115 protein-coding genes, 1 tRNA gene and 2 pseudogenes (1 of these 118 running past the window's edge) are annotated in these 110,924 nt (G+C 64.9%); 66 read left to right on the forward strand and 52 right to left on the reverse strand.

Features of this window, described 5'->3' with window-relative positions; genetic code table 11:
- The 3 genes and pseudogenes from CHB65_RS08755 to CHB65_RS08765 form a co-directional block, all read right to left on the reverse strand.
- Positions 1-230: pseudogene (locus CHB65_RS08755) on the reverse strand (primary-amine oxidase); the annotation flags it as partial.
- Positions 231-288: 58 nt separating this feature from the next.
- Positions 289-892: pseudogene (locus CHB65_RS08760) on the reverse strand (IS6 family transposase).
- A 199-nt stretch (positions 893-1,091) separates the two neighbouring features.
- Positions 1,092-1,229: a hypothetical protein gene (locus CHB65_RS08765; RefSeq protein ID WP_245809943.1), complete on the reverse strand. Its 138-nt coding sequence runs from the start codon at positions 1,227-1,229 to the stop codon at positions 1,092-1,094.
- A gap of 72 nt (positions 1,230-1,301) precedes the next feature.
- Here CHB65_RS08765 and CHB65_RS08770 point away from each other — a divergent pair, with 72 nt between their 5' ends.
- From CHB65_RS08770 to CHB65_RS08800, 7 genes are all read left to right on the forward strand, one after another.
- Complete coding sequence (locus CHB65_RS08770; RefSeq protein WP_089384691.1) at positions 1,302-3,848, forward strand: efflux RND transporter permease subunit; 2,547 nt, start codon at positions 1,302-1,304, stop codon at positions 3,846-3,848.
- Positions 3,849-4,029: 181 nt separating this feature from the next.
- Positions 4,030-5,637 carry an ethylbenzene dehydrogenase-related protein gene (locus CHB65_RS08775; protein ID WP_218818931.1) on the forward strand — a complete coding sequence of 536 codons (1,608 nt, stop codon included), beginning with the start codon at positions 4,030-4,032 and terminating at the stop codon, positions 5,635-5,637.
- A gap of 180 nt (positions 5,638-5,817) precedes the next feature.
- Complete coding sequence (locus CHB65_RS08780) at positions 5,818-6,978, forward strand: 4Fe-4S ferredoxin N-terminal domain-containing protein (protein WP_089384692.1); 1,161 nt, start codon at positions 5,818-5,820, stop codon at positions 6,976-6,978.
- Positions 6,978-8,285, forward strand: a complete 1,308-nt coding sequence (gene nrfD, locus CHB65_RS08785) for an NrfD/PsrC family molybdoenzyme membrane anchor subunit (RefSeq protein ID WP_089384693.1) — start codon at positions 6,978-6,980, stop codon at positions 8,283-8,285. Before CHB65_RS08780 ends, nrfD begins: the two co-directional genes overlap by 1 nt.
- Positions 8,285-8,488 carry a hypothetical protein gene (locus CHB65_RS08790; RefSeq protein WP_089384694.1) on the forward strand — a complete coding sequence of 68 codons (204 nt, stop codon included), beginning with the start codon at positions 8,285-8,287 and terminating at the stop codon, positions 8,486-8,488. Before nrfD ends, CHB65_RS08790 begins: the two co-directional genes overlap by 1 nt.
- A gap of 39 nt (positions 8,489-8,527) precedes the next feature.
- Positions 8,528-8,887 carry a hypothetical protein gene (locus CHB65_RS08795; RefSeq protein WP_089384695.1) on the forward strand — a complete coding sequence of 120 codons (360 nt, stop codon included), beginning with the start codon at positions 8,528-8,530 and terminating at the stop codon, positions 8,885-8,887.
- A 106-nt stretch (positions 8,888-8,993) separates the two neighbouring features.
- Positions 8,994-10,052 (forward strand): Mrp/NBP35 family ATP-binding protein, encoded by a 1,059-nt coding sequence (locus CHB65_RS08800; protein ID WP_089384696.1) that lies wholly within the window; start codon positions 8,994-8,996, stop codon positions 10,050-10,052.
- Positions 10,053-10,336: 284 nt separating this feature from the next.
- Here CHB65_RS08800 and CHB65_RS08805 read toward each other — a convergent pair whose 3' ends face one another.
- Together CHB65_RS08805 and CHB65_RS08810 are read right to left on the reverse strand one after the other, a co-directional pair.
- Positions 10,337-10,924: a DsrE/DsrF/DrsH-like family protein gene (locus CHB65_RS08805; RefSeq protein WP_089384697.1), complete on the reverse strand. Its 588-nt coding sequence runs from the start codon at positions 10,922-10,924 to the stop codon at positions 10,337-10,339.
- Positions 10,924-11,178 (reverse strand): sulfurtransferase TusA family protein, encoded by a 255-nt coding sequence (locus CHB65_RS08810; protein ID WP_089384823.1) that lies wholly within the window; start codon positions 11,176-11,178, stop codon positions 10,924-10,926. Before CHB65_RS08810 ends, CHB65_RS08805 begins: the two co-directional genes overlap by 1 nt.
- Positions 11,179-11,401: 223 nt before the next feature.
- Here CHB65_RS08810 and CHB65_RS08815 point away from each other — a divergent pair, with 223 nt between their 5' ends.
- From CHB65_RS08815 to CHB65_RS08825, 3 genes are read left to right on the forward strand one after another with little or no spacing between them, the layout of a single operon-like run.
- Positions 11,402-12,601 (forward strand): MBL fold metallo-hydrolase, encoded by a 1,200-nt coding sequence (locus tag CHB65_RS08815; RefSeq protein WP_089384698.1) that lies wholly within the window; start codon positions 11,402-11,404, stop codon positions 12,599-12,601.
- 21 nt (positions 12,602-12,622) lie between these two features.
- Entirely contained in the window at positions 12,623-13,186 is a 564-nt protein-coding gene (locus CHB65_RS08820; protein ID WP_089384699.1) for a YeeE/YedE family protein, read from the forward strand.
- The gene (locus CHB65_RS08825) at positions 13,186-13,644 is read left to right on the forward strand and encodes a YeeE/YedE family protein (RefSeq protein ID WP_089384700.1); all 459 of its coding nucleotides are present in this window, start codon (positions 13,186-13,188) and stop codon (positions 13,642-13,644) included. Before CHB65_RS08820 ends, CHB65_RS08825 begins: the two co-directional genes overlap by 1 nt.
- A gap of 47 nt (positions 13,645-13,691) precedes the next feature.
- On the opposite strand, the gene CHB65_RS08830 is transcribed toward CHB65_RS08825, so the two are convergent.
- Positions 13,692-14,522: a universal stress protein gene (locus tag CHB65_RS08830; RefSeq protein ID WP_089384701.1), complete on the reverse strand. Its 831-nt coding sequence runs from the start codon at positions 14,520-14,522 to the stop codon at positions 13,692-13,694.
- A 364-nt stretch (positions 14,523-14,886) separates the two neighbouring features.
- On the opposite strand from CHB65_RS08830, the gene CHB65_RS17420 reads away from it, so the two are divergent.
- Positions 14,887-15,033 (forward strand): DUF7512 family protein, encoded by a 147-nt coding sequence (locus CHB65_RS17420; protein WP_179213625.1) that lies wholly within the window; start codon positions 14,887-14,889, stop codon positions 15,031-15,033.
- Positions 15,034-15,036: 3 nt separating this feature from the next.
- A complete protein-coding gene (locus tag CHB65_RS08835) occupies positions 15,037-16,077 on the forward strand; it encodes a sulfite exporter TauE/SafE family protein (protein WP_089384702.1) in 1,041 nt (346 codons plus the stop codon).
- A 117-nt stretch (positions 16,078-16,194) separates the two neighbouring features.
- On the opposite strand, the gene CHB65_RS08840 is transcribed toward CHB65_RS08835, so the two are convergent.
- From CHB65_RS08840 to CHB65_RS08855, 4 genes are all read right to left on the reverse strand, one after another.
- Positions 16,195-16,836 (reverse strand): 30S ribosomal protein S3ae, encoded by a 642-nt coding sequence (locus CHB65_RS08840; protein WP_089384703.1) that lies wholly within the window; start codon positions 16,834-16,836, stop codon positions 16,195-16,197.
- Entirely contained in the window at positions 16,829-17,188 is a 360-nt protein-coding gene (locus CHB65_RS08845) for a KEOPS complex subunit Pcc1 (RefSeq protein WP_245809944.1), read from the reverse strand. The genes CHB65_RS08840 and CHB65_RS08845 overlap by 8 nt, the downstream gene beginning before the upstream one ends.
- Entirely contained in the window at positions 17,188-18,366 is a 1,179-nt protein-coding gene (locus tag CHB65_RS08850; protein ID WP_089384704.1) for an exonuclease RecJ, read from the reverse strand. Before CHB65_RS08850 ends, CHB65_RS08845 begins: the two co-directional genes overlap by 1 nt.
- Positions 18,367-18,448: 82 nt before the next feature.
- The gene (locus CHB65_RS08855) at positions 18,449-18,916 is read right to left on the reverse strand and encodes a 30S ribosomal protein S15 (protein WP_089384705.1); all 468 of its coding nucleotides are present in this window, start codon (positions 18,914-18,916) and stop codon (positions 18,449-18,451) included.
- Positions 18,917-19,588: 672 nt separating this feature from the next.
- Between CHB65_RS08855 and CHB65_RS08860 the strand changes: the two genes are divergently transcribed.
- Positions 19,589-20,080 (forward strand): redoxin domain-containing protein, encoded by a 492-nt coding sequence (locus CHB65_RS08860; protein ID WP_089384706.1) that lies wholly within the window; start codon positions 19,589-19,591, stop codon positions 20,078-20,080.
- Between the two features lie 70 nt (positions 20,081-20,150).
- Positions 20,151-20,945, forward strand: a complete 795-nt coding sequence (locus CHB65_RS08865; RefSeq protein WP_089384707.1) for an SDR family oxidoreductase — start codon at positions 20,151-20,153, stop codon at positions 20,943-20,945.
- Between the two features lie 31 nt (positions 20,946-20,976).
- Here CHB65_RS08865 and CHB65_RS08870 read toward each other — a convergent pair whose 3' ends face one another.
- From CHB65_RS08870 to CHB65_RS08885, 4 genes are all read right to left on the reverse strand, one after another.
- Positions 20,977-21,747, reverse strand: coding sequence for an SDR family NAD(P)-dependent oxidoreductase (locus tag CHB65_RS08870; RefSeq protein ID WP_089384708.1), 771 nt, complete (start codon positions 21,745-21,747; stop codon positions 20,977-20,979).
- 27 nt (positions 21,748-21,774) lie between these two features.
- Complete coding sequence (locus tag CHB65_RS08875; protein WP_089384709.1) at positions 21,775-22,164, reverse strand: cupin domain-containing protein; 390 nt, start codon at positions 22,162-22,164, stop codon at positions 21,775-21,777.
- Between the two features lie 101 nt (positions 22,165-22,265).
- Positions 22,266-23,246 (reverse strand): NAD(P)-dependent oxidoreductase, encoded by a 981-nt coding sequence (locus CHB65_RS08880; RefSeq protein WP_089384710.1) that lies wholly within the window; start codon positions 23,244-23,246, stop codon positions 22,266-22,268.
- Positions 23,243-23,683 carry a universal stress protein gene (locus tag CHB65_RS08885; RefSeq protein WP_089384711.1) on the reverse strand — a complete coding sequence of 147 codons (441 nt, stop codon included), beginning with the start codon at positions 23,681-23,683 and terminating at the stop codon, positions 23,243-23,245. The genes CHB65_RS08880 and CHB65_RS08885 overlap by 4 nt, the downstream gene beginning before the upstream one ends.
- 211 nt (positions 23,684-23,894) lie before the next feature.
- Between CHB65_RS08885 and CHB65_RS08890 the strand changes: the two genes are divergently transcribed.
- The 4 genes from CHB65_RS08890 to CHB65_RS08905 all read left to right on the forward strand — a co-directional run bounded on the left by CHB65_RS08890 (position 23,895) and on the right by CHB65_RS08905 (position 28,677).
- On the forward strand, positions 23,895-25,334 hold the full coding sequence (locus tag CHB65_RS08890) for an SLC13 family permease (protein ID WP_089384712.1): 1,440 nt from the start codon (positions 23,895-23,897) through the stop codon (positions 25,332-25,334).
- A 158-nt stretch (positions 25,335-25,492) separates the two neighbouring features.
- On the forward strand, positions 25,493-26,575 hold the full coding sequence (locus CHB65_RS08895) for a Bug family tripartite tricarboxylate transporter substrate binding protein (protein ID WP_218818932.1): 1,083 nt from the start codon (positions 25,493-25,495) through the stop codon (positions 26,573-26,575).
- 51 nt (positions 26,576-26,626) lie between these two features.
- Positions 26,627-27,187 (forward strand): tripartite tricarboxylate transporter TctB family protein, encoded by a 561-nt coding sequence (locus CHB65_RS08900; protein WP_089384713.1) that lies wholly within the window; start codon positions 26,627-26,629, stop codon positions 27,185-27,187.
- The gene (locus CHB65_RS08905; RefSeq protein WP_245809945.1) at positions 27,184-28,677 is read left to right on the forward strand and encodes a tripartite tricarboxylate transporter permease; all 1,494 of its coding nucleotides are present in this window, start codon (positions 27,184-27,186) and stop codon (positions 28,675-28,677) included. Before CHB65_RS08900 ends, CHB65_RS08905 begins: the two co-directional genes overlap by 4 nt.
- A 125-nt stretch (positions 28,678-28,802) precedes the next feature.
- On the opposite strand, the gene CHB65_RS08910 is transcribed toward CHB65_RS08905, so the two are convergent.
- Positions 28,803-29,780, reverse strand: coding sequence for an aminopeptidase (locus tag CHB65_RS08910; RefSeq protein ID WP_089384714.1), 978 nt, complete (start codon positions 29,778-29,780; stop codon positions 28,803-28,805).
- Positions 29,781-29,936: 156 nt separating this feature from the next.
- Here CHB65_RS08910 and CHB65_RS08915 point away from each other — a divergent pair, with 156 nt between their 5' ends.
- A complete protein-coding gene (locus CHB65_RS08915) occupies positions 29,937-30,911 on the forward strand; it encodes an aminopeptidase (protein WP_089384715.1) in 975 nt (324 codons plus the stop codon).
- Positions 30,912-31,107: 196 nt separating this feature from the next.
- On the opposite strand, the gene CHB65_RS08920 is transcribed toward CHB65_RS08915, so the two are convergent.
- The gene (locus tag CHB65_RS08920; RefSeq protein ID WP_089384716.1) at positions 31,108-32,259 is read right to left on the reverse strand and encodes a PrpF domain-containing protein; all 1,152 of its coding nucleotides are present in this window, start codon (positions 32,257-32,259) and stop codon (positions 31,108-31,110) included.
- Positions 32,260-32,406: 147 nt separating this feature from the next.
- The gene (locus CHB65_RS08925) at positions 32,407-33,510 is read right to left on the reverse strand and encodes a zinc-dependent alcohol dehydrogenase (RefSeq protein WP_089384717.1); all 1,104 of its coding nucleotides are present in this window, start codon (positions 33,508-33,510) and stop codon (positions 32,407-32,409) included.
- 126 nt (positions 33,511-33,636) lie between these two features.
- Here CHB65_RS08925 and tcuA point away from each other — a divergent pair, with 126 nt between their 5' ends.
- The 9 genes from tcuA (at position 33,637) to CHB65_RS08970 (ending at position 43,420) form a co-directional block, all read left to right on the forward strand.
- Entirely contained in the window at positions 33,637-35,067 is a 1,431-nt protein-coding gene (tcuA, locus tag CHB65_RS08930; RefSeq protein ID WP_089384718.1) for an FAD-dependent tricarballylate dehydrogenase TcuA, read from the forward strand.
- Positions 35,064-36,197 (forward strand): PrpF domain-containing protein, encoded by a 1,134-nt coding sequence (locus CHB65_RS08935; protein WP_089384719.1) that lies wholly within the window; start codon positions 35,064-35,066, stop codon positions 36,195-36,197. The genes tcuA and CHB65_RS08935 overlap by 4 nt, the downstream gene beginning before the upstream one ends.
- A 56-nt stretch (positions 36,198-36,253) precedes the next feature.
- A complete protein-coding gene (locus CHB65_RS08940) occupies positions 36,254-37,006 on the forward strand; it encodes an IclR family transcriptional regulator (RefSeq protein ID WP_089384720.1) in 753 nt (250 codons plus the stop codon).
- A 727-nt stretch (positions 37,007-37,733) separates the two neighbouring features.
- A complete protein-coding gene (locus tag CHB65_RS08945) occupies positions 37,734-38,258 on the forward strand; it encodes a metallophosphoesterase (RefSeq protein WP_089384721.1) in 525 nt (174 codons plus the stop codon).
- A gap of 143 nt (positions 38,259-38,401) precedes the next feature.
- Positions 38,402-40,393, forward strand: coding sequence for an acetate--CoA ligase (acs, locus tag CHB65_RS08950; RefSeq protein ID WP_089384722.1), 1,992 nt, complete (start codon positions 38,402-38,404; stop codon positions 40,391-40,393).
- Positions 40,394-40,527: 134 nt separating this feature from the next.
- A complete protein-coding gene (locus tag CHB65_RS08955) occupies positions 40,528-40,968 on the forward strand; it encodes a DUF4212 domain-containing protein (RefSeq protein WP_089384723.1) in 441 nt (146 codons plus the stop codon).
- A complete protein-coding gene (locus tag CHB65_RS08960; protein ID WP_089384724.1) occupies positions 40,965-42,650 on the forward strand; it encodes a sodium:solute symporter family transporter in 1,686 nt (561 codons plus the stop codon). Before CHB65_RS08955 ends, CHB65_RS08960 begins: the two co-directional genes overlap by 4 nt.
- A gap of 14 nt (positions 42,651-42,664) precedes the next feature.
- Positions 42,665-43,129, forward strand: coding sequence for a universal stress protein (locus CHB65_RS08965; RefSeq protein WP_089384826.1), 465 nt, complete (start codon positions 42,665-42,667; stop codon positions 43,127-43,129).
- Between the two features lie 54 nt (positions 43,130-43,183).
- The gene (locus tag CHB65_RS08970; RefSeq protein ID WP_089384725.1) at positions 43,184-43,420 is read left to right on the forward strand and encodes a hypothetical protein; all 237 of its coding nucleotides are present in this window, start codon (positions 43,184-43,186) and stop codon (positions 43,418-43,420) included.
- 19 nt (positions 43,421-43,439) lie between these two features.
- Here the strand turns inward: CHB65_RS08970 and CHB65_RS08975 are convergent, their stop codons facing one another.
- Both CHB65_RS08975 and CHB65_RS08980 read right to left on the reverse strand, forming a co-directional pair.
- Positions 43,440-43,667 carry a hypothetical protein gene (locus CHB65_RS08975; protein WP_089384726.1) on the reverse strand — a complete coding sequence of 76 codons (228 nt, stop codon included), beginning with the start codon at positions 43,665-43,667 and terminating at the stop codon, positions 43,440-43,442.
- Positions 43,668-43,728: 61 nt separating this feature from the next.
- On the reverse strand, positions 43,729-44,412 hold the full coding sequence (locus CHB65_RS08980; RefSeq protein ID WP_089384727.1) for a nucleotide exchange factor GrpE: 684 nt from the start codon (positions 44,410-44,412) through the stop codon (positions 43,729-43,731).
- Between the two features lie 127 nt (positions 44,413-44,539).
- On the opposite strand from CHB65_RS08980, the gene menD reads away from it, so the two are divergent.
- Positions 44,540-46,375, forward strand: coding sequence for a 2-succinyl-5-enolpyruvyl-6-hydroxy-3-cyclohexene-1-carboxylic-acid synthase (menD, locus tag CHB65_RS08985; protein ID WP_089384728.1), 1,836 nt, complete (start codon positions 44,540-44,542; stop codon positions 46,373-46,375).
- A 531-nt stretch (positions 46,376-46,906) separates the two neighbouring features.
- On the opposite strand, the gene katG is transcribed toward menD, so the two are convergent.
- Positions 46,907-49,051 carry a catalase/peroxidase HPI gene (gene katG, locus CHB65_RS08990; protein ID WP_089384729.1) on the reverse strand — a complete coding sequence of 715 codons (2,145 nt, stop codon included), beginning with the start codon at positions 49,049-49,051 and terminating at the stop codon, positions 46,907-46,909.
- 280 nt (positions 49,052-49,331) lie between these two features.
- On the opposite strand from katG, the gene CHB65_RS08995 reads away from it, so the two are divergent.
- The 6 genes from CHB65_RS08995 to CHB65_RS09020 all read left to right on the forward strand — a co-directional run bounded on the left by CHB65_RS08995 (position 49,332) and on the right by CHB65_RS09020 (position 53,838).
- Positions 49,332-50,225 carry an NOP5/NOP56 family protein gene (locus CHB65_RS08995; RefSeq protein WP_089384730.1) on the forward strand — a complete coding sequence of 298 codons (894 nt, stop codon included), beginning with the start codon at positions 49,332-49,334 and terminating at the stop codon, positions 50,223-50,225.
- An 11-nt stretch (positions 50,226-50,236) separates the two neighbouring features.
- On the forward strand, positions 50,237-50,881 hold the full coding sequence (locus CHB65_RS09000) for a fibrillarin-like rRNA/tRNA 2'-O-methyltransferase (protein WP_089384731.1): 645 nt from the start codon (positions 50,237-50,239) through the stop codon (positions 50,879-50,881).
- Between the two features lie 154 nt (positions 50,882-51,035).
- The gene (locus tag CHB65_RS09005) at positions 51,036-52,115 is read left to right on the forward strand and encodes a glutamate--cysteine ligase (RefSeq protein ID WP_089384732.1); all 1,080 of its coding nucleotides are present in this window, start codon (positions 51,036-51,038) and stop codon (positions 52,113-52,115) included.
- Positions 52,116-52,208: 93 nt separating this feature from the next.
- Positions 52,209-52,823 carry a winged helix-turn-helix domain-containing protein gene (locus CHB65_RS09010; RefSeq protein WP_089384733.1) on the forward strand — a complete coding sequence of 205 codons (615 nt, stop codon included), beginning with the start codon at positions 52,209-52,211 and terminating at the stop codon, positions 52,821-52,823.
- Between the two features lie 68 nt (positions 52,824-52,891).
- Positions 52,892-53,386 (forward strand): phosphopantetheine adenylyltransferase, encoded by a 495-nt coding sequence (locus CHB65_RS09015; protein ID WP_089384734.1) that lies wholly within the window; start codon positions 52,892-52,894, stop codon positions 53,384-53,386.
- Positions 53,383-53,838, forward strand: a complete 456-nt coding sequence (locus CHB65_RS09020; protein ID WP_089384735.1) for a hypothetical protein — start codon at positions 53,383-53,385, stop codon at positions 53,836-53,838. The genes CHB65_RS09015 and CHB65_RS09020 overlap by 4 nt, the downstream gene beginning before the upstream one ends.
- A gap of 44 nt (positions 53,839-53,882) precedes the next feature.
- On the opposite strand, the gene mce is transcribed toward CHB65_RS09020, so the two are convergent.
- Positions 53,883-54,269, reverse strand: a complete 387-nt coding sequence (gene mce / locus CHB65_RS09025) for a methylmalonyl-CoA epimerase (protein ID WP_089384827.1) — start codon at positions 54,267-54,269, stop codon at positions 53,883-53,885.
- 228 nt (positions 54,270-54,497) lie between these two features.
- Here mce and CHB65_RS09030 point away from each other — a divergent pair, with 228 nt between their 5' ends.
- Positions 54,498-54,812: a YbjQ family protein gene (locus tag CHB65_RS09030; RefSeq protein ID WP_089384736.1), complete on the forward strand. Its 315-nt coding sequence runs from the start codon at positions 54,498-54,500 to the stop codon at positions 54,810-54,812.
- A 24-nt stretch (positions 54,813-54,836) separates the two neighbouring features.
- On the opposite strand, the gene CHB65_RS09035 is transcribed toward CHB65_RS09030, so the two are convergent.
- The 7 genes from CHB65_RS09035 to CHB65_RS09065 all read right to left on the reverse strand — a co-directional run bounded on the left by CHB65_RS09035 (position 54,837) and on the right by CHB65_RS09065 (position 60,876).
- Positions 54,837-55,355, reverse strand: a complete 519-nt coding sequence (locus CHB65_RS09035) for an SHOCT domain-containing protein (protein WP_245809947.1) — start codon at positions 55,353-55,355, stop codon at positions 54,837-54,839.
- 63 nt (positions 55,356-55,418) lie between these two features.
- Complete coding sequence (locus CHB65_RS09040) at positions 55,419-56,021, reverse strand: CDP-alcohol phosphatidyltransferase family protein (RefSeq protein ID WP_089384737.1); 603 nt, start codon at positions 56,019-56,021, stop codon at positions 55,419-55,421.
- Positions 56,022-56,155: 134 nt separating this feature from the next.
- Complete coding sequence (locus CHB65_RS09045) at positions 56,156-56,782, reverse strand: YdbT family protein (protein WP_089384738.1); 627 nt, start codon at positions 56,780-56,782, stop codon at positions 56,156-56,158.
- A 106-nt stretch (positions 56,783-56,888) separates the two neighbouring features.
- Entirely contained in the window at positions 56,889-57,410 is a 522-nt protein-coding gene (locus CHB65_RS09050) for an adenylate kinase family protein (protein WP_089384739.1), read from the reverse strand.
- A 96-nt stretch (positions 57,411-57,506) separates the two neighbouring features.
- Entirely contained in the window at positions 57,507-58,601 is a 1,095-nt protein-coding gene (gene hisC, locus CHB65_RS09055; RefSeq protein ID WP_089384740.1) for a histidinol-phosphate transaminase, read from the reverse strand.
- Positions 58,602-58,733: 132 nt separating this feature from the next.
- Entirely contained in the window at positions 58,734-59,360 is a 627-nt protein-coding gene (gene pyrE / locus CHB65_RS09060) for an orotate phosphoribosyltransferase (protein ID WP_089384741.1), read from the reverse strand.
- A 67-nt stretch (positions 59,361-59,427) separates the two neighbouring features.
- Complete coding sequence (locus CHB65_RS09065; RefSeq protein WP_143420384.1) at positions 59,428-60,876, reverse strand: PAS domain-containing sensor histidine kinase; 1,449 nt, start codon at positions 60,874-60,876, stop codon at positions 59,428-59,430.
- Here CHB65_RS09065 and CHB65_RS09070 point away from each other — a divergent pair.
- The 6 genes from CHB65_RS09070 to CHB65_RS09095 all read left to right on the forward strand — a co-directional run bounded on the left by CHB65_RS09070 (position 60,851) and on the right by CHB65_RS09095 (position 63,834).
- Positions 60,851-61,429, forward strand: coding sequence for a DUF7344 domain-containing protein (locus tag CHB65_RS09070; RefSeq protein ID WP_089384743.1), 579 nt, complete (start codon positions 60,851-60,853; stop codon positions 61,427-61,429). The two genes, CHB65_RS09065 and CHB65_RS09070, sit on opposite strands and share 26 nt — an antisense overlap.
- A gap of 290 nt (positions 61,430-61,719) precedes the next feature.
- A complete protein-coding gene (locus CHB65_RS09075; protein WP_089384744.1) occupies positions 61,720-62,070 on the forward strand; it encodes a hypothetical protein in 351 nt (116 codons plus the stop codon).
- A gap of 149 nt (positions 62,071-62,219) precedes the next feature.
- Positions 62,220-62,510, forward strand: a complete 291-nt coding sequence (locus CHB65_RS09080) for a hypothetical protein (protein ID WP_089384745.1) — start codon at positions 62,220-62,222, stop codon at positions 62,508-62,510.
- Positions 62,507-63,028: a DUF3368 domain-containing protein gene (locus CHB65_RS09085; RefSeq protein ID WP_179213626.1), complete on the forward strand. Its 522-nt coding sequence runs from the start codon at positions 62,507-62,509 to the stop codon at positions 63,026-63,028. Before CHB65_RS09080 ends, CHB65_RS09085 begins: the two co-directional genes overlap by 4 nt.
- Positions 63,029-63,121: 93 nt before the next feature.
- On the forward strand, positions 63,122-63,394 hold the full coding sequence (locus tag CHB65_RS09090) for a hypothetical protein (RefSeq protein WP_089384746.1): 273 nt from the start codon (positions 63,122-63,124) through the stop codon (positions 63,392-63,394).
- Positions 63,394-63,834, forward strand: coding sequence for a type II toxin-antitoxin system VapC family toxin (locus CHB65_RS09095; protein ID WP_089384747.1), 441 nt, complete (start codon positions 63,394-63,396; stop codon positions 63,832-63,834). The genes CHB65_RS09090 and CHB65_RS09095 overlap by 1 nt, the downstream gene beginning before the upstream one ends.
- 68 nt (positions 63,835-63,902) lie before the next feature.
- On the opposite strand, the gene CHB65_RS09100 is transcribed toward CHB65_RS09095, so the two are convergent.
- The 5 genes from CHB65_RS09100 to CHB65_RS09120 form a co-directional block, all read right to left on the reverse strand.
- On the reverse strand, positions 63,903-65,141 hold the full coding sequence (locus CHB65_RS09100; protein WP_089384748.1) for an RNA-guided endonuclease InsQ/TnpB family protein: 1,239 nt from the start codon (positions 65,139-65,141) through the stop codon (positions 63,903-63,905).
- The gene (gene tnpA, locus CHB65_RS09105) at positions 65,138-65,578 is read right to left on the reverse strand and encodes an IS200/IS605 family transposase (RefSeq protein WP_089384749.1); all 441 of its coding nucleotides are present in this window, start codon (positions 65,576-65,578) and stop codon (positions 65,138-65,140) included. The genes CHB65_RS09100 and tnpA overlap by 4 nt, the downstream gene beginning before the upstream one ends.
- Before the next feature lie 320 nt (positions 65,579-65,898).
- The gene (locus CHB65_RS09110; RefSeq protein ID WP_179213627.1) at positions 65,899-66,171 is read right to left on the reverse strand and encodes a hypothetical protein; all 273 of its coding nucleotides are present in this window, start codon (positions 66,169-66,171) and stop codon (positions 65,899-65,901) included.
- Positions 66,149-66,751, reverse strand: coding sequence for a hypothetical protein (locus CHB65_RS09115; protein ID WP_089384750.1), 603 nt, complete (start codon positions 66,749-66,751; stop codon positions 66,149-66,151). The genes CHB65_RS09110 and CHB65_RS09115 overlap by 23 nt, the downstream gene beginning before the upstream one ends.
- A gap of 213 nt (positions 66,752-66,964) precedes the next feature.
- Positions 66,965-67,945, reverse strand: coding sequence for an AAA family ATPase (locus CHB65_RS09120; RefSeq protein WP_089384751.1), 981 nt, complete (start codon positions 67,943-67,945; stop codon positions 66,965-66,967).
- Positions 67,946-68,167: 222 nt separating this feature from the next.
- Here CHB65_RS09120 and CHB65_RS09125 point away from each other — a divergent pair.
- The 13 genes from CHB65_RS09125 to CHB65_RS09185 all read left to right on the forward strand — a co-directional run bounded on the left by CHB65_RS09125 (position 68,168) and on the right by CHB65_RS09185 (position 79,532).
- Positions 68,168-68,252, forward strand: a tRNA-Ser gene (locus CHB65_RS09125).
- Between the two features lie 79 nt (positions 68,253-68,331).
- Positions 68,332-68,697, forward strand: a complete 366-nt coding sequence (locus tag CHB65_RS09130) for a group I truncated hemoglobin (protein ID WP_089384752.1) — start codon at positions 68,332-68,334, stop codon at positions 68,695-68,697.
- A gap of 254 nt (positions 68,698-68,951) precedes the next feature.
- Positions 68,952-69,488: a Holliday junction resolvase Hjc gene (gene hjc, locus CHB65_RS09135; RefSeq protein WP_089384753.1), complete on the forward strand. Its 537-nt coding sequence runs from the start codon at positions 68,952-68,954 to the stop codon at positions 69,486-69,488.
- A gap of 345 nt (positions 69,489-69,833) precedes the next feature.
- The gene (locus CHB65_RS09140) at positions 69,834-71,018 is read left to right on the forward strand and encodes a LeuA family protein (RefSeq protein WP_449404566.1); all 1,185 of its coding nucleotides are present in this window, start codon (positions 69,834-69,836) and stop codon (positions 71,016-71,018) included.
- A gap of 391 nt (positions 71,019-71,409) precedes the next feature.
- Entirely contained in the window at positions 71,410-73,227 is a 1,818-nt protein-coding gene (ilvB, locus tag CHB65_RS09145; RefSeq protein WP_089384755.1) for a biosynthetic-type acetolactate synthase large subunit, read from the forward strand.
- Entirely contained in the window at positions 73,224-73,910 is a 687-nt protein-coding gene (gene ilvN / locus CHB65_RS09150; RefSeq protein ID WP_089384756.1) for an acetolactate synthase small subunit, read from the forward strand. The genes ilvB and ilvN overlap by 4 nt, the downstream gene beginning before the upstream one ends.
- 9 nt (positions 73,911-73,919) lie before the next feature.
- On the forward strand, positions 73,920-74,981 hold the full coding sequence (gene ilvC / locus CHB65_RS09155; RefSeq protein WP_089384757.1) for a ketol-acid reductoisomerase: 1,062 nt from the start codon (positions 73,920-73,922) through the stop codon (positions 74,979-74,981).
- Positions 74,981-75,286, forward strand: a complete 306-nt coding sequence (locus CHB65_RS09160) for a hypothetical protein (protein WP_089384758.1) — start codon at positions 74,981-74,983, stop codon at positions 75,284-75,286. The genes ilvC and CHB65_RS09160 overlap by 1 nt, the downstream gene beginning before the upstream one ends.
- On the forward strand, positions 75,283-76,704 hold the full coding sequence (gene leuC / locus CHB65_RS09165; protein ID WP_089384759.1) for a 3-isopropylmalate dehydratase large subunit: 1,422 nt from the start codon (positions 75,283-75,285) through the stop codon (positions 76,702-76,704). The genes CHB65_RS09160 and leuC overlap by 4 nt, the downstream gene beginning before the upstream one ends.
- Positions 76,701-77,396, forward strand: a complete 696-nt coding sequence (gene leuD, locus CHB65_RS09170; protein WP_089384760.1) for a 3-isopropylmalate dehydratase small subunit — start codon at positions 76,701-76,703, stop codon at positions 77,394-77,396. The genes leuC and leuD overlap by 4 nt, the downstream gene beginning before the upstream one ends.
- Positions 77,397-78,404 carry an isocitrate/isopropylmalate dehydrogenase family protein gene (locus tag CHB65_RS09175; RefSeq protein WP_089384761.1) on the forward strand — a complete coding sequence of 336 codons (1,008 nt, stop codon included), beginning with the start codon at positions 77,397-77,399 and terminating at the stop codon, positions 78,402-78,404.
- A gap of 106 nt (positions 78,405-78,510) precedes the next feature.
- Complete coding sequence (locus CHB65_RS09180) at positions 78,511-78,873, forward strand: DUF555 domain-containing protein (RefSeq protein ID WP_089384762.1); 363 nt, start codon at positions 78,511-78,513, stop codon at positions 78,871-78,873.
- Positions 78,874-78,992: 119 nt separating this feature from the next.
- Positions 78,993-79,532 (forward strand): CBS domain-containing protein, encoded by a 540-nt coding sequence (locus CHB65_RS09185; protein WP_089384763.1) that lies wholly within the window; start codon positions 78,993-78,995, stop codon positions 79,530-79,532.
- Between the two features lie 270 nt (positions 79,533-79,802).
- On the opposite strand, the gene purM is transcribed toward CHB65_RS09185, so the two are convergent.
- Genes purM through CHB65_RS09200 form a run of 3 tightly spaced genes read right to left on the reverse strand, consistent with a single transcriptional unit; the run spans position 79,803 to position 83,257 of the window.
- A complete protein-coding gene (purM, locus tag CHB65_RS09190) occupies positions 79,803-80,783 on the reverse strand; it encodes a phosphoribosylformylglycinamidine cyclo-ligase (protein WP_089384764.1) in 981 nt (326 codons plus the stop codon).
- Between the two features lie 59 nt (positions 80,784-80,842).
- On the reverse strand, positions 80,843-81,511 hold the full coding sequence (locus tag CHB65_RS09195; RefSeq protein ID WP_089384765.1) for a zinc metalloprotease: 669 nt from the start codon (positions 81,509-81,511) through the stop codon (positions 80,843-80,845).
- Between the two features lie 6 nt (positions 81,512-81,517).
- Positions 81,518-83,257, reverse strand: coding sequence for a TraB/GumN family protein (locus CHB65_RS09200; RefSeq protein ID WP_089384766.1), 1,740 nt, complete (start codon positions 83,255-83,257; stop codon positions 81,518-81,520).
- An 89-nt stretch (positions 83,258-83,346) separates the two neighbouring features.
- On the opposite strand from CHB65_RS09200, the gene CHB65_RS09205 reads away from it, so the two are divergent.
- Entirely contained in the window at positions 83,347-83,784 is a 438-nt protein-coding gene (locus CHB65_RS09205; RefSeq protein ID WP_089384767.1) for a bifunctional nuclease family protein, read from the forward strand.
- Between the two features lie 95 nt (positions 83,785-83,879).
- The gene (locus tag CHB65_RS09210) at positions 83,880-84,377 is read left to right on the forward strand and encodes an acyl-CoA thioesterase (RefSeq protein WP_089384768.1); all 498 of its coding nucleotides are present in this window, start codon (positions 83,880-83,882) and stop codon (positions 84,375-84,377) included.
- Positions 84,378-84,758: 381 nt separating this feature from the next.
- Here the strand turns inward: CHB65_RS09210 and CHB65_RS09215 are convergent, their stop codons facing one another.
- The 6 genes from CHB65_RS09215 to CHB65_RS09240 all read right to left on the reverse strand — a co-directional run bounded on the left by CHB65_RS09215 (position 84,759) and on the right by CHB65_RS09240 (position 89,408).
- A complete protein-coding gene (locus CHB65_RS09215) occupies positions 84,759-85,217 on the reverse strand; it encodes a GIY-YIG nuclease family protein (RefSeq protein WP_089384769.1) in 459 nt (152 codons plus the stop codon).
- Positions 85,214-85,648 carry a thioredoxin domain-containing protein gene (locus CHB65_RS09220; protein ID WP_089384770.1) on the reverse strand — a complete coding sequence of 145 codons (435 nt, stop codon included), beginning with the start codon at positions 85,646-85,648 and terminating at the stop codon, positions 85,214-85,216. The genes CHB65_RS09215 and CHB65_RS09220 overlap by 4 nt, the downstream gene beginning before the upstream one ends.
- A gap of 85 nt (positions 85,649-85,733) precedes the next feature.
- Positions 85,734-86,018, reverse strand: coding sequence for a DUF7545 family protein (locus CHB65_RS09225; protein ID WP_089384771.1), 285 nt, complete (start codon positions 86,016-86,018; stop codon positions 85,734-85,736).
- Between the two features lie 114 nt (positions 86,019-86,132).
- On the reverse strand, positions 86,133-87,269 hold the full coding sequence (locus CHB65_RS09230) for a metal ABC transporter permease (protein WP_089384772.1): 1,137 nt from the start codon (positions 87,267-87,269) through the stop codon (positions 86,133-86,135).
- A complete protein-coding gene (locus tag CHB65_RS09235) occupies positions 87,266-88,033 on the reverse strand; it encodes a metal ABC transporter ATP-binding protein (protein WP_179213628.1) in 768 nt (255 codons plus the stop codon). Before CHB65_RS09235 ends, CHB65_RS09230 begins: the two co-directional genes overlap by 4 nt.
- On the reverse strand, positions 88,026-89,408 hold the full coding sequence (locus tag CHB65_RS09240) for a metal ABC transporter substrate-binding protein (RefSeq protein ID WP_089384773.1): 1,383 nt from the start codon (positions 89,406-89,408) through the stop codon (positions 88,026-88,028). The genes CHB65_RS09235 and CHB65_RS09240 overlap by 8 nt, the downstream gene beginning before the upstream one ends.
- 272 nt (positions 89,409-89,680) lie before the next feature.
- Between CHB65_RS09240 and CHB65_RS09245 the strand changes: the two genes are divergently transcribed.
- Together CHB65_RS09245 and CHB65_RS09250 are read left to right on the forward strand one after the other, a co-directional pair.
- A complete protein-coding gene (locus CHB65_RS09245; RefSeq protein WP_089384774.1) occupies positions 89,681-91,324 on the forward strand; it encodes an HTTM domain-containing protein in 1,644 nt (547 codons plus the stop codon).
- 79 nt (positions 91,325-91,403) lie between these two features.
- Positions 91,404-91,949 (forward strand): zinc ribbon domain-containing protein, encoded by a 546-nt coding sequence (locus tag CHB65_RS09250; protein WP_089384775.1) that lies wholly within the window; start codon positions 91,404-91,406, stop codon positions 91,947-91,949.
- Between the two features lie 17 nt (positions 91,950-91,966).
- Here the strand turns inward: CHB65_RS09250 and CHB65_RS09255 are convergent, their stop codons facing one another.
- From CHB65_RS09255 to CHB65_RS09275, 5 genes are all read right to left on the reverse strand, one after another.
- The gene (locus tag CHB65_RS09255; RefSeq protein ID WP_179213629.1) at positions 91,967-92,371 is read right to left on the reverse strand and encodes a CBS domain-containing protein; all 405 of its coding nucleotides are present in this window, start codon (positions 92,369-92,371) and stop codon (positions 91,967-91,969) included.
- Between the two features lie 131 nt (positions 92,372-92,502).
- Positions 92,503-93,231, reverse strand: coding sequence for an SDR family NAD(P)-dependent oxidoreductase (locus tag CHB65_RS09260; protein ID WP_089384777.1), 729 nt, complete (start codon positions 93,229-93,231; stop codon positions 92,503-92,505).
- 92 nt (positions 93,232-93,323) lie between these two features.
- On the reverse strand, positions 93,324-98,024 hold the full coding sequence (gltB, locus tag CHB65_RS09265; RefSeq protein WP_089384778.1) for a glutamate synthase large subunit: 4,701 nt from the start codon (positions 98,022-98,024) through the stop codon (positions 93,324-93,326).
- Positions 98,025-98,372: 348 nt separating this feature from the next.
- Positions 98,373-99,848 (reverse strand): proline--tRNA ligase, encoded by a 1,476-nt coding sequence (gene proS / locus CHB65_RS09270; protein ID WP_089384779.1) that lies wholly within the window; start codon positions 99,846-99,848, stop codon positions 98,373-98,375.
- Positions 99,849-99,932: 84 nt separating this feature from the next.
- On the reverse strand, positions 99,933-100,937 hold the full coding sequence (locus CHB65_RS09275) for an arsenic resistance protein (protein WP_089384780.1): 1,005 nt from the start codon (positions 100,935-100,937) through the stop codon (positions 99,933-99,935).
- 119 nt (positions 100,938-101,056) lie between these two features.
- Between CHB65_RS09275 and CHB65_RS09280 the strand changes: the two genes are divergently transcribed.
- The 7 genes from CHB65_RS09280 to CHB65_RS17425 all read left to right on the forward strand — a co-directional run bounded on the left by CHB65_RS09280 (position 101,057) and on the right by CHB65_RS17425 (position 107,363).
- A complete protein-coding gene (locus CHB65_RS09280) occupies positions 101,057-101,791 on the forward strand; it encodes a helix-turn-helix domain-containing protein (RefSeq protein WP_245809946.1) in 735 nt (244 codons plus the stop codon).
- Between the two features lie 230 nt (positions 101,792-102,021).
- Positions 102,022-102,246, forward strand: a complete 225-nt coding sequence (locus CHB65_RS09285) for a 4Fe-4S ferredoxin N-terminal domain-containing protein (protein ID WP_089384781.1) — start codon at positions 102,022-102,024, stop codon at positions 102,244-102,246.
- Positions 102,239-104,560 (forward strand): molybdopterin-containing oxidoreductase family protein, encoded by a 2,322-nt coding sequence (locus tag CHB65_RS09290; RefSeq protein ID WP_089384782.1) that lies wholly within the window; start codon positions 102,239-102,241, stop codon positions 104,558-104,560. Before CHB65_RS09285 ends, CHB65_RS09290 begins: the two co-directional genes overlap by 8 nt.
- Positions 104,557-105,261 carry a 4Fe-4S dicluster domain-containing protein gene (locus CHB65_RS09295; protein WP_089384783.1) on the forward strand — a complete coding sequence of 235 codons (705 nt, stop codon included), beginning with the start codon at positions 104,557-104,559 and terminating at the stop codon, positions 105,259-105,261. The genes CHB65_RS09290 and CHB65_RS09295 overlap by 4 nt, the downstream gene beginning before the upstream one ends.
- Before the next feature lie 5 nt (positions 105,262-105,266).
- Complete coding sequence (locus CHB65_RS09300; protein ID WP_089384784.1) at positions 105,267-106,340, forward strand: polysulfide reductase NrfD family protein; 1,074 nt, start codon at positions 105,267-105,269, stop codon at positions 106,338-106,340.
- Complete coding sequence (locus CHB65_RS09305; RefSeq protein WP_089384785.1) at positions 106,337-106,984, forward strand: TorD/DmsD family molecular chaperone; 648 nt, start codon at positions 106,337-106,339, stop codon at positions 106,982-106,984. The genes CHB65_RS09300 and CHB65_RS09305 overlap by 4 nt, the downstream gene beginning before the upstream one ends.
- Positions 106,974-107,363, forward strand: coding sequence for a helix-turn-helix domain-containing protein (locus CHB65_RS17425; RefSeq protein WP_218818934.1), 390 nt, complete (start codon positions 106,974-106,976; stop codon positions 107,361-107,363). Before CHB65_RS09305 ends, CHB65_RS17425 begins: the two co-directional genes overlap by 11 nt.
- 159 nt (positions 107,364-107,522) lie before the next feature.
- Here the strand turns inward: CHB65_RS17425 and CHB65_RS09315 are convergent, their stop codons facing one another.
- The 5 genes from CHB65_RS09315 to CHB65_RS09335 all read right to left on the reverse strand — a co-directional run.
- Positions 107,523-108,371 carry a mechanosensitive ion channel domain-containing protein gene (locus CHB65_RS09315; RefSeq protein ID WP_089384786.1) on the reverse strand — a complete coding sequence of 283 codons (849 nt, stop codon included), beginning with the start codon at positions 108,369-108,371 and terminating at the stop codon, positions 107,523-107,525.
- A 1-nt stretch (position 108,372) separates the two neighbouring features.
- Positions 108,373-109,182, reverse strand: coding sequence for a diadenylate cyclase DacZ (gene dacZ / locus CHB65_RS09320; protein ID WP_089384787.1), 810 nt, complete (start codon positions 109,180-109,182; stop codon positions 108,373-108,375).
- A 96-nt stretch (positions 109,183-109,278) separates the two neighbouring features.
- Complete coding sequence (locus tag CHB65_RS09325; RefSeq protein WP_089384788.1) at positions 109,279-109,878, reverse strand: TIGR04206 family protein; 600 nt, start codon at positions 109,876-109,878, stop codon at positions 109,279-109,281.
- Between the two features lie 59 nt (positions 109,879-109,937).
- On the reverse strand, positions 109,938-110,708 hold the full coding sequence (locus CHB65_RS09330) for a helix-hairpin-helix domain-containing protein (protein WP_089384789.1): 771 nt from the start codon (positions 110,706-110,708) through the stop codon (positions 109,938-109,940).
- A 3-nt stretch (positions 110,709-110,711) separates the two neighbouring features.
- Positions 110,712-110,924, reverse strand: partial view of a hypothetical protein gene (locus CHB65_RS09335; protein ID WP_089384790.1) — the end only. Its footprint extends 609 nt past the window's final position; 213 of the gene's 822 nt are visible here — the last part of the coding sequence; the start codon falls outside the window, past its right edge — the gene reads right to left on this strand; the stop codon is at positions 110,712-110,714.

The raw sequence follows: 110,924 nt of genomic DNA on the forward strand, positions 1-110,924 counted from the left end.
TGATGATTTTTATCCCGAGCGACCACTTTCGCCCGTCGTTCCGGCAGACTCCCATCACTATGGAACGACGAGAGCGCCTCCACGGACGGTTCCGCCAGCGAAATTTCGATGGCCCTCGCGTCGTCGGAAAGAGACCGCTCTTCCTCGACGGTCGTCCACGCTGCTTCGACTTCGCTTTCGGTCAGTGGCGTCAGTGGATGGCGCGCTTCTTCAGGTTGTCCAAACGACATGTGTCATGACACATGATGGCATAGGATTAATCTCTTTCCTCAGCAGTGACGGTAGTGTTCAGCTAAGCTGATTCCATGCGAAGGCGAACGATCTGATCCACTGTTCGGCAGTTTCTGGTTCTGCGTTGCTGAAACAGTTTGAGAACTAGAGTGTTCTGCGTTTTACCTCACGAAAGACATGTTCATTGCTGTTTCGATTTCCGTGACATTCGTCTCTGAAATCGAGGTCGTGCTTGCGGCAACCTCTGTGGAGTGAGTGCGCTCCGTCGATCAATATACTCGCCTCCTCGATCTCGTGTTTGGCGCAAGTTCAGTGAAGAACTGATCGACAATCATGTTGTTTCTCGTCGGTTCAAGACTTGTGTGTGACAGATCGCTTGAGTCGGGATCGACAGCAGCGTACAGCCAGGATTGTTCGTCGTCACGCTGAATCACCGTTTCATCAACAGCAACGTGATTCGGGCTTCGACCAGCCTCCGGCTGTCGATCTGCCTTATGAATCCAGTTATGAACGGTTGGACGACCCCGACCAACACCGAACATTTCAAGTGAAGAGGCAGTATTCGAAAGCATAATTCGGAGGGATGAAGCCGAAGACTGAGCTTCATCAACAGCCGCGGTGTTGCTTCTCGTTCCACAAAATCTACGTTGATCTCATCCAAACAGCCGCTGAGCTAGGCGTTTTCGGGCAGAGATCACTTTGAAAACGCATCGCCTCACCTTTCAATCCTTATCTGAACACCGCCCGTCGGACGAACCCAAGGTATTTGCGTTCGGTCGAGAGTTGAGAGGCGAGTGGTGTCCACGGGAATTCGTGTACGTCAACCTGGTGGGCATTCAGACATTCGATCGCCCATTGAGTCAGCGCGTGTCGAACGAGTTGATACCGTCGCTTGTCGAGTACGTCTCGACCGGATCCCGTTCGTCGAGATCGGAATCGTCGCTCCAGATGGCTGCATCAGTGACGTCACTCGTGAGCGAGCGGATGCGGGTGTCCACTGAACGCGTCGTTTACATACCGCTCGGGAGGATATTCATTGTCGAGGCCGCTCCTCGCGTAACGACCGTAGCATGACATCGCCATCGACCGACGGCCGACCCAACTGGGCAATCGTCCTGTTTGAGCGTCGAAGCCGGCTGTTGGTTGTCGTGTTGCTCCTTGCAACGGTCGCCGTCGGCAGTGGTCTCCTGTTCGGGTCGGGTGGCGGCTTCGAGGTGGCGACGTTCGACGTGAGTTCGCCGGAACACGAGGCCCTCGAAATGACGAGCGACCGATTCGATCGGGACACGCGTCCGGTGTCACAGGTCGTCATCCATTCGGAGTCGACCGATACCGTCTCGAAACCCGTGTTGTTGGAGACGCTCAGAGTTCAACAGGACCTTCGAGCCGATCCGACGATTAACGCGACCCTCACAGAGAATCAGCCCACGGTCGGCCTTGCAAATGCGGTCGCGCTGGCGTCGGACCCACGGATCGCCCTCGGCGGTGAGACCGACATCGAGGGGAAGTATCGGACGTTGGAGGGTCGAAGCGACGAGGAGATCGACGCCGCACTCGGCGTCGCACTCAGGAGTGACGACCTGTCGCCGCCCGACCAGCCGCCGGTCTCCGCGCTGGTTCCACGGGAGTACGAGGCCGGACAGCAGGCGAACGCACAGCTCATCATCGTCGTCCACGACGAGGAGGCCACTGACGCGGAGCTGCTCGAAGCCCAAGAGGCCATCGAGTCGACCGCCGACGAACGATTCGAGCAGTCCGGCGTCGAATCGTTCGTCCTCGGAGAACAGCTCGTGCTTGACCGGAGCGGGAGTGCGACCGGCGAGAGCTTCCTGGTCGTCGGGCCGCTGATCGTGCTCGTCGTGGTCGGGCTGCTGGCGTTGAGCTACCGGGATCCGCTCGACGTCGCGCTCGCGGCCGTGGGTATCGGACTCGTTTTCGTCTGGCTGGTCGGGGCGATGAGCTGGGTGGGGCTCTCGTTCAATCAGCTGCTGATCGCGGTTCCGTGCCTGCTGGTCGGCCTGAGCGTGGATTACTCGCTGCACGTCGTCATGCGCTATCGGGAGCATCGAACACGCCAGCCGGCGTGGCCGGTTGCAACCGCGATGGCCGCCGGAGTCGCTGGCGTGGTGGTCGCCATCGGAGCGACGACGCTGACGACCGCAACCGGGTTTTTGGCCGGCCTCGCCAGCCCGATCGGCCTCTTGCGGGAGTTCGGGGTCGCCGCCGCGATCGGCATCGGCTCGGCGTTCGTCGTCTTCGGGCTGTTGCTTCCGGCCCTCCGTATCGAACTCGATGGACTGGTCGATCGCTCGGACCGTCCGGGCGCCCCATCGACGGTCGGCTCGCTCGACGGTGTCCGTCGGCTACTCGTCGCCTGTGGTTCGATCGGGAGCCGTCGACCGGTGCTGGTCGTCGCGCTCGCCGTTCTGGTGGCGGCCGGCGGCGCGATGGGTGCGACCGCCGTCGAGACGTCGACCGATCGGACGGACTTTTTGCCTGAAGAACAAGCCGGCTGGATGGCGTCGCTGCCGGAGCCGCTGCAGCCGGCGTCGGCGGGACTCCGCGAGCAAACGCTGTTCGTCGAATCCACCTTCGAGTCGCCGTCGGATCGGACCGTCGAGATCCTGATAACTGGCAACGTCACCGCCGGGTCCGTCGATCGGACGCTCAATGCGGCGCACGCACACGCCGAGGACCGGCCCACGACGGCGACATCGGCGGCCGACGGACCGGTCATCGAGAGCCCACTGACGACCGTCGAGCAGATAGCTGCGGGGAACGAGACGGTCGCCACGCTCGCCGCCGAGCGCGGTGTGACGGGTACTGGCGATGACGATCAGGACTTGACGGCACTGTTCGATGCCGTCTACGCCGCCGACGAGGCCGCAGCCAGCGGCACGATCCACCGAACCGCCGGGAGCGACAACGGCGGCGAGTACGACGCGCTTCGGCTGACGGTCGTGATCGAGGAAACGGCCGACGCCGAGGCGATCTACACGGACGCCCGCTCGACGGCGGCGGTGATCGATGACGACCCGAACCTGCAGGCGACGGCGACGGGCGAGCCGGTCGTCGAGGCGGTCGAACAGCGGGCGATCCTCGAGACGGTTCTCACGACGTTTCTGCTCGCACTCGGCGTGATCACGGCCCTCTTGGTGGGCGTGTTCCGGCTCCGCCATCGGTCGTGGTCCCTTGGGCTGGTCGCGATGCTGCCCGTGCTGTTGGCCATTGCGTGGTTGATCGGCACGCTGTGGGTGCTGTCGATCCCGTTCAACGCCGAGACCGCGTTGATCGTCGCCATCGCCATCGGGCTCGGAACCGACTATACGGTCCATCTCACCGATCGGTTCGTGACCGAACGCCGGGCAGGCGGTCGTCGGAACGCCCTCCGATTGACCCTGGTCGAAACCGGCGGGGCGGTCCTCGCCAGCGGAGTGACGACGATGGCCGGCTTCGGGCTGTTGATGCTGACGATCATCCCCTCGTTGCAGCGGTTCGGCTTCGTGACGGCGGTCGTCACGGGCTACGCGCTGATGGCGACGCTGGTCGTGCTTCCGGCCCTGTTGGTGCTCTGGGATCGTCGATTGACGACGTTGGATTCGGAAGGGGTCACTTGACCCCGGCGGCTTCGTAATAGTATAACAGACGGCGACCACGGGACGGACCCGAGGCGGGAGCGGACGCTTCTTTCCTGGAGATACTCGTTCGCCTCGTGGCGGGTCCGCCGCGAAGGCGGTATAAACAACTGTATAGTCCAGACATATTCAAATACCCCTAGGTGTCATACTCTCAACCGGGATGAGTAACAAGGATAAACGCGAGCCGCCACTCGACGACGAGGAGGCGGCAGCGATAGAAGAGGAACTGAACGGGAAGTTCACGATGCCTCGGGGGAGTTCCGAGACGCATCGGCGTCGACTGCTCGGGGCGATCGCCGGCGCTGGGACGGTAGCGGTTGCTGGCTGTCTGGGGCTGTTCGAGGAGCCGGAGCAGCGAGAACCCGAAGAACCCGAAGAACCTGATGACGACGACGTGGATGATGATGACGATGACGATGATGTAGTCGAACGCCCAGATTATACCGCGATCGATACGATGATGCCGGACTGGGTAATGAAGGATCTCGTCATCCCGCTCGATACCCAGATCGCGTACAACGACGAGCAGATCTTTTTCAATTTCACGTGGGAGTGGGACGTGCCAAACGGTTGGTTCCATGACCTATTTGTCTACGAAGATGATGAATGGGTTCGATACGGCGATCCAAATCCTGGAGTCGCCGATCCCGACTACGGAGTCGGTGATATCTTCAACGGCTTCACCGAAGATCGGCTTTCGTTTATGATCGACGACGGGAGCGTTGAAGGGTTCGCAAACTTCGGTGGATGGCTAACCATTCACGAAGGGACGCGGACGTTGCCCGGTGCAGTCGAGGGCGAAGAAGTCGAAGATCACCCACACCACGGCGACATTCTCGAAAACGACGACGTTCGAAAGTACATCCCCCAGTCTCGAAACGGCGAGTGGTGGGAGAACGACTGGGACGACGTCAAAGATCAAGAAGAACTCGACGAGATGCTCGAAAACGGCGAGTTCCTCGATATGCCGATGTTGCGAGCACACCGTGGCGCCCCCGGTGGGTATGGAACGACCCACTGTATTCTGGATCACCGACACGGTGCCATGGACGAACCGTCGACGCGGATCCGAAACAGCCAAGATATCGTCGACGGCAACCCGGAGTTCATGTTTGACCCGGATGTCGTCGAAGGTGGAACACTTGACCTCGATGAAATCTATGAGGGCAACGTTCCACAAACCGACACGCACGCGCTGATCGAAGGCGAAAACATGGTTCCGTTCGACGAGGATGAAGCCGATGTCTATGAGGGTGCGGTGATCCCACGTCGGTACAGCCGCCCGGACGCGGTCGAAGGCCCTGGTGCAATCTGGCAGGTCGATGCGACGTACGAAAACGGCACGTGGACCATGGAGATGTGGCGGGACCTGTCGGTTGGTTTCCTCGGTGAAACGGAGTTCGAACCGGGCGAAGTGTATGATTTCTCGCCGGCGGTCCACGGCGGCGGTGCACAGCGATGGCACTGGGTTGGCTATCCGTACAAACTCGGCCTCGGCGTCGAACCCGAGGATCCTGTCCACGAGGATGCTGGTCTCGTCGCCGAGGAAGTCGACGGGCGACCTGACTGGGACGAGATCGAAACGTACACCATCCCACTGATGTACCCCGGTCAGACTGACTGGACGTGGCTCGTCAGCGGTGAACATCCTCGCGTCGACGAAATTCGTAACGACGAGATCAATATCTGGGAGTACCACGACGAAGACCCCGAGGCGTTCGCCCAGCGGATGATCGACCTCGAAGAAGCGATGGCCCCCCGAAAATAGGCTCTCGACCCACTATCCTGTGCGGTCTTTTATAAACTGGTGAAAACATACACGGCGCTCACACCGGAGATCGCTCGATCTCGGTAGTCGATCTCCGCGGCGCCGTATCCATCAGGGGGTATATAAATAACTGCATTATACGGCGGATCTGCTACGGGGGGTGCGCGATGAATAGTATATATGAACGCATCAGATCCCCCAGACGATATCGACAGCGAGGCCTGGGAGGCGTGGGCGACCGAGGTCGTCGACGGTACCGGCTTCGACGTCGAACTCGGGGTCGGGCTCGCCCGCGACGCCCAGCGCGTCGCCCGAGGCGAGATGACCGAAGCCGAATACCAGGCCAAATACCACGAGGACGTTCTCGACGAGTTCGGCGTCGACGATCGACCCACCGCGCCGGAGCCACAGAAGGCGGACGGCTCGCCGCTGCCCGGGGTTCCCGGCACCGGAAACGGCAAACGGTCACGCCGGTCGATGTTGAAAACCGCCGGCGCGATCGGCCTCGGGACGCTCGGGTTGAGCGCGGCACAGCAATCGACGCGCACGGTCGCCGCCCAGAGCGGCGACGGCGACTCCGAGTCGGACGTCCAGATGGGCATGGCGATCAACACCGACCGCTGTATCGCCTGTCTGCAGTGTATGGACGCCTGTAACGAGGAGAACGGCAACCCGGCGGAGTCGCTGTGGATGGCCGTCCTCCGCTACCAGGAGGACGACTACACCGACAACGAGGAGTTCCTCACCCGTCCCTGTCAGCACTGTTCGGACGCCCCGTGTGAGACGGCCTGTCCGACCAACGCCCGCTACACGCGGGAGGAGGACGGCATCGTCCTGACGGACTACGACCAGTGTACCGGCTGCCGGTACTGTGAGGTCTCCTGTCCGTACGGCGTCAACTACATGGAGTGGGCCGAACCCGGCGGGGGCGACTTCGAGGCCGACCGCGACGTCGACGGCGTCACCGCCGCAGGCAGCGCCCCGCAGGGGACGATGGGCAAGTGTACGTTCTGTGCACACCGCCAGGTCAGCGACGACGAGTCGCTCCAAGGGACGACCGCCTGTGAGGACGTCTGCCCGGTCGATGCGATCCACTTCGGGGATATGAACGACGAGGAGAGCGCCCCGCGGCAGCATCTGGCCAACGACACCGGCGGCCAGCCGACCTACCGGCTGCTCGAGGACAAAGGAACCGAACCGAACATCGTCTACGTCGGCAACGAACCGTCGCGAACGGCGACCCAGACCGACGGTCCGACCGGCGAAAACGAGTTCGACCTCGTCCGCGAACGACACGGACGACGCGAGATCGAGATCGGCAGCCACGAGGATGATGACTGATGTCAACCACTAACAACACCATATTAACGCCCCTGAAGACGCTCAGCGTGAAATTCCTCGCGCTGGTCGTCGTTCTCGGCATCGCCGCGCTGGTCATGCTCGAAGCGATCGTTCACCAGCTGCAACACGGACTGGCCGTGACCGACCTCGCCAGTTGGGGAACCCAGGAGGGCGTGACGTGGGGCATCTACATCGGCACCTTCGAATGGTTCGCCGGAATGGCCGTCGGTGCGCTCGCCGCCGTCGGCTACATTCGGTACAACGAGCTGACGCGCTACGACATCATCGCGCGCATCGGTGAGCTTTGGGCGCTCATCTCGGGATTGTCGGCCGCCTACCTGATCGTCATCGATCTCGGGCGACCCGACCGGGTGCTCAACATCCTGACCGCGTGGTTCGTCACCGTCCAGTACTCGCCGCTGGCGTGGGACGTGACGTTCGTCACCGCGCTGTTGGTGATGACCTCGGCGATGCTGATCCTCTCGCTGCGGCGGGACTTCAGCGAGATGGATCTGAACAAGCTGCCGGTCTACACGGCGCTTCTCGGTGAACTGTTGACCCTAGGCTTCCGGCCTGAAGAGCGTGAAAAGCTCGATTCGATGCTGCGCTGGCTCGGCCTCGCGCTGTTGATCCTCGCGTTCACCGGCGGGATGGTGCCCGGCTGGCTCCTCGGCGTGGTCGGCGCACAGGCGGGCTGGTACGGCGGCATCGCCGGGATCGCGTTCCTTTCAGCCGGACTGATGAGCGGCGTCGCGGTGCTCGCCATCACGGCCGGGGTGCTTCGGTACCTCTACGGGATGGAGGAGGCCCTCCCCGAGGAGGTCTTCGTCGGACTCGGGAAAGCGCTCACCCTGTTCGGCTTCGTCTACCTCGTGGTGCAGTTCAACAACCTCCTCCCGAGCATCTTCCCGATGGCACCGCTGGCCGAATCACGGGTCGGTGAGGCGATGTTGTACGGTCACTTCGCGACCGACTTCTGGCTCGCCATGGGGGCCGTCGCGATCCCGATGCTCATCCTGGCGGTCTTCCGCGAACGGATGCTCGCCGGCGGCGTCGGGCTGGCGGTGGTCAGCGTAGTCATGCTGTGGGGTGTGTGGGTCAAGAGCCAACTGACCGTCATCGAGCCGCTCATGTACTCCTCGGGGCTGCCATATGAGGTGGGCACCTACGTGCCGACGCTCGTCGAGTGGGTGATCACGATCGGGTCGATCCTGGTCGCGATCCTCCTGTTCTCGATAGCGACGAAACTCGTGCCGATGGGCCGACTGCTCGATGACACGGCGTCGACCGAGGAGGTGAGAAACTAATGACAACCACTATCGGGATCCCGATCCTGCTCGGGCTCCTGCTGTTGCCGGTCTACACCGTCCTCGCCGGCTTCCTGTTCGGCGAGCCGCGGGACTTCAGGACCGCCGGGATCGGTCTCGGCGTCATGGCCGCAATGGCGGTGTTCATGATCGGCTCGACGGCGATGATGGGGATCGTCTTCGGCATGATTACCCCGTTTTAACCACCCTCCACCCCCACGCTTTCGGGTCACTCAACACAGATGGATCGAAGCTCATCAGCAACGGAGACGACGCCCGTATCGGCCACCACCGAGCCGTGCGACCGGCAACTGTGTATTGCGCTCGAACGGTACGTTGATGAGATCGTGTCACACGAGGTCGCAACTGCGCAGGCGACGTGGGCCGCACATTCGACGATGACGGACGAGGAGGCGGCCGTCCTCCGCGAGTTGGCGGAAGCGATCGCGGCCGATGTGGTTACCGAACGCGTTCGGATGGCCGTCCGTGAGGAACTCGACGGCCGATCGACCGCGTCCACCGACGAGCGGTGTGAACGGATCGCCACGCTGTTCGATCTCCCGTTGGCCGAACCGTACGGCGACCCACCCTCGTCCGAGTAGGGCAGCCGATCGCGCATCCAATTTTGGGGAGGATGCCAACGCCCGTTTTTTTCAGCGGTCGTGTGGAAACACCACCACTATCATCCTGCCAGCCATCCACTCGTCCATGACTGAGGACCTTCGCGAACGGCTCCGAACGATTCCAGCACCCGATCCATTCACCGACGGAACCGCGGTCGCGGACGATATCGTCGCACAGGGACTGGTCGGCGAGATCACGGTCGAGGGTGAAACCGCGACGATCGAACTCGCGCTTGGCGCGCCGCACTCACCGGCTGAAACCGAACTCGTCGAGCGAATCCGTGAGGCGGTCGACGCCGCTGGCTATGAACCGGCGCTGTCGGTGCGGATCGACGACGACACGCCAGCCTCGGGGGGGCCGATCGTGATCGCCGTTTCCTCCGGAAAGGGCGGCGTCGGCAAGAGTACGATCTCGACGAACCTGGCCGCCGGCATCGCCGATCGTGGGGCGTCCGTCGGCCTGTTCGACGCCGACGTGTTCGGCCCGAACATCCCCCGAATGCTCGGCGTCGCCGACGAGATGGTCCCACCCGGCGGCGAAAACACCATCCTCCCGGTCGACGCCGGCGGCATTCAGGTACTGAGCGTCGGCTTCATGGTCGACGACTCGAACCCGATCACCTGGCGAGGCCCGGTCGTCGATCAGATGTTGAGCGACCTTTGGCACGACGTCGCGTGGGACGGCGTCGAGTATCTCGTGGTCGACCTGCCACCCGGAACCGGGGACGCACAGCTGACGATGCTCCAGCAGATGCCCGTGCTGGGTTCGGTCGTGGTCACGACGCCCCAGGACGTCGCGCTCGACAACGTTCGGAAAGGGATCTCGCAGTTCGAGCCGTACGAAGCCGAGGTGTTCGGCCTCGTCGAGAACATGAGCACGTTCGTCTGTCCAAACTGTGGCGAGGGCCACGCGGTGTTTCCGACGACCGGTGCAGCGGCCCTTGCCGACGAGTTTGACGTGCCGCTTCTGGGTCGCATTCCGCTCGATCCGGCTATCGGCGACCACTGCGAGGCCGGTGAGCCGATCGTCTTCGGGGAGACCGAGACGGCCGAGATCTTTCGTGACTTGGCCGGCGACGTCATGGACGCGGTCGGGAGACGTCGTCGACACGCACACAGTCGAAACAACATCTCTCACGTCTGAAACCAACCACCTGCACTGAGCGGTCCCCTGTGGAACCTATAGAGAACTCTTTCGGCCAATGACTTCCCCGAGAGTAGGTCATATCGTGTCCACCTTCGTGCGCTGTGAATGTGGCGGAACGCATCAGTCCCGTCGTCACCGATCAAACCCACGTTGAGCCTTCCAGTTGAACGAAGATGGACGTACTCGCTGGTTGGTACGGATCGGCCAGAGAGGATGTCTGCTCACAAGACGATATCTGCGTGGTAGTCGAGGTCGGGGAGCCTCACGCGACGCCCGAAGGCTCAGATAAGGAGCTGGATGTCGGCCTCGGCCATCTCCTGGAACGCCGAGGCGGCACCGACGCCGGTCGTGACGCCGTCGTAGAAGTCGTCCTCGTCGTATTCGAGCAGGTCGATGGTCATCTGACAGGCCTGGAGGTCGACGCCGCTCTCGATGGCCGTGTGGATCAGCTCCTCGACGGAGGCGACGTTGTTGTCGGCGATCTTCGAGCGCATCATTCGCGTCGTCATCCGGTCCATGCCGGGGAGCGCGCCGATGAGGTTGGGGACCGGCATGTTGGGGTTGCCGACGGAACTCAGCTTCAGATCCTTCGAGTTCTCCTCGTGGAGTATTTCGAGCCCCCAGAAGGTGTGGAAGACGGTCACCTCGTAGCCGAAGGCGGCGGCCGTACTCGCGAGAATAAGCGGCGGGTACGCCATATCGAGGGTTCCCTTCGTCGCGATGATGACCATCTTGTCGGGGGTGTCGTCGTCGGACACGGCCGCAACGTCGGCTTCGAGCTCTTCGATCCGGGCGCGAAGCTCGGCGAGGTCCTCCGCCGTCGGGGGGGCCACGTCCGTCTCCTCGGACGCTGGCGTATCGGTGCTCATTACTCGGCCTTCCGAACGTAGTGTTTGTAGACGGCTGTGCCGTCCTCGGTCGCCTCCACCTGATCGACGAGCTCCGCGCCGTCCGTCGACTCGGCCCATCCCGCGATGTCGCTCATGCTCCCCGAGTCGGTCGAGACGACCTCCATCGTCTCGCCGTTGGCGAGTTCATCGAAGGCACCTTTCGTCTTGATGACGGGCATCGGGCAGTTCAGTCCTTTCACGTCCAGCGTCTCGTCCGCAGTTTCCGTGCTCATGATGATCCAGCCTTTGTTGTGGCTGACACACAATACTAGTACAAAGAATATAAATCTGGTGGTGGATCCGTCGGCGGCGATATCCAGAATATAAGAAACGTCTTGGGCGGTGTGTGCGTATGTCTGGGTCTGGAGCCTCGAGCGCGACTTGGGAAAGAGTATTGCGTAAAAGTGGAAATACTAACCGAAGTTTTATGTCCGTTGGTCCGGTATGGTACCGTACATGAATCCCGAAGAACTTGACTTTCCGACCCCGGAGTCGGACGTCGAGTCCGTGACCGCCGAGAGTCTGAAAGCACGCATCGACGCCGGAGAGGACGTGGTCATTCTCGATAGCCGCATGGCGAACGACTACGAAGAGTGGCGGATCGGCGGCGAGAACGTCACCACGATCAACGTGCCCTACTTCGAGTTCCTCGATGAGGAGATCGACGACGACGTGCTCGCGAAGATCCCGGCCGACGAACACGTCACCGTCTTGTGTGCGAAAGGCGGCGCGAGCGAATACGTCGCCGGCGCGCTCGCGGACCGTGGGTACGACGTCGACCACCTCGATGAGGGGATGAACGGCTGGGCCTCCATCTACGAGGCCCACGAGGTGACCGGCTACGACGGCGCGGGGACGCTCCTGCAGTACCAGCGCCCCTCCAGCGGTTGTCTCGGCTATCTCCTCGTTTCCGGGGACGAGGCCGCGGTGATCGACCCGCTTCGGGCGTTCACGGACCGATATCTCGCCGACGCCGATGACCTCGGCGTGGCGCTCCGATACGCGTTCGACACGCACGTCCACGCGGACCACATCTCCGGGCTCCGGGAGCTGGCCGCCGAGGACGTCGAGGCCGTGTTGCCATCGGCCGCCGCCGACCGCGGCGTCACCTACACCGACGAGGTGACGCTCACCGAGGACGGCGAGGAGTTCGCCGTCGGCGACGCGACGATCGAGGTCGTCTTCACCCCCGGGCACACGACCGGGATGACCTCGTACCTCCTCGATGGAAGCCTCCTCGCCACCGGCGACGGGCTCTTCATCGAAAGCGTCGCCCGTCCCGACTTGGAGGAGGGCGATGACGGGGCACCCGATGCGGCGCGGACGTTACACGAATCGTTACAGACTCGCGTCCTCAGCTTGGACCCGGACGTGCTCATCGGCGGTGCCCACTTCAGCGACGCCGCGGAGCCGGCGGCCGACGGCACCTACACGGCTCCGATCGGCGAGCTCCGCGAGCGAATGGACGCCCTCTCGATGGACGAGGAGGCGTTCGTCGAGACCGTCCTCGCGGACATGCCGCCACGACCGGCGAACTACGAGGAGATCATCGCGACGAACCTCGGCGTGAACGACGTCGATGACGACGAGGCGTTCACGCTCGAACTCGGCCCGAACAACTGTGCGGCCAGTCAGAATGCGCTCACCAGCGACTGATCGCCACGTTGAGGGCGAACCATGATCGCCGAACTCCTCGGGGCCGGTACGGCCGAGGCGTTCTTTCCCAACGGGATCGCCCGCTACGCGGTCGGTGGGGTCCTCGTCGGGCTGGCGACCGCGATCATCTACCTCGGCACCGGCATCCATGCGGGCGCGAGCACGTTCCTCGAATCGACGCTCTCGTACGTCTCGGACCGGAGTCGGTTCCAGCAGGCCCGGTTCGTCACCTCGCGTGACTGGCGGGTGGTGTTCACCCTCGGCATCATCGGCGGCGCGGCGATCTACGCCGTGACCTTCCAGTCGGGCCTCCTGCAGAGTGGCCTCTATACGCCCGGCACGACCGGCGAGCTTCGCGAGGTCGGCGGGGTCACCGTCTGGTTGACCGACGTACAGCCGTGGCGGCTCTTCCTCGGCGGCGTCCTCGTCGGGATCGGGACGCGGATCGGGAAGGGGTGTACCTCCGGGCACGGGATCTGCGGCGTCGGCTCCGTCTCGCGGACGTCGCTCGTCGGGGTGGTCACCTTCCTGATCGTCGCCATCGTGACGGCGAACCTCGTCGCGGCGATGGGGGTGAGTCCCTGATGGCCGACCGTCATCCGCTGTTCATCCCGCTCGTGCTGTTCGGTGGACTCGTCTTCGGGTTCGGGCTGGGCTTCAGCCATATGGCCCGGCCCGAGGTCGTGTTGAACTTCCTCACGTTCGACGACCTCGGGCTGTTGTTCGTCATGTTTGGGGGCTCTATCGTGGCCGGGCTCGCGTTCTTCCTCGCGCCCCGGTTGCGATCCGGGGCGCCGCTCACCGGCCGACCGTACGGTCGCCGGTTGAAGTCCTTCGATCGAAACGTGCTCATCGGCGGATCGGTCTTCGGCGTCGGCTGGGGGCTATCGGGCATCTGTCCGGGCGCCGCCTACGCGAGCCTCGGGGTCGGGAACGTGACGATCCTGTGGGCCATCGCCGGGATGTTCCTCGGCGCGTACGCGCAGGGTGCCCTCAGGAGCATCCGGGCGGATTCGAGCACGGCGGCTCCGGCCGACGACTGATCGGGTTCGTTCGACGCGGCGTCCGGGCGCCGCTCTCTTTTTATATGCTACGACGGCGGGACGATCATCACGTTGCCGGCTGCCCGTGCGACGATGTCCTCCGAGACGCTTCCGATGAGCAGCCGTCGAAGCCGACTTCGCCCTCGCGATCCGACGAGCGTCGTCGTCGGGTCGACCGCCTCCTCGACCGCGAGTATCTCCGCCGCCGGGTCACCCTGCCGGACCTCGATCCGCGTCTCGATGTCCCAGTCGGCGAGCTGTGCGGCGAGCGTCTCCAGTTGATCCGACGGGTCGTCACCGTCGCCGGGATCCTTCGGCGTCTCGACATGGACGAGCGTTACCTCCTTCGTCGCGTGCCGGAGGTACGAGAACGACTCGAACGCGCGGTCGGCGTTCTCGGAGAAGTCCGTCGCGTACAACATCCGCCTGAAGAGCTGTGTTTTCACCACCGACGGTTCGTCCGTCCCACGCTCGATCCGGTTGACGATCAACGGGGTCTCCGTCGTCCGGGCGAGGTTACGGGCCGTCGAGCCGATGATCCGGTTTTCGAGCGGGCTCTTCCCCCGGGAGCCGACGATCGTGAGGCTTGCCCCGAGCGTCTCCGCAAGCCCGCGGATCCGCCGGTGGGGCGTGCCGCGGACGACGTGGACCTCGCTGTCGAAGCCGGCCTCGGCGATCACCCGCTCGTAGCTGCGGATCGCCCGCCGACGGCGTTTCTCGAAGTCGATTCCGGGCATTCCACGGTGGACGTTCGCGGGGATGACCGTCACGAGGTGGATCTCCTCGACACCGATGCGGCCGAGACAGGCCAGGCAGGTCTCGTTGTGGATCGTCGCCTCGCTGGCCGCCGAGAGGTCGGTGGCGAGTACCGCTTTCATACCTGCTATACTCCCTACACCCATAATATTGTTTTGATCGATCAATATAGCTCCGTTCCGAAGTAATACGGATCGATCGAGACGATCGGTTGGACCCGTGAGTCGTTCCCGGGGAGCCGGTCGCGAGCGGCGATCGGATCGAAACGCGCGCGGTAACATCTCCGTGAGAACAGATCGGCGCGTGATGGATGCCGAGCCGATATTCCCATAACGTATGGGAATATTTCCGTTCGTTCCCTATCGGATACGTATCAATAGTATTGTAGAATATTCCCACAAGCGTTATTTGTTCACCCGCACTAAAGGGTACTGAAGAACAACGCATGTCATCCATCTATTCCCACGACACGTGGAGGGTCGCCGCATGATCGAATCAGCGATGGAGCCCGGGATCCTGCAGGGCCTCGTCTTCGTCGGCGCGATCCTCGCCATCGCGGTCGTGTTGTACGTCGGGTATGCGGTGCTCGAACGGGTGGCGGAGCCGATCATCTCGTTCCTCACGGACGCATAACCGATGGAGCTTCTGGGATTGAGCATCGGCCTGGTCGCCCTCTTCGTCAGCTTCGGCTTCACCGTCGGCGTCCTGTTCGGCTTCTTCGGCATGGGCGGGTCGTTTCTCATCACGCCGACGCTCCTTGTCCTCGGCTACCCGGCCTCGGTCGCGATCGGCAGCGGGCTGGCGTTCTACTTCGGGACCTCCGTCATCGCCGTGTTGAAACACTACGACGTGGGCGAGGTGGACTACCGACTCGGCGCGATCCTCTTCGTCGTCCTCTCGATCGGGATCGAGATCGGCAGTCGGCTCATCTTCGGGTTGGAGGCGCTGGGGGTCGCCGACCTCGTGACCGGCGTCGCCTACGTGCTCCTCCTCGGCGGTATCGGCGCGCTCTTCCTGCAGCGCGCTCGGTCGCTCTCGGATGATGATGAGGGGAGCGAAGGCGACGATGCCGCGGACGACGCGGGCGGCGTCAGCGACGAGGAGATCCCGCCCATCGCCCGGCGGATCCAGTCCTATCGGGTCCCGCCCATGATCGCCCTCTCCTCTGGTGGCCGCGCCTCGCTCTGGACGATCGGCGGCGCGGGCGGTACCGTCGGCGTGATATCGGGGCTCATCGGCGTCGGCGGCGGGTTCATCAGGATGCCGACGATCTACTACGTCATCGGGACGCCGCTTACCGCGGCCGTCGGGACCAGCCTCTTCGCCGGGCTCTTCGCGGGCGCATACGGGACGTTCGCGTACGGTACCGCCGGATCGGTCAACCTCACCGTCGTCGGGCTCCTCCTGCTCGGAAGCGCGCTCGGCGCGCGACTCGGCTCCGCGGCGACCACGAGCGTCGACGAGAACGACGTGATCGTCTACTTCGGGCTGATGATGGTGCTCGCGAGCGTCGGCATCGCGCTCCGCGAGCTCGCCACCTGGCTCGGCACCGACGCGCTCGACCTCCTCAGCGTGTTCCTGCTCGTCGGCTCCTCGTTCGTCCTCGGACTGCTCATCCTTTATAAAGCGGCCGAAGCGGCACGGACCTCACCCCGTCCGGAGCCGGTCCCCGAATGAAGCCGGCCGCTCGGCGGTTTCGTCGGCGGGTCACTGACTTCGCGGTCGCGTCGGCGCGCGTATAAAAGGTCGGGTGCGGGCGTTCCCGGTCGGCGATCGTCGACTCCGCCAGCGACGTTACTCGTCGATGGCGACGTCGGAGGCGTCCACGTCGACGGCGGCCTCCTCCTCGGCGGCGACCTCCGCGGGACGCGCCTCGAGGGTCAGCTTCTGCACCTCCACGCGACGCAGCGGATAGATGGTCTTCGCCTCGCCGTAGACGGCCGACGAGAGGTTCCCGTCGACGACGACGTCGACGAACGACTCGAAGGTTCGGTCCTCGGCGGCGGCGTGTACCTTGTCGATCATGACGCGGCGGATCGCCTTCTCCTGGGAGCGGTCGGCCTTCTTCGTCGTCAACGCGACGGGCTGGACGCGAACCCGATAGTCGTCGGTCGTCAACACCGTGATCGACGCCTCGACCTTCGAGGCACCGCGGCGGCCGAGCGAGCGCAGGTAGTCGCGGGTCAGCTCGTACTTGATGAACTCCGTGTAGGCCGTGTCGCTTCCCACGTCCGTGATCTTGAACGTGAGCTTCGTGTTGTTCGCGCCGGCGTCGCCGGTGAGCTCGCCGAGCGTGGTCGTGATCGTTCGGCCGATCACCTGCTCGGGCTCCTCGGCGAGCGTTTCGCCGAGCGCCGCGCGGTCGAACTGTTCGGGTGCCAGTACGTCGTACCAGCGTTTCTGTCCTCTACTCTTCGATACTGATCGTTCACTCATTGTTGGTTGATGTCTTGGTGGTCGATGATGCCCCGTCGGCGTCATCGCTCGTCCGCTGATCCGTGGCGGATCGACCGTCCGTCGATCCGCCCGTTCTGTGCGTCCGTGCCCGTATTCCGACCCGATCTGCGACCTGCAGGTTCACCACGTAATCGTCCGTCGTGGACCGGAGTCCCCCCGTCGTCGGCCGCTCGATCGTACAGACGATCGCGTCGCCATCGACGTGCAGGTTCATCGAGTCGGTGTTGTCGGGGGCGAGTGCCTCCGCGACGAGCGTCACATCGGTATGGGTCGTTCGAACGGTCGCGGACCGTCCGCCGGATCGTGTCCGCCCGTCGCCATCAGGGTTCATTACACCGACCCCCGGAGCGCCGCGAGCGCCCCTGAGACGGTCGCGTCGGGTGCGGCCGTCTCGATCTCGATCCCCCCACGCGTCGGCAACCCCCAGCCGGTTCCGCCGACCTCCGCGGCGGCGGCTCGACAGGCGTCACCCACGCCGAGCGGCTCCGTGGCCTCGACCGCGAGGCGGCCACCCGTCTCGTCGACGGCGACCACGACGGGTTCCGGCGACTGAAACGCGCAGGCGAGTCGGGCGACCGTCGGCAGGACGGCGCCAGTCGCGTCGACACGGACGACGAAACAGCCGTCGTACCGGGCCGTCGTCGCCGCATCGAGCGCGCGATGTGCCGCCATTCCGTGTGCCTGCCACGCATCGAGCGCGGCGGACCACGTCGGATCGCCGGCCCCCTCGGCGAGCAGCAGCGCGATCCCCGTACCGGGCGCTTCGCGCGCCAGGAGATCGAGTACGTCCGCGAGGCCGCCGACCGTCGCGGCGGGTCGACCGTCCGTGATGGCGTACGGCCCCAGCGCATGCGCCACCGCCTCCGGCGCGTTCGGACTCGCCTCGGGTGCCGCCGCGACGTCGATCGCGACGAGCGAAGCCAGTCGGCGGTGTGCATCGGCGTCGAGTTCGGTTGGTAGATCGAGGGCGACGAGCGTCGCCCGCGTCGCCTCGAGGTCGCCGGACCACGAGGCGCGGAGCAGCGTCGAGGCCGCGAGCCCCTGTGGCAGATCGGCGGTCGGCACCGCGACGCCGGGCCGGCGTTCGATGAGCCCCTCCTCGACGGCGGCTTCGAGCACGTCGGCGGAGCCATCCACGCCGGGTACGGAGCCCGCGGCGACGACGCCCGCGAGCGTCACTACCGGGTCCGGATCGTTTCCGAGCGCACGGGCGATCGCATGCGCGGACACGCTGGCCGGCTGGCCGGCCCCCGAGACGGTGTACGCTCCACCGGCCGCCGGGGTCCCGACGCTCACGCCGACGTCATCGCCCGTCGTTTCGGGCGTCGGATCGGCGGAGACGCGGGCCTGAAACGGCACGCCTCGCTCGCGAAGGGCGCGGGCGAGCAGCCCCGTCGCGGCGAGCGCGTCGCCGTCATTCGTCGCGACGAGCCGAACGAACGGCGCGTCGAGGAGGACGGCGGCGAGCGCGTCGGGGGCGGGCGTATCGACGGTCGTGGTCTCTGTCACGGGTGGTCTCGGTGTGGTCGGGTGGTCTCGGTGTGGTCGGGTGGTCTCGGTGTGGTCGGGTGGTCTCGGTGTGGTCGGGTCGTTACTTCTCGAGCAGTTCGGCGGCGTCCTCGTGTTTGTAGGCGAACTCCTCATCGAGGACGTCGCCGCGGTAGTAGTTCACCAGGCGCCGGATCTTCGACTCCGTGTTCTGGAGCGCCCGCTTGTTCTGGTAGTCCTGGCCGTTGCTCTCCATGTGCTCGCGCAGCCGAACCGCGCGGGCCATGAGGTTTCGGAGGTCCTCCGGGAGTTCGGGCTCGGCGTCGTGCTCGGCGAGGATCTCGGTGACCTTCTTGTCGGTCGCCAGCTTCACGTCAGGGACGGGAACGCCCTTGACGCCCTCATCACGAAGTTTGAGGCCGATGACGCTCGGGTCGTGACCCTGTTCCGCCAGTTCGACGACGCGGGACTCGATGTCCTCGGCGTCGACGTCGCTCCACTCCGGGGTTTCGTCCGTCGCCGGCTTGTCCGAACCGGACGAGCCGCGACGGCGCGTGTGCATTCGTGCCATTGGTCTGATTGGAACGGCACAACTACGACGTGACCGTGACTCCGCGCGGCGCGGCTGGCGGGGCGACTCGCCGATGCGAGCGACCCCGACGGTGGCGGCCGACCGCCCGATCGAATGGGTATCCAAACGGGCGAATGCGGCGGCCTGCCGCACGCCGGAGACGGCGGTGCACTGCTACATTCCCAAGCCGTGGGCGAATAGGCCCCGGCGCGTCGGATCTATAGCTGTGCTGTTCCCAAGATATGGGTCGCCGTCGGCACTCTTAAGCGTGTTCTTGTGCGCCCGATGCCGAGCCGATCCGGAGCGAAGTTCGAAATCCAAGCCGTTCCCGATCGGTCTCGTCCAGCGGTATCCAAGCAGTGTGTTCCGGCCTGAGTTGTCTTCACCAGCCGCATTCATTTTAATAACAAAACAGAAAGTATATAATTTATATTATACTGTGGCTTTTGTGCGCGATTGAGGTCGGTATCCAGCGTCCCCGTTGCCCAATGTATGCCTCGTGATATGTGTGGGCGGGGCCGCGGCTGGCTCCATCATCAAGTCATGAGAGAACAGATGAGCGGGCGGCTAGCAGCGTTCGACGTACTTCGGTGGATCTCTTTGATCCGGCGTTTCCGGATTCGGTGCGGATTGTCGATGCGATTTTTGCGTATCGAGGACCAATAGCGATCGATGGTCACACCTGGAGACCCGGCGCCGGCGTTTACGGTTCCGATGGCGGGTGGCGACGGATATGATGACGTTTCCGAACGCTCGCTCTCGGAGTTGCTCTCGGATGGACCGATCGTCCTGGCGTTCGTCCCCGGCGCGTTCACGAGCGGCTGTACCGACGAGCTGCAGACGATCGACGCCTCGATGGATCGGTTTCGACGGCGGAACTGTCGGGTATTCGGGGTGAGTGTCGATCTCCCATTTGCACAGAACATTTGGATGGAGCGAGCCGGGTTCGATATTCCGTTGCTCTCGGACTGGAACCACGAACTCATCCACGCGTATGACGTGGTGTATCCCGATATGTACGGCTCCATCGAGTCGGCCGAACGGAGCGTGTTCGTCATCGATCGGGATGGAATCGTCAGGTATCGGTGGATGCGTGGGGATGAAAACCCGGATTTCGACGTCTTCGTAGAGGACCTTATCGCGGAGATTGACGCCCTCGACTAGCCGGATCGTCGCCGCCTCGTTGTCCTTCCGCGAACGGAACGATTAATTTGAAAAACTGTGAGAGAATGATATGGACCTTCAACTGAAGGACTCGGCGGTCTTCGTGTCGGCTGCAAGCAAAGGGCTCGGGTTCGGGACGGCGCTCGAATTCGCCCGTGAGGGCGCGAACGTCACCATCGCCTCCCGCTCCGCGGAGAACCTCGCTGCCGCACGCGAACGGATCACAGAGGAGACCGGCCGAGACGACGCCGTCCACGCCGTCGAAGTCGACCTCGAAGATCGCGACTCGATCGAGTCCGGGATCGCCGAGGCGATCGAGACCTTTGGCGGGCTGGACGTGCTCGTGACGAACCACGGTGGCCCGGAGAACGCGACGTTCGAGGAGACCACTCTCGACGAGCTCGACGGCGGTTACAACGACGTGCTTCGGAGCACGGCGATCCAGTGTAAGGCCGCGCTCCCGGCGCTTCGCGAGGGTGGCGGGGCGATTACCCATCTCGTCGCCGCGTCGGCCGCCGAACCGAAATCCCCCGGGACGCTGGGGAACGTCTTCCGTCCGGGGATCTACGGCCTCTCGAAGACGCTCGCGAACGAGGAGGGCGAACGAGGGGTTCGATCGAACTGTGTCGCACCCCGTGGCGTGCTCTCGGACCGGATCGAAGAGAAGATCCAAGCACGCGCGGAACGTGAGGGGATCAGCGAACAGCGGGTCCGTGAACTGCGCGTCGAAGAGCTTCCCCTCCCGCAAATGGGCACGCTTGATGAGTTCGGTAAGGCGGTGGCGTTCGTCTCCTCGCCGGCCGCCTCCTACATCACGGGCGCCGTCATCCCGCTCGATGGCGGCTGGACCCGCCGCATTATGTAGCGCGGCTCCGTCTTCGCGTTATTCTTCCGATTCAGTCGATCGGGATCACGTTCGCCGTCGGATAGGTGCCGCCGTTGACGTGGATGACCTGTCCCGTGAGGAACGACGACGAGTCGGACGCCAGAAAACAGCAGGCGTCGGCGATCTCCTCGGGCTCCCCGAGGCGTCCGAGCGGCGTCGCCTCGATCACCGACCGTTCGATCCGATCCCACTCGTCGGTCCGTGTGCGTTCGACGTCGATCAGTCCGGGCGAGATGGCATTCACCCGTATTCCGTCCGATCCGAACTCGGTCGCCAGCTGTCGCACCTGCCCTTCGATCCCAAATTTGGTCCCGTAGGAGTGTGCGTGTCCGGGCTTTCCGAGATAGACCATCGTGCCGATCAGGTTCACCACGGACCCGCCGCCCGCCCGCTGCATGTCGGGTATCACGGCTTGGGTCGTGAGCAGAAAGCCGCGGACGTTCACGTCGGTCACCCGATCGATGTCCGCCGGTTCCAGATCCTCGAACGGCTTCGTCGGTCGGATCGTCGCGTTGTTTACGAGGATATCGAACGGTCCGAGCGTCTCCCGAAGCTCCTCAACCATGCGGCGTATCGCGTCCGGGTCGCCGAGGTCCGCGAGCGCGACGGCGGCGCTCGACCCGGTCTCACGGACCAACCGGGCCGTCTCCTTACAGCCCTCCTCGTTCGACCGAGCGGTGATCCCCACGTCCGCCCCGGCTTCGGCCAGTCGGACGGCGGTCGCCCGACCGATGTTGCGACTCGATCCGGTCACGAGGGCCGTCCGTCCGGTCAGATCCATACGGCATCACCCCCTGTGGTGTTCGGATTATACATGGAACTCGGTCTGGTAGTCCGTCGCATCGAGTTTGTCCTCACGAACGGGCCAGATCGCGAGCAGGCGACAGGGCTCGTCCGAGACGGCGCGGCTCGCGTGCTCGATCTCCGGTGGAATGGTGAACGCGTTGTACGGCTCCAGTGAGACCCGCTCCCCGTCGACGATGAAGTCGATCGTCCCTTCCAGGACGATATTCGTCTGTTCGTACGGATGCCTGTGCGGCGGTTTGTCCTCCCGTTCCGGTCCGATGGTCGACAGCCCGACCATCCGATCGACCCCTCTGAACACCGTCTGCTCGAAGCCCGGTTCCGTGGAGGCCACCGGTGTTTCCCGGAGATCGTACACCGTGGGTATCGCATCTGCCACGTAATCACGTGCCATGCGAATTTGTCGGAACAGATCCTGATAAGTGGTGAGGTCGGGCTGGGTCTTGCCGCAACGTCGTCCACGTCGCCGACCGCGTCACCGGTCAGTTGGCGGCATCACCGATCAGTCGGCGGCGTCGGCGCGAGAAACCGGTCCGGCGGAACCTCACCGTCGAGAAACCGGGCCGTACAGTCGACAAGTGTGTGAATGATCGCGGCGCGTGCCCGGATCGACGACGCCGCGATATGCGGTGTCGTCACCACGTTCTCGAACCCGTGCAACGGGGAGTCGGGGGGAAGCGGTTCCGTTTCAAAGACGTCGAGTCCGGCCCCGGCCAGCCGTCCCTCACGCAGGGCATCGACCAGCGAATCGGTATCGACGATCGGGCCGCGGGCGGTGTTGACGAGGACGGCGTCGTCCCGCATCGTCGCGAACGCGTCCGCATCGATCATCCCACGCGTCTCTGCGGTGTGTTCCGCGGTGACGACGACGGCCTCCGGCTCCGACAGCGTCGTTTCGAGGTCGGTCAACTCTGCGCCCGTTATCTGGGTGTCGATGTCGTGGACGTACGGATCGTACGCGTACACGTCCACGTTGAATCCGTCCAGGAGGCCCGCGAGGCGGGACCCGACGTTTCCGAACCCGACGATCCCGACCGACGTACCTGCGACGGGCGTCGCGTTCGGTACCTCATCTCGCCACTTGCCCGCCTCCAGCGCCCGCTGGCCGACGAGGACGTTACGCTTGACGCACAAAAGCAGCGTGAGCGCATGCTCGGCCACGGAACGCGCGTTCATCCCCGGGGTGTACACGACGGTCACGTCCTGTTCGGCCGCGGCCGTGAGATCTATGGTGTCGAGGCCGGTGCCGATCTTCGCGACCAGCCGGAGCGACTCAACGGCCTCCAACACTTCGCGGTTGACCGGAAGCCGTGACGTCGTGTAGAGGATCTCCTTCCCTTCGAGCGCCGCGATGAGCGCCTCCTCCGTCGGCTCGACGCCGACCTCGAGATCGAGGAGACCTTCAACCCCCTGTTCAAGGACTGCACGCGGCTTGACGTCTTGGTCGACGAGTGCGGTCGGGCGGTCACCGCTCACGCGTCGTCACCGTCACGCATCGTGGTGACGACCGGACGCTCCGTGCCCAAGAGCACGTCCTGGGTCACGCTTCCGAACAGCGCCTTCCCGACCACCGAGCGCCGGCGGCCGCCGACACAGATGTAGCGGGCCTCCACACGGTCCGCATAATCGATGATCTCGTCGGCCGGATCCCCGACGAGCCCCTTCGCCTCGTAGGCCTCCGCCGTTTCCGCAGCGACTTTCTCCGCCTCCTCGCGTGCGCGCTCGCGAATTTCGTCCATCGGGACCGTCTTTCCGGAACGGTCGACGCTCGATTGCTCGATCTCCCGGAATTCGGACTGGCTGATCACGTGGACCACGTGGAGCGGCTCGTCGAAGGCTTCCGCGAGCGCGATGCCCTGTTTCACCGCTTTACTGTCCCGTTCGTCTCGATCGACCGCTGCGACGATGGTCATTGTGGCTGCGTATGTGCGCCGTCACGGTTTATACCTTTCACCGGCGTCGCGTCGACACGTTTCTCCCCTGTCCGACGCTCGGAACGGATGCGTATCCACTCCTCACCGGGGTACCGCGTGCCGGTGGCTGGAGACGAGTTCCACCAAGCGGTGTCCGGGCATTGCTGCTTGTTCCCGTGATGTTTTATTGTCGTCAGGAGAACGGGGAGCAATGGGTATTTCGACCGATCGTATCGATGGGCTCCAATGGGTGCTCTCGGTGAAGTGGATCGGTATCTGGGCTTCTACTGCAGTGTTGATCGCTGGGATCGTTTCGTCTCCTGTCGGCGGACTCGAACGGGAGATGCAGTTGGTCCTCGCCGTGTTCGGCTTCACGCTCATCCTGTGGCTCACCGAAAGCGTTCCCTACACGGTGTCGAGTACGGCGGCGATCGTGTTGCTGTACGCGCTCGATCTCGTGGACACGTTCGGGGAGGCCGCCGGTGGCTTCGCATCCGAACTCGTGTTCTTTCTGTTCTTATTGTTGCTTCTGGGTGGGGCGATCTCGAAGGTCGGACTCGCCGAGATCGCCGCGGGTCGGATGCTCTCGACGCGTAGCACGCCGCGATCGACCGTCAAATCGCTCGGCGCGCATCTCATGGCGTTGTCGCTTCTCATGCCCTCGGCGGTCGCGCGGGCGGTGACGTTCATCCCGATCGTAAACGAAATGACCGACGCCTACGGGCTCGACCGTGACGGCCCGTTCCGGAACGCCTCGTTTCTGGTTCTCGGCCACGTGAACCCGATCGGATCGATGATGCTGATGACCGGCGGCGGCATGGCGATCATCACCTCACAGCTGATCAACGATTCGGTGCGGACGGTGACGTGGGTCGAGTGGGCGATCTACATGATCCCGCCGATGGTTCTGCTCTTTTGGGCGTCGACGCTGGCGACGCTGGTGCTGTATCCGATCGATGGGGAACGGACCGTCGATTCCGAGGATCTCAGCGATGGAATGGCGGCCGCCATCACGGAGGATCGGGAGCCGCTCACACGTAATCAGACCGTCGTGGGTCTCGTGATGCTCGGCGCGGTAGTTGCATGGATTATCGGTTCGTTCATCGGGGTTCCGACCATCGTTCCGGCCGTCGCCGCGGTCGCCGTGCTGGCGCTTCCGGGCGTCGCCGTCGTCGATCGGGAACTCGTTGCCGACGTCAGCTGGGGGATCCTCTTTCTCATCGGGGCGATGTTCTCCATCCTGGAGGTGATGGAGGAAACCGGCACACTCGAGTTGGTGGTCGATAGCCTCATTACGCTCATCCCTTTCGATGCAATGAGTACACTGTTTGTCGTGGGGACGCTGCTCGGACTGGCGGTCTTTATCCGGGTGTGGTTCTCGACGGCGTCAGCGGCGATCGTGGTGACGCTTCCGATCATCATGGAGTTCGGTGCCGTCCTCGGCGTCAATCAGGTGTATCTCGCGCTGTCGGTGCTCATCGTCGTCGGTTCCACGACGTTTTTTCCGTTCAACACCACATCGGTGCTCCTATCGTTTGATAAGGGGCCACTGGAGTTACGGGAGGTGTTCGGCTTTGGGGCCGTGATGATGCTGCTCGGAGCCGTTACCGTCGTGCTGTCGTGGCATCTATACTGGCCGCTCGTCGTGTGACCGTCTTCTTGGGATGTGGACCCTATTTGATCGTATGATAAATAATGGTTCCTTCCTCCACACATCATTTGGCACATGTGAGATTATTGTAGTATATTCGCAAAAGACGATGAAGGATCATAAATTATATTAACAATGAGCGATGATCCCTACCCGGAATGTCAAGTGAAACCAACAAGCAAGGACCGAACAGACGGCGATTCATCAAATATACCGGCGCAGCGTCGACCATCGGCATTGCCGGACTGGCTGGATGTGCCGACGACGACGACGCGGCTGACGACGCCGGAGCGGACGACGCGGCTGACGACACTGGAGAGGACGACTTCCCCACACAGGACATCCGGTACATCATCCCGTTCGGCGAGGGTGGTGGAACGGACACCTATGCTCGCCAGATGGTACCGGAGATGGACGATCGGCTAGATGTCAACATCGCCATCGAGAACATCTCCGGTGCCGCATCGCTGCGGGGCACCGGCGAGGCGTTTAATTCGGAGCCCGACGGGCACACGCTCTGCGCGTTCAACCCGCCGTCGACGCCCGTGTCCGAGATGGTCAACCCGCAGGACTTCGAACTCCCCGACATGGAGGGCGTCTGTACGTACGCCCGGACACCGTTCGTCATTGTCGCGAACTCCGATTACGAGATCGAGGGATACAACGACCTCATGGATCGGTACGAGGACGGGGATCTCGAAGTGTTCAGCGGCAAGGAACGGGGCGGCGTCGACCACGTGATGGCGCTGCTGATGCAGGAACTTCACGGCCTCAACTGGGACACCTACGTCGGCTACGACGGTACCGGCCCCGCAGTACAAGCGACCATTTCGGATGAGGTTCCCGCGTGTATCGCGACCGACACCGGGTCGGAGGCCGGCGTCGAGGACGGCTCGCTCGACCTCGTCGTCTCGCTCGTAAGCGAGGAGGCCGGCGGTACCAATGTGTTCCCCGACCTCGAAGACATCACCGAACTCGGCTACGAAAACATCGACTTCATCTCGAACCTCACCCGCGGCATCTACGCGCCCCCGGACACGCCGGCGGATCGGCGGCAGGTGATCGCCGATGTGGTTGAAGAAGCGCTCGCGACCGACGCGGTCCAGGAGTGGTCCGAGGACACCGGTAATGTCGTCGAGTTCGGCGACGGCGACTTCGCGGATCAGGTCCTCCAGGACGCCTACGAGATCATCCCGGAGAACGTCGACCTCGAAGAGGTTCGCGAAGCGGCGGCGGAGTAACGGTAGGAGTCGGCACCTTTATTGCGCCGATTCTAAATATTGTGATCGAATATGGACGTACAGCAAACGTATCTCAGGGTCATCGAGCGAATCAGCTTAGAGCACATCGTTCTCCTCACGATGCTCGTCTCGTCGGTGTACATGCTGTGGGACTCGTTCCGCTTCGGAATTGCTCCCGCTGCGACGTTCCCTCGAATGATGGGATCGGTCGTGTTGATCATGACCCTCCTCCTCATCTTCCGATCGTACCTGCCTGAGCCGCTCCGCTCGGTCGTCGCCGACTCACCGGATCTCATCGACGTCGACGAGGATTTCGCTGCGCAGGAGGACGATGAAGAGACCGAGGAACAGATCTCGGTCGTCGACCGGCCGATCCACGACTCGCTCATGGTCGGGACGCTCATCGTTGGATTCGGACTGCTGGCGTACGCGATCGGGATCATGTGGGCGAGTCCGATCTTTGTGGCGGTGTACGGGCTCTGGTTCAGGCTCTCGTGGAAGATCATTCTTCTATTGGTCGTCGTATCACTGCTCATCGGCTTTGGATTCTTCGAAGCGCTTGGACTGCGGGTCGATAGAGGCGAGATATTCCTCACGGAGGGGGTCCTGTGAGCGCGACACAGGCAATCATCGAGGCGACGTTCACCCTCTTCGCGTGGCCGACGTTCGGCTGGGTGGTCGTCGGAATCATCCTCGGCGTGATCGCCGGCTCGCTGCCGGGGGTGGGCAGTGCGATGGGTATGGCGATCGTGCTCCCACTCACGCTCCCGTTAGGGCCCGTTAACGCCATCGTCCTGCTCGTGAGCATGTACAGCGGCGCGATGTACGGCGGCTCGATATCCGCCATCTTAGTCAACGTCCCGGGAACTGGCGGGGCAGCAGCGACGACGCTTGACGGCTATCAGATGACCAAACAGGGGAACGCGGTCAAGGCGCTCGCGATGTCGGCGACGGCGTCGGCGACCGCCGGCTTCTTTACGGTATTAACGCTGGTGCTGTTCTCTCCGATCCTGATCGAGATCGTGTTGATGTTCGGCTCGCCCGAGTTCTTCCTCATGGCGGCGTTCGGTATCGCGATGATCACCGTCGTCGTTCAAGGGTCGATGGTGAAAGGGATCGCCGCGGGCACGTTTGGCCTGTTGCTCACCTCGATCGGTATCGCACCGAACGCGCCCGAACTTCGCTACACGTTCGGGTCGCTCGCGTTATACGACGGGTTGGACTTCATCGCGGCGCTGATCGGGATGTTCGCGATCGCGGAGATGCTCAAACTCGCCGCGAAGGAGGGCGGGATCGCCGATGAGGAGCTCGACATGTCCGGCAGCGTCACCGAGGGCGTCTGGGAGACGTTCCGCTATCCGGTGACGGTCGTGAAGTCGGGCTACATGGGGATGCTCATCGGCGCGATTCCCGGGGCGGGTGCGACCGTTGCCAACTTCTTCGCGTACGGCGAGGCGATGCGAGCGAGCAAGGACTCGGAAAGCTTCGGAAAGGGGAATCCGGAGGGCGTCATCTCGGCGGAGTCGTCGAACAACGGAACGATCGGTGGTTCGCTCATTCCGACCATCTCGTTCGGGATCCCCGGCAGCGGCTCCACGGCGGTGCTGCTCGGCGGGCTGCTCATGCACGGGCTGCGACCGGGCCCGCAGCTGTTCGGTGAGGAGTTGGCGACGACCTACACGTTTCTCCTCGCATTGATGGTCGGCAACGTGTTCATCATTCTCGCGGGCGTATTTCTCGTCACGCGAATGGGCCGGATCACGCAGGTCAACACTCACGTCATCATTCCCGTGATCGTCGTTCTCTCGGTGGTCGGTGGCTACTCGCTTCGGACGAACTGGATCGATGTACTCACCGTCATCGGGCTCGGCGTGCTCGGGTACATGATGGTGAAACACGACTACTCGATCATCGCGTTCGTGCTCGGCGTGGTGCTCGGCCCGATCGCCGAGGAGAACCTGATGCGATCGCTGCAGCTCTCGGACGGATCGTTCCTGATATTCGTCACCCGACCGCTCTCGCTGCTTATCGTTATCCTCATCATCGCGGTGCTAGCCGGACCGTACGTTAAACCATGGCTGGCCGATCGCCGCGCGGGGTAGATTGCCCTGCGTCCCCACCGCGGCGTTTCAGCGCGGTTCGTCCTCGTTCTCGGATAGGTACACGGTGATCGTCGTCTCCGGGACGGAATAAAATAAATAAACGAGCCGCGCAGCCGCAATGCTACTTAAAAGAAGGTGAACTCGCCGTCCTCGACGACCACTTCGCCGTCGAGTTCGAGGGTCGGCTCCGCCATCATCGCGTCGAAGTGAACCGGCGCACGGGTCGTCCCGCCGAGGTTGCTGCTGGTGCCGATGCCGAAGTGGACGTTGCCGTAGCGGCCATGATCGTTCGAGAACCAGCCGTTGAACTCGGGACATTCGGGGTTCATACCGACCGCAAGCTGGGCGATATTGTACACCGCGGGGTCGTCGTGTTCGGCCCAGACGCGCTCGATCGTCTCCGCCTCCTTGCCACCGTCGACGGAGGTGACGGCGCCGTCCTCGATCTCCATGGTCACCGGCTCCTTCAGCACACCGATATCGAGGTTGGGGATCGCCCCGTCGAAGACGACCGTCCCGTCCGTGCCACCCTCGACCGGTGCGATGTTGGACTCGATGTGGACGAGCGCCGTGAACTCGCCGGGCTCGTCCGCGATCCCGGGGTGCGCGTTTCCGTCCCGTCCCTCGAGGTCGACGGTGACGTCGGTTCCTTGGGGGGAGGTGACCCGTGCCTCGCTCGCCTCGGTGAATTTCCGGGCCATTTCCTCACAGTGGGGTCGCATCCCCTCGTAGTCGGCATACAGCCCGCCCTTCACGAGCTGCTCGTCGGTGAACTTCACCATGCTGATGACGCGGGCCCCGTTCTCTTTCGCCTCCGCCGTCGCCGACGAGTGGGTGATCGACCGATGTACGGGCGTGATGATCACGTCCGCCTCCATCATCGCCGCTGCGACGGTGTCCTCCGGCTCGTTACCGTCGTACTCCCGTGGGTCCATCATCGCCATCGTCACGTTCGCATCACGCTCGTTCGCCGCGGCGGCGACACGTTCGGCGACGTCAGCGACCTCCCAGTCGGTAACGACTAATACGTCTTCACCCGGCTTCACGGCGGCACAGGTTTCGACGACGATACTCGCGCCTTTCATCTCCTGAACGGAGTCCATGTCCCGAAAACACACAGCGGGGTACTAATACGTTCCTGTAACGGATCCGGTCGTGTGGAGCCGCCCCGTCCACACCGACTCCGGACGTCAGCCAGCGTGCACTCTCATTATCGATGATTTTATGCGTAAACGTGATAAGAGCCAGTGTACGTTACCATGTTAGACGTTGAGATGGCGGAGGCGGCAAGCGGCATCGTCGAGGAGTGTCTCGACGTGCAGCCGGGTGAGGAAGTGTTGATCATCGCCGACGCGCGGAAGGAGCGCGTCGGCCGTGCCATCGCCCGTGCGGCGGCGGCCGTGGGCGGTGAGTCGATCACGATGACGATGCCGCTGCTCGACAGTCACGGCAACGAACCGCCCGAGGCGGTCGCCGCCGCGATGAAATCCGCGGACGTGGCGTTTACCTGTACGAGCCACGCGATCACCCACACGCGGTCCCGCCTGGCGGCCGCGGAGGCCGGGACGCGCTTCGGCATCCTTCGAAGCGTCACCGAGGACATGATGGTCGAGGGGGCGATGAGCGTCGATTTCGAGGAGCTCCGACGACGAACCGAAGCGGTTCGAGACGTGCTCGATGCCGCCTCAGACGTTCACGTCACGAGCGAGGAGGGCACGGACGTGACGTTCAGCGTCGAGGGGTGCTCGGCGTTTTCACTCGACGGCTACTTCCACGAGAACTACGGGTTCGCGACGCTTCCCCCGGGAGAGTCGCCGACCCATCCCGCCGAGGGGACCGCAAACGGCACCATCGTCGTCGACGTCTCGATGGACAACCTCGGCCAGCTCGATGAGCCGATCTCCCTCGAAATCGAGGACGGCTTCGTCACGTCGGTAGACGGCGGAGAGCAGGCGGACGACCTCCGTCGGATCATCGAGGAGAACGACGAGAACGCCGGCAACCTTGCGGAGTTCGCCATCGGCACGAACCCGAAGGCAAAGCTCATCGGGAACCTCGCCGAGGACAAAAAGCTCGCGGGGACGGTCCACTTCGCGATCGGCGACAACGAGTCACTCGGCGGGACGCTTAAAAGCGATATCCACCTCGACGGGGTTCTCAGGCGGCCGACCGTCGACCTCGATGGACGCACGGTCGTGGAGAACGGCGAACTGGCAACGGACCTCTTCGAATAGCTCCCCGATTCGGGGTCGTTAAACGGCCTGGCTTTATGACTGGTCACGCAGGGAGCCGCCGTCGTTCTCGACACGCCCGCAATCGTCGCGGTTCGTTTTATAAACACAGTCGCTACATTCCGGTGGTGATCTGCGTTCTCGGCGTCCCGTCGTCAACCAGGGCGTCACCCATCTACCCATGGCCGTCCGGGGTCGTTTATAATCGGTCGGGATCCCGGGCGTAGGCGGTGCCGCTCATCAGCAGTCGAGCCGTTCGATCGATGGAGACGGACGCGATCGTCTCCCCGTCGCCGCGTTCGACGCCGATCCGGATCGTCCCCTTCGGGTGGCCGATCCGCACCGCGTCGCCCGTGCCACGCGCGACCGTGGCTGGGATCGTTTCCGGAACCCGGGTCGCCGCGGCGAGACACATCGCGCCGGTGGTGGCGTACGCGTGGTGTGGACGTCCCGTCGACACCATCCGCGCGACCACGTCGACGTCGGCGGCCGCCACCGATCCCCCGACCGTGGTCTCGTATCCCTGTGGCGGGGCGACGACGGCGATAAACGGCATGGTCGGGCGCGCCTCGCTCGCGGCTGCGGGCTCGTCGACGAGTCCGAGTTCGACGCAGGCCGCACCGCGGATCCGTTCGAGCCGTTCGAGCAGTCCCTCGCGTGCCTCAAGCGTCGCCGGCGACTCGGTCCCGTCGAGGCCCAGATCCGACGCCTCGAGAAACACCGTCACGTTCGTCGCGTCGACGACGGAGACGCGGTACGTCTCGCCATCGACGGACAGCTCGTCGACGGCGTTGCCGGTCGGCAGCGTCGCGCCGAGCATCCCCCCGCCCGGATGGAGGTAGCGGGTGGGGATCCGCGCGCCGCTGCCGGGAACGCCGTCGATCCGGCAGTCGCCGTACGGGGTCGGCTCACCGTCGACGACCGGCATCGCCTGTTCGAGCGTGGAGTCGGTGTTCACGCTGTGGATCCGGACGGTCGTCGTCGGCTCCGTCGGCTCGACGAGCCCCTCAAGGATCCCGTACACCCCGACCGCGCTCGCGAGATTGCCACAGTTGCCGTCCCAGTCGACCGTCGCGTGCTCGATCCCGACCTGTGCGTACTCGTAGGTCAGGTCGACGCCGTCACGCTCGGACCGATCGACGAGCATGAGCTTGCTCGTGTGGGTGTGTGAGCCCCCGAGCCCGTCGACCTGCAGCGGGTCAGGCGAGCCGAACAGTTCGAGCACGAACGCGTCCCGCGCGTCCGGCTCCGTGGGGATCGCGTCGCTCGACGTGAAAAATCCCTTGCTCGTTCCGCCCCGGATCAGGTGCCCGTCTATCCCGTGTTGCAGTCGGGAGTCATCCGTGACCATGCCGGACGATGGCGGAGTGTGGAAATAAACGCGACCATCCCAATGGACGACCGTGCGGAGGCGATACTCGCCCGCCTCGCGGCGCTCTCTGCACCGTTCGGTACCGAAATCGTCGTCGAGGACGGGATCGGCCGAGTCGTTAGCTGATCACAACACGATCTGTGCCGGCCCCAACGCGTCGTGTTCGTCCTTCGCGAGCGTGATCTCGACCGCGCGCTCGAACGCGTCCAGTCCGTCGAGTTCGTGTGTCACGTATCGATCGATCGGGACGTCGCCGTCGGCCACGAGCCGCGCGGCGAGCGTTGCGGTGTCGGTACGTGGCGTCAAATCGGCGACCCCCTTACGTGGGTTGACCCAGTCGATCGACTTCGATCGGAACGAGCGGGGCCGGACCGAGAGGTCTCCCGTGATGTGACCAACCTGGAGGATCGTGCCGCCGCCCCGGACCGCCCGATACGCCTGTGCGAGCGGATCATCGCCCACGGTTCCGTGCGATTGGTCGCCGCCAACCGCCTCAATCGCCACGTCGACGCCGAGCCCATCGGTCCGGTCACGCATCGCGGCGACCGGATCGGTCGTCCGTGCGTCGATCGGGACGAGTCCGCATTCGGCGGCGACCTCGAGCGGCCGGTCCCTGACGTCGACGGCGAAGACGCGATCCGCGCCGAAGCGTCGTGCCAACACCCCGCACTGAAATCCCATGACGCCGGCACCCAGCACCGCGACGTCGTCGCCGGGATCGATGTCGGCGTCGACCATACAGAGCACCGAACTGGCGAGCGGCTGGAGCGCGGCGGCGGCGGGGGCGCTGACCCCCTCCGGAACTCGCCGGAGCGGCTCGACAGGCAGTGTGAGGTACTCCGCGAGCGCCCCGGGGCGGTCGTATCCGATGGCGACGGTGTCCACACACCCGTTCGCATGCCCCGACCGACAGTAGCTGCAGGTTCCACAGTGGATCTTCCCCGGTGCATACACCCGATCGCCGACTGCGAGCGATTCGACGGCAGCGCCACGGTCGATGACCTCGCCGACGAACTCATGCCCGAAGAGCCGGGTGCCGTCGGCCGCTCCGTTGATCGCCTCCGCAACGGCATCGTAGTGTGCGACCTCCATTCCCCGATAGAGGCTACACTCGGTGACGCTCAACTGAACCCGTTCGACCCGGATCAGCACTTCCCCTCGGTTCGGGGTCGGACGCTCCACGTCGCTGATGCGTGCGGATCCGAACCCGTCGATGACAACAGCTTGCATGGAGGGTGCTGATCGGGCCTGGGATAAATACCCTCGCACGACGGCAGCCTCCGTGTGTGACACATTTAGCGAGGTGTGTCTCGGGACGAAACGCCTATACTCGTGCCCTATTCAGATGCATGTGTAATGAACGTGATCGACGATCAGGATCTGGTCGTGGTAGGGTGTGGTATCGCGGGGCTTAGCGCCGCCAACCGGGCGGTCGAGCTCGGACTCGACGTGACGGTGCTTGAGAAAGCGCCGAAGGAAAACCGTGGCGGACACACCTGGCACAGCGAGTCGTTTCGTGTCGCCTCCACCGACTGTGACCTCGAACAGTATGGCTACGAGTTCGCCATCGACGACTACACGCCGGAGGACTTCTATGCGGACATCATGAAACAGACGAACGGGCGAGCCGACCCCGACCTCGCTCGCACCATCGTCGACGAGATCGGTGGGACGGTCGAGTGGCTCACCGAGCATGGCGTCGAGTGGGACATGGAGCCGCTCAACTCGGGATACACCGTCGCCCGGACGTTCTTCGACGGTGACCAGCTCGTAAGCGCGCTCGTTGAGGCGGCCGAGTCGGAGGGAGCGACGTTCCAGTACCGGACCGAAGCGCGCGAGATCGTGTTCGATGACGGCGAGGTCGCCGGCGTCCGCGCGCGCACCGACGACGGCCACGTCGAGTTCCGATCCGACGCCGTCGTGGTCGCTGCGGGTGGATACGAGTCGAGCGAGGAGAAACGGACCCGATATTATGGCTCGGATTACGACGCGATAAAAGTCCGCGGAAGCCGGTACAACACCGGTGAGGGGATCGACATGGTGCTCGACGCCGGCGGCCGCGCGACCGGACAGTGGGGTGGCGCACACATGGCGCTCATCGACAGCGCCTCCCCCGACTACGAGGGTGGGGCAAATCGCGTCGACGGCTATCAGTACGGCGTGCTGCTCAACGACCGCGGCGAGCGGTTCTTCGACGAGGGCGAGGACGCCCGGGCACACACGTACGCGAAGCTCGGTCGGATCATCTTCGAGGAGCCGAACCACGTCGCATACATCGTCATCGACGACTCGCTCACCGAACATATGCGCGCAACGGGCCCCGGCGACTGGGTGACGGGCGACAGCGTGGCGGCGGTCCTCGACGAACTGGGCTGTGCGTCGCCGGAGACGGGCGCTGAAACGGTCGCGGCGTTCAACGAGGCGACCGATCCCGACGACTTCGATCCCGACTCGCTGGATGGAAACCGGACGCATGGGCTCGATCCGGAAAAGACTAACTGGGCGATCCCGCTCGAGGAACCGCCGTTCCACGGCTATCGCGTCACCGGCGGCATCACCTTCGGATTCGGGGGCGCCGCGACCGACGATCGGGCCCGCGCGCTGGACACGATCGGGCGACCCATTCCCGGACTCTACGTCGCCGGAAACACGACGGGCGGCCTTTTTTATGACAACTATCCGGGCGGGACGGGACTCGCGAACGGTGCCGTGTTCGGCCGCATCGCCGCCGAGGAGAGCGCCGAGTTCGTGGGGATGGTACCTGCGGGGGTGGGGAACGACGCATGACTGGCGATCAGCACGCGATCGACTGTGCGATCGTCCGTGGTGGCACGAGCAAAGGGGTGTTCATTCCTCGCGAGAATCTTCCGGCAACGGACCCTGACGGCGCGATCCTCTCGCTTTTCGGCAGCCCTGACGATCGCCAGATCGACGGGCTCGGCGGTGCCACCTCGACGACCTCGAAGCTCATGATCGTCTCCGAAAGCGATCGGGAGGGGATCGACATCGAGTACACCTTCGGACAGGTCGCGGTCGACGAACCGGTCATCGACTACGGCGGCAACTGTGGTAACCTCACGTGTGCCATCGGTTCCTTCGCGATAGATGAGGGCATGGTCGAGGTCGATCCCGATGCCGAAAGCCGGACGCTTGAACTGTTCAACACCAACACCGAGGCGGCGATCACCCAGACCGTGCCGCTCGTGGATGGTCGGGCGGCGACCGTCGGCGAGTTCAAAGTCCACGGCGTCCCGGGTACGGGGGCGCGGATCGACACGACGTTTCACGACCCGGCGGGGGCCGTGACGGACGGACTCTATCCGCTTGGAGGCCCGATCGTCGAGATTCCGTTCGAGGACGGATCCATCGAGGCGAGCGTCGTCGACGTCACGACGCCCATCGCGTTCGTTCGCGCGGCCGACCTCGGCTTGACGGCGACCGAGGGGCGTGCGGAGATCGACGGCAACGAGGAACTCTTGGAGCGACTTGAGACGCTGCGGGGAATCGTCGCCGCCGAACTCGGCATGGTCGATGAGCCGGAACGCGCCCGTATCGAGACCCCTGGCTATCCGAAGCTCGTCTTCGTCGCCCCCCCGACCGACTACACGACGCCGGAAGGCGGCGATGTCGACGCGGCGGAGATCAACCTGACGGCGCGATATATGAGCATGCAGAAGCTTCATCCCGTCTACGCGGTCACCGGCGTTTCGTGTACGGCGGCGGCCGCCCAGTTGCCGGGAACGATCCCGAACGAGGTCGCCGAACTCTCCGGTGAGACCGTAACGCTCGGGCATCCCAAGGGAACGATGGCTGCGACCGCGACGGTCGACGCCGACGCCGAAACGGTCGGATCCGTGACGGTCTACCGGACCCAGCGCCGGCTGATGGACGGGACCGGTTACTACCGACGCGACTGAGCTTTAGACGTCCCGCGATGCGGGACACTTATGCGTGCCGATGGCGACACTCACCTATGACAGACGGGAGCGACCGAACGCGGGTGAAGTCCGTCGAGACGGCGTTGGACGTCATTGAGTACATCCATCGGGAGCGTTCGGCGACGATCGGAGAGGTCGCTGACGCCCTCGGGATCGGTAAAAGCACCGCTCACCGCCACCTCACGACCCTTCACGACCGTCGGTACGTGACCCGTGAGGATGACCGATACCGGCTGAGCCTTCGATTTCTCACCTTCGGCGGCCGGACGGTATATGAACTTCCCGCACGGGAGATGATCGAACGCAAGGTCGAACAACTGTGTGATGAAACGGGTGAGCGGGCACAGTTCGTCATCGAGGAGCACGGTGAGCGGGTCTACGCCTATACGCACGCCGGCCCTAATGCCGTCCGCACGGATGCCGCAGTCGGAAAACGCGGGCCGCTACACGTAAGCGCCGCCGGGAAGGCCATCCTCGCGCACCTCCCGGTCGAACGACGGGAGGCGCTCATCACGGAGGTGTCCGATGACGCGTCGCTCGGTGCGCGTCGGGTTCGAGAGGAGCTCGCGGCGGTCCGCGAGCGCGGATACGCGTTTAATGATGAGGAGTCGACGACGGGGTTGCGGGCCGTCGGCGTGCCGGTCGCCTGTCCCGACGGACGCGTGCTCGGCGCGATCAGTGTCTCCGGGCCCGCAAACCGACTGACCGGTGCCTACTTTCGTGAGGAGATCCCGGTGCTCCTGCTCGGTGCGGTCAACGAGATCGAATTGAACCTGAAATATCGCTGACGGCCCCGATCGGTGACTTTCATCCCGTAATGTAGAACAGCTCTAGCCCACGAGACGCTTTTGAGTCCCGAACTCGGCCTCTTTCGGACGGTTCATCGTGTGATGTCGGCGTTTTCGACGATCTGGACCGGTCGTTGGGATCGTCGGATCGAACCGCATCCCGCGATTCGAAACGATGTGTCACTGGACGATCCGAGAACTTGCATTTTCACCCGATCTCAAAACAATTACAAACGTATGAATGTAATTTCTTTGATTCCTGTACCGGCTGCAGGCAGCGGGTTCCACCCCGCGTGGTGGATCCGGCTAATATTATATATTCTGTTATACTAAAATAATGAAATGTATAAATAGTTTATTACTGCCTCCGCCACAACGAACGCGATCTCATATCGTTTCCAATCCCTGAATATATATTCTCTTCTCATTCGTGTTTTTGCACACGGGATTCTTATCTGAACCTGCGTTAGAACTATCTTATTGGGCCGATATGGGCGGTTAATCGACGTAATGCGAAAATGAGCGACGGAACGAATTCTCGAGTGTCAGCTATTGGATACGATTCCGATCGAGTATTATTAAACCATGATCGAGTTCACCGTTCTATGACTGTTAAATAAACTAGGTCTTGTTTATTATCAAATTGAATATGTTTCGCGTGGACGTTCGCGTCCGCTCCGTTTCGGCGGGGCCGTGAATTATATGTATCGCCGACGGTGTATCGGATATGCTCGTCGTCGTCTCCGATACGCACAGCAGCGAAACTCACCGACTGCGTGGACGAACCCTCGCCGCCGTTCGGGAAGCGGATCTGGTCGTTCACGTCGGTGACTTCTATCGAGAGCCCGTGCTCGATGCCTTCGAGGTGGAGGCGACGACGCTTCGGGCAGTCTACGGCAACAACGACGACGCGGCGATCCGCGATCGCGTCCCGAAGGCGAGAACCGTCGAGTATGCGGGCGTCCGGTTCGCCGTCACCCATCGACATCGCGGCGGGGACACCGGTCTCGTGATGTTCGGTCGCGAGCGCGACGCCGACGCCGTGATCTATGGCCATAGCCACAAGCCTCGGTTCGACGCCACGACGTCGCTGCCGCTGCTCAATCCCGGCAGTCACGCACAGCCTCGCGGCAACCGCGCGGCCCATGCGGAGCTCGATCCGATCGATGACGCCGGTGGCGGTGACGGGCTGCTCGGTCGACTCGTCACCCCTACGGGTGAGGTGTTCCGTGAGTTCCAGATCGACGGCTGACCGGACGTGTCACCGGCTGACTCGGGTGTTGGAGCTCGGTTACAATGCCTCCCTCGTCTGTACCGCTCTCGACCACCTCCACCCTGCTCGCTTACATCCATCCTGATCTTTTATATGGGATGCTTCATATTCACTGATACGCCATGGAAGAAGGTGACGGCCAACTGGAGGCGAGACTTGCTGAAGGCGATGTGTTCGAACCGTCGGAATCGTTCATGGAAGGCGCGAACGTCTCCGATCCCGATATCTATGATGAGTTCGAGGAGAATTGGCCGGAGTGCTGGGAGGCTGCGGCCGACCTGCTCGAGTGGGAGTCCCCGTATGAGCAGGTGTTGGACGACTCGAACCCGCCGTTTTACGAGTGGTTCACCGAGGGAAAACTCAACGCGTCCGCGAACTGTCTCGATCGACATCTCGACGATCGTGGCGATGAGGTCGCCATCGAGTGGATCGGCGAGCCCGTCGAGGAGGCGAACCGGTCGTTCACCTACGCCGAGTTACACCGGGAAGTAAACGAGTTTGCCGCGGCGCTCCGCGAGCTCGGTGTCGGCGAGGACGACATCGTCACGATGTATATGCCGATGATCCCGGAGCTGCCGATCGCGATGTTGGCGTGTGCGCGGATCGGCGCGCCTCACAGCGTCGTCTTCGCGGGCTTCTCCGCGGAGGCGCTTGCGACCCGGATGAACGCCGCCGATTCCGAGTACCTCGTCACCTGTGACGGCTACTATCGCCGCGGCGATCCGCTCGACCACCTCGACAAAGCGAACGAGGGGCTGGATGCGGTCGAACACGAGACGTCGACCGTGGTCGTCGACCGCTTGGGCGCCAACGACGACGACTTCGGCCACGACCTGACCGACGATCAGTACGACTACGGGGCGCTCGTCGAGGACAACGCGGGCGCCGAGGTCGACCCGGTCGTCCGGGACGCCGAGGACATGCTGTTTCTCATGTACACCTCGGGGACGACGGGCCAACCCAAAGGCGTCAAACACACCACCGGCGGCTACCTCTCGTGGGCGTCGTGGACCTCACAGGCGGTTCTCGACGTGAAACCCGAGGACACCTACTTCTGTGCGGCCGATATCGGCTGGATCACGGGTCACTCATACATCGTCTACGGGCCGCTCGCGCTCGGAACCACGACGATGATGTACGAGGGAACCCCGGACTATCCCGACCGTGACCGGCTCTGGGAGATCATCGACGAGTACGACGCGACCCAGCTGTACACCGCCCCGACGGCCATCCGGGCGTTCATGAAGTGGGGCACGACGTACCCCGAAGGTTACGACCTCTCCTCGCTGCGGCTGCTCGGAACGGTCGGGGAGCCGATCAACCCGCGCGCGTGGAAGTGGTATTACACGCACATCGGCAACGAGGAGTGCCCCATCGTCGACACGTGGTGGCAGACGGAGACTGGCGGGATGATGGTCACGACGTTGCCGGGGATCAAGGATATGAAGCCGGGTGCCGCTGGGCCGCCGTTGCCGGGCGTCGACGTGCGGATCGTTGACGCCACAGGTGAGGAGGTCGACGCCGGACAGGCCGGCTACCTCACGGTCCAGAAGCCGTGGCCGGGGATGTTGCGCACCCTCTATCGGAACGACGAGCGGTACATCCGGGAGTACTGGGCGGAGTACTCCGATACCGAGAGCGACGATCCCGATGACTGGGTATACTTCCCGGAGGACGGCGCGAAGATCGACGAGGACGGCTACATCACCGTCCTCGGTCGTGTCGACGACGTGATCAACGTCTCCGGGCATCGGCTCGGAACGATGGAGATCGAATCGGCCATCGTCGGCGTCGAAGGGGTTGCGGAGGCAGCCGTCGTCGGCGGCGACCACGACCTCAAAGGCGAGGCCGTCTACGCGTACGTCATCACCGAAGACGGCTACGAGGGCGGTGACGAACTCCGCGAACGCATCATCGCCGGCGTGGAGGAGGCGATCGGCCCGATCGCCCGCCCCGAACAGGTCGTCTTCACGCCCGATCTGCCGAAGACGCGCTCGGGGAAGATCATGCGTCGACTGCTCGAGAACATCGCCGACGGCGACGAACTCGGGAACACGAGCACGCTTCGTAACCCCGAGATCGTGGAGGACATCCAGAAACAGGTGCAGGGATAGGCGACGACCCCGTCTTTCGAGCATCGCATCGACGAGATCGGGTACGGCTCCCGTGTGACCACCGAATCGACGAGACCGAATACGGAACCCGGACGGCCACGAATATGCGAGATAAACACACGCACGACGCATCCATGACGGACACAGAGCCACAAGACGAATCGACACCCCAACGAGTTCGTGCCGACGGCGGACGAAGCGACGTCGAGATCGAACGCGAAATCGACTATCTGGACGTCGAGATCAATCTCCTGAAGCCCGCGACGCCGTTTATGCGCGATCACCTTCGGGTGATCTGGATCGGCTTTGGGATCTGGGTAGTCACCACGTTCGGCCCGATCACCGCGACACGGATCGCCCCGGATCTGATGACGACGCCGATGCCGATACTCGAGTTCCCGTTGCACTACTTCCTCATCGCCATCGTCGCCCCGTCTTCCGCGCTGATATTGTCGGTGTGGTACGCCAAAAAGCGGGACGAGATCGACGAAAAGTACGGTATCGAGCAGGTAACGACCGAACCGGCGGACGAGCGTGCAGCGGCCGCCGCGGCTGACGGAGGAACCGACGAATGAGCGGCGTAGCGGTCCTGTTACAGACCGACGATCTGCTCCCCGAGGGGCTCGACATCTCGTTCAAACTCGTCCCCGGTATCATCGTCGTCTCGATGATGCTGCTGTTTCTGGCGATCGGGTTCATCTTCAAGGTGGCCGACACCGACGATATGTGGGTCGCCGGCCGCTCGATCGGCAACGTCGAAAACGGCATGGCGATCGGGGCGAACTGGATGTCCGCCGCCTCATATCTCGGCATGGCGGCAGTTATCGCGCTCTCGGGCGTCTACGGGCTGGCGTTCGTCGTCGGCTGGACGACCGGCTACTTCGTGTTGTTGATCTTCATGGCCGCCCAGATGCGCCGGTTCGGGAAGTACACCGCACCGGATTTCGTCGGGGATCGATTCAACTCGGACGGCGCGCGTGCGCTCGCGGCCATCACGACCTTCCTCCTCGCGTTCGTCTACGCGCTCGGACAGGCGGTCGGAATGGGGTTGGTCGGGATGTACATCCTCGGCGACCTCAACAACGTGGTCACCATTCCCGGCCTCGACGCGTACCAGGCGATGATGGTGCTGTTTATGATCGTCACCATCTCCTATCTCGCCCTCTCGGGAATGCTCGGTGCGACCAAGAACATGGCGCTGCAGTACATCATCCTCATCGTCGCGTTCCTCGTGGGGCTGTCCGTCACCGGCTGGACGTCCGGCTATTCGACGATCCTCCCACAGATCGAATACGGGATGTTGATAAGCGAACTCGGAGCGGAATTCTCCGATCCGTTCGCGGGCGGGAGCTACTACCTCTGGGTCGCGACCTGTTTCAGCCTCGTGTTCGGAACGTGCGGGCTTCCACACGTGTTGGTCCGGTTTTACACCGTCGACAACGAGCGCACCGCCCGCTGGTCGTGTACGTGGGGGCTGTTTTTCATCTGTGTACTGTACCTCTCCGCGCCCGCGTTCGCTGCGTTCGGCACCGATCTGTACGCCCAGAACATCGCCGACCCATACGGGGATCCGGGTATGACGGACGCCGCAGCCGACGTGATCGTCGTGCTCGCCGCCCAGCTGTCGGGACTGCCGGAATGGCTGGTCGGATTCGTCGCTGCCGGCGGGATCGCCGCCGCCGTGGCAACGACCGCCGGACTCTTCATCGCTGGGTCGTCGGCGATCGCACACGACATCTACGCGAACATCATCAACGAGGACGCGACACAGCGTCAGCAGGTGTTGGTCGGCCGCCTGAGCATCGTTGCGCTCGGCGTGCTCACCATCATCTTCTCGCTTGACCCGACGGCACCGATCGCGGCGCTCGTTTCGTTCGCGTTCTCGCTCGCCGCAATCGTGTTGTTCCCGATGTTCTTCCTCGGACTCTGGTGGGAGAACACCAACCGGCAGGGTGCGCTCGCCGGGATGACCAGCGGACTGATCATCTGGCTTATTCCGATGTTCAACGAGGGACACTTCGGGAGCGGCTGGGGGATCGAGGTGATCGCCACGTGGATGCCCGCGATCGGCTCCGGCTTGATCGGGATGCCGATCGTCATGCTCATCACCATCTTCGTCTCGTACGTCACCGACGAGCCGCCGGAGCGGACGAAGATGATGGTGCGCCAGTGTCACAGCCCGGAGCCGATGCCGCGTGACAAGACCGCGGCGGCGGTCGTCCGCGAAAAGAACGGGGAAACGCCCGCAGATGACTGACAATGAGTGAGACGATGTACAAACGGATCCTGATCCCGACGGACGGTAGCGACGTGGCGGAGAACGCGGTGGATCACGCGATGGTCCTCGCGAAACAGTTTGACGCCGAGGTACATGCGCTCTTCGTGGCGGACACCGACGCCGTCCACTACGCGCTCGGCACCGAGCAGGTCGATCGGATCCGCCAAGGACGGTTCCCGGAGATGACCGAGCTGCGCGAGGACGCCGAGGCGGCGACCGGCTACGTTCGTGAACGGGCCGAAGCCGCCGGCCTCGAATTCGTCGAGCGTCACGCCGGCGGACAGCCCCACAACGTCATCGCCGATTACGCACGCGAGAACGACATCGACCTCGTCGTGATGGGCAGTCACGGACGTGCCGGCGTGCGACGTGCGCTGTTAGGCAGCGTCACTGAGCGAACGCTTCGATCGACACACGTCCCAGTACTCGTGGTCGACTACCGAGCCGAAAAGGAGTGACGGGCGGGGAAAGACTAAGGTAGCCGCTTTCCCTCCCTTCGATATCCGAGCACAATGAGCATCAAAGAGCGCGTCATCGACCACGTCCGCGAAAATCGGACCGGGATGGTCCACGACCTGATCTTCGCCGTCGCGTGGGTCGCGCTGGTGTCGTTCCTGTTCGATTTCGTGTTCACGAGCGCCCCGCAGTGGGCCTTCTATCTGTTCATGCTCGCGGGGATCCCCGCGTACTTCGGCTTTTTCATCTCGTTGGAGATGGCCCGCGAGCAGCAGGCCGCCCGAAACGGGTAATCGAACCCCTCCAGATCGGCTACTTCTCGCTCGTCTCTCTGGCTGCACGGACACGTTGTCGGAGACGAAACGCGAGGATACTCACGATGCCGAACGTGACCGGCAACGCGTAGTCGCTCGGTGCGCCGCCGATCGCGTTTCCGAGCGTGATGCCGGCCATCAGCGCGAAAAGCAGCGACAACAGTCCGGCGATGGGGACGACGAATCCCTCCGAAAACGCCGCACCGCGTCGGTCATCGTCTGCCATGTGGACCGATCTCCGTGTACCGTGTTAAACCCCCGGCGACCGTGGCCCGTGCTGTCGCGAACTAGTCGTCCGCGGAACCCTTACTGACGGTGACCTGTGCCTCGCTGATGATCCGATCGCCCATCTCGTAGCCCGGCTCGTACACCTCGTGAACGGTCCCCTCGGGCTGCTCGCTTTCGACGCGAAGCATCACCTGATGGCGTGCGGGATCGACCTCATCGCCCGGCTCCGGTTCGATGGGCTCGACGCCCTCCTCGGCGAGCACCTCGTCGAACTTCTCCAGCGTCGAGGCGACGCCGGGGCGGATGTCGCTGTCACCGTCCTGATCGAGCGCACGGAGGAGGTCGTTGCGGACGGGCGTGATCCGCTCGACGAGCGCCTCGGAGGCCCGCTCGCGGATCTCCTCGCGCTTGCGCTTTGCGCGCTCCTTGTAGTTCTTAAAGTCGGCGCGGACCCGAGCGAGCTTGCTCGTGAGCTCCTCCACTTCGGCCTCGAGCGCGACCGCCTCGGCCTCCGTCTCCGCGAGATCGGATTCGAGCGCCGCGACCTCCGCGGCGAGGTCCTCGTCGTGTTCCGCGACCTGCGCGGCGAGGGTCGTCTCGGATTCGGCGAGCTCCTCGCCCGCAGCCTCGTCGGTTTCCTCGCCGCCTGCGTGTCCGTTGCCCTCGGGATCGACGTCGTCCTCGGAGGACCCGTCCTCGGACTCCGCTGTCGGCTCGACCTCGACGGCGTCGTCTTCGCTCATAGTCGATCGGAGTCGTTCGGCGTGTATAAGCGTTGCAGAACGCGCTCGTCGTACCCATCGGGATGCGATCCGAATCGCCCCCGACGACTCGAATGGGTATTTAAATCGCGACATCGAAGTGGCCGTAATGACCGCGCCCAACCGGAACACGCTGTGGGCGACCGCGATCATCGACGAGCTCGTCGCCGCGGGCGTCACGGCCGTCGTCATCTCCCCAGGAAGCCGCTCGACGCCGCTCACGATGGCCGCCGCGCGCGACGACGACCTCCACGTCTTTTCGGCGCTCGATGAGCGGTCCGGGGCGTTCTTCGCGCTCGGCCGCGCCAGACGAACCGGCCGGGTGACCCCGCTCATCTGTACCTCGGGAACCGCCGCCGCAAACTACCACCCCGCCGTCATGGAGGCCGACAACGCCCGCGTCCCGATGCTCGCGCTCACCGCCGACCGGCCCCCGGAGCTTCGCGACTCCGGGGCGAACCAGACGGCCGATCAGGAGAAGCTCTACGGCGACGCCGTCCGGCTTTATAAAGACCTCCCCGAGCCGGCCGCGAACGACCGGGCACTCCGGTCGGTTCGAACGACCGTCGCACGCGCGCTCGTCGCCGCCGAGGGTGTCGAGCCCGGGCCGGTCCACCTCAACGTCCCGTTTTCAAAGCCGCTGGAGCCGACCCCCGTCGAGGGCGACGTGCCGACGGATCTCGACCCCTTCGCGGCACACGGTCGCGACGGCGCGTATGTCGAGGCGGTTCGGGGGATGACGGAACCGGCCGGGGACGACATCCGGACGCTCGCGGGCGCGCTTTCAGCCGATCGGGGGCTGATCGTCGCCGGGCCGGCGGACCCTCCGGGGCTCGATCCGGAGGCCGTCGTCGCGCTCGCACACGCGACGGGCTATCCGATCCTCGCGGATCCGCTCTCGAACCTCCGGTACGGCGGGCACGTCCGCGTCGCGCCCGTGATCGGCGCGTACGACGCCTATCTCTCGGCGGCGGCCGCGAGTCACCCGTCATGGGCCGACCCCGAGGTCGTCCTCCGACTGGGCGCGTCACCGACCTCGAAACGGCTTCGGAAGTACCTCGCGGCGACGGGTGCGGACGAGTACGTCGTCGATCCGGCTGGTCGGTGGCGGGAGGCGGAGTTCGCGGCGACCGACCTCGTCGTGGTCGAGCCGAACCGCCTCTGCCAGCGGCTCGCAGGGGTTGTCAACCGCTCGGCCGATTCAGCGTGGCGCGAACGGTGGATCGAGGCCGACCGGGTCGCCCGGGCGGTGCATTCGGGCGACGATGTCGAACACCTCGATAGCGGGATGGCTCCCGACGGCGTCCACGAGGGCGACATCCTCCGTGTCGTCGTCGATGCGCTTCCCGACCCGGCGACGCTTTTCGTCTCCAATTCGATGCCCGTCCGCGACCTCGACCGGTTCGCGCCGCCGTCGACGACGAGCGTGACGGCGCTCGGGAACCGCGGCGTGAGCGGGATCGACGGCATCGTCTCCAGCGCGCTCGGTGCCGGCTCGGCGACGACGGACGACCTCACGCTCGTCCTCGGTGACCTCGCGCTCTATCACGATTCGAACGGGTTGCTCGCGATCGATCGGTGTGGCGTCGACGCCACGGTCGTCGTCATCAACAACGACGGCGGCGGGATCTTTCATAAGCTCCCGATCGAGTCGTTCGAACCGGCGTTCACGGCGCAGTTCAAGACGCCGCACGGGATCGAGTTCGAGCCGCTTGCGGACCTCCACGGGCTCACTTATGAGTGTGTGGACCTGCGGCCGATCGAGACGCGCGATCCCGCCGTAGAGAGGGTCGCAACCGCGTTTCGTGAGGCACAGGAGGCAGCCGGATCACGCCTGCTTGAGGTTCAAATCGACGCCCGAACGAGCCATCGTATCCGCGAGCGGCTCCGCGATGTCGTCGAGGAATCCGTACACGGCGCTGTGTTGACGGAGACCGAGCGCTGAGCGATCGGGGCAGCTCTGAGCTATTCACGGACGTGTCGGTATCTGAAACAGCCGATCGCTGAGCAGGGTGAATCGGGCGGTTGTTCGCTCGGGTTGTTTATAAGCGGCCATGAGTGGCCGGCTGGCTATTTATAAGTAGAAACGGTGATCGGGGGCATACGGTGGCACGACGAGCGAGGCTCGACCGCTGCCACACCCGCACCGCACCCGCACCGCATTCGCACCGCATTCGCACCGCACCCGCACCGCATTCGCACCGCATTCGCACCGCATTCGCACCGCAACCTCACACCTCCCCAGCCTCGGCAGGCGGGCGGCGAGCGGTTTCCGCTCGCTCGCCGCCCGCCGTGCCTCCCTCGCGCTCGGTTTCGCGCCCTCCGGGCGCTCACCGGAGCGCGCCGCCCGCCGTGGAGGTTTTATAAATGGCCCCGTCGCCAGCTCAGTGGGGGGGTATAACCGGACGATCGAGTTCGGGAGCGCACGCTGCGTCCCCTGAGCTAAATAAAAAGAAATCGAGCGGTGACGACCGGCCTACTTGAGGTCGAACCGGTCGAGCGTCATCACCTTGTGCCAGGTGTCGACGAAGTCCTCGACGAGTTGCTCCTCGCCGTCCTCGGCCGCGTAGACCTCCGCGAGCGCGCGGAGGCGGTGGTTCGAGCCGAAGACCAGATCGACGCGTGAGGCCTCATAGACCTCCTCGCCAGTCTCTCGGTCGACCACCGCGAAGTGAAGGTTCTCGTCGTCGACGGCCTCCCACTCGTAGCGCATGTCGAGGACGGTCTCGAAGAAGTCGTTCGAGAGCGTTCCCGGCTCGTCGGTGAAGACGCCGCGGCCGGAGTCGCCGTAGGTGACATCGAGCGTCCGCAGTCCGCCCACGAGCGCCGTCATTTCCGCCGGCGAGAGGTCGAGCAGGTCGGCTTTGTCGACCAGCAGCTCCTCTGGCGAGCGGTTCATCGGATCGACGCCCGTGTAGTAGTTCCGGAAGCCGTCGGCGTCCGGGCGCAGCGCCTGGAACGACTCGACGTCCGTCTGCTCCTGGCTGGCGTCGGTGCGACCCGGCTCGAAGGGAACCTCCACGTCGTAGCCGGCGTCCTCCGCCGCCTGCTCGACCGCCGCGTTGCCGCCGATGACGATCAGGTCGGCGAGCGAGACCCGAACGTCGTCCTCGCGGGACGCGTTGAACTCCTCGCGGATCGCAGAGAGCGTCTCGAGGGTGACATCGAGCTCCTCGGGCTCGTTGACCTCCCAGTCGCGGTGGGGTTTGAGCCGGATGCGAGCGCCGTTGACGCCGCCGCGTTTGTCGCTGTCGCGGTAGGTCGATGCGGCCGCCCACGCGGTCTTTGCGAGCTGGGTGACGGTGAGGTCGGATTCCAAGAGCATCGCCTTCAGCTCCGCGACCTCCTCGTCGCCGACGAGCTCGTGGTCCACCTCGGGGATGGGGTCCTGCCAGATCATCGGCTCGTCCGGGACTTCGGGGCCGACGAGCCGCTCCTGTGGGCCCATGTCGCGGTGGATGAGCTTGTACCACGCCTTCGCGAACGCCTGGCCGAACTCCATCGGGTTCTCCTGGAAGCGTTCGAGCACCTCGCGGTAGTCGGGGTCCCGCTTGAGCGCGACGTCCGTCGTCAACATCATCGGGGTGGCGCTCCCGTCGGGGTCGTGTGCGTGTTCCGCGGATCCTTCGAGTTCGCCGTCCTTCGGCCGCCACTGCCACGCGCCGCCGGGACCCTCGTGGACCTCCCACTCGTACTCAAGTAGGTTGTTCACGTAATCAAGGTCCCAGCTGGTCGGCGACTGGGTCCACGGGCCTTCGATCCCGCTCGTGATCGTGTCCGCGCCCTTCCCCTCGCCGTAGTCGCTCTCCCAGCCGAGCCCTTGCTGTTCGATCGGGGCCTTGCCGGGCTCCGCGCCGAGGTGGTCGTCGGAGGCCGCGCCGTGGACCTTGCCGAACGTATGCCCGCCCGCACACAGCGCGACGGTCTCCTCGTCGTTCATCGCCATGCGGTCGAACGACTGCCGGATGTATTTCGCCGATTCGAGCGGATCAGGCTCACCGCCTGGACCCTCCGGATTCACGTAAATAAGTCCCATGTGATCGGCGGCGAGATCGCCGATGAGGTTGCCCTCCTCGTCGTGGCGTTTGTCCGCCATCATCTCCTCCTCGGGACCCCAGTCGACGCCCGCGTCGGGCTCGAAGTCGTCCTCGCGGCCGCCGCCGAAGCCGAACGTCTCGAAGCCCATCGATTCCATCGCGACGTTCCCCGAGAGGACGAGGAGGTCAGCCCACGAGAGGTTGCGTCCGTACTTCTGTTTGACCGGCCAGAGGAGGCGTCGGGCCTTATCGAGGTTTGCGTTGTCCGGCCAGCTGTTCAGCGGGTCGAACCGCTGGGTGCCGCCGGCCGCGCCGCCGCGACCGTCGCCGGTCCGGTACGTCCCCGCGCTGTGCCACGCCATCCGGATGATAAGGGGGCCGTAATGGCCGTAGTCGGCGGGCCACCAGTCCTGGGAGGTCGTGAGCACGTCCTCGATGTCGGCTTTCACTTCGTCGAGGTCGAGCGACGCGAACGCCTCCGCGTAGTCGAAGTCCTCGTCGTACGGCCCGGTGTTTCGGGCGTTCTGATCGAGTGGTTCGAGCGACAGATCGTTCGGATTCCACTCCGGAGTTTCGTTGCTCATCGTCGGGTCTTCCCGCCGCTGCCACATAAAATTACCCAAATCGGAAGATCGATTTCCGATCTCAAAAGTAAGTATTAGAATTTACAAAAGGTGCTTTCCAATATTCTGTGAAAGTATACTCGGTAACGTCGCGGGGATCATCGACATCCCGCCCGCCGCTCCTGGCGAGCCTCCCGGCGACCCAGCACGTCCCGGATGCCGCGTCGCTGGGCATCCCTCGTACGGCGGCGCCGAGCCTCGGTCGGGAACGACTTTACCCGCCCGGCGAGAACGCCCGACAATGAGCGAGGACACCGACGCAACGAACGGCCCGGACGGCGGCTGGTTCGACGGCCTCGACCCCGAGGACGACGACGCAGCCGCCGCGATCATCGAGGGACGAGCGGAGACACCTCGGGGGTGGCCGACGCTGGCGGTCGATTCGGGATTCGCCGACGACACGGACGACTACTACGACCGACTCCGCGCGGCGGCGACGCGGGCCACACGGCGGACGGTCCGCGAGCGCGAACGGGCGGATGACCGACAGCTGATCCACGCGGTCAGGGCGATGGACGACTGTGAACGAACGGCGAACGAGGTCGCCGAGCGCGCGACCGAGTGGGCGGGGGCGATCTTCGACACGGCACCGACCGGGGTCGACGGGGCCCGCGATGTCGCCGCCCGTGAGCCGAACGAAGCCGCGGAGCGACGCGCAGTCTCGCTCGCGACCCGTGCGGTCGATCTCGCCGACGAGCGCGACGAGCTGTCGGCGTACATCGAACGGACCGCGCCCTCAGTCGCGCCAAATCTCTCGGCGATGGCCGGCCCGGAGCTCGCCGCCCGGCTCATCGCGCTTGCCGGCGGGCTGGAGCCGCTCGCGAAGAAGCCGTCCGGAACGGTCCAGGTTCTCGGGGCGGAGGACGCACTCTTCGCGCACCTCGCCGGTCGAGCCCCGTCGCCGAAACACGGCGTCATCTACACCCACGACTTCGTGCGAAACACACGGCCGGCGGATCGTGGCTCGGCCGCCCGCGCGTTCGCCGGAAAGCTCACCCTTGCCGCCCGGGTCGATCACTACTCGGGTGAGCTGCGCGCGGAGCTCCACGAGGACCTCAGGGAGCGGATCGCGACGATCCGGGCGCGTGCCGATTCGGAACGCGCTGACACGGAAGGGGTGAGCGCTGATGAGTGAGGTGAGCGCTGATGAGTGAGACGAGCGAGCGACTTCCCGCCGGCGTCGAACGTCGATCCATCGAGGGTCGCTCGCGGCTCGCGACGCGCGGGGAGCCGGTCTACGGTGAGCCCACCGCGGACGGCTGGCGGACGTGGGACCCGAACCGCTCGAAGCTCGGCGCGATGATCGAACTCGGCATGGATCACGGGCTCGTCGGCGACGAGACGGTCCTGTATCTCGGCGCGGCGGCCGGGACGACGGTCAGTCACGTCGCCGACTTCGCGGGGCCGACCTACGCCGTGGAGTTCGCGGCGCGGCCCGCACGCGACCTGCTTTCGGCGGCGGAGACGCGCGACCGACTGATCCCGCTGCTCAAGGACGCCCGTCGGCCGGAGACCTACGGCCACGTCGTCGAGGCGGACGTCGACGCCATCATTCAGGACGTTGCGACGCGGGGACAGGCAGCGGTCGCCGTCCGCAACGCGCGGTTTCTCGCGCCCGACGGCCGGCTCCTTTTGGCGGTGAAAGCGCGCAGCGAGGACGTCACCGACGCGCCGGCGGCCGTCTTCGAGCGGACGCTCGACCGCCTCCGTGACCGCTACGAGATACGCGAGACCGAACGACTCGATCCGTATCACGAGGACCACCTCGGCGTGATCGCGACGCTGCGGTAGTCGCCGGCTCGGTCGGGAAGCGCTCGATCGATATCGCCATCTCCGTGGGTGTCTTGGGTCGATATCCACATGTTCGGGTGGAAGTCGTGAGCCGATATCGACAGAGGCGGCCGGGTTCACACCTTATAAGAGCGCCGGGAGTGAATAGGGGATAATGGAATTCGGTTCACGGGACGCGTTCGACCGAATGGGTACCCTCGGGATCGAAGAGGAATTCTTCATCGTCGACGCCGAGGGCCGCCCGACGTCCGGAACCGACGACCTCGTCTACGCCAGCGAGCCGCCCGCGGAGATCCCGAACGGGTTCGACCACGAACTCTTTCAATGTACGATCGAAGCCCAAACGCCGCTGCTTGAGGGATACACCGAGGCGGAAGGGGCGCTCACGACCGTGCGGGAGGCGCTCGTCTCACACGCGGACGCACACGGCTATCGGATCGCGAGCGCCGGACTCCATCCCGACGCGACGTGGCGGGAACTCGATCACGCCCAGAAGCCGCGGTATCGATCACAGCTGGACCGGATCCGGTATCCGCAACACCGAAACACGACCGCCGGATTGCACGTCCACGTCGGGGTCGACGACGCGGACAAGGCCATCTGGATCGCGAACGAGCTCCGCTGGTACTGTCCCGTGTTGTTGGCGCTGTCGGCGAACTCGCCGTTCTGGAACGGGTTCGACACCGGCCTCTCGTCGGCCCGCGCGAAGATCTTCGAGAACCTCCCGAATACGGGGGTCCCCTCGGCGTTCGAGGATTTCGAGGCGTTCGAGCGCTACGAGCGCCGGATGGTCGAACACGGCTCCATCGAGGACCGCGGCGAGCTCTGGTTCGACGTCCGACCCCATACCGGCCACGGGACCGTCGAGGTTCGCGCGCCCGACGCCCAACGCGACCCGGAGCTGACGCTTGCGTTCGCCGAGTGCGTCCATGCGCTCGTCGTCGACCTCGCGGAGCGATATCAGGACGGCGAGCCGGCGACGCGGATGCGGCGTGAGCTCCTCGATGAAAACAAGTGGCGCGCGATCCGCCACGGCCACGGGGCGTCCTTCATCACCCGAGACGGCAAGGAAACCGTTTCCCTGGCGACGGCCGTCGACCGGCTGTGTGATCGCCTCGGCGTCTCCGGGCTCCGAGGGGTCCTCGACCGTGAAAGCGGGGCGGAGCGACAGCGACGGATCCACGCCGATGAGGGTCCGGAGGCGCTCCGTGCGGACCTGATCGTTCGGCCGTGACGGCACAACGGCGGTTCGACGGCGACCCGTCACTTTCGTCGCCGGCAAAGCGACGGGAAACGCTTTTCCGCGCGCGGGGATGACCCCTCTGATATGACCACGGACGAAGCGGACGAGGAGGGCTCCCGAACGGAGCGGACACGGGAGGAGCTTCGTCGGACACGCGAGCGGATCGGTGAGGGCGCCGACCGGGCCGTCAGGGGCTTCGACGACAACGTCGTCGATCTGCTCTCGTGGCTGCTCGATACGGAGACACGCGCCCGGATCTACGTCTTCCTCCGGGAGCATCCGGATAGCACGAGCGGGGAGGTCGCCGACGGGACCGGGCTCTATCCGAGCACCGTCCGTGAGGCGCTCGCGGAGCTGCACGACGAGGGCAAAGTCACCCGCAGAAAGCGCGAGTCCAGCGGGGCCGGCAACAACCCCTACGAGTACGAGGCGATCGCACCGAGCGAGCTCGTCCAGGGGGTCGTCGGTGACGTCCAGCGTGAGCTCAACGCCGTGTTCAACCTCGATCGGCGTCTCGGCGGCGAGTCGCGTGACGGCGACCGGGATCCGGTCCGCATCTCGGTCGACGGCGCTGGGGACGACGGCGAGCACGAGGACGGTGTCGAGGGCAACGACGAGCCTGCGGGTGGCGTCGAGGACGGTGAGGACCGTGAGGGTGGCGTCGACGCCGACGGCGACGGCGGGGACCGACCGGCCTGATCGCCGTTGGCTCGACCCGGCCGTCGCGCTTCGGGACGTTTTAAGGTTCGGCCACGCGACTGACGGGCATGAACGTCGCGCTCGGTGGCACGTTCGATCCGATCCACGACGGCCACCGGAGGCTCTTCGACCGCGCGTTCGAACTCGGCGACGTCACCATCGGGCTCACATCCGATGACCTTGCCCCCCGGACGCGCCACGTCGAACGATACGTCCGCTCGTATGAGGATCGCAGACGGGACCTCGAAGCCGAGCTCGAGCGGTTTGCGGAAACATACGGCCGTGAGTTTACCGTCCGGGAGCTGACCGAGCCGACCGGCATCGCCGTCGAGCCGCAGTTCGACGCGCTCATCGTCTCCCCGGAGACCCGCGAGGGGGGTGAGCGGATCAACGAGATCCGCATCGAGCGCGGTCACGATCCGTTGGAGATCGTCGTCGTCGATCACGTGCCGGCCGCTGACGGCGATCGGATCTCCTCGACGCGGATCGTCAGCGGCGAGATAGACGAACACGGCAACCTCACGCCCGAACGGACGGGGCGAGGAGCGACGAACCCGAAATGACGGTTGATACGACGACCGCGCGGACGGATGGCGGGGAACGGACCGACGGTCGGCCCCGTCGCGCAGCGCTTCGTGCAAGCCTCCTCGGCGAGCATGGTTTCGAACGGGCGACGGTCTGGGGCGCCGTCGGCTTCGCGCTCGCGTTCGTCTCCTTCGACCTCCTGCCGGTATCCGACGGCGGCACGGCAGCGTGGCTCGCGGCCACCGCCGTCGCCGTCGGTGCGCTCGGGGCCGTCGCGATGGCGCGGATCGGGACCGGGGCGCTCCCGTGTACGCTATTTATGTATGGCCCCGCGGCCGCCGTCGGGCTCCGGACGGTTGAGCCGCGATATCTGGACGCGTTGCCGGCGGGTGCCGCCGTGGAGCCGCTGGCGGTCGCCGCGGCCGTGGCGCTCGCCATCGGGCCCGCGAGCTACGTCGTCGGGCGGGTGATCGCGCCCGCGGACGGCTAGGTTCCTTCGGGGGCCGAATGCGACCGACGCCCGTCGGATCGCGATCAGTGTTCGACGAATTCGAGGAGGACGCCGCCCGTCGAGGCGGGGTGTAAGAACGCAACGTCGTGACCCCATGCGCCCGCTCGAGGCTCCTCATCGACGAGGTCGATCCCGAGCGAGCGGGCTCGCGAGAGCGCCCCGTCGATGTCCGCGGTTTCGAGCGCGACGTGATGGATGCCGGGGCCGTGCCGGTCGAGATATCGGCCGATCGTTCCCTCCGCGACCGGCTCCAACAGCTCGAAATACCCGCCCCCCTCGAGCTTCAAAAAGACGATCCGCAGGTCCTCGAACCGCTCCTCGTGGACGACCGGTGCGTGGAGCAGGTCCTCGAACAGGACGCCTATCGTCCCGATGTCGCGGGTCGCGATCCCGACGTGATCAAAACGCATCCCCGTCTCATCGTGCATACCCGTCTCATCGTCGCGCTCGCTTTATATAGGTCCGCCCACCGACCGGGATGGCGGATAGTTGAGGACTTCGTCAGCACATCTCGTGTATCTCCCTTCGGGCGGAGCCTGTTTGGGTTATATCCAATCGATCGCGTCCATGGTGCCGGTTCGGTTTCTCCCCCGTTGAGGGGGTTGGTGATTTATATCCACTCGGCTAGAGATCCGCGTATGCAGCTCTCCAACACCGATTCCGTCGCCGGCCGGGAGGTCGTCGAGACGCTCGGCGTCGTCCGTGGCAACACCGTCCGCGCCCGCAACGTGGGTCGCGATATCACGCAGGGTCTCCGCAACCTCGCCGGCGGCGAGCTGAAGGGATACACCGAGTTGATGACCGACGCACGCGATGAAGCACAGGGCCGGATGGTACAGGAGGCGGAAGCGCTCGGGGCTGACGCCGTCGTCAACGTCCGATTCACCACGTCCTCGATCGCCGAGAGCGGCGCCGAGATCCTCGCGTACGGCACCGCAGTGCGGTTGCGGTGACCGCCGTCCAGGGAGCGTCGTCGCTCACCGGCGCTCGGTCGCGTCGGTTTCTTCGGCGTCGAGGACGGTATCGTCCGGCGTGTCGGCGCTCCGTTGTTCCACGTCGCCGTCGCGATCCGCTCCTCCGCCGTCATCCGCCGCTTCACGGCCTCCGTCACGGTCGGTCCCGCCCGCGTCCCTCGTCGTGGTCGCCGTCGCGCGCCGCCGCGCCACGTGATCGGTCGCATCCGCCACCGTCTCGGTCTCCAGTACGTCCTCGAGCCGCTTCTCGAACTCGTCGTAGTCGATCTCCCCGGCGGCATACCGGGCACGGACCTCGTCCAACGCGTCGGCGCGTCGATCCGACGCCTCCGCGAGCACCGGATTCTCCTCCTCGAAGAGCATCGCGGTGATCGGCACGACGACGATGTAGCCGAAAAGCAACGCGGCGAGCCACCAGTCGTACCCGAGGATCAGCGCGGGCAGCCACGTCCCCGTCACCAACAGCGCGGCGATACCGCTCGCGTTCCGTTTCGCCCGGTCGCGGACGGTGAGCTCCGACATACATCGCGGGTCACTCGCGGCGAACATAAACGCTCCCTCCGGTGCGGCCCGTATATCTCCTCGCTAGAGGTCCGCCCACGCGCCCCGGAACCGCTGGAGTGCGGTGAGGTGGCCGACGACGGCGAGGAGCACGAGCAGCAGTTCGACCACGTTCAATCCGACGACGAGCGGGGCCGTCGTGATCGCGGCGAGGACGCCGACGACGCCCATCAGCGCGAGTCGGTCGGCACGGCCGAGGAGCCCGCCGTACTCACGCCCGATGCCGACCGCCTGGATCTGCGTGCCGAGATAGGAGGTCATGAGCACGCCGGTGACGGCGAGAAAGCCCAGCGCATACGCGCCGACGCCGGCGGTGAACCCGGCGATGATCACGATGTCGGCGTAGCGGTCAAGCACGTGATCGAGGAAGTCGCCGCCGTCGGAGGCGATCCCCTCTTCCCTCGCGAGCGCGCCGTCAACGAGGTCGAGCCAGCCGTTGAGCAGCACACAGATCGCGCCGAACAGGTAAAAAATCGGATCGGCGACCGCGAACGCCCCGGCGGCGACGACGGCGACACCGAAGGCGACGACGCTCACCTGATCGGGGGTGAGCCCGAGCCACTGTGCGGCGCTCACCCACGGGCCGAGCAGCCGATCGGCCACCGGACGAAACTGATCGAGGGTCATCCGTGTCCCACCTCGGCGCGCATTGTTATCCGTTCGGTCGCCCGGCGAGGATATAAACCGTCGGTCATCGCTCCGTGATAATTCGGGCTGGCCGTCCGATTCCACACGCTGACAACGGACGAATCGAGTGCCGCTCAGGAGGTGACGTTACGTCGGTGGACGCTGCCCCCTGCGGCTGCCATGTCGTCGACCTGCTCCGCGTCGGCGATCTGTTGTTGGATCACCCGATGGACCGCCTCGGGGTTCGGCACGTCCTTGACCCGGATGTTCTTCGCCGACCCGAGTCCTCGGACGAGAATGTCCCCCGTATCGAGGAACTTGTCCCACCGGTCCTGTCTGAACTTGGCGTCCTTGGCGCGGTTTATCGGGAGCGATTCGCTTCGCGTCGTCGACGGCGTGTCCCGGTATCGAATGAACTGCTCGTCGGTAGCGGCGTACTCGATATGGGTGTTTTTCATGTAGTAGTACTTGTATCCGATATACCCAACAGGGGCGAGGATCCCGATAAGCAGGAACGCGAGAAAGCCCCAAATAAAGCCCAACGCGGCTAACACGACAAACGCGGCGACGATTCCGGCACCGAACAGGATGACGAGCGTCTTGATTTTATGTAAGATCAGGCTCAACCAGGCCGTTCGAAGGTCCCGTTTTGCGACCCACTGGATCTCTTGATCCGGTGGAACTTGGTTCCGGAGCCCGTGTGATGGCTCCGCGTTTCGGATCTCGGCTTCTGCCTCTTGAATCTCCGCCTGTGAAACCATGGCGTGAGGCACTGGATGAAATGATATATTACTAACGTAAAATAGAACATATTTACTGGTTGAAATTTACTCCTGGCGGCCGTTCAAACTTACTCCCGGTGGCCGATCACAGATAGTCGGTGAAATCGACTTCGCCCGCGCTCGGGTCCCGACGTCCCTCGATGACGTCACGGATCCCGGCGGCGATCTCCTGGGGAGTCCGCTCGGTTCCGTCGATCTCATACACCCGGTCGAGGCCATGTTCGGCGACCGCCTCCGAGAGTATCACGTCGAGTGCCTCCGCCTCGGCGTTTTCGGCCACCTTCGTGGGGGGTGCACCACGTTCACGGAGCCGACGTTCGAGCGTCTCGGGCGCACAGCGCAACACGACGACCCGGTCGACGGCGAACCGGTGTGCGAGATGTGAATCCAGCACCCCGGACCAGTCGCCGAGTCGGTCCGCGATCGCCTCCAGATCCGCGACGAGGCTCCCCCGCTGAGGATCTCGCTCCGTCCAGAGATCCTCGTCGTCCTGTATAAGGTCGTTGAGGTGGATCACGTCGTACTCGTCGGCGAGCAACGCCGTCGCCGTCGATTTTCCCGTCCCCGGGGTACCGGTCACCGCGATCCGGTCACCGCTCTCGCTCATCCGTCCACCCCGCGATCCCCACCCTCCTCGCTGTCCGCACCCGTGTGTCCATTCCGTGTTGGACACCGCTCCCGACTCTGGACCCGACCCCGCCGCTTACGCATGTGCGCCGAGTTTGAGGTCCGCGAACACCTCGTTGAGCGTCTCGACCGCCTGACGGGTTTCGTCGCGGGTCCCCGTCGAGATCCGGACACAGCCGGGGAGCCCGAAGGAGGTACAGTCACGGATGATCACCCCTTCCGGCTGGGCCGCCTCGGTGACGGCCGTCGCGTCGCCGACCCTCGCGAGCACGAAGTTCCCGGCGGATTCGAACGTCGGCGCGTCGAGCTCGGCGGTAATATACCCACGTGCCCAGCGGGCGGTCTCGACGGAGCGTTCGACGTGTTCGGTGTCGTCCAACGCCGCAAGGGCCGCACGACAGGCCAGCTCGCTCGCGGCGAAGGGTGTGTTCACCCGCGCGTACGCGTCACCCCACGCCTCCGGGACCACCGCGTAGCCGATCCGAAGTCCCGCAAGCCCGTAGGCCTTCGAGAACGTTCTGAGGACGGCCACGTTGTCGCGTTCCGCAAGCAACGACACCGCGCTCTCGCCGTCGGCGAACTCGCCGTACGCCTCGTCGACGACGACGAGCGTCTCCGGGTCGACGGCCTCCGTAAGCGCACGCACCTCCGCAAGCGACATCACCGAACCGGATGGATTGTGTGGGGAAGTAACGTAGATCATCCGCTCGCCGTCATAGGATTCGAGCACGCCGTCGGCCGTCTGTGCGAAACCGTCCGCACGCGTGAGCGGATACGTGTTCACCTCGCCGTGGTGATATCGGGCGGACATCGCGTAGTACGCGAAGCCCGGATCGGAGACGAGTATCCGGTCTCCGGGATCCAGCATCGCCCGTGAGAGGTAATCGATGGATCCGTCCGCGCCCGGCGAGACCCAGACCTGCGCCGTCGATACGTCCCACTTCTCCGCGAGTCGGGCGATGAGATCCGTGTGTGCGGCCTTCGGATAGACGTGGATCCCCTCGGCGTGCGCCCGGATCGCTTCGATGGCGTCCGGACTCGCGCCATGGGGGTTCTCGTTCGAGGAGAGTTTGATCAGGTTGCCGGGGTCGATTCCGAGGTCACGAGCGACCTCCTCGACGCCCCGTCCCGGCACGTACGGCGAATGCGAGGACAGATCCCGTGGTTCCATACCTCCTTTCAGCCGGCACCGACCTTAAGGGTGGCCGATGCGGTTCGCGGACGACCAATCGCGACGGTACCACGGCCGCAATGATGCCGCCGCCGGCGGGAGTGCTGTCGGAAACGTGCTGGAGGATACGCCTCACTCCTCGCGGTCGGCGAGCAGCTCCGAGGCGGTGAGCAGCGCCTCCAGCTCGATGTCGTGTTCGGCGAGCAGCTCGCGTGCACCCTCCTCGCGGTCGACGACGACGAACACGCGGTCGACGACGGCGCCGGCCTCGCGTAACGCCTCAACCGCGTCGACCGCGGAGCGCCCGGTCGTCGCGATGTCCTCCAAGACGATGACCGGCTCGCCCGCCTCAAGTCGTCCCTCGATCCGGTTGCCCGTACCGTACTCCTTCGTCCGTTTGCGCGCGATGACGTATCGTCGACCGAGCCGATCGGCGGTCACCGCGACGAGCGGGACCGCCCCGAGGGCGACGCCGGCGAGCGTCTCGTCGGTGTCGGCGAGCCGGGCGGCGAATGCGTCGGCGATGACGGCGAGCGCCTCCGGGTCCGTCTCGAAGAGATACTTGTCGACGTAGTACTCGCTCGTGCCGCCGTGGGACAGTTCGAACTCCCCGAACCGAACCGCGTCCGCCGCGCGCAGAGCGGAGACCAGTTCCGTCCGTGTCGGTCCGCCCGCCGTCCCGCCCCCATCCGCGAGCGCGTGACGTTCCCCGTTTCCGCTCGCCTTCGATGCCCTCGAAGTCGGCTCGGTGTCGTCCATACGGCATACGCTTCGTCGACCGAAATAAACGGGTCGGAACCGCGCTCCCGCCGGGCGCGCCCGGAGCTCAGTCGGCCGCGGGTATCCGCATGGTCACCGCGGTCCCCGTTCCGTCGATCCCGGGACCGAACGAGAGGTCGCCGCCGTACGCCCCGACGATCCACGAGACGAGCCAGAGCCCGATGCCGGAGTTGTGCTGGAGCTGGGTAATCTCGCCCTCCCCGGCCACCACCGTTCGGATCGAGTCGGGAATCCCGGGGCCGTCGTCGGCGACGACGAGCGAGACCTCCCCGGATCCGTCATCCTGTCCGTCGACGGTCGCCTCAACGAGAACCCGTGGCGTCTCGCCGCCGTGTTCGATCGCGTTCTCGACGAGCTCTTCGATCGCGGTTTCGAGGTCCTCGTCCGCGTGGGCAGTCGCCGATGCGGGCACGTCGACGTCGATCCTCGCCGTCGGATAGCGATCCCGAAGGTCCGCGGCGACGCGCTCCGCCATCGGCTTGAGCGGGACGGGTCCGAGTTCGATGGCGGCCCCTCCGTCGATGTACTGTTTAAGTTCGGCCGCCCCCTCGGCGAGACCGGCGAGTTCGCGGCCCGTCTGTTCGATACGTCTCGCGTACTCGACGGCCACGTCGTCCTCGGCGAGCCGAACGATCTCGCTCGCGTACCCGAAGACAACGTTCAACTCGTTTCGGAGGTTGTGTCTCAGGATCCGGTTCGTGACCTGGAGGTAGCGTTCGCGGTGTTTCTGCTCGGTGATATCCGTGTAGATGCCGAACGCACGCGTTTTCGACCCGGATTCGTAGGTGAACCCCCGAAACAGGAACTCCCGGGGACCGTCCACCGTCCGGCGACGGAACTGATCGGTGAGGACGCCGCCTTCCCGAACTCGTTCGTCGATCGATCGTCCATCCGCGTCCACATCGGTCCCATAATGAAGGTCGAGGTGACGTATCGAACGTCCCTCGATCGCGGTCGGGTCGTGACCGAACCGCTCCGCGAAGGCGTCGTTTATCGAGCGGACGACCGTGTCATCCTCCACGTATTCGACCTCGAGGATCGGGTCCGGGATCTGCTCGAAGAGCCGCAGGAACCGGTCTCGCTCGTGACCGAGTGCCGTGCGTGCCCGGACGAGTTCGGTCGTATCGTCGAGTGAACCGACCGTCTGTCCGGGCTGGGCGGGCAGCGGCGAGAGCCGCAGGACGCCACGGCGGGTGCTGCCATCGGTTCGATCAACCGCGAGGTCGACGGTCACCTCCCCGTCCTTATCGAGCGAATCGAGCGCCTCTCGGAGCGCTTCGGCAGCGTCCGGGGGAAGCACATCGACGAGCGGTCGACCGACCAGCTCCTCCCGTGTCGTGTCGAGCCATGACGCGAGCGGCGTGGTCGCATACGACACCCGCTCGCCGTCGAGGACGCACACCATATCGTCGACGGTCTCGAGCACACGCTCGTAGATCCGGAGCCGATCCTGGCGGCCGACCCGATCCATCGCGGCGGCGGCGACACAATCCACCGGGCCCTCCGAGCCGACCGAGGACGTTTCGGAGGACGAACTGTTCGAGGTGCTCGCGAACCAGCGGCGTCGGTTCGCGGTTCACCTGCTGAAACGCGAGGAGGAATCGCTCTCCATCGGCGAGATGGCTGAACAGATCGCGGCGTGGGAGAACGGCGTGGACCGGGCACAGGTTACGGGCAACGACCGCAAGCGCGTCTACACGGCGCTTCAGCAGTCACACCTTCCGAAGATGGATCGGGTGGGCGTGATCCGATTCAACAAGAGCCGCGGCGTGGTTGAGCCGACCCCGGCGTTGGAGAACGTCGACCTCTATCTCGACGTCGTCGAGGGCAAGGAGATCCCGTGGAGCGAGTACTATCTCGGGCTTTCGGGCGTGTCGGCCGCGCTCGTGATCGCCGTCTGGCTGGGGACGTGGCCGTTCGTGCTGCTGCCGGAGATCGCTTGGACGCTGGCCGTCGTGGTCGCGTTCCTCTTCTCCGCGCTCGCACACAAGTACTACACCACGGAGATGAAGGTCGGACACCGCGAGAAGCCGCCGGAACTGCAGTGATCGTCGTGTTCCGACGGCCCTCCTCCCCACGGAGCGTCTGCGACGCCGAACCCTCCGTCCGGACGGATCCGATCGGTCACTCGGTGGCCCCCTCACGGTCAAAATCCCGGACGGCGCGGGGATCGATCGGCGTTTCAGGCACACCCTACCGCCGGTTCAATCGGTGTATAACTAGGGGTATGAAGCCCGAAAGATCGGATGAGAATCAACTCGCGGCAGTCACGGGTCGATGAAACGACGACACCTCATCCTCATGCTCGGCGGGGCGAGCTGCGGGAACTGGTGAAGGTGTGAATAACAACGCGGTGTACCTGTTCGATGGCATGTTCGGTATCTCCAATCTCCGGGGTGACGACGAAGGATTCACCCCTCAGATGGAATTCATTCCGGATGACGACCTCTCGGATGAGGCAATCGGGATCTATGCCCAGGCATCCGGAAGTATAGACGACCCCGAGGACCCCGATCTCACTGAGGCCAATACAGCTAGTGTAGGCGGACTTCCGGCGGGGAGCGCTAATTACAGCGCCAGCGTTGCGATCGATACGCGTCCTGTTGAGTGGGACGAGGATAACGATGAACCCGTAGACGAAATTGGTGGGACGATCAGAGTAACTACCGGCGAGAGTGAGTGGGCATAAAGGATCTTTAATCTCGCATAATTGGCTTTCTCACGTCATATTGATCCACCGATGAATCGGTCGTAAGGATCTGGCACTTCCACTGCTCACCAGCGTAAATCACTATCTGTTGGAAAACGCTTGTATACATCCTATACATAGTATACAGCATGGGAACCATCTCTACGCGTGTCCCCGAGGACCTCGAAGCCGAACTCGAGGCCTACCTCGATGCGGAGCGCCTCGATCGGAGCACGGCCGTCAGGAAGCTCCTCGCCGAAGGCCTCGAAACGTGGCGGCGCGAGCAGGCGCTCGAGCGATTCGCCGATGGCGAGTGCTCCCTGACCGCGGCCGCTGAACTCGCCGACTGCTCCGTCTGGGAGTTCGCCCGGTTGGTTGAGGAGGCCGACCGCGCGTGGGTTTCGGGATCACACCTCGAAGCCGACCTTGAGGACCTGTGATCCGCGTCTTCGACGCCACCCCGCTCATATACCTCGCGAAGGTCGACCGACTCGGGCTGATTGCGGATCTCGATGGGCGGAACCTAATCCCGGAGGCCGTGTACGACGAGGTCGTTACCGTGGGGATGCAGGGGGGGTACGAGGACGCACGCCGGATCGATCGTGCTGTTGAGGACGGCATCTTCGAGGTCGTGTCGGTCGAGCGCGACGATTCACGTGTCGCCGCTGGACTGGCTCGGCATCCTGGGTTGAGCGAAGCCGATGTCGACGTGCTGGTGTGCGCCGACGCGCGTGAGGCGGTGGCGATCCTGGACGAAGCGGCCGGATGCAGCGCCGCCGTGGTTGAGGGCATTGAAACCAGAGGAACGGCGTTCCCGATACTCATGGCCGTCAAGAAGGGTATCATCGAGACTGGGGTCGGACGGGAGGTCATAGATGAGATGATCGAGACAGGATGGTATCTCACGCCTGAACTATATACGAAAGTGGTTCGGAAACTGGAGTCACTCGGCGAGTGACTGGCACTGAAACCTCGGCACTATGTTCAAATTCATATAAAACCAGCCGAGAGCGGTAGAAACGTTTACTTAGTTAACGACGGAACTACATATATGGCGACGGCAGTCAAGGTCGATGAAGACGCGAAATCCCGCCTCGAGGAGCTACAGGCGGAGATCAGGCTCCGAACGGGTGAGAGCGTCACCCAACAGGAACTCCTGTCGCGACTCATTGACGAAGCATACGACTCCCGCAAGGAGGTGATCGATTCCTTCCGTAGTTCGACACTGCCGCTTTCGGAGGCCGAGAAGGAGGCAATGCGGCAGGGTCGGATCAGTTCCGGTGTCGAGACCGACGAGGACGACATCGACGACGTGCTGTACTGATGACCGTTCTCATCGATACTGGGGTGTTATACGCCGATTACGACACGGACGCAACACGGCACGAAGCGGCGAGCGAAGCGCTTGAGTCAGTTTATAAGGGAGAGCTCGGTGCGGCCTACATTACCGATTATATTTACGACGAGGTGGTGACTCTCACCCTCAAACGCACCGGATCGGTGGCCACGGCGACGCAGGCTGGGAAGCGGCTCCGCGGAGCGGATCCGTATCCAAGCACCTACGAACTACTGTACGTATCCGAGGGAGGATTCATCGAAACGGTTGAGACGTTCGAACGCTACGACGATCAGGGACTCAGTTTTACCGACGCGAGCACCGTCACGCTGTGTGAACGACACGACATCGACGGGGTGTTGAGCTTCGACGACGACTTCGACGGCGTTGTCGAGCGATTTGATCCGCACGTCGTGGCATCGGATTGACCTCCTCCCGCGCCTGAAGACGCGGGAATCCCACCAAGGGATTTCAGGCCGAGTGTGGCCCTCTGGTTTCAAGACGCATACGTCCCAAGCGTCTCCTGCTGGGTTTCAGCATCCGATTGGGCGTCTTGTGGGGCGGTCAAACGCCCCCCATCCTCAGCCGAGTCATTGCCATCCGTGTGTTCTCTTGGACGGCTCTCTCCGCTGAGGTAGCGATCTGCGATATTTATCGCGCCGTTCACGTCCGCTTGGTACTCGTCCATCCAGCAAGCGTCGTTCGTACACTTGAACGTCGCCTGTCGTGGGCGGTATCCTACCTCACCGCAAGCGTGGCACTCCTTCGACGTGTTGCGCGGGTTCACCGTCTCGACGGGGATACCCTTCTCGACGGCCTTGTACCGTATCTGCGCGTGGAGTTTGGCGAACCCCCATCCGTGGAGACGCCGGTTCATGAACTCACCATAGTCCATCGACTCCCGTATGTACGTCAGGTCTTCCAGAACAAGAACGGGGTTCTCGACGGATTCAGCGTACTGCACGACTTCGCGGGTGACGCGGTGGAACACGTCGTCTATCTGTCTCCATACGTCGTCCCCAAAGGACTCCGCGATACGCTCGCTTCCGCGCCTCTGAAGTCGGCGCTTGGCGGTGAAGTAGGTCTTGCGGAGCCGACGAACGGTTTTGCCTTCGTCAGCCCATAGTTCGGGCGCGGTCGGGGACCCGTGGTCGTCGCGGTGACACACCGTGACGAGTGACGCTTCCCCGATGTCCACTCCGATAGGCGTCCGCTCTTCAGCGGGCACCTCGGAGCATTCCTCCACGTCACGAGTGGCGGTGACGTGGAGATACCACGTCCCGTCCCGCTCAAACAGCCGGCTCTCGCCCATCGTGGCGTCTCCTGCGTTCAACGCTTCCAGCCAACCCCGCTGTTCGGGATTCGGTTGTGCTGGCATCCAGAGGTCGTAGTCCTCATGGTGTGGGATTTTGACGTACCACTCGATGGCGTTCTCGGGTTTGTGGTCGAGCCGCAGCCCCTCGTTGGTGAATCGGACAGGGTGGTCGTCGTGAAGTTCGCCCGCGTTGTATGTCGTCGTGAGTTGCGGGACGTACTTCTTGAGCGCGTTCTTCGCGTAACCGCTCAGGTCGTAGTTGATCACCACGTCGTTCGCTTCGGTCTGTGTGGTGCATCCGGCATCGAACGCATCCTGAAGGGCGTGCTGGTAGGCTTCTCGCATCTCACGGAGTTTCCGCCGTTTGTGCGCGTTCGGGTCCACAAGTTTGAGTTCGAGCGTCTTCGTGAGTTCGGTCACGAATCCCCCTCCTTATGTTGCTGGATGTAGTTCTCGACAGTCTCACTCGAAACGTGTCCGGCGGTCCCTGCGTAGTATCCTCGTGCCCATCTGATTTTCTCGCCGTCGTGGTCGGCATATCGGTGGTTATACTTGCGCGAGGAGATGCCCTTGAACCAGTTGGCGAGTAGCGCCGGGTCGTTCTTCGGCGGACTACTGACGAACAGATGAACGTGGTCGGGCTGTACGGTGAGGTCGAGGATTTCGACTCCTTTGTTGTCGGCGATCTCGTGGAGGATGTCTCGCACACGGTCAGCGACCTCGTTGACGAGTACCGACTGGCGGTACTGAGCGGAACCCTGTTCCGCGATGTCCGCAGAACCGTCGGTTCTGCTAGACTTCGGCAACCACACTATGTGGTAGTTGAGGTCGTAGATCGCGTGCCGTGTGGTCTTCATCCGTATTGCACACTATAGTCTATCGGCGTCTTAATACTACCGATAGAACGGTGGGAAATCCAGCCGTGGCGTCGTCGATGGGTGTGTAGGATATTGTCCGCTTGACCCCCGACTAAAGACGGGGGTATGCGCTCGTGTCTTTATCATCCCGGTTACTCCCCGTCTTGCCTGCCGCCTCCGGCTCATCCACGGTCGGCACCGCCATCTGCTCCAGCACCGTCACGATCACGACCGCGGCGTGGACGATCCTGAAAAGTGGCTGTCTGCCTTACGAAGTCGTTGGCGAGAGCAATCATACGAGACTGTGCGATCGATCTATTCTACCGCTCCCCATTCGCGGCGTCCTCATGCTCCGTCCCCAACACGTCGTCCGCGAACGACCGAACCCGCTTCCGCTCGTCGGCTGGCAGGTTGATCGCCTGTGCGCTCTCGATCTGGCCGTTCACGACCGCGTTTTGTTGTGGGCCCCACACCTCCGGCGGGTGGTCCCTAATATACTCCGCCCAGCGGACCACCGCCTCGTAACGTGGCGGCCGCTCGAAGCGATCGTTCGGTCCCTTCGTCGCGTCTTCAGAGGTTCGTGAGTCGGTCATATCGATCCTCCACGTCCAACGCTCGTACCCATGATTCGAGCTTCGCAGTCGAAAGGCTTCCGCCAAGCACGGTGTACAGGTGGGCCGCATCCTCGAGATCGGTCCGCCCACCGAGCGCGAGCTTGTACGCGACTTGGAGCTCGACGGGTCCGATCGGGATGGTGTCCTCACCGATGCGTGCCGGGATCCGATTTTCAAGTGACGCAGCATCGAACTCGTCGCCCGGGAATTTCACCTCCACGTGTGGCGTCATCTCCCCCTCAGGAGCCACCCAGATGTTCGTTCCACTGGCGAGATTGTCGTACATCGCCGAAAGCGGCATCGCCGGTCCCCAGTAGCCCGCCGTTTCCAACTCGTCGACGAGATCGTCGATCCGCGCCGCCGAACACCGTTCGATGAACACGTCGATGTCCTCGGTCGAGCGGGACCGCCCGGTCAGGATCGCCACGTATCCAGCGACGAAGACATGGTCGATATCCAACCGTGACAGGATCGCTGAAAAATCGGCCGCGAGCTCGTCCAGTCGGTTCGGCTCCCGATCGATGATAAGTCCCGCCTCGGTCAGTTCGACACCAGCCATACGCGTGGGTTGGTGTGGTTCATGATAAACACCCCTCCATGCTGGGTGGTCACCTCGCGTCGACCGGTGCCAGTACCGAGGGTTCGCCGTCTACCATCCCGACCGGCTCGTTGCTGGCCATCACGAACCACCGCGAATACCACTACTATCGACGCAGCGTTGAGAATAGGCGATTCCGTCTCGTACGGCGGTAATCGATCACCTGTCGATCCACTACGCTCCCGCCCCGCCCGTCGCCTCCGCGTCATCCACGGTCGGCACCGCCACCCGCTCCAGCGCCGTCGCGATCACGTCCCGCTTATCGACGTCGTTGACGGTCGCATCCGGCGTTAACACCAGGCGATGTGCGAGCGCGGGTTCAGCGACCCGCTTTACGTCGTCGGGCGTGACGAACTCCCGGTTCGCGATCACGGCGGCGGCGCGGGCGGCCTCGAAGAGCCGCTGGGTGCCGCGTGGGGAGACGCCGACGTCGACGCGGCGGTCCGTCCGGGTGCGGCGGACGATGGCCGCCATGTAGCGGAGCAGGTCGTCGTCGACGCGGACGGTTTCGGGGACGGCCCGAAGGTCATCGACGGCCGCCGGATCGAGCACGCGCTCCACGGTCGGCGCGCGGTCGACGCGGCCGGCGCGCCGCCGGAGGATCTCGACCTCGCCGTCCTCATCGGGGTAGCCGATCGAGGTCTTGATCGCAAACCGGTCGAGTTGGGCCTCCGGAAGCGGGAACGCGCCCTCGCTCTCGACGGGGTTCTGCGTCGCGATGACGTAGAAGGGCGACGGGAGGTCGTGCGTCTCGCCGTCGACGGTCACCTGGCCCTCCTCCATCGCCTCCAACAGCGCGGCCTGCGTCTTCGGCGGCGCACGGTTGATCTCGTCGGCGAGCACGACGTTCGCGAAGATGGGTCCGGGCGCGAAGCTAAACGAGCCGTCGGACTCATCAAAGACGTTCGTCCCAGTGACGTCGGCGGGCAACAGGTCAGGGGTGAACTGGATCCGCGAGAACGAGAGCCCGAGCGCGGTCGCGAAGGAGCGGGCGGAGAGGGTCTTTCCGGTGCCGGGGACGTCCTCCAACAGGACGTGTCCACGCGCGAGGATGCCGAGCGTGACCCGTTCGAGGAACTCGGGGTCGGTGACCACCGCCCCGCCGATCTCGTCCATCACCCGGCTGCAGGCGGCCGCCGCATCGGGGACGTTCATGGCTGTTTGGTAGCCGGGCGACCCTCATGAGTCCTCTGGGAGGGGCGAACGGTTCGAGGCGGGCCGTGAGCTGCGGGCCGCCGATCCGGTTGATCGACGCCGGGAGATGGCGATCGATGCCGGGCGGTGGCGATCGACGTCGGGCGACGACGATGAACGCCGGTCGGTACGATCGGCGCCGATCGAAACCCATAAACTCGAAACCGGCGAACGCTCAACCGAGCCGAGGTAGCCTAGCCCGGCCAAGGCGGCAGATTCGAAATCTGCTGTCCATTCGGACACGTGAGTTCAAATCTCACCCTCGGCGCTTCTCCCGTTTTCCCGACCGCGAGTCGGGCGTCGACCCCCGGCGAAAGAACCATCCGTCCGGCCGGAGAGCTTTGAGTATGTCAGAGACGACGTTGTATGACCGACTGGGCGGCAAGGAGGCGATCGGTGCGGTCGTGACGGAGTTCTATGATCGCGTGCTGGCGGACGATACGCTCGCGCCCTATTTCGAGGATACCGATATGACGAAACAACGGGCCCACCAGACCCAGTTTATCAGTTCGGTGGCCGGTGGGCCGGTTCAGTACGATGGCGACGATATGCAAAGCGCCCATGCGGGGATGGGGATCACCCATGAAGACTACGACGCGATCGCGTCGCATCTCGATGCCGCACTCGCCGAGTTCGACGTCGCGGACGCCGACCGGGAGGCGGTGTTGGAGGCGGTCGAGTCGTATCGTGAGGCGATCGTCGAGGTCGAGTGAGAGTCGGCGACGACTGAGTGGGTTGATGCCGAGTAAGCAGTCGGTGTCAAGTAAACAGACGGTGCGGAGGGGGCGGTCGGTGCGGAGGAGGCGGTCGGTGCGGAGGGGGCGGATCGGGATTACACGCGTACCGGCGCGCCGGCGTCACAGCCGGGCCGCGTCCCTTTTGTGTCCCTCGGCGTTATCGGGAATGATGACCGTCACGGGTACGAATCGAACCTGCGGGAGCCGATCGACGCGAACGGGTGTAACCGATGGCCGCTAATCGCAAGGGCGACCGCCGGGAGCGTGAGCTGGTCAACGCGCTCGATGAGGCGGGCTTCGCGGTGATGCGCGCGCCCGCGAGCGGCGCGGCGACGACGCGGGAGCTGCCGGACGTGCTCGCGGGCAACGGCGAGCTGTTCTACGCCATCGAGGCCAAATCCAGCGCGGGCAACCCGATCTATCTCGACGGCGAGGAGGTCGAGGCGCTGTTGTTTTTCGCGCGGAACTTCGGCGCGAAGGCCCGGATCGGCGTCCGGTTCGACCGGGAGGACTGGTACTTCTTCCACCCCGGCGAGTTATATACCACGGACGCGGGCTCCTACCGGGTAAAAAAGGAAACGGCGATCGCCGAGGGGGAGGACTTCGCGGAGTTCGTGGGCGAGACACGTCGGGTGACGCTCGATGAGATCGGCGCGGATGAACCGGGGGAGACGGCCAACGACGCGGCGGCGGACCGGACCCGTGAGGTGTTGGAGGCCGTCCGTGACGGCCATATGTCGGTCGATGACGCCGTCGACGTGCTGTAGCTCGGAATCGACGGGTGTTCGTATGGGTCTTCGGTGGTGCGTTTTCCGATTGCGGTCGGACGTTCGATCGAAACTGCGCGTGAGTAAGCTCGACAGTGAGACGAGCGTGCAGTGGGTATATGAATCACAAACCGATCCGTGATTGTGCCCTCGACGTAGGTGTGTGTATAAATCATATATACACACATCAGGACGTTGAGGTCCGCTGATTTTGGTCCCTCGAGCGTCGGTTCGGACTGACGTTCGGCGGGACCGATCGGAACACGACGATAGCTTTAAGTCACCCAAGGGACTGGTGACAGGCGATGACAGACATCACGGAGGCTTCGTCGGACACCCCGGCGGATCGAGTTCTTCCAGGGCACGATAGCTTCTAACATCGACATTGGTCCCGTACGGATCTTCGATACGACCCTGCGGGACGGGGAACAGTCACCACGGACGTCGTTCAGTTATGATGAAAAACGCCGCATAGCGGCCAAGCTGGACGACATGGGGACGCACGTCATCGAGGCGGGCTTCCCGGTCAACTCGAATGCGGAGTTCGAGGCCGTGAGCGATATCGCCGCCGCGACGGACACCACCGTCTGCGGGCTCGCCCGCGTGGTCGAGGGCGACATCGAGGCGGCGATCGATTCGGGCGTGGAGATGGTCCACGTGTTCGTCTCCACGAGCGACGTCCAACTCGAAGACTCCATGCACGCCACCCGCGAGGAGGCGAAGGAGCGGGCGGTCGCCGCCGTCGAGCAGGTGAAAGACGCCGGCGTCGAGTGCATGTTCTCGCCGATGGACGCCACGCGGACCGACCCGGACTACTTGGTCGAGATCGTCGAGGCCGTAAGCGACGCCGGCACCGACTGGATCAACATCCCCGACACCTGCGGCGTCGGGATGCCGACCAGCTTCGGGAAGACGGTGAAGGCGGTCGTGGAGGCGACGGACGCCCGCGTGGACGTCCACACGCACGACGACTTCGGTATGGCCGCGGCGAACGCGATCATGGGCTTCGAGAACGGCGCGGAGCAGGCGCAGGTGTCGGTCAACGGGATCGGCGAGCGCGCCGGCAACGCCGCCTACGAGGAGGTCGTGATGGCCGTCGAGTCGGTCTACGGCGTCGACACCGGCATCGACACGACCCAGATCATCGAATTGGCGCGGATCGTCGAGGACGCTTCGGACATCCCGGTGCCGGCGAACAAACCCGTCACCGGGCGCAACGCGTTCGCCCACGAGTCGGGCATCCACGCCGCGGGCGTGATCGAAAACAGCGACACGTTCGAGCCGGGGGTCATGACCCCGGAGATGGTCGGCGCGGAGCGCGAGTTCGTGTTGGGCAAACACACCGGCACCCACAGCGTGCGGAAACACCTCGTCGAGGCCGGCTTCGATCCGACCGAAAGCGAGGTTCGGGCGCTCACCAGCCGTATCAAGGAGTACGGTGCGGGCAAGCGGCAGGTGACCGCCGGCGACGTCGAACGCTTCGCCCGCGAGGCGAACGTCGACCGCGAGGAGGAGGAGGTTCGGATCTGATGACCTCCGTCGGGTCGGAACCGGGGTGCGAGCGGCCGCGTTCGGTCGCCGCCCCGAGGAACGCTGATGATCCATCGCCGGAACCCCGATCGGCACCGACGGATCGCGTTGTCGGGAGCCGATCCCGACAGGAATTTATAGGTGGCATTCGTTCCCTCGGACGAGATGCGACGGCTACGCGCGGACCGGACGACCGATGTCGTACGCGGAGCCGCTGCAATTATTGTAGGGGTATAACCCCCTACATACCCCTTTCCTCACCGACGCGACGTACCGACGAACCCCAGCGGACGGGCCGACCGTTCCGTTCGCGGTTCGCATCAATCGACCAGCGATCGACCGGTGTTCATCCATCGATCGATCACACCACACACGATACGCCACCACGAACATGAGCGACACAGCAGCACGGCCACGAGAGGAAGAGTCCGAGGAGCCCGGGGAGAACGCCCCGGAGCCCGCCGCGAAGCAGGCGACCGACGACGCGGATCGGGAAGCGATCGAGACACCGGTCTCGACCGGCGCGGAGTCCGTCGTCGCCGCCCTCGAGGCGGCCGGCGCGAAGACCGCCTTCGGCGTTCAGGGCGGGGCGATCATGCCCGTCTACGACGCCCTTTACGGCTCCTCGATCCGCCACGTGACGATGGCACACGAACAGGGTGCCGCCCATGCGGCCGACGCCTACGGCGTCGTCGCCGGCGAGCCCGGGATCTGTCTCGCGACATCGGGCCCGGGCGCGACGAACCTCGTCACCGGGATCGCCGACGCCGACATGGACTCGGACGCCATGCTCGCGCTCACCGGCCAGGTGCCGACCGAGTTCGTCGGCAACGACGCGTTCCAAGAGACCGACACCGTCGGCGTTACCCGACCGATCACGAAACACAACTATTTCGCGGGCGACGCGGACGCCGTGGGCGACGTCGTCGGCGAGGCGTTCGAGCTCGCACGGGTTGGGCGACCGGGCCCGACGCTCGTCGATCTGCCGAAGGACGTGACGCAAACCGAGACGGGGGAGACACCCGGACCGGCGAACGCGCCGGCCGGCACGGAGCCAGACCCGAGCGCCGACCCCGAGGCGATTGCGGAGGCTGCCCGGGCGATCGAGAACGCGGACCGACCGCTCTGTCTGTTCGGCGGCGGCGTGATCAAAGCCGAAGCGAGCGATGCTGCGCGGACGTTCGCGCGCACGTATGAGATCCCCGTGACGACCACGATGCCCGGGATCGGCAGTTTCCCGGAGGACGATGACCTCTCGCTCTCGTGGGCTGGCATGCACGGAACGGGCTACGCCAACATGGCGATCACCCACACCGACTGTCTGATCGCGGTCGGCACCCGGTTCGACGACCGACTCACGGGCGGGATCGACACCTTTGCCCCCGAGGCGGAGGTCGTCCACGTCGATATCGACCCGGCGGAGATCTCGAAGAACGTCCACGCCGACTACCCGCTTATCGGCGATGCGGGGACGGTGCTCGACCAACTGATCGCGGCGGTGAACGACGGGCCGGACGTCGCGGCGTGGCGCGAGCAGTGTGAGGAGTGGAAGGAGACGTACCCGATGACGTACGCGACGCCCGAGGACGAGCCGCTCAAGCCGCAGTTCGTCGTCGAGGCGTTCGACGAGGCGACCGACGACGACACCATCGTCACTACCGGTGTCGGGCAACACCAGATGTGGGCCTCCCAGTACTGGACTTATACCGTGCCCCGGACGTGGGTCTCCTCGCACGGCCTCGGGACGATGGGCTACGGCGTGCCCGCCGCGCTCGGCGCGCGGGTCGCCGCCGACGACATGGGCGATCCCGATCGCGACGTGGTCTGTTTCGACGGCGACGGCTCCTTCCTGATGACGATGCAGGAGTTGTCGGTCGCGGTCCGAGAGGAGATGAACGTTACCTTCGCCGTCCTCAACAACGAGTACATCGGCATGGTCCGCCAGTGGCAGGACGCGTTCTATGAGGGGCGACACATGGCGTCCGACTACGCGTGGATGCCGGAGTTCGACAAGCTCGCCGAGGCGTTCGGCGCGCTGGGTATCCGAGTCGACGACTACGACGAGGTCGCACCCGCCATCGAGGAGGCGCTCTCGTACGACGGCCCCGCGGTGATCGACTTCCACGTCGACCCCGCGGAGAACGTCCTGCCGATGGTGCCGAGCGGCGGCGCAAACGGGCGGTTCGCCATGACGGAGGACCAGCTATGAGCGGGAACGCCGACGACGCGACCGACGCGACCCCGGGACGCGGGGGGGCCGACGCGGTCCCGCCGGCCCCCGAGGAGCGTCCCCATCCCGAGGGCCGACGAAACCTCGAGGGGATCCGGATCGACCCCGTCGTCGAGGCCGAATACGAGCCGCGGCGTGCGGTCATCTCGGCGCTCGTCGAGGACGAGCCGGGCGTGTTGGCCCGCGTGTCCGGGCTCGTCTCCCGACGCCAGTTCAACATCGAGAGCCTCACCGTCGGGCCGACGACCGTCGACGGCCATTCGCGGATCACGATGGTCGTCGAGGAGACGGATCCCGGGATCGACCAGATCGAAAAGCAGATGGCCAAGCTGAAACCGGTCATCTCGGTCGGGGAGGTCTCCGGGAACGCGGTGTGTACCGAGCTCGTGCTGTTAAAAGTCCGTGGTGAGGACCCCGACAAGGTACACGCCGTGACGGAGATGTACGACGGACGAACCCTCGATGCCGGTCCGCGGACGATCACCGTCCAGTTGACCGGCGACGAGTCGACGATCGACGACGCGCTCGACGCGTTCAGACAGTTCGGGATCATCGAGATCGCCAGAACCGGTCAAACGGCGCTCGCTCGTGGGGACGTCCCCACCGCGCCAGGAGAGAAACCCGGAACGGCCGGCGAACCGACGACACCAGACGACAGATAACTCATCGACATGACTGCAGACGATACACAGACGTTCAACTCGACGGTATATTACGACGACGACGCGGACAGCGACTACATCGCTCAGAAGACGGTAGCCGTCCTCGGCTACGGCTCACAGGGACACGCGCACGCACAGAACCTCGCTGACAGCGGGGTGGACGTGATAGTGGGCCTGCGCGAGGAGAGTTCCTCATGGGGGGCCGCCGAGGACGACGGGCTCACCGTCGCGACGCCCGCGGAGGCGTGTGCGGAAGCCGACGTGGTAAGCGTCCTCGTGCCCGATACCGTCCAGCCATCGGTCTATGAGAACGCGATCGAACCCAACCTGGAGCCCGGCGACACGCTCCAGTTCGCGCACGGATTCAACATTCATTATAACCAGATCCGCCCGCCCGAGGACGTCGACGTGACGATGGTCGCGCCGAAGTCCCCGGGTCACCTCGTCCGTAGAAACTACGAGAACGACGAGGGGACGCCGGGGCTGCTCGCCATCTATCAGGACGCGACGGGCGAGGCCCGCGAGGAGGGGCTCGCGTACGCGGCCGCGATCGGTTGTACCCGCGCCGGCGTCGTCGAGACGACGTTCCGCGAGGAGACCGAGACCGACCTCTTCGGCGAGCAGGCGGTTCTCTGTGGCGGCATCGCCGAACTCGTCAAGGTCGGCTACGAGACGCTCGTCGACGCGGGCTACTCGCCGGAGATGGCCTACTTCGAGTGTCTCAACGAAATGAAGCTGATCGTCGATCTGATGTACGAGGGCGGGATCGGCGCGATGTGGGATTCGGTCTCCGACACCGCCGAGTACGGCGGGCTGACGAAAGGCGACGTCGTCATCGACGAACACGCCCGTGAGAACATGGAGGAGGTCCTTGCGGACGTGCAGAACGGGACGTTCGCCCGCGAGTGGATCCTCGAGAATCAGGCCGGCCGGCCGAACTACGAGCAGCTCCGAACCGCGGAGAAGAACCACGAGATCGAAGCGGTTGGCGAGGAGCTCCGCGGGCTGTTCGCGTGGGCCGAAGACGCCGAAAGCGAGAGCGAAGAGGAGACGGCCGAGGTGAAAGCGTGATGGGCGTCGACGGCGACGAGGAGCGCGAAGCCCGACCGACGATGGCGGAGGTTTCCCACGCGAACCCGCGGACGGGTTCGACGCTCGGCGAGATATTTCGTCGTGGACCCGTCGTTGCTGACGGGGGGACCGAGGATCGACCGACATCGGACGATGATGCGCCCACGGACGATCGACCGACATCGGACGATGACGCGTCCACGGACGATCGATCGATGGTGAACGTGGACCACACGGCACGTCGAGGTGACGGACGCGCGATCGACCGCGTTTGGAGCCGCGGGAACACGGAGGGTAACCGATGAGCCGAGGAACGCTATATGACAAGGTGTGGGAGAACCACAAGGTGGCGTCGTTGCCGACGGGTCAGGACCAGCTGTTCGTCGGATTGCACCTCGTCCACGAGGTGACGAGCCCACAGGCGTTCGGCATGCTGAAAGAGCGCGGCCGAACGGTTGCGTTCCCGGAACGGACGCATGCGACCGTCGATCACATCGTGCCGACCGGCGACCGCGCTCGCCCCTTCGGCGACGAGGCTGCAGAGAACATGATGGCGGAACTCGAGGAGAACGTCCGCGGTTCCGGGATTACGTTCTCCGATCCCGACTCCGGCGATCAGGGGATCGTTCACGTCATCGGCCCCGAACAGGGGCTCACCCAGCCCGGGATGACCATCGTCTGTGGCGACTCACACACCTCGACACACGGCGCGTTCGGCGCGCTCGCGTTCGGGATCGGCACCTCACAGATCCGCGACGTGCTGGCGACGGGCTGTGTGGCGATGGAGAAACAGAAAGTACGGCGGATCGAAGTCACCGGCGAACTCGGCGACGGCGTCACGGCGAAGGACGTCATCTTGACTATCATCCGAAAGCTCGGTACCGAGGGTGGCGTCGGCTACGTCTATGAGTACGCCGGCGAGGCGATCGAAACCCTCGGCATGGAGGGGCGGATGTCGATCTGTAACATGTCGATCGAGGGTGGAGCCCGCGCGGGCTACGTCAACCCCGATGAGACCACCTACGAATGGCTTCGTGAGACGGACGCGTTCGCGGACGACCCGGAGGAATTCGAGCGACTCAAACCCTATTGGGAGTCGGTCACCTCCGATTCGGACGCCGAGTACGACGACGTCGTCACCATCGACGGCTCCGCGATCGAGCCGACCGTCACGTGGGGGACGACGCCCGGACAGGGGATCGGCATCACGGAGCCGATCCCGCATCCGGAGGATCTCCCGGCAGAGAAGGTCGAAACCGCCCGGCGCGCACAGAAACACATGCGCGTCGAACCCGGCGAGACGATGGAGGGCTACAAAATTGACGTCGCCTTCCTCGGCTCGTGTACGAACGCCCGCTTGAAGGACCTCCGGGAGGCGGCGGCGTTCGTGAAGGGCCGTGAGGTCCATCCGGACGTTCGCGCGATGGTCGTTCCGGGAAGCCAGCGCGTCCAGAAGGCTGCCGAGGCCGAGGGGCTCGATGCGGTATTTAAAGCGGCCGGCTTCGACTGGCGCGAACCGGGCTGTTCGATGTGTCTCGGCATGAACGACGACCAACTGCAGGGCGACGAGGCGAGCGCGTCCTCCTCGAACCGGAACTTTGTCGGCCGACAGGGCTCGAAGGACGGTCGGACGGTGCTTATGAGTCCGATCATGGTCGCAGCCGCGGCGGTGACCGGCGAGGTTACCGACGTTCGCGAGATGAAGGAGGTGACGGTCGCATGAGCGATGCGATCGACCACGACGGCTTCGCCGACGGCGACGCACCCGCAGAGCGGGTGACCGAGGTCTCAGGCACCGGCATTCCGGTCCGCGGCAACGACATCGACACCGACCAGATCATTCCGGCGCGATTTATGAAAGTGGTCACCTTCGACGGCCTCGGCCAGTTCGCCTTCTTCGATCAGCGCTTCGGCGACGAGGACGAGGAGAAGGACCACCCGTTCAACGAGGAGAAGTACCAGGGTGCGAACGTGCTGGTCGTCAACGCCAACTTCGGCTGTGGCTCCTCGCGTGAACACGCCCCGCAGGCGCTCATGCGTTGGGGGATCGATGCCGTGATCGGCGAGTCGTTCGCGGAGATCTTTGCGGGCAACTGTCTCGCGTTGGGGATCCCGACGGTCACCGCGGACGCCGACACGGTTGAGACGCTTCAAGAGCACGTCGCAACCAACCCGGACGCCGAGATCGAAATCGACGTCGAAAACGAGACGGTGGCCTACGGCGGCGAAACGATCGAGGTCACGGTCAGCGAGGCCCAGCGACGGGCGCTCGTCGAGGGCGTTTGGGACACGACGGCGCTCATGGGCGCGAACACGGAGGCCGTAAAGGAGACGGCTCGATCGCTCCCGTACATCCCCGCAGCACACGTTCCGGACGAGGGGTCCGATGTGACCGGTGCGGCGGGGGACGACTGAATGCCGGTCGAGATCGCCGTCATCGAGGGTGACGGGATCGGCAAGGAGGTCGTTCCGGCGGCCGTCGAGGTGTTGGATGCGGTCGCGGCGACCGGCTCGATCGGCGAGTTCGAATACACCTACGTGGACGCCGGCGACGCGGTATTGGCCGAGACCGGCGAGGCGCTCCCCGAAGATACCTACGAGGCGGCCGCGAACGCGGACGCGACGCTGTTCGGTGCGGCCGGCGAGACGGCCGCGGACGTGATCCTCCCGTTGCGGGATGCGGTCGGCTCGTTCGTCAATATCCGTCCGGCGCGTGCGTTCCCCGGCGTCGATGCGGTCCGATCGGAGACGGACGTCGTCTTCCTCCGTGAGAACACCGAGGGAGTCTACGCCGGTCACGAGGATCGCCTGAGCGAGGACCTCTCGACGCTGACACGGGTCGTCACCTCCTCGGCCTCGCGTGAGCTCGCCGAGTTCGCCTGTGATTTCGTCGAGGACGGCCGTGGTCCCGACGGCAGTGAGGGGTTCACCGTCGCGCACAAAGCGAACGTGATGCGTGAGACCGACGGGCGCTTCCGCGATGAGGTGCTCGCGGTGGCCGCCGAGCGGGGTGTCGAGGCCGATGAGGAGCTGATGGATGCGTTCGCGACGAAGCTGCCGCTCGACCCCACCCAGTACGGCGTCGTCGTCTGTGGGAACCTCGCGGGCGACGTCCTTTCGGATCTTGCGGCCGGACTCGTCGGCGGGCTCGGCTTGTTGCCCTCGGCGAACATCGGCCACGACAACGGCTTATTCGAGCCGGTCCACGGGACCGCCCCGGACATCGCGGGCGAGGGGGTCGCCAACCCGACGGCGGCGATCCTTTCGGCGGCGATGCTCGTCGAGTACTTCGGCTACGTCGAGGACGGCAACCGGATCCGTGATGCCGTCGAAGCCGTCCTCACCGATGGCCCACGAACCGGTGACCTCGGCGGCTCCGCGACGACTACGGAGGTCACGGAAGCCGTCGTCGAGCGGCTGTAGCGGCCTCGCGCGCGCGTCGACCGCGCATGCGAGCCGTTCAATTCGATTCTTATTCGAGTGGCCGGAAACCACAAGACACGAAACCCTGCGGTCCGTCCGGAGGCGCATGAGTAACTACTTGGTCGCAATGGAGGCCGCCTGGTTGGTTCGTGATGTCGAAGAGACCGACGACGCCATCGGCGTCGCGGTCAGTGAGGCTGGCAAGCGACTGAACGAGACGAACAAACAGTACGTCGACGTCGAACCGGGCGTCACCGGCTGTCCGGCCTGCGGTGAACCGTTCGATGCGGCGTTTCTCGCCGCGAACACCGCGCTCGTCGGGTTGTTGCTCGAGATCGAGGTCTTCAACGCCGACGGCGAGAACCACGCCGAGCGGATCGCCAAAAGCGAGGTTGGCGGGGCGCTCCGTGACGTCCCCCTCGAGGTCATCGAGATCATCGAGACCGAAAGCGACGACGAGGACGAGTGAGCGTGTCCCACCGTTCCCGACAGCCGTTCGCTCGCTGACCGCCCGGGGATGGTCGTCGCCTCGTGGCGAGGTCGGCCGCCGCCGAAACCTTTTCTAATAACCTTTGGTAATATACCGGTATGGAACTTCCCACGCCGCAGGACCTACGCGAGCGGCGGACGAGCCTCGAACTGACACAGAGCGAACTCGCGGACGCAGCCGGCGTGTCACAGCCGCTCATCGCGCGGATCGAAGGCGGCGACGTCGATCCGCGGCTCTCGACGCTCCGACGGATCGTCAACGCGTTGGAGGAGGCCGCGGGTGAGGTGATCCGGGCGACCGATCTGATGAATCGAACGGTGATCAGCGTCGCCCCGGATGACTCCGTCCGCGCGGCGGTCGATCGCATGGAGGCGGAGGCGTACTCACAGCTCCCCGTCCTCCAGAACGGCATTCCGGTCGGGTCGATCAGCCAAGGTGACGTGATCCATGCGGGCGAGAATGTCGGGAACCTCCCCGTAAGCGAAATCATGAGCGAGTCGTTCCCCACCGTTGCGACCGACGCCACCGTCGATGAGATCCGCAACCTGCTGGATCATTATAAAGCCGTGATGGTCACCGACGGGGGCGAAACCGTCGGGATCATCACCGAGGCCGACATCGCGGCTCACCTCTCTTAAATACTACTGGAGCGGGTGATGATCCGGATTTGATGATGTATTGACGGTCTCGATCATCTCTGTTGGGGCCGATCCGCTCATATCCAGACTGAACGTTTATATCGGATACCGCGACCAGATCCTGCTGTGACCTGACGTAGGTCCGCGACGGCCGAGACGGGTGTGTGGCGCACCGTCGCGGGGACGACGAGCGCCGCCTGTTCGCTACACCCTCGCTGACCGGTTCCGGGTCCGTATCGATATCAACCGCTCACAGCCCCGGATAACCGCTCACAGCTCCAACCCGCGGATCGACACCCCGTCCCCTTTCTCGACGTGGCCGATCACGCGGCCGTCGGTCGCCGTCGCGAGCGCTGCCGCTTGTTCAGGATCCAACGCCGCGACGAAACCGGTTCCCATGTTGAACGTCCGGTGCATCTCCTCGGCCGGAACGTTCCCGACCTCCGCGATAAATTCGAATACCGGCTGTACCTCCCACGGCTCGTCGATCACGTATCGGTTTGCACCCAGCCGTTCGAGGTTGCTCCACCCGCCGCCGGTGACGTGGGCGGCCCCGCGAACGCCGTGTTCGCGCATCGGGTCGAGGAGGTCGGTGTAGATCCGGGTCGGCTCCAGCAGGGCCTCCCCAAGCGTCTCATAGCCCTCGAACGGCGCGGGGTCGGTGTAGCCGCCGGCACGGGTGACCGCCTCCCGGGCGAGCGTCAACCCGTTCGAGTGGATCCCCGAGGAGCGCCAGCCGACGAGCGCGTCACCGGGTCGGGACGTGCCGTCGAAGATCGCGTCCTTGGCCGCGAGCCCCGCGCAGGTTCCGGCGAGATCGAGCCCGCGGACGACCTCCGGCATCACCGCGGTCTCCCCGCCGACGAGTTCGACGTCCGCCAGCTCGGCACCCCGTGCGAGCCCCTCGCCGACCTGCTCGGCGAAGCGTTCGTCCGGTTCATCGACCGCCAAATAGTCGACGAACGCGACCGGGCGGACGCCCGCGGCGACGAGATCGTTGACGTTCATCGCCATACAGTCGATCCCGACGGTCGAGTAATCCTCGAGCGCCTCGGCGACGAGGAGCTTCGTGCCGACGCCGTCGGTCGCGAGCGCGAGATATCGGTCGCCGATATCGAGTAAGCCGGCGTAGTCGCCCTCGGCCTCGCCGACCGCTCCGATCAGCGCCGCCGTCGCCGCCTCGCTCGCGTCGATATCGACGCCTGCGGCCGCGTAGGTGAGCTCCTCGTCATCGTCGTCGCCCTGTGTCATGTCTCACAGAGGGACGCCCGTAAGGCAAAAACGCACCGTTCCGGGCGAGCGTCGACACCTCAGAAGGGGCCGCCGAAGCCGAACCCGAAGAGGAAGACGAGCGTGAACGCGATCACCGCGGAGGGGACGAAGGTCAGAGCCCAGACAGTTTTGCTCCAGCCGATCACGGTCTTCCCGTCGAGCGGGCCGTACGGGATCAGGTTGAACGCGGCGAGAAAGAGGTTGATCGCGATCCCGCGCTCGCCGATGAGCACCACGATGGGGCTCCCGATCAGGAGGCCGATGACGAACACCGGCACGAAGACGACGGTCAAAAGCAGGTTGACGACGGGGCCTGCAAGGGCGATGTGGCCGTGCTCCCGGTCGGTGAGCCGACCACGGTGGTGGACCGCACCGGGTGCGGCGAAGATGAACCCCAACAGGGCGGTCATTACGGCGAGAAACAACATCCCGTTGTCCGCTCGAAACTCCGCGATCTGGTCGTAGTGAACCGCGACGACCTTGTGAGCGACTTCGTGTAGCAGGAAGGCGATCCCCGCCGTGACCAGGCTCACCACGAGCGGTACGACGAGGCCGGCCGCCAGCAGCCGATCGAAGCCGGCCGTCCCGCCGACGAAAAACAGCATGAATGCGACGCCGAGCGCGACCCAGGCGATGAGGAGGTCTCGCAGTTCCGTTCCACTGAAATAGAGGCCAGCGATCCGTCGACCGCGAATCGTTTCACTCATGATTTTTCAAAGCATCGTCAGCAGTCCACGGATCAGGTCCGCGCTGTTCCGTGCGCCCTGTATCATCAGTCGGGAGACCTCGTCGACGCCGCCGATCTCCGCGCCGAACATCGCCGGGATGACGTAGACGGCGAAGAGGAAGCTGGCGACCATGCTCCCGAGGTTCGTCATCGCGACCACGACGATCAGTTTGAACAAGGGGACATCGAGCATCGCCGAGACGAGTTCGCCCGGCGGTTTCGTCTCATCGGAAAGCAGCTCGTTGAGCGTGCCGATATCGCCGACGTTCACCGTGAGGTTCCGGAGTTCGACGTAGCCGGCGAACCACCCGGGCGCCAACATGGGGTTGATCGAGGTCATCCATGCCACGGCACCCCCGACGCTCGCGGACGACCATCGGGCGCCCGCGACCTTCGCGAACGAGAACGCGAAGAAGGCGTTGATCAGGAACCACGCGCCGAAGAGGCGAAGCAGGAAGCCGTCGCGAACGCCCGCCATCGCGAGGAGGACGAAGAACGTCACGAACGCGACCAGGATGAGGTAGCCGATCGCCTTCAGCCAGGGGAATCGACGGCCGCTCTCGCGGCCGGTGAGGTCCGCGACCGGTGGAAGCGTCTCGGGGTTCGCGAGGTATCGTTCGATCCCGGCACGATGGCCCGCACCGACGACGGCGACCACGTCGTAGCCGGCGTTTGTAAGCGCGACGAGGCGGTGTGCGATGAACGCGTCCCGTTCGTCGATGAGGGCCTCGGCGCCGCCCGGGGAGAACTGCCGAAACTCCTCCATCATCATGGTGACGACGTCGGCGTCGGTGAGCTGGTCTATGTCGAGGTCCTCGATCCCGCCGTACTCGCTCGGTTCCCGGCCGCCGAAGAGACCGATCGCCCCCGCGGCCGCCAAGCCGGCGATGAGGCCGAGGCCGATCCCGAGCCCGAGGCTGCCGATCGCCCGGACGGTGAACCCGCCGAGATAGGTCGTCACGACGCCGTCGCCGACGCCCGTCGCGGCGACGGCGACGCCGCTTCCCAAGCCGAGCCCGACCGCCGCATAGAGGCGACCGTCGGGCGAGAGTCCGGCCTTCCCGATTGTGTCAACGACGAACGCGACGATCACGGCGGTCAGGACGCCGGCGGTCACGCTCGTCAAAAGCGGCTCGGAGACCCCGAGCGAACCACCGAAGAGGCCGATCGCGGGCCCGAGAACGATCCCGACGAACAGTCCGGCAACGATCCCGACGACCCGTGAGTCCGTGACGCCGAACGCCAACCCGCCGACCATCCGGAGCTTCTCGGTGATCGTCATTCGGGCCCAGAAGCGCTGGATGGTCGTCTGAATGTCGCGGTCGACGAGCGCGACGTCGATCCCGAGTTCTTCCGCGACGTCGATGGCGGCCTGCATGTCCGCCCCCGGCTCGATGTCGAACCGCTCGCCGAGCTGTGTCTGGACGTAGGACAACATCCAGTAGGCGAGGAACTGAAAGACCGTGTTTCCCTTCAGCAGATCGCTCGCATCGAGGTCCTCGGGGGCTTCCCCCTGCATCTGTCGATATCTCCCCTCGTCGAGTTCGACGGCGACGACGTCCGGTCGCTCGCTGGTGATCGTCGACTCAACCTCCTCGACGGAGCGCTCGGAGACGTGTGCCGTCCCGACGACGGTCACCGTTCCGGGCTCGCGGGCCGTGGCGGCTCCATCGACGGAGGTGCCCCTCGTCGATGCACCGCCCGCGTTCCCGGACGTCTCGGTCATTATCCATCCATACTGCTCGCCCGCGTTTAGGGCTTGTGAGTCCAGGCGATCGGGGACAGCTATTCATGCCGTCGTAACGATGTTTGTCTATGGAACACGAAGCGGAGGTCATCGGCGTTGGGGCCGGATCCGCACCGGGTGGTGATATTCCGGCCGTCGTACTCTCCGTTCGCGACGAATACGTCCCGATCTTCGTGAGCGGCGACCAGGCTCGCTCAATCGGTACGGTCTTGGAAGGCGAGCCCTTCGATCGGCCCCTCACCCACGACCTGCTCGTCGAGATACTCACCGAGTTCGGGGGCGCGATCGACCGCGTTCGGATCGATGACCTCTCGGATGGCACGTTCTATGCGAAGATCGACGCCGAGCGCTACGAGGACGGGCGTCCAGAACGGTTCGTCTTCGATGCACGTCCGTCCGACGCTCTCGCGCTCGCCGTCAGGGTCGACTGTCCGATCGTCGTCAGCGACGACGTCATCGAGGAGGCGGGCCGCCCGCCCGATTCGATCCGGTTCGGCGATGGGTGAGAAGTAGACGGGAAACGGCAACCTCGGGACCGATCCCGTCGATTCCATAGGGTGGCTTCCCGCGGTTTCAAGTCGATCGGTGCGTGGAGACGGTTATGAGCGAGAGCGCAACGCTCGCGGATTCATACACGGAGATGACGGAGCTGTTGTTCCCGAACGAGACGAACAACCTCGGACGGGCGTTGGGTGGCACCGTGCTCCATTGGATGGACATCTGTGGCGCCATCGCCGGGATGCGCTTTTCGAACCGTCAGGTGGTCACCGCGTCGATGGACCACGTCGATTTCATCGGCCCGATCGAGATGGGCGAGGTCGTCGTGATACAGGGATACGTCTTCGACACCGGTCGGACGAGCCTCGAGATCAAAGTCGACGTCCACGCGGAGGATCCTAAAGCCGACGAACGACGACGGACGACGACCTCGTATTTCACCTTCGTCGCCCTCGATTCGGCGGGCTCTCCGACCCCCGTTCCCGAGATGGACTGTCCTACGGCCGATGAGGAGCTGCTCAGGCGGGAGGCGATCGACGGTCGTCGCGCGCAGCTCCGTGACGTGATCGAGCGATACGACGTCACCGTCCCGCGTGAGTGATCGCCGAGTATCCTCGTCCCGCGCGAGCGACCTCCGCTCGCCCGGTGCTGTGGCCGTTCGGGACCGTTTCGGTCGAATGACTTATAATCAAATGACACGTACTCGCACGGTGCCGGGGTGCCCGTACACCGGCGATCGTTCGGGCCGTTCGGTCCGAACCGACGGTGCTGCCCGGCCCGTCGTTCGTGACCCTTCGGGGTCACGCTCCCGCCTACTTGGACGGGATCGCTCTCCCACGGCCTGCCCGGACGCTGGAGGGCACGCGGAAACCAGAGGCGACCGTTTTGCCCGGACGGTCGCCTCGAGCCGGCGTCACCCGGCCTGCCCGACGGGTGGCGCCCGCCTCTGTTTCACACGTATTTGCGTCGGAAGCCCACGACTTCAGTCGTGGGTCGATGACCGACCCGCGGCCAGTCTATGTGTTCGCCGGACCTGCTCGGTCACCGCCGTGAGGGTCGCACCACTCGCCAGATGTGACCGACAGCCGCAGTCGGAAGCGCCAAACCCCTCCACCGGTCCGGCCGGGAGCCGCCCGGCGACCGCGCACTCGATATCGACGCCACGGCTCTTCGTCACGTCGACGATCCGCGTGTCCGGATGTCCGAGCAGGTAATCGATGTGCCAGTGTCGAACCGCGTGTTCGCCGGCGTCGATGCGCCGATGACGGTCGACGCGTGAGAATCCGCCCGAGCCGAGTGCGCTGCCCGTGTACGCATATGCGCCGACCGGAAGGTCGACCGGTCCGAGCGCCCCGACGTCCAGAGTGATCGGCTTCGGGAGATCGATCACGAGGGTGTATGTCCCCCCGACGGGTTCCTCACGTCGGTCCCCCCGCGTCATGCCATCGGTTCTGGCGGGTCGCTGGCGGCCGCACGGAGATCACCGATCAGGTCGCGGGCATCCGGGGTAAGCGCATAGGTCTCGTGGTACGCATCCGGATCACGGCCTCGTCCCGAGAGGGTCCCGACCACGTCGGCGATCCGATCGTAGTTGTCCCGAACCAGGCCACCGACGATGCCCGGGGTGCCGGCACGCGTCGCGAGCTCCTCGGCGGCCGCCCCTCCGGCGTACACCCGTCCCTCGCGCGGATCGATGAGGACCATCGCGAACGGGCGAGCCCCGAACTGGGCGTCGAGGAAGGGACCGACCGGATCGGCCTCCCACGGGACCGCGACGACGCCCTCCAGCCGACGAAGCGCGACCGCCGCGATCGAACAGTACGGGCAGTCGCCGTCGAAGATCAACACCGGTGAATTAGCGTCCTCCACCATGAACGAGCTACGTTCCGCGTCGGTTTAAGCGGTCGCTCGCTGGCTCGTGTGAGACGGGTGCAGTTCACTGACCGTTCCGTCCCGATCAGTGCGAGTGACCGAGCGCTTCTTGCAGCGACTGGCCGAACCGCTCCTCGAAGAGTTCCTCCGCGGTCTCGTTCATCTCGACGAGATCCTCGGGCACGTCACCGTGGCCGTGGTGGACGATCACGTGCGCCTGCTGTGCCATCGCCTGGAGGATCACGTCGGTGATCACGCGGGTCGACGACTCACCCTGCTCGGTGAGCACATCGGCGAGTCCGGCGGGCAGTTCGACGGTATCCTCGTCGCCATCGGGTCCAGTCACGGTGTAGGTCTCGGTTTCTCCCATGCTCCTGCCTCGAGACGCGAACGTAAGAGTCCGTGGGAATCGCGTGCGTTTGCCGGCCGGTCCGTGAGTCGCGTCGTCCCGTTCCGCTCTTTTTTCCTCAGCGGACCACCGTGCTCAGTGCATCGACAGCGACGTGGATCGATCGGAGGCCGCGACCGCGACGAGGTAAATCGCGATGGCGATGACGATGATCGACCCACCCGGCGGGAGGCTCGCGCCGATGGAGACGGCAAGCCCGCCGAGGACGGCGACCTGTCCGACGAGCACCGAGAGGTACAACGTTTCCCGAAAGCTCCGGGCGACCTGTGAGGCGGCGGCGACCGGGATAACGAGCAGCCCGGCGACGAGGATGACCCCGAGGATCTGCATCGCGCCGACGACGACCGTCGCGGTCATCACGATGAGCAGGGCGTTGTATCGGTCCACGTTCAGTCGGGCGACGTGTGCGGCGCGTTCATCGAAGGTGATGAACAGGAACTGTTTGTAGTTGTAGATCACGAGCGCGACGACGACGACCGACAACACGGCTACGAGCCGCGCGCCGGTCGCCGTGACGATCGCGAGGCTCCCGAAGAGGAAGTCCTCGATGTCGATGGCGATGGCGACGAAATCGCGGCTCCAGCTGATCACGAGCGTTCCGACGGCGAAGCTGCCGGTGAGGACGATGGCGATCGGCACGTCGCCGTAGCTGTCGGTTCGGTCGGTGAGCCACTGCAGCCCGAGGGCGCTCGCGGCGCTCACGACCAACGCGACGAGAAGCAACGTTCCGCTCGATCCGAACAGCGCGACCGCCCCCCCAGCGAGGCCGGCACCGAGCGCGACGAACAACATCCCGAACGCGACCCCGGCGAACGCCGTATGCGCCAGCGTTTCGCCGATGAGCGCCATCTGCCGATGGACGAGGAACGCGCCGACGACGGGGCCAACGATCCCGATCAACACCCCGGTCGCCGCCGCACGCCAGACGAACGGGTGCCGAAAGACGTTCGTTCCGAGATAGAAGTCGGCCCACGCCCCGAGCGTGAGCACGCCGGCGAACCACGACCCGGCGAGCGATCCGATCGCGCCGGGTGCCGCACGGAGCCAGTCGAGCGCGATGAACGCGAGCATTCCGACGGCGAGGGTGCCGACGAGGCCGATGCCGACCAGTTCGGCTCCCTCCCGTATCCATGGCGCCCGTCCCGATCTCGTGTCCTCGGTAGGTTCCCCGTCGAGCTGCGGGTCGGCCTCCGTGTGTCGATCCGTGCTCATGGGTGATTGTGCGCTAAGATCCCGCTCGCGCGGCCGTACGCGTCGGTCAGCGCGTCGCTTTCGAGGAACGAGACCGTATCGCCGTGGTGGTAGAGTTCGACGTTGATGCACGCGACCGTGTCGACGTGTTTCGTGAGGACGCCGATGTCGTGTTCGATCAACACGATCGTCATTCCGGCGGCGTTGAGCTCGTCGAGGAGGTTATAAAAGCGATCGCGCGAGTCGGCGTCGATCCCGACGGTCGGCTCATCGAGCGCGAGGATATCCGCCTCGGAGGCGAGCGCCCGTGCGATGAACACGCGCTGTCGCTGTCCCCCCGAGAGCGCGCTCACGCGCCGTTCGGCGAGGTCCTCGACGCCGACGGTCTCCATCGCCTCGGCCGTGACCTCCCGATCGTGGTCAGTGAGACGGGCGTGGCCCGCGCGGGCGAACCGGCCCATGAGGACGGTCTCCCGGACCGTTACCGGCATCGCGTCGCCGCGGTCGGCCGCGCGCTGGCCGACGTAGCCGATCCGTTCGCCGGCCTCGAACTCGTGGGCGGGTTCGCCGAAGAGGGTGATCGACCCGGAATCGGGCTCACGAAGCCCCAACATGAGGTGTAAAAGCGTCGTCTTTCCGGAGCCGTTCGGGCCGATAAGCCCGAGGAACTCGCCCTCCTCGATGCGCAGCGAGACGTCTTCGAGGGCGTTCGCGTCGCCGTAGCCGAACGTGACGTCCTCGATATCGACGATGGGAGTCACGGTTCCCTCCACCCCGTCACGCATCGAGTGCGGCCTCAAGCGACGGGACGTTTATTTCGAGCATCTGTTCGACCCAGCCGTAGCCCGCCTCGCTCCATTCTGCCGTCGTCCCTTCTCCCGGGGTGAGCGGCTCCGCGCGATCGACGTCGGTGTTCTCGAAGATGAGCTCGACCATCTGCGGGACGTCCTCGTCCGGGTCCGGTGCCTCGAAGGGATCATACAGGACGGTGTGGATATCGTGTTCCTCGATGACGTCGACGAGGCCCGCGATGTCCTCGAACGACTCCGCGGCATCCGGGGAGGTCCCAACGGGGGTCCGGAGATCGAACCCGTATCGGCGTTCGAGGTACTGAAACGAATCGTGGCCGGCGAAGACGGCCACGTCGCGTTCGGCGCTCTCGGCAAGCGCCTCGAACGCCGCGTCGACCTCGTCCATGCGTTCGAGGTATGCGTCGGTGTTCTCCTCGTACGCCTCGGTATTGTCCGGGTCAAGTTCGACGAGCCCATCACGAATGTTCCGCACCATCTTCTGACCGAGCACCGGATCGGCCCAGACGTGCGGGTCGTGGAACTCGTCCGCGCCCCCCTCGTCGCCCTCGATGACGGATAACGTGGAGCGTTCGTCTTCGGTATCGTAGATGAGCTCGTCGTCCTCGTAGAACTCGAAGACGACGGCGGTCTCCCCCGTCTCCGTGCCGGTAAAGTCGACCTGCCGTCCGTGTGCGTCGATCTCGAGGATCCCCGCTTCGCCATCGGCTATCCGGGCATCGACCCGGTAGCGCTCGCCGTCGCCGAGGGGAACCACCCGACCCTCGTTATCGAAGAGGACGATGCCGATCGGAACGGTCGAATCGAGCGACACGTCCGGTACGCCGCCGTGCCAGTGGCCGTCGTGCCAGTAGCCGAGCTGTTCGTCCGACCGGAGGTCGTAGATGTCGAACTCGTTGAGCCGGAGGCTGTCACGGGGGTACTCGTGGCCGCGGTCGAACTCGGGGAGTTCGCCGGAGTCGAAGCCGATGAGGTAGGGACCGAGGCCATCGAGGAGGTCGTAGACGGCGACGTCCTCGTAGTCGCGCTCGAGCTCGGCGGCGACGTCCTGTGCCCACGAAAATTCGGGCGTGTCGAGGTAAAAGAACGCCTGTGTGGAGGCGATGTCGCGGGCGACGTCGCCATCGGGGCTCCAGCCGTGGCCCATCTGTCCGACCGAGACGGGGTTGGTGAACTCGAAGTGGTCCCCGGCGACGTGTTCCGCCCAGTCCTGCACGGTAAAAAAGGCCGTGTAGCCGGCCGCTTCCCCGTCGCTTCCGGCGGGGTTTCCGTTTCCGAGGCAGCCGGCGAGCCCGCCGACGGCCGCCGCGCCGATCCCGGACCGAAGAAGGGTTCGCCTCGTGTACGTCATACCCGGGCATTGACCGTCATTCGGTAAAAGTATTATTATGCAAAACTATTTTATTAATAACTCCACCCTTCCAAACGCGGGCGGAATAATAACGTCACCGGGCGGCGCGAACGACCCCCGCGGATACACGCGGTTTGAGGCGATGGATTAGTATACCCCGACGGACACTGGCCATTAACGACCGACCGGAGAAATCCGGTCCCGGCCAGCATCGACCCCATGTTAGTCACTGACGTCGCGAGCGCGCCGATCCGGACGCCATCTCGATCATCATGAGCGGTGGGACTTTCATCGGACGGGCGGCACGGACGGGGTTCCGCCGACTCCGCCGGTTCCTCGCCGGCAGCATCGCCGTCGACCCGCGGTCGCTGGCGGCGTTTCGGATCGCGTTGGGGGTGCTCGTGATCGCGGATCTTCTCGCCCGGTCGCGGAACTTCGCGTTTTATTATACCGACGATGGGATCGTCACACAGTCACTCGCCGAGCGCGGGACCTCCAACGTCGCGTTCTCCGTCTTTTATTATACCTCCAGTACGGAGGCGATAGCCGCCCTGTTTGTGCTTCAGGGGCTCATCGCGCTGGCACTGGTTCTCGGGTACCGGACCCGCCTTTCGACGGCGCTCTCGTTCCTGTTCGTCATCTCGCTCGATCACCACAACCCCTTCGTGTTGAGCTACGCCGACACGCTGTTCCGGCTGTTGTTCTTTTGGGCCGTCTTCATGCCGCTCGGGGATCGCTACTCGATCGACGCCCTCCAAGCCCGAATGGTCGGTGGCGAACGGGCGGCCAGGGCCGAGCGCCGTGGCAGCCGTGCCGTCGTGGTTCACATCGCCGTCGCGCTCGGGATGGCGCAGATGGTGGTGATGTACTTCGTCAACGGGCTTCACAAATCGACCTCCGAGGCCTGGCGGAGCGGGGAGGCTTCCCCCCTCGTCTTCGGCATCGACGAGATGACGTTTCTGCTCGGGAACACCATGCGAAACGCGCTCCCGCTCATCGAGTTCGGTGGCCTCCTCTGGTTTTATATCCTGCTCGCTTCGCCGATGCTCTTCCTGCTCCGTGGACGCGCCCGATACCTGTTCTTGACCCTTTTTGCCGGCGGACACGCCTCCTTCGCGGTCACCGTCCGTATCGGGGCGTTCGCCTACGTCGCGCTCGCCGGGTTGCTGTTGTTCCTCCAGCCGGCGTTCTGGCGTGATGCCGGTCGAGTCGTCCGCGCGCTCGGGATCGACCCCGAACGGATCACCCGCGGCGTCGACGCCCGGATCGGTCGACCGATCGCGACCGTGCTGCCCGCCTTCGGGCGACTCTCACAGGGGAGCCCCCGTCGCTTCTTCCGGTACACGTACCTGTTCGCGCTCGGGGCCGTGGTCATCGCGCTCGTGCTCATCGCCGCCATCTTCCTGCTGAACGCCGGGGCGGTGATGGGTGGCGAGGACGAGATCTACGATCAGCACGCGCTGACGAGCGAGGTGCGAGCCCATTCCGCCGGCGAACACGTCCACACGGTCTCGCGTGCGCTCAACGTCCGCCAGCCGGAATGGAGCGTCTTCGCCCCCACGCCGCGGAGTACCGACCGATACTACGTCTTCGGAGCCAATACGACCGACGGCGAGCACCTCGATGTCTTCCACAACCGCTCGTTCACCTGGGAGCGTCCCACCGACGAGTTACAACGCCAACACGACACCTATCGCCAGCGGTTCTTCATGAACGACATCCGTCGAAACACCCTCGATGGCGACCTCGCGGCCAGCTACGGGGATCACCTCTGTCGGACCTACGAGGAGGAGTACGGGATCGAGCTCGTCACTATCGAGATGTATCAGGTGACGGAGCAGATCACCCGCGACACCATCGACGACCCGGAGGGGCGTGAGCGAACGCGAAACAAGTTCTACGAACACGAGTGTTGAGCCGAATTGCACGCGGACCTCGCCCGCGAACGCCGTCGAACTCCAGAACGCTCATTGAGCACCCTCCCATAGGTCGGCCATGGCCACGTTGCGTCGGCGCCGGGTGTGGCTCACGGTGCTGCTCGCCGTCGTCGTCTCCGGCCTCGGGCACGCGTATCTGCGCCGCTGGGGGCGGGCGTTCGGCTGGTACCTGTTGATCACCGCCACCCTCGTATTCATCGTTCCCGAGGCCGCCCTCGATCGGCTCATCAGCGGACAGCGGCCGCCCATCGCCGACATCCTCCCCGCGTTCATCGTCGCCGTCGCGAGCGTCGTCGACGCGTACGTGCTCGCCGTCAGGAACAATCGGGCGTACGACCGTGCCCAGCGTGCGCAGACCGAGGAGTATCTCGGCGGTGACTCCGACCCCACCGCTGGCGAGGGCGTCGGCGACGATCCGGCCGGTTCAAACGGGATCCCCACCGGCGTCGCCCGGCAAGGCATGCCTGGGAAACGGGATGCCGTCGTCGAGGACGACGGTGACGCCCCGCCGACGATCTCCTGTCCCCACTGTGGACGCGAGGCGGACGTCGAGATCGACTTCTGTCACTGGTGTACGGAGCCACTTCCGGGTTCGGAAGGGTGAGGCAGTCGACTGCCCGCTCATCCACGCCATCCATCTCGCTCGCGCTCGATCCGAAGCGTCTCCCGAATGAACGCGCCCTGATGCTCGACGAGATCCGTCATCGTGACGATCCCGCGAAGCTCCATGCCATCGACCACGAGCAACTTCTTCACGCCCAGTTCAACCATTCGATCGGCCGCGGCGCGTACGGTCGCCGTCGGGCGGATCGTCTCGGGCGGAGTCGTCGCCGCGCGACTGACGGGAATCGCGGAGAACGGCTCGTCGGTTTCGACCGCGGCGATGAGCGCGTCGGTCTCGGTGAGGATCCCGGCCGGCGATCCCTCGCGGGTCACGACGACGCTCCCGATCCCCGCACGCAACATCGTCTCGACGGCCGCCGCAAGCGATTCACCGAGTTCAACGTGCTTGACGTCCGTCGACATCACGTCCGCGACACGCATGGCTCGATATGTCTCCGCGAGGGACTTGAGATCATCCCCTGATCGGGGCTGTCGTTGATCCCCGTTCGCCCATCTCCCAGCCACTCCAGCGGTTTCCATACGCCCCCTGTCGATCACCGCATCGATTCCCCACCGTTCACGTTCAGCGTCTCGCCGGTGACGAAGGTCGCATCCCGCAGATAGGCGACCGCGTCCGCGATCTCCGCTGGCCGACCGAACCGGCCGATCGGGATCTCGGCGCGGGCCGCCTCCGCCTCCTCGGGGGTGCGATCGGCGGTCATATCGGTCTCGATGTGGCCCGGGGCGACCGCGTTCACCCGGATGTCGGGCGCGAAATCCGCCGCATGGCTGCGCGTCAACGAGAGCAACGCCCCCTTCGAGGCCGCATAGTGACACTCGATCGGCGCGCCGGTGTGTGCGAGGATCGAGGAGACGTTCGTGACCGAGGGGTCGTCCTCGGACGCTTCGAGCGCCGACAGCGCCGCCTTCGTCACGTTGAACGCGCCGTTGACGTTGACGTCCATGACGTGATCGAAATCGGCGGGCGATAACGACTCGGTGTGGACGTGCTGGTCGATCCCGGCGTTGTTCACCACGTGATCGAGCCCGCCGAACGTCTCGACGCCGCGTTCGACGAGCCGAGCCGCAGCGTCCGGGTCGCTGACGTCAGCCTCGACTGCGATGGCCCCCGACCCGGTCGATTCGACCAGCTTGACTGCGTCCTCGGCGGCCGCCTCGTTCGTCTGATAGTTGATAATGACGTCGTAGCCGTCGTGGGCGAATCGGTGCGCGATCGCCCGTCCGATCCCCCGCGAGGAGCCGGTAATAAGCACAGCGGTCATGACGCGAGCGACGCGAGCGACCCACTTCGTGTTTGTCGTTCCGGAACCACGGCCGGTCGATCAAAAAACTGAGTCGGTCTCGACCGGTCGGATCAGTCGTCGCTTGAGACGCTTTCGGTTGCGTCCGTGGCCACGTCCGGGGCCGCTTCGGCGGCGGTCGGCAGGTCATCGCGGACGTCCGCGCCCCGACCCTCGGCGATCACCTCCGCGTAGGCATCGGGGAAGACGCGGACGAAGTCCCCGACGGCTTCCTCCCAGTCGGCGAGCAGCTCGGCTGCCCGCTCGCTACCGGTGTAGGCGCGGTGGTTCTCGACGAGTCGGCGAAGCATCGTCCGGTCCGCGTCCTCCAACTCCTCGGAGAGGGTAACCATCCCACGGTTCAGACGGGCATCCAGCCGGTCGTCCGGATCGTAGACGTAGGCGACGCCGCCGGACATCCCCGCGGCGAAGTTTCGGCCCGTATCGCCGAGGACGGCGACGACCCCGCCGGTCATGTACTCACAGCCGTGATCGCCGACCCCCTCGACGACCGCTTTCACGCCCGAGTTGCGGACGCCGAACCGCTCGCCGACGACGCCGTTGACGTACATCTCGCCGGCGGTCGCGCCGTAGAGACAGACGTTTCCGGCGACGACGTTCTCTGTCGGATCGTAGCCGGCGTCGGCGGGCGTGTCGATCACGATCCGGCCGCCCGAGAGGCCCTTGCCCACGTAGTCGTTCGCCGCCCCCGAGAGCTCGAAGGTGATCCCCGAGGCGAGGAACGCGCCGAAGCTCTGGCCGGCGTAGCCGTCGAACCGGCAGGTGATCGTGTCCTCCGGCAGCTCGTTGCCGCCGCGTTCGGAGACCACCCGGTTCGAGAGCGCGGCGCCGACGGCACGGTCGACGTTCGCGATGTCGTGAGTCAACGCGACGGGTGCGCCGTCGACGATGCCGTCGGCCGCCTCGGCGATGAGGTCCCAATCCAGCAGCTCGTCGATGCCGGGGTGATCCTGCTCGCGGGTCTTCGTGCGCATCTCGCCCGCGGGGTCCGCGATAACCGCCGAGAGGTCGAGATGTCTCGCCTTCTCGTGGTCGGTCGCGCGCTGGGTGAGCAGGTCGGGCCGCCCGATGAGCTCCTCGAGTTCGGTGTATCCGAGCTCCGCCATGATCTCGCGAAGCTCCTGGGCGATGAAGGTCATGTAGTTGATGACGTGATCCGGCTCGCCCGGGAAGCGCTTTCGGAGGTCCTCACGCTGGGTCGCGACCCCGACCGGACAGGTGTTGTTGTGACACTGTCGCGCCATCACGCACCCGGAGGTGACGAGCGAGGCCGTCCCGAAGACGTACTCCTCGGCACCGAGAGCGGCCGCCACCGCGACGTCCCGGCCCGTCTTCATGCCGCCGTCGGAGGCGACGCGGATCCGATCCCGTAAGCCCGTGGCTCGGAGCATCTGGTTCGTCTCTGCCAGCCCGAGTTCCCACGGCAGTCCGGCGTTCTTGATCGAGGTTTTCGGCGATGCGCCCGTCCCACCGGAGTGGCCGGAGACGTGGACGACGTCGGCGTTCGCCTTCGCGACGCCGGCGGCGATCGTCCCGATCCCCGCCTCGGAGACGAGCTTCACGTTGATGTCGGCGTCGACGTTGGCGGCTTTCAGATCGAAGATCAGCTGTTTGAGGTCCTCGATCGAGTAGATGTCGTGTTGTGGCGGCGGCGAGATGAGCCCGACGCCGGGGGTCGAACACCGGACGTGGGCGATCATCTCGTTGACCTTGCCGCCGGGGAGATGGCCGCCCTCGCCCGGCTTCGAGCCCTGCGCCATCTTGATCTGCAGCTCCTCGGCGCTCGCGAGATACTCGGCGGTGACGCCGAAGCGACCGGAGGCGACCTGCTTGACGTTACACTCCTTTTCGGTGTTGAACCGCTCGGGCGGCTCGCCGCCCTCGCCGGTGTTCGATTTCGCCCCGAGACGGTTCATCGCGATGGCGTTGTTCTCGTGTGCCTCCGGCGAGAGGCTTCCGAGGCTCATCGCGGCCGTCGAGAAGCGTTTCACGATCTCCTCGACCGGCTGCACCTCATCGATCGGAACCGGATCGCGGTCGGAGTCGAACGTCAGGAGGCCACGCAGCGTCTGAAGGGTCTTCGACTGGTCGTTCACGAGCTCGGCGAACTCCCGATACCGCTCATAATCCCCGCTTCGGACCGCCTGCTGGAGCGTCCCGACGGTCTGCGGGTTCCAGCCGTGATGGACGCCCGAGGAGCGGTTCTCGTACTCGCCGATGGTCTCAAGCTGTGGATCGGCCCCGAAGGCCATCGCGTGTCGCGTGCGGAGGTCGTCCTCGATCTCCTCGATCCCGATCCCCTCGGTCCGGATCTCCGTCCCCTCGAAGTACTCGGCGACGAGGTGTGAGTCGAGCCCGACCGCCTCGAAGATCTGTGCGCCCTGGTAGGACTCGACCGTCGAGATACCCATCTTCGCCATCGTCTTCAAGAGGCCGTCCTCCAACGCCTTCCGATAGGCCGCGATCGACGCCGCCTCGTCCGCGCCGTCCGGACCGGCGGTGATGTCGGCGATGGAGGCGTACGCGAGGTACGGGTTCACCCCGTCGGCGCCGTAGCCGACGAGCGTCGCGAGGTGATGTACCTCGTGTGGCTCCGCGGACTCGACGATCAGCCCCGCACGGTTCCGGAGGCCGTGTCTGACGAGGTGGTGGTGGACGGCCCCGGTGACGAGTAGGCTGGGGATCGCGAGGCGGTCCGGTCCGACGGCCCGATCCGAGAGGACGATGACATCAGCGCCGTCCTCGATGGCGTCAGCGGCCTCCGCACGGACCCGGCTCACCGCGTCCTCGAGGGAGCCGTCGTGGTGGTAGGTGATGTCGATCGTTTCGGCGTCGAACCCGACCTCGCTGCCCGTGAGGTCTTTCAACGCCGCCGTCTGCGCGTCGGTGAGCACGGGTGAGTCGGCGACGATCTGCCGGGCGTGCTCGGGGGTCTCACCGAGGAGGTTTCGCTGGTTGCCGATCCGCGATTCGAGGGAGGTGACGAGCTCCTCGCGGATGTAGTCGATCGGCGGGTTCGACACCTGAGCGAAGAGCTGTTTGAAATACGAAAACAGGGGGCGGTCCACGTCGGCGAGCACCGACAGCGGCGTGTCGTCGCCCATCGAACCGACGGGGTCCTTGCCCGACTCCGACATCGGCTCGACGAGGTGATTCAACGAGTCGGTGGTGTAGCCGAACGCGACCTGATGGGCACGGACGGTCGGCGCGTCCGATGCCGCCGCTTCATCCGCCTCGCTTGCGGCCGCCGCGTCGCCGTCGGCGTCTTCGATCGCCGTCAGGTCGTCATCGAGGTCGCCGAAGCCGGCCGCGACCCCGTCGTCCTCGGGGACGAGTTCGTCGAGGGCGGCCTGGTGCTCCTCGACCCACTCGCCGTATCGCTCGTCGGTGAGTTCGTCGAAGACGTCCTCGTCGGGGACGATACGCCCCTCCTCCGGATCGGCGACGAAGATCTCGCCCGGGCGCAGGCGGCCGCGAAGGGTCACCTCGGCGGAATCGGTGGGGAGCGCGCCGACCTCGCTGCCGACGATCAGCCGGTTGTCGGCGGTTACCTCGTATCGACACGGCCGGAGCCCGTTGCGGTCGAGCACGCCGGCGACGCGGTCGCCGTCGAAGCCGATCACCAGCGCGGGGCCGTCCCACGGCTCGACGAGCGAGGCGTGGTAGTCGTAGAAGTCACGGCGGTCTTCATCCATCAGGTCGTCGCCACGGAACGCCTCGGGGACGAGCATCCGGAGCGCGTGCGGGAGGTCGCGGCCGGTCTGTAAGAGGAGTTCGAGCGCGTTGTCGACGCTCGCGGTGTCCGATTGGTTCGGGTCGTTGATGATCGGCTCAAGCGTCTCGATCTCGGGGCCGAAGGCGGGATGTTCGAGGTCGTTCTCGCGGGCGCGCATCCAGTTGACGTTCCCACGGATCGTGTTGAACTCGCCGTTGTGGACGATGTTGCGGTACGGGTGTGCGAGGTGCCACGCGCCGAGCGTGTTCGTCGAGAATCGGGCGTGTACCAACGCGACGTGGCTTTTAAACCGCTCGTCGGTGAGGTCGGTGAAGTAGTCGGCGAGCTGTGACCCCTTCAGCAGACCTTTATAAACGACGCGCTGGCGGTCGAGCGAGCAGACGTAAAATCGCCCGGCACCGGAGATGTCCGCGACCGTGTTCTCGATCTCGCGACGGGCGGCGTACAGGGCCCGGTCGAAGCCGAGGATCGCCGGGTCGACGTCCTCGGGAGCGCCGTCGCCGAATCGCTGGGCTAAGCCCGCCCCTTCGACCGGCGCGACGAACAGCTGTTTGATCTCGGGTTCGGAGTCGCGGGCGGTCGCGCCGAGGTCGGCGTCCCCGGTAGGAACGTCCCGCCATTCCAACACCTCCAGGCCGTAGACCGCGAAGACCTCCGCGATCACGTCGTGGATCTCCGCCTGTACCATCGGTTCGGTCGGCATAAAGACGGCACCGACGGCGTACTCCGCGGGCAGGTCGGCCTCGACGACCGCATCGAAGAACTCGTCGGGGCGGGCGACCATGATCCCGGCGCCGTCGCCGGTGTTCGGTTCCGCGCCGGTCGTGCCGCGGTGTTCGAGGTTTTCGAGCAGCTGTACCGCATCCGTCACCGTCCGATGGGTGGGCTCCCCATCGAGGTCGACGATCCCGCCGATCCCACAGTTCGAGCGGTCGTCGTCCGGGGCTGCAAGCCCCCTTTCATGTCCCGACGATCCGGCACGCGCAGGATCGCGGGTGGTACTCCGTGGCGTGGTCATAGGTGGTAATGAGAATAGGGTATATAAATTCCTGTTCCTGATAGGGGTAGGATCCATTGACCACACATTAGGGAATATAAGGTCATTATTCATAAGGGGTTGTGGTTCTTTAACACAGTAAACAAACGATCTATAATAAACCGAAAAGAAGCCCAAAAAGGTTTAAAAGCATCCTCTCGACGATCGAAATTTCCTCAAAAAGAAATATAAGTAAACACCTGACGAAATCCATCATCGGCTCGGGATCGACCTACTCCGTGCATCCGTCCGGAGGCTCCCGAACGTCCCAGCAAACGGACCTCAGCGTGTCACCGAAGACGGACCTCAGTACGGCCCGGGGGACCGTCCTCAGTACGTCTTCGCGAAGTACGCCGTCCGGGTTGCGGGTTCCTCACAGATGGCGCAGGTTTCGTCGTGTCCTTCGTCCACGAGCGGGTCGTCGTCCTCGAAGGGGACCATGACGATCTCCGCGGCCATCGCCTCCTTGATCGGCTCCTCACAAGCCTCCTCGCCACACCACGGCGCGGTCACGTAGCCGCCGTGCTGGCCGAGCGTCCCGAGGATCGAGGCGCGATCGTCGGCCTCGCGTACCGCGCCGTCCAGCGTCTCCTCGGCGGCGGCGTAGAGTTTGGCGTAGATCGTTTCGAGGTGCTCCTCGACCGTCCCGACGATCCCCTCGCGATCCGCGACGACGCTCTCGCCGTCGGGGCGATGCACGAGCGTCAACTCGCCGTCCGCCACCTCGTGGGGACCGATCTCGATCCGCAGCGGGACGCCGTGGAGCTCGTGATCGTTGAACTTGAACCCCGGATTGCGCTCGTCGCGGTCGTCGAGCTCGACACGGACGCCGGCGTCGGACAGCTCCTCGGCGATGTCCTCGGCGTACGAGAGCACCTCATCCTTCGTCTCCTCCTGCCAGATGGGAACGATGACGACCTGCTCCGGGGCGACCGTCGGCGGCAACACGAGGCCCTGTTCGTCCGAGTGCGTCATGATCAACGCGCCGAGCGCGCGCCACGAGAGCCCCCACGAGGTGGTGTGTGCGAGCCGCTCCTCCTCGTCCTCGTCGGCGTAGGTGATGTCGAACGCCTCCGCGAACGACTGGCCGAGGTGGTGTGAGGTGGCGCCCTGTACGGACTTCCCGTCCGGCATCAGCGCCTCGACGGTCGTCGTCGTGTGTGCGCCGGGGAACTTGTCGTGATCGGGCTTCTGCCCGCGGAGGACGGGGAGCGCGAGGAGGTCCTCATACACCGACTCGTACTGATCGAGGCGGGTGAGCGTCTCCTCCCACGCGTCCTCGTGGGTCGCGTGCGCGGTGTGACCCTCCTGCCAGAGGAACTCCTTCGTTCGGAAGAACGGCTTCGTCTCCGTCGCCTCCCATCGCACGACCGAACACCACTGGTTCACCCGCAGCGGGAGGTCGCGGTGGCTGCGAACCCAGCCGCTGATGTAGGGGGTGATGATCGACTCGGAGGTCGGCCGCACCGCCAGCCGCTCCTCCAACTCCTTCGTGCCCGCCTCGCTCACCCACGCGACCTCGGGGTCGAACCCCTCGACGATCTCCTTTTCGCGTTCGAGATACGACTCGGGGATGAAAAGCGGGAAGTAGGCGTTCTGGACGCCCGTCGATTTGAACTTCGCGTCGAGGAACGACTGGAGTCGCTCCCAGACCGCATACGCACGCGGGCGGGTAACGATGAAGCCGCTCATTCCCTCCGGGCCGTAGTCTGCCAGCCCCGCCTTCCGTACGACCTCGGCGTACCACTCGCCGGTGTTGTGTGATTTGGATTCGGTGATCCCGAGTTCCTGATCGTCGTCGGTCATTGTTTCACACAGCGCCCGTCGCGGGCTTAAAAGGTCCGAAGGGATGGGACGGTGTCGGTCACCACAAACCCCGTTCGGTCCTGCTCACCGCCGCGCCGCCAGCGCCTCCCGAAGGGTGCGACCTTCGTCGACGACGTCGCGACGGTACTGCATATAAAAGGCGCCGAGCGGCGGCTGGATCACGTACGCTAACGCGATGGGCAGCACGGCCGTTTCGGGGATGGCGTCGGCGGCGACGACGATCGCGAGCGCGATGGAGAGGTTCCGCATACTGGTCGCATACACCAGGGCGACGCCCTGCGCGTCGGACAGCAGCAGCCTCCCGAGCGCCGCGCCCGCGATCAGGATGACGGCATAAAAGGCGACCAGCGGGACGACGACGAGCGCCGAGGCGAGCGGGTCCGCGAGGATGCTTTCCGAGCGCATCGTCATCGCGATGAAGACGATAAGCATCACCCCCAAAGAGCTCAGTCCACCGAAGGTCGGCTTGAGCCGTTTGAACCCGTCGGCGCCGTACCGTCGGAGCAGGAACCGCCGTGTGACCGCGCCGGCGACCATGGGCGCGATGACGACGATGGCGAGCTGCCGGTAGAGCGTGGTCGGGTCGAACCCGACGCTCGCGGGAACGAGCAGCGAGAGGTACATCGGAAGGACGGCGACCGCGACGAGGAGGTTGACGGCCATCGCGACGAGCGCCGACTCCAGGTCGCCGTTCGCGAGCCCGGTCCAGGCGGCGGTCATCCCCGAGGTCGGGATCAGCGCGATGAAGTAGAGCCCGATCGCGAAGGAGACGTCCCCGCCGAAAAAGAGCCGCGCGAGCCCGACCGCGAGAAGCGGGGCCACCCCGAAGTTGACGAGCAGGCTCAGCCCGACCGGCCGCGCGTGGTGTCGAACCTTCAGCACCTCCCGCACGTCGATCGTGATCATCATTGGGTAGACCATCAAAAACACGACCGGGACGACGACGGCCGACAGGAGGGTCCGCGTGTCTTCGGTGATGAACTGTCCAACGACGAGGCCGGCGAAAAGTGACCCGAGAACGATCACGATCAGGTTCGATTTGAGGGCGATGAGACCGCGACGTATCATGCCCTTAATATTGCTTGTTATGTACAATAGTATTCCGGTCCGGTCGCCGCGATGATTCCCGGCGAGCGGGAATCGATCGGCGAATTATGTGGGTTGGGCGAGAACAACGAGGTAAGCGCATGTCAAGCAACGATACGGGCCCGGCGACGGGCGGGCCCACGGCGGGCGGGATGGTGGATCGGTGCCGGGAGGCCGCCCGTTCGACCGCCGATCCGGGGGCCGATGAATGTACCGAGCCGGGGGAGTCGTTCGATGAGCGGGGCGTACAGGCGGTCCTCGAGGTCGAGCGCGGCGGTGCCTGTCCGCTGGACGACTTCGAGGGCGACGTGATCGACGTCGACGTGCGCTACCAGATGGGTCGCTGTCTCGGGGAGGTCGAAGTCCGTGAGTGCCGCGACGCCTGTTCGTCGACGCGACAGTTCTCCGAACCGATCTGTGAGCACTGTCCCGGGATCGTGTTCTCCCGCTACGGCTGTATCCCCCGGTTTCTTCGGACCGGCGACGGCTCCTTCGTCGTCGAAACCCGTCTCGACACGGTCGAGACACTCTCCGCGCTGGTCAACGAGATCCGGGGGCGCTGTGCGAGCGTGACCGTCCGATCGATCATCTCGACGGAGGGGCCGGACGGTACCGAATCGTGCTCGGTCGACCTCTCTGCGTTGACGCCGAAACAGCGCGAGGCCGTCTCGCTCGCACAGGACCACGGCTACTACGATCCATCGTCCGAGGTGGCGCTCTCGGAGCTGGCCGCGGAACTCGACATCTCGACCTCCGCGCTCTCACAGCGGCTCCAGCGGGCCGAGAGCAACGTCCTCGGCCAACTGGATTGCGGCTGTCGGTGTCTGGACGGCTAGTCGTCCCGGGCCGAACCGGATCGTTCATATTTAAACACTTACGACCTTCGGCAGCGGCTGGTCGCGCCTAATCACTCGTTCCACGGTCGGAAACGCCTTGCAGCCGGTTCATCATGGGCGTAATCCTGCCCCCGTTAGCCCCATCTCAACCGGTCACAGGTATATAAAGGCTTAATCAGTCCAGCGTGGACCCCATGCCGGTGTGGGTGGTACGTTTATATGTGAGCGACATGTCCCAAAACAACCCGGATCCCTTGGAAACGCTTGCATCGCTCGGCACCGCGCCGGAACCCAGCCAGTACGATCAGGAGCTCGGTCGTGAGGTCGGCGCGGCGGCGCGACGGGTCGCCGACGGCGACCTCACCGAGGAGGAGTTCCACGAGCTGTTCGCCGACCGGCTCGCCGCCGAGTTCGGGGACGCATACGTCCCACCGGAGGGGAAGGACGATGGGTGAACGCCGGGGCGGCGGCCCGGACCTCTCGCGACGGTCGCTGCTTAAAACCACCGGCGCGGCCGTTGGTCTCGCCGGACTCAGCGGCTGTGTCGACCTCATCGAGGGCGACGCGGACCGTGACCTGGGCCGGCTCGCGGAGGCGGAGACCGCCTTCGGGAACTGCTGGATGTGTCATCACGCCTGCGGACAGCAACTGCAGGTCAACGACGGGACGATCGTCGACATCTCGGGCGTCGATGGCCACCCGCGCGGGAGCGCCGGCCCCGGTACGGAGGGCACCCTCTGTCCGAAGGGGCTCGGCGAGATGGAGAAGGCCCACGACCCCGACCGCATCACGCGGCCGTACGTCCGCAAGGACGGCGAGCTTCAGGAGGTCGACTGGGACGAGGCATTCGCGTACACGGCCGACAAACTCCGCGACCTCGCCGAGACGCACGGTCCGGAGACGTTCCTCGACGCCGCGAGCTGGACGACGACGGACCTCCACGAGGTCGTCTGGCGTGACCTCTACGGCACGCCCGAGCGGATCGGCCGCGGCCGACACGTCTGTTTCGGCGGGGCCCACCTCAGCGGGAACCTGATGGGCGTCGGCGCGGACATGCGGTTCGTCGACTACCAGAACTCCGAGTACATCATCGCGTGGGGACGCAACATCTTCGAGTCGTTCGCGGGACAGTGGGAGCCGAAGGGCGTCCTCGAGGCGCTCGATAACGGTGCGACGCTCGTCGTCATCGACCCCCGACACACGCCGACCGCCCAGAAGGCGGACCACTGGCTGCCGATCGAACCGCGGACGGACGGGGCGCTCGCGCTCGCGATGGCACACGTCATCATCGAGGAGGGGCTCCACGACGAGGAGTTCATCCAGGAGTGGACCCACGGGTTCGATACCTACGAGGAGGCGGTCGCCGACAAGACGCCGGAGTGGGCCGCGGAGATCACCGGCATCGACGCCGAGTTGATCCGCGAGATCGCCATCGGGTTCGCGGAGGCAGCACCCGCCGCCGGCATCGCCCTGTGGACCGGCGTCGGCCAATACGCGGAGTCCCAGAAGGCCTCACAGAACGTCTTCGCGCTCAACGGGCTCGTCGGCAACATCGACCGACCGGGTGGGCTTCGTCTCTGGCAGGGGCCGCCCTTCTCGGACCCGTTCGAGGTTCGGGATATCGACCTCCCGAACAACGCGGCAGACGAGACCCCCGCGCTGCGGAAGTACGATGAGTACGCCGACCAGCCGTACAGACACACCACGGGGATCGGCCACAACATCGTCCCGGAGATGGTCGAGAACGGTCATATTCGGGGGATCTACACCCACTACGACAACCCGATCAACGACGGGAACAGCGAGGCGTGGATGAACGCCTTGGACGAGATGGACCTCGTCATCACCGTCGACGCGTACTGGAGCGAACTCACCCGCCGCGCGGACGTGGTGTTCCCCGAGGCGATCCAGCTCGAAAAGGACACCTTGATCGACTACGCACCCGCCTGGAGCGCCTACCACGACCGGCGCTGGATGACCGCCTCGGAGGCGGCGGTCGAACCGCTCGGCGACTCGAAGCCCGGCTTCCAGATCCTGCGGGGGATCGCCGAGGAGATGGGCTGGGGCGAGTACATCCCGTGGGAGAGCGAGGCCGAATACAACGAGGACATGCTCGCGAACGTCGAGTACTCCTTCGAGGAGATCGCCGAACAGAACTACGTCATCTTGGAGGAGTTCGGTTACGAAGCGTGGCGCGAGAACGGCTTCGGCACGCCGACGAACGCGTTCCAGTTCGACCTCGACGAGATGGACGCCTACGTCAGATCGCTCGAGGAGGTCGAGGAGATGGAAGGCGTGGAGCTGGAGACCGGGCCGCAGTGGCTCCCGCCGGGGACGCTCGGCGAGCTGCCCGACGAGGAGTACCCGCTGCACTTCTATGACACCCGCTCGGTGTTCTTCGCGTTCGGCGCGGACCAGCCGCTCTCACAGCAGCGATCACAGTACGCGGCGAGACACGGCCTGCAGTCGGCCGACTACGAGGGGAACTACCTCACGATCAACCCGGCGGACGCGGACCCCCGCGGGATCGAGACCGGCGACATGGTCACGGTCGAGTCGGCCGACGGGGCCGGGGAGTTGATGGCGTACGTGAGCGAGCGGACGCCTCCCGGCTTCCTCACCGCCGAGTTCGGCTTCGGCGAGGGGGTCCCACACGAGGAGGGATTCAACACGATGATGCTACACACCGAGGGCGTCGACCCGCTCTCATCACAGCCGGACCGGCACATTCCGATCGAGGTTCACGCCAACGGGGGTGACGGGGCATGAGCGAACAATGGATGTTCTACTTCGACCCGAACCGCTGTATCGGGTGTCACGCCTGCTCGATCGCGTGTAACCAGCGTCACGACCGCGACGCCGACGAGGACGACTGGCGGACCGTGACCCACCTCGAACGCGGGGAGTACCCGGATTTCCAGGAGCTGCCGGTGTCGATGTCGTGTATGCACTGTCACGACGCCCCCTGTGAGCAGGTGTGCCCGCCGGACGCCATCGTGAAACGTGAGGAGGACGGGCTCGTGACGGTCAACCGGGACCGCTGTATCGGCTGTCACTACTGTGCGTGGGCCTGTCCGTACGGCGCGCCGACCTACGACGACGAGGGGCTCATGTCGAAGTGTAACATGTGTCTCGGCGAGGGGCCGGGAAGCGGCCACGGGAAACCGCCCAAACAGAAGCCGGAGGACGGCGGGCTCAAGCCGTCCTGTGTCGACAACTGCGTCGGCGAGGCGATCAAGGCTGGCCCCGTGAGCGAGGTCATGGCGGAGGCGTCCGAGACGGCCGCCCGACGCTTCGAGAACGGCGCGTACAACTCCCGGGTGATCGTGGAGCCGATGGACGAGGACTCGGCGGCCGGGATGGATGACGTCGCTGATGCATCGATCGACGCGAACGACGAGGGCGCGGCCGCCGTTCCGGCCGGCGGGAGCGACGCCGACGGCGGCGCCTCCGACTGGCTCAACGGGTGATCACGATGACGAGCTCACTCATCGCGCTGGAGACGTTCGTCGGCTTCCGGTGGCTCCCGGCCGACTACTGGGACCTGTCGATCCCGGTGTACCTCTATCTCGCGGTCGTCGCCGGTGGCGCCTACCTCGCCGGCGCGTCCGCGTGGTTCCGCCGCACCCTGGGTGGCGGGGGTGGCCGGCTGGAACCGGAGCTGATCCGCTGGGGGTTCCTGATCGCGGTCGTCAGCGCCGCGGGCGCCGGGCTCGCGGTCATGTCGCACCTCGCGGTCGTCTATCGGGCGCTGTTGTTCCCGATCTACCTCACAAACTTCTCCTCGTGGATCACGATCGGCACCTGGATCCTCGTGATCCTCTCGGTGATCGCCACGCTCTGTCTCGTCCTCGCGCTGTTTGGAGAGGATGCGGCCGACGCGGGCGACGGCGACGGACGAAGCCTGTGGCCCCGGGCGGTCGTCGCGAAGGTGGGGGTCCTTCCGACGGTCGACCGGCTCGTCGATCGCGTCCGTCCGCCGACGGGTGCGCTCGTCGCGCTCCATGCGGTCGGGGTCCTTTTCGCCGTCGCGACGATCTACACCGGCTTCGAGCTGGCCATCGTCGAGACGGTGCCGCTGTGGAACGAGCCGGTCATCGTGCCGGCGCTGTTCCTGACCAGCGGCGTCGCCGCGGGCGTCGGGCTCACCCTCGCGGTTACCCTGCTCTTCGAGCGCGAGATCGGCCGGCTCGCGGGCGGCTACGCGGTCGCCGTCGGCGTCCTCTCCGGGGTGAGCCTGCTGATCGCGGGCATTGGATGGGGCGAGGTCGCCGCCGGCGGCATGGCGGCGACCGCCTCCTACAGCGCCCTCACGGAGGGCACGCTCGCGATCGGCGTTCTCGTCGTCGCGCTCGGGCTCGCCGTGGCGTTGGTCGTTGGGGTCGTACTCGGTGCGGCCGCGGCCCTCGGGCGACTTCCCGAGCCGGTCGAACGTGTCGGCGGCCCGCTCCTCATCGGGTCGTTCGGACTGCTCACCGTGAGCGGGCTCGTGATGCGGATCCTGTTCCTGCTCGCGGCCGAACAACACCCGGTGGTGGTCGTCGCATGACGGGGGTCAAACCCGAGCGTCAACCGGTCTCCGACGGCGGCCCGGACGGGTCCATGCCGAGCGAGCCGATCGTGGAGCTCCATACCCTGCTCGCACGCTGTGTCGCCCATCCGGACGATGCGACGGTCGAGGCGATCCGCTCCGGCGAGTTGATCGATCGGATCCTCGATAGGGCGGCGGCGGTGGGACTCGACCTCGATCGACCGTCCCTTCCGGACCGACCGCGGGAGGCGTATCTCCGGACCTTCGAGGGGTTCGACGGTGACGCCTACGCGCCGCCGGCGGAGTCCGTCTACGAGCCCTGGTGGGACGGAACGGAGCGTGGACTGCTTTCCGGTCCGCCCGCACACGACATGCGCCGTCGATACGACGCCGCGGGGATCGACACACCCGACGCCTACCCCGCCGACCACCTCGCGCTGGAGTTGGAGTATGCGGGTCTGCTGCTCGAAAACGGCGACCCGGCTGAATACCATGCCTTCCGCGAGGTCCACTTCGGTTGGCTTCCGGCGCTTCGTGACCGCGTCAACCGGACGAGCGAGGTCGCCTTTCATCGGTGGGCGGTCGACACCATCGTCCGCTTGGTCGACCGGGTCACTGCCGAGGTTGCGGCCGAAAGCGAGGGTAACGACCATGATGAGTGAGGGTCATCCGACGCACGATCCCGGCAATCCCGCCTCCTCACACGGGGAACACATCCGGATGAGCCTCTCGGTGTCGGACCCGGAGGCGGCCCGTGAGCTGCTCGTCTGTCTCGGGAATGCCGTCGGTGCGTCCGTGTCCGTCGACTGCGTCACACAGGACGACTCGATCCCCTGTTCGATCCCCGTCAACGGTCTCACCGAACGACAGGTCGAGACGGCCGTGACCGCCGTCGAACGGGGCTACTACGATGTTCCCCAGGCCACGTCGCTCTCGGAACTCAGCGAGGAGTTCGGCGTCACGAACTCGGCGATCTCACAGCGGCTTCGCAGCGTCGAGCGCACGTTGGTCCGCTCGCTCGTCGAGACGGCCCGTCGCTGAACGGTCATGCTCGAGAAATCGGCGCTGATCGGTTGCGCCTGAGGAACCGACGCCGATCGGTTGCGCCTGAGGAACCGGCGCTTATCGGTCATGCCCGACGGCGAGTCGCCCCCAAACCCGCGGATCGGGTTGGAGATCGGTCACGGGCTCGTTTTTGCGTCACTCGCGTATCCGAACGATCCCGTCACGGAAGACGGCGTGATTCGGGAGAATGTGTTCCTCGCCGTCGGTCTCGATCCGGGTGACGAACAGGTCGACCTCCTGGACGATCCCGCGCTGGCCGGCGACCCGCACCTCGTCGCCGATCCCGTACGGCTGTCTGAGAAGGAGAAACAGTCCGGCGGCGGCGGCCGCGAGCAGGTCCTTCGTCGCGAGCGCGAGGAGAACGACGACCGCGAGCGCGTACGCGGCGAGCAGGATGATGAGCGCGAGCGTCTCCACGCCGACCTGTCCGAGTGCGAGCAACGCCGCCACGTAGACGATGCTGTATTTCACGATGGTCGGCAACAACCCGACCTCGGGGAGTTTCACCCCACGAAGCCGCTCGGCGACGAGCAGTTCGGCCTTGTCGCCGACGACGATTCCGACGATGATCACGAGCAACGCGATGAACAGTCGGGGAACGAACGTGGCGACGTTCTCCCAAAATCGGTCGACGAAATCGACCTCGGCGACCGTGAGCGCGACGACGACCGCCACGGCGACGATGAAGTACGCGGAGAGTTTTGCGATAATGGCGACCGTCGAGGTGTCGAACTCGCGGGCGGTCCGCTCGAACGCCGTCCCCTCTATCGCTTCCGGCACGCCAGCTCGCGTGAGGAGCCGACGGCTGAGTATCCCGACGATGACCGCCGATACGAGCCCCAACACCAGTACGAGAAGCGCCACCCAGAGCCGTTCGGGAACCGCACCGAGAACGTCGCTGGCGGCCGAAGAGGGAACCGAGGCGGCACCGAGGTCATTGCTTACCGCGGGGAGGATGGCGACCCATGACGCACACCCCGTCATCTCAGTACTCCTCCGGGTCGACCTCGAGAATAAGCCTTCCGCCTTTAAAAGCCCGGACGAGCCCGTCGGACTCCGAGAGCACGATCGCGATGGCGTTGGTGTCGCGGGTGATCGCCCCGCCGGCCATGTGACGGGCCCCGAGCCCCTTCGGGATGTCCACCCCCTCCGCGGCCGGTTCGAGATAGCGGTACGCCGAGACGATCTTTCCCGAGTCCGAGACGATGAACGCGCCGTCGAGCCGCGAGAACTCCTTTAACATCACGTTGACGATGGGATCGCCGACGTAGACGTGTGATTTCTCGAACGGGTTGTACGAAAGCGAGCGGGACTTGTTCATCACCTTGCCCGCGTCGCCGACGACGAACAACGCGCCGACCGGCTTCCCCTTCTGTCCCTTCTGTCCCAACTCGATGGCGACCTCAAAGACGTCCCGGATGACGCCGGGGTCCGCCCGGGAGTTAACGAAGAGGTCGTAGATCCCGGTATGGATCGTCGAGTCGACGCCCACACGCACCACGGCGTCGGTGGCGTCACCGAAGATGGAGACGACACAGACGACCTCGTCGCCCTCGTCGACCAAGTCGGCGTCCATCGCGCCCTCGATGCCGAAGCGGATCCGGTCGCGAACGTTCTCGAACGGGAGCGGCAGCTCCACGAACTCCTCGGCGTCGACGGCGTTCTCGGCAGCGACCACGACAGCCGCCGACCCCATCTCCTCGAACCGGGTATAAAAGGAGGTCGACGGCGAGAACAACAGCACCACGTCGGCGTCCTCGACGAGGCTCGCGAGTTGGTCTGTGAGTGATCCCATTAGTTACCGTGAGCACTCACGGGAGGGGTAAAACCGTTGTGTCGCCGTCGTACGCGCGTCTGACGGTCGTTTGTTTGTCCGCTGATGGTTGTGACGCTACCGGAAGATGCGCCGGAGATCGTTGCGGTACACGGCGATCACGACCGCGAGGCTCGCGACCGTCGACACCGGAAGCACGCTGAATATCCCCATCACGTTGCCGGCGCCGAACCGCGAGGCGACGCCTACGGTTACCCAGAGCGTCGCGAGCGCGCCGAGGACGATCAACCCACCCGTCACCCGCCGGTCCTCCCTCCCGAACAGCCGACCCGTCCCAGCGCTCGCGACCGCGAGGAGGTGGAAAGCGAGCGCCAGCGGCCACGCCTGAATCGACGCGGGAAGCGTCGCAAACGGTCGCGGCTGATCGCCGAAGTAGTCCCACACCGGGTAGATGGAGAACCCAACGGTCGGGTCCACCGATCCGGTGTTGATAAATCCCCACAGGCTGACGAGGGTGAGATCCCCGGTTCCCGACGGCACCACCGTCATCGGGACCGCCAGCAACGCGAGCACCGCCACGAAGGCCGGGAGCGAACTCACACTCGGGGTCTTGGAGTCATCCTCGCCGCCACCTTCGGTACCTTCCGCTCGGACTGCTCCGCCCGGATCCGTCCGGCTGTCGGCGTTCAGATCCGCTCGACGGTCGACGTCCGACATAAACCCCTCTCGGGTCTCGGCCGGTTTAGCTCGTTCGACGACGGAACGCCTCCGGACGTTCACTCGGTGCTTTGGTTCTGGTCTTCGAAGCGTTCCGTTTGGAGGGATTCACGGACTGCACCGTGTTCCAACACGCGCTCGGGAACGTCACCGCTGAGCACGCTCGTCCGTTCTGCGCGGTGCATCACGGCATCGAGCATCGAGTCGTCGATCCGATACTGCTGCGGCAACGACAGTTCACCTTTCTGTTCGGCCTCACGCACCGTCCGCTTAAGCTCCTCACCGGGCGTCGCCGCGAGCGTTCGACGATCGATATTTAATCTGACAAGGGCCTCCGCGAGCTGGCTGTCGGCGCCGAGTTTGACGTGCCGGGCCATGTCGATGAACCGCTTTGTGCGCGCCTCCGACAGGCCGGTTTCGACGGCGACCGCCCGCGGGTCCCGGCGTGCGAGATCCCGGACGTCCTCGACCCCGGCCCGCCGGAGCCGTTCCGCGGTCGCCTCCCCGATCCCTTGGAGATAACTGAGCGGCAGCCGGGGTGAGGGATCGAGTTCCCCCACCTTCGAGGGAACGAACGAGAACCGCAACCGGCCGTCCCCCTCGCCCGGGGTCACGCCGAGTTCGTCGAGATCGCCCGCGTCCGATTCCGACTGTCGGATCGCCTCCGTCCCGGCCTGTGTCTCCGGGCGAACCGGGATCTCCACGTCGACGCTCTCGACCGAGAGATACACGCGCGTCTCGCCCTCCCGATCGAGCCTCGATCGCTCGACGGTTTCGACGCCACGCTGCAGGCTCGCTTGGACCCGCGACATGAGTTCGGCGTACTCCACGGTTCATTCCCTCCGATCGAACCGTAGCCGCATGTCAATGCTCCCGATCGCCTCCGGGACGGTCCCGACATCCGCTTCGCGATAGTCCGGCACGGCCGTATGGAGCCGCTCGTCGAAGGCGACCTTCATCGAGAGGTCCATCGTCTCCGTGACCGCCCGGGGCAGGCCGTTTTTTACCATCCCCGCGATCGTCTCCCGTCGTTGCTTCCCGAGCTC

Source organism: Halorubrum vacuolatum, from assembly GCF_900188065.1.
Taxonomy (GTDB): Archaea; Halobacteriota; Halobacteria; order Halobacteriales; family Haloferacaceae; genus Halorubrum; species Halorubrum vacuolatum.

What these genes read in the sequence shown, in the direction of transcription:
- CHB65_RS08770 (WP_089384691.1), top strand. Translation starts at nt 1,302, where the DNA reads ATGACATCGCCATCGACCGACGGCCGACCCAACTGGGCAATCGTCCTG.
- CHB65_RS08775 (WP_218818931.1), top strand. Translation starts at nt 4,030, where the DNA reads ATGAGTAACAAGGATAAACGCGAGCCGCCACTCGACGACGAGGAGGCG.
- CHB65_RS08780 (WP_089384692.1), top strand. Translation starts at nt 5,818, where the DNA reads ATGAACGCATCAGATCCCCCAGACGATATCGACAGCGAGGCCTGGGAG.
- nrfD (WP_089384693.1), top strand. Translation starts at nt 6,978, where the DNA reads ATGTCAACCACTAACAACACCATATTAACGCCCCTGAAGACGCTCAGC.
- CHB65_RS08790 (WP_089384694.1), top strand. Translation starts at nt 8,285, where the DNA reads ATGACAACCACTATCGGGATCCCGATCCTGCTCGGGCTCCTGCTGTTG.
- CHB65_RS08795 (WP_089384695.1), top strand. Translation starts at nt 8,528, where the DNA reads ATGGATCGAAGCTCATCAGCAACGGAGACGACGCCCGTATCGGCCACC.
- CHB65_RS08800 (WP_089384696.1), top strand. Translation starts at nt 8,994, where the DNA reads ATGACTGAGGACCTTCGCGAACGGCTCCGAACGATTCCAGCACCCGAT.
- CHB65_RS08805 (WP_089384697.1), bottom strand. Translation starts at nt 10,924, where the DNA reads ATGAGCACCGATACGCCAGCGTCCGAGGAGACGGACGTGGCCCCCCCG.
- CHB65_RS08810 (WP_089384823.1), bottom strand. Translation starts at nt 11,178, where the DNA reads ATGAGCACGGAAACTGCGGACGAGACGCTGGACGTGAAAGGACTGAAC.
- CHB65_RS08815 (WP_089384698.1), top strand. Translation starts at nt 11,402, where the DNA reads ATGAATCCCGAAGAACTTGACTTTCCGACCCCGGAGTCGGACGTCGAG.
- CHB65_RS08820 (WP_089384699.1), top strand. Translation starts at nt 12,623, where the DNA reads ATGATCGCCGAACTCCTCGGGGCCGGTACGGCCGAGGCGTTCTTTCCC.
- CHB65_RS08825 (WP_089384700.1), top strand. Translation starts at nt 13,186, where the DNA reads ATGGCCGACCGTCATCCGCTGTTCATCCCGCTCGTGCTGTTCGGTGGA.
- CHB65_RS08830 (WP_089384701.1), bottom strand. Translation starts at nt 14,522, where the DNA reads ATGAAAGCGGTACTCGCCACCGACCTCTCGGCGGCCAGCGAGGCGACG.
- CHB65_RS17420 (WP_179213625.1), top strand. Translation starts at nt 14,887, where the DNA reads ATGATCGAATCAGCGATGGAGCCCGGGATCCTGCAGGGCCTCGTCTTC.
- CHB65_RS08835 (WP_089384702.1), top strand. Translation starts at nt 15,037, where the DNA reads ATGGAGCTTCTGGGATTGAGCATCGGCCTGGTCGCCCTCTTCGTCAGC.
- CHB65_RS08840 (WP_089384703.1), bottom strand. Translation starts at nt 16,836, where the DNA reads ATGAGTGAACGATCAGTATCGAAGAGTAGAGGACAGAAACGCTGGTAC.
- CHB65_RS08845 (WP_245809944.1), bottom strand. Translation starts at nt 17,188, where the DNA reads ATGAACCCTGATGGCGACGGGCGGACACGATCCGGCGGACGGTCCGCG.
- CHB65_RS08855 (WP_089384705.1), bottom strand. Translation starts at nt 18,916, where the DNA reads ATGGCACGAATGCACACGCGCCGTCGCGGCTCGTCCGGTTCGGACAAG.
- CHB65_RS08860 (WP_089384706.1), top strand. Translation starts at nt 19,589, where the DNA reads ATGGTCACACCTGGAGACCCGGCGCCGGCGTTTACGGTTCCGATGGCG.
- CHB65_RS08865 (WP_089384707.1), top strand. Translation starts at nt 20,151, where the DNA reads ATGGACCTTCAACTGAAGGACTCGGCGGTCTTCGTGTCGGCTGCAAGC.
- CHB65_RS08870 (WP_089384708.1), bottom strand. Translation starts at nt 21,747, where the DNA reads ATGGATCTGACCGGACGGACGGCCCTCGTGACCGGATCGAGTCGCAAC.
- CHB65_RS08875 (WP_089384709.1), bottom strand. Translation starts at nt 22,164, where the DNA reads ATGGCACGTGATTACGTGGCAGATGCGATACCCACGGTGTACGATCTC.
- CHB65_RS08885 (WP_089384711.1), bottom strand. Translation starts at nt 23,683, where the DNA reads ATGACCATCGTCGCAGCGGTCGATCGAGACGAACGGGACAGTAAAGCG.
- CHB65_RS08890 (WP_089384712.1), top strand. Translation starts at nt 23,895, where the DNA reads ATGGGTATTTCGACCGATCGTATCGATGGGCTCCAATGGGTGCTCTCG.
- CHB65_RS08895 (WP_218818932.1), top strand. Translation starts at nt 25,493, where the DNA reads ATGTCAAGTGAAACCAACAAGCAAGGACCGAACAGACGGCGATTCATC.
- CHB65_RS08900 (WP_089384713.1), top strand. Translation starts at nt 26,627, where the DNA reads ATGGACGTACAGCAAACGTATCTCAGGGTCATCGAGCGAATCAGCTTA.
- CHB65_RS08910 (WP_089384714.1), bottom strand. Translation starts at nt 29,780, where the DNA reads ATGGACTCCGTTCAGGAGATGAAAGGCGCGAGTATCGTCGTCGAAACC.
- CHB65_RS08915 (WP_089384715.1), top strand. Translation starts at nt 29,937, where the DNA reads ATGTTAGACGTTGAGATGGCGGAGGCGGCAAGCGGCATCGTCGAGGAG.
- CHB65_RS08920 (WP_089384716.1), bottom strand. Translation starts at nt 32,259, where the DNA reads ATGGTCACGGATGACTCCCGACTGCAACACGGGATAGACGGGCACCTG.
- CHB65_RS08925 (WP_089384717.1), bottom strand. Translation starts at nt 33,510, where the DNA reads ATGCAAGCTGTTGTCATCGACGGGTTCGGATCCGCACGCATCAGCGAC.
- tcuA (WP_089384718.1), top strand. Translation starts at nt 33,637, where the DNA reads ATGAACGTGATCGACGATCAGGATCTGGTCGTGGTAGGGTGTGGTATC.
- CHB65_RS08935 (WP_089384719.1), top strand. Translation starts at nt 35,064, where the DNA reads ATGACTGGCGATCAGCACGCGATCGACTGTGCGATCGTCCGTGGTGGC.
- CHB65_RS08940 (WP_089384720.1), top strand. Translation starts at nt 36,254, where the DNA reads ATGACAGACGGGAGCGACCGAACGCGGGTGAAGTCCGTCGAGACGGCG.
- CHB65_RS08945 (WP_089384721.1), top strand. Translation starts at nt 37,734, where the DNA reads ATGCTCGTCGTCGTCTCCGATACGCACAGCAGCGAAACTCACCGACTG.
- acs (WP_089384722.1), top strand. Translation starts at nt 38,402, where the DNA reads ATGGAAGAAGGTGACGGCCAACTGGAGGCGAGACTTGCTGAAGGCGAT.
- CHB65_RS08955 (WP_089384723.1), top strand. Translation starts at nt 40,528, where the DNA reads ATGACGGACACAGAGCCACAAGACGAATCGACACCCCAACGAGTTCGT.
- CHB65_RS08960 (WP_089384724.1), top strand. Translation starts at nt 40,965, where the DNA reads ATGAGCGGCGTAGCGGTCCTGTTACAGACCGACGATCTGCTCCCCGAG.
- CHB65_RS08965 (WP_089384826.1), top strand. Translation starts at nt 42,665, where the DNA reads ATGTACAAACGGATCCTGATCCCGACGGACGGTAGCGACGTGGCGGAG.
- CHB65_RS08970 (WP_089384725.1), top strand. Translation starts at nt 43,184, where the DNA reads ATGAGCATCAAAGAGCGCGTCATCGACCACGTCCGCGAAAATCGGACC.
- CHB65_RS08975 (WP_089384726.1), bottom strand. Translation starts at nt 43,667, where the DNA reads ATGGCAGACGATGACCGACGCGGTGCGGCGTTTTCGGAGGGATTCGTC.
- CHB65_RS08980 (WP_089384727.1), bottom strand. Translation starts at nt 44,412, where the DNA reads ATGAGCGAAGACGACGCCGTCGAGGTCGAGCCGACAGCGGAGTCCGAG.
- menD (WP_089384728.1), top strand. Translation starts at nt 44,540, where the DNA reads ATGACCGCGCCCAACCGGAACACGCTGTGGGCGACCGCGATCATCGAC.
- katG (WP_089384729.1), bottom strand. Translation starts at nt 49,051, where the DNA reads ATGAGCAACGAAACTCCGGAGTGGAATCCGAACGATCTGTCGCTCGAA.
- CHB65_RS08995 (WP_089384730.1), top strand. Translation starts at nt 49,332, where the DNA reads ATGAGCGAGGACACCGACGCAACGAACGGCCCGGACGGCGGCTGGTTC.
- CHB65_RS09000 (WP_089384731.1), top strand. Translation starts at nt 50,237, where the DNA reads ATGAGTGAGACGAGCGAGCGACTTCCCGCCGGCGTCGAACGTCGATCC.
- CHB65_RS09005 (WP_089384732.1), top strand. Translation starts at nt 51,036, where the DNA reads ATGGAATTCGGTTCACGGGACGCGTTCGACCGAATGGGTACCCTCGGG.
- CHB65_RS09010 (WP_089384733.1), top strand. Translation starts at nt 52,209, where the DNA reads ATGACCACGGACGAAGCGGACGAGGAGGGCTCCCGAACGGAGCGGACA.
- CHB65_RS09015 (WP_089384734.1), top strand. Translation starts at nt 52,892, where the DNA reads ATGAACGTCGCGCTCGGTGGCACGTTCGATCCGATCCACGACGGCCAC.
- CHB65_RS09020 (WP_089384735.1), top strand. Translation starts at nt 53,383, where the DNA reads ATGACGGTTGATACGACGACCGCGCGGACGGATGGCGGGGAACGGACC.
- mce (WP_089384827.1), bottom strand. Translation starts at nt 54,269, where the DNA reads ATGCGTTTTGATCACGTCGGGATCGCGACCCGCGACATCGGGACGATA.
- CHB65_RS09030 (WP_089384736.1), top strand. Translation starts at nt 54,498, where the DNA reads ATGCAGCTCTCCAACACCGATTCCGTCGCCGGCCGGGAGGTCGTCGAG.
- CHB65_RS09035 (WP_245809947.1), bottom strand. Translation starts at nt 55,355, where the DNA reads ATGTCGGAGCTCACCGTCCGCGACCGGGCGAAACGGAACGCGAGCGGT.
- CHB65_RS09040 (WP_089384737.1), bottom strand. Translation starts at nt 56,021, where the DNA reads ATGACCCTCGATCAGTTTCGTCCGGTGGCCGATCGGCTGCTCGGCCCG.
- CHB65_RS09045 (WP_089384738.1), bottom strand. Translation starts at nt 56,782, where the DNA reads ATGGTTTCACAGGCGGAGATTCAAGAGGCAGAAGCCGAGATCCGAAAC.
- CHB65_RS09050 (WP_089384739.1), bottom strand. Translation starts at nt 57,410, where the DNA reads ATGAGCGAGAGCGGTGACCGGATCGCGGTGACCGGTACCCCGGGGACG.
- hisC (WP_089384740.1), bottom strand. Translation starts at nt 58,601, where the DNA reads ATGGAACCACGGGATCTGTCCTCGCATTCGCCGTACGTGCCGGGACGG.
- pyrE (WP_089384741.1), bottom strand. Translation starts at nt 59,360, where the DNA reads ATGGACGACACCGAGCCGACTTCGAGGGCATCGAAGGCGAGCGGAAAC.
- CHB65_RS09080 (WP_089384745.1), top strand. Translation starts at nt 62,220, where the DNA reads ATGGGAACCATCTCTACGCGTGTCCCCGAGGACCTCGAAGCCGAACTC.
- CHB65_RS09090 (WP_089384746.1), top strand. Translation starts at nt 63,122, where the DNA reads ATGGCGACGGCAGTCAAGGTCGATGAAGACGCGAAATCCCGCCTCGAG.
- CHB65_RS09095 (WP_089384747.1), top strand. Translation starts at nt 63,394, where the DNA reads ATGACCGTTCTCATCGATACTGGGGTGTTATACGCCGATTACGACACG.
- tnpA (WP_089384749.1), bottom strand. Translation starts at nt 65,578, where the DNA reads ATGAAGACCACACGGCACGCGATCTACGACCTCAACTACCACATAGTG.
- CHB65_RS09110 (WP_179213627.1), bottom strand. Translation starts at nt 66,171, where the DNA reads ATGACCGACTCACGAACCTCTGAAGACGCGACGAAGGGACCGAACGAT.
- CHB65_RS09115 (WP_089384750.1), bottom strand. Translation starts at nt 66,751, where the DNA reads ATGGCTGGTGTCGAACTGACCGAGGCGGGACTTATCATCGATCGGGAG.
- CHB65_RS09120 (WP_089384751.1), bottom strand. Translation starts at nt 67,945, where the DNA reads ATGAACGTCCCCGATGCGGCGGCCGCCTGCAGCCGGGTGATGGACGAG.
- CHB65_RS09130 (WP_089384752.1), top strand. Translation starts at nt 68,332, where the DNA reads ATGTCAGAGACGACGTTGTATGACCGACTGGGCGGCAAGGAGGCGATC.
- hjc (WP_089384753.1), top strand. Translation starts at nt 68,952, where the DNA reads ATGGCCGCTAATCGCAAGGGCGACCGCCGGGAGCGTGAGCTGGTCAAC.
- ilvB (WP_089384755.1), top strand. Translation starts at nt 71,410, where the DNA reads ATGAGCGACACAGCAGCACGGCCACGAGAGGAAGAGTCCGAGGAGCCC.
- ilvN (WP_089384756.1), top strand. Translation starts at nt 73,224, where the DNA reads ATGAGCGGGAACGCCGACGACGCGACCGACGCGACCCCGGGACGCGGG.
- ilvC (WP_089384757.1), top strand. Translation starts at nt 73,920, where the DNA reads ATGACTGCAGACGATACACAGACGTTCAACTCGACGGTATATTACGAC.
- CHB65_RS09160 (WP_089384758.1), top strand. Translation starts at nt 74,981, where the DNA reads ATGGGCGTCGACGGCGACGAGGAGCGCGAAGCCCGACCGACGATGGCG.
- leuC (WP_089384759.1), top strand. Translation starts at nt 75,283, where the DNA reads ATGAGCCGAGGAACGCTATATGACAAGGTGTGGGAGAACCACAAGGTG.
- leuD (WP_089384760.1), top strand. Translation starts at nt 76,701, where the DNA reads ATGAGCGATGCGATCGACCACGACGGCTTCGCCGACGGCGACGCACCC.
- CHB65_RS09175 (WP_089384761.1), top strand. Translation starts at nt 77,397, where the DNA reads ATGCCGGTCGAGATCGCCGTCATCGAGGGTGACGGGATCGGCAAGGAG.
- CHB65_RS09180 (WP_089384762.1), top strand. Translation starts at nt 78,511, where the DNA reads ATGAGTAACTACTTGGTCGCAATGGAGGCCGCCTGGTTGGTTCGTGAT.
- CHB65_RS09185 (WP_089384763.1), top strand. Translation starts at nt 78,993, where the DNA reads ATGGAACTTCCCACGCCGCAGGACCTACGCGAGCGGCGGACGAGCCTC.
- purM (WP_089384764.1), bottom strand. Translation starts at nt 80,783, where the DNA reads ATGACACAGGGCGACGACGATGACGAGGAGCTCACCTACGCGGCCGCA.
- CHB65_RS09195 (WP_089384765.1), bottom strand. Translation starts at nt 81,511, where the DNA reads ATGAGTGAAACGATTCGCGGTCGACGGATCGCTGGCCTCTATTTCAGT.
- CHB65_RS09200 (WP_089384766.1), bottom strand. Translation starts at nt 83,257, where the DNA reads ATGACCGAGACGTCCGGGAACGCGGGCGGTGCATCGACGAGGGGCACC.
- CHB65_RS09205 (WP_089384767.1), top strand. Translation starts at nt 83,347, where the DNA reads ATGGAACACGAAGCGGAGGTCATCGGCGTTGGGGCCGGATCCGCACCG.
- CHB65_RS09210 (WP_089384768.1), top strand. Translation starts at nt 83,880, where the DNA reads ATGAGCGAGAGCGCAACGCTCGCGGATTCATACACGGAGATGACGGAG.
- CHB65_RS09215 (WP_089384769.1), bottom strand. Translation starts at nt 85,217, where the DNA reads ATGACGCGGGGGGACCGACGTGAGGAACCCGTCGGGGGGACATACACC.
- CHB65_RS09220 (WP_089384770.1), bottom strand. Translation starts at nt 85,648, where the DNA reads ATGGTGGAGGACGCTAATTCACCGGTGTTGATCTTCGACGGCGACTGC.
- CHB65_RS09225 (WP_089384771.1), bottom strand. Translation starts at nt 86,018, where the DNA reads ATGGGAGAAACCGAGACCTACACCGTGACTGGACCCGATGGCGACGAG.
- CHB65_RS09230 (WP_089384772.1), bottom strand. Translation starts at nt 87,269, where the DNA reads ATGAGCACGGATCGACACACGGAGGCCGACCCGCAGCTCGACGGGGAA.
- CHB65_RS09235 (WP_179213628.1), bottom strand. Translation starts at nt 88,033, where the DNA reads ATGCGTGACGGGGTGGAGGGAACCGTGACTCCCATCGTCGATATCGAG.
- CHB65_RS09240 (WP_089384773.1), bottom strand. Translation starts at nt 89,408, where the DNA reads ATGACGTACACGAGGCGAACCCTTCTTCGGTCCGGGATCGGCGCGGCG.
- CHB65_RS09245 (WP_089384774.1), top strand. Translation starts at nt 89,681, where the DNA reads ATGAGCGGTGGGACTTTCATCGGACGGGCGGCACGGACGGGGTTCCGC.
- CHB65_RS09250 (WP_089384775.1), top strand. Translation starts at nt 91,404, where the DNA reads ATGGCCACGTTGCGTCGGCGCCGGGTGTGGCTCACGGTGCTGCTCGCC.
- CHB65_RS09255 (WP_179213629.1), bottom strand. Translation starts at nt 92,371, where the DNA reads ATGTCGACGGACGTCAAGCACGTTGAACTCGGTGAATCGCTTGCGGCG.
- CHB65_RS09260 (WP_089384777.1), bottom strand. Translation starts at nt 93,231, where the DNA reads ATGACCGCTGTGCTTATTACCGGCTCCTCGCGGGGGATCGGACGGGCG.
- gltB (WP_089384778.1), bottom strand. Translation starts at nt 98,024, where the DNA reads ATGACCACGCCACGGAGTACCACCCGCGATCCTGCGCGTGCCGGATCG.
- proS (WP_089384779.1), bottom strand. Translation starts at nt 99,848, where the DNA reads ATGACCGACGACGATCAGGAACTCGGGATCACCGAATCCAAATCACAC.
- CHB65_RS09275 (WP_089384780.1), bottom strand. Translation starts at nt 100,937, where the DNA reads ATGATACGTCGCGGTCTCATCGCCCTCAAATCGAACCTGATCGTGATC.
- CHB65_RS09280 (WP_245809946.1), top strand. Translation starts at nt 101,057, where the DNA reads ATGTCAAGCAACGATACGGGCCCGGCGACGGGCGGGCCCACGGCGGGC.
- CHB65_RS09285 (WP_089384781.1), top strand. Translation starts at nt 102,022, where the DNA reads ATGTCCCAAAACAACCCGGATCCCTTGGAAACGCTTGCATCGCTCGGC.
- CHB65_RS09290 (WP_089384782.1), top strand. Translation starts at nt 102,239, where the DNA reads ATGGGTGAACGCCGGGGCGGCGGCCCGGACCTCTCGCGACGGTCGCTG.
- CHB65_RS09295 (WP_089384783.1), top strand. Translation starts at nt 104,557, where the DNA reads ATGAGCGAACAATGGATGTTCTACTTCGACCCGAACCGCTGTATCGGG.
- CHB65_RS09300 (WP_089384784.1), top strand. Translation starts at nt 105,267, where the DNA reads ATGACGAGCTCACTCATCGCGCTGGAGACGTTCGTCGGCTTCCGGTGG.
- CHB65_RS09305 (WP_089384785.1), top strand. Translation starts at nt 106,337, where the DNA reads ATGACGGGGGTCAAACCCGAGCGTCAACCGGTCTCCGACGGCGGCCCG.
- CHB65_RS17425 (WP_218818934.1), top strand. Translation starts at nt 106,974, where the DNA reads ATGATGAGTGAGGGTCATCCGACGCACGATCCCGGCAATCCCGCCTCC.
- CHB65_RS09315 (WP_089384786.1), bottom strand. Translation starts at nt 108,371, where the DNA reads ATGACGGGGTGTGCGTCATGGGTCGCCATCCTCCCCGCGGTAAGCAAT.
- dacZ (WP_089384787.1), bottom strand. Translation starts at nt 109,182, where the DNA reads ATGGGATCACTCACAGACCAACTCGCGAGCCTCGTCGAGGACGCCGAC.
- CHB65_RS09325 (WP_089384788.1), bottom strand. Translation starts at nt 109,878, where the DNA reads ATGTCGGACGTCGACCGTCGAGCGGATCTGAACGCCGACAGCCGGACG.